This is a genomic window from Mycobacterium sp. pV006 (assembly GCF_041287115.1).
In the GTDB taxonomy this organism is placed as follows: Bacteria; Actinomycetota; Actinomycetes; order Mycobacteriales; family Mycobacteriaceae; genus Mycobacterium.
The window spans coordinates 108,142-223,484 of the sequence record NZ_JBGGKT010000007.1 but is presented as its reverse complement, the minus strand read 5'-3'; the positions used below and the strand labels follow the sequence as shown (position 1 = coordinate 223,484).

84 protein-coding genes and 1 riboswitch (2 of these 85 only partly in view) are annotated in these 115,343 nt (G+C 69.4%); of the genes, 57 read left to right on the top strand and 27 right to left on the bottom strand.

What is annotated here, in order from left to right; genetic code table 11:
* On the top strand, window positions 1–110 hold the final stretch of the coding sequence (locus ACAG25_RS13485; protein WP_370488954.1) for an NUDIX domain-containing protein. The gene continues 355 nt to the left of window position 1, outside the view; the window shows 110 of its 465 coding nt (coding positions 356–465); the start codon falls outside the window, past its left edge; the stop codon is at window positions 108–110.
* 1 nt (window position 111) lies between these two features.
* Here the strand turns inward: ACAG25_RS13485 and ACAG25_RS13480 are convergent, their stop codons facing one another.
* From ACAG25_RS13480 to malQ, 4 genes are all read right to left on the bottom strand, one after another.
* Window positions 112–1,113 (bottom strand): 2Fe-2S iron-sulfur cluster-binding protein, encoded by a 1,002-nt coding sequence (locus ACAG25_RS13480; protein WP_370489010.1) that lies wholly within the window; start codon window positions 1,111–1,113, stop codon window positions 112–114.
* Between the two features lie 62 nt (window positions 1,114–1,175).
* A complete protein-coding gene (locus tag ACAG25_RS13475; RefSeq protein ID WP_370488953.1) occupies window positions 1,176–2,075 on the bottom strand; it encodes a metal-dependent hydrolase in 900 nt (299 codons plus the stop codon).
* A gap of 58 nt (window positions 2,076–2,133) precedes the next feature.
* A complete protein-coding gene (locus ACAG25_RS13470) occupies window positions 2,134–2,598 on the bottom strand; it encodes a hypothetical protein (protein WP_370488952.1) in 465 nt (154 codons plus the stop codon).
* A 125-nt stretch (window positions 2,599–2,723) separates the two neighbouring features.
* Window positions 2,724–4,868 (bottom strand): 4-alpha-glucanotransferase, encoded by a 2,145-nt coding sequence (gene malQ, locus ACAG25_RS13465; RefSeq protein WP_370488951.1) that lies wholly within the window; start codon window positions 4,866–4,868, stop codon window positions 2,724–2,726.
* A gap of 69 nt (window positions 4,869–4,937) precedes the next feature.
* Here malQ and ACAG25_RS13460 point away from each other — a divergent pair, with 69 nt between their 5' ends.
* From ACAG25_RS13460 to ACAG25_RS13430, 7 genes are all read left to right on the top strand, one after another.
* Complete coding sequence (locus ACAG25_RS13460) at window positions 4,938–6,137, top strand: MFS transporter (protein ID WP_370488950.1); 1,200 nt, start codon at window positions 4,938–4,940, stop codon at window positions 6,135–6,137.
* A gap of 90 nt (window positions 6,138–6,227) precedes the next feature.
* On the top strand, window positions 6,228–7,799 hold the full coding sequence (locus ACAG25_RS13455; protein WP_370488949.1) for a carboxylesterase/lipase family protein: 1,572 nt from the start codon (window positions 6,228–6,230) through the stop codon (window positions 7,797–7,799).
* Between the two features lie 11 nt (window positions 7,800–7,810).
* Window positions 7,811–8,716, top strand: a complete 906-nt coding sequence (locus tag ACAG25_RS13450; RefSeq protein ID WP_370488948.1) for a sterol desaturase family protein — start codon at window positions 7,811–7,813, stop codon at window positions 8,714–8,716.
* A 9-nt stretch (window positions 8,717–8,725) separates the two neighbouring features.
* Window positions 8,726–10,129 (top strand): NAD(P)/FAD-dependent oxidoreductase, encoded by a 1,404-nt coding sequence (locus ACAG25_RS13445; RefSeq protein ID WP_370488947.1) that lies wholly within the window; start codon window positions 8,726–8,728, stop codon window positions 10,127–10,129.
* A gap of 155 nt (window positions 10,130–10,284) precedes the next feature.
* Complete coding sequence (locus tag ACAG25_RS13440; protein ID WP_370489009.1) at window positions 10,285–10,956, top strand: hypothetical protein; 672 nt, start codon at window positions 10,285–10,287, stop codon at window positions 10,954–10,956.
* 58 nt (window positions 10,957–11,014) lie between these two features.
* Entirely contained in the window at window positions 11,015–11,179 is a 165-nt protein-coding gene (locus ACAG25_RS13435; RefSeq protein ID WP_370488946.1) for a hypothetical protein, read from the top strand.
* A gap of 2 nt (window positions 11,180–11,181) precedes the next feature.
* Window positions 11,182–12,669, top strand: coding sequence for an FAD-binding protein (locus tag ACAG25_RS13430; RefSeq protein WP_370488945.1), 1,488 nt, complete (start codon window positions 11,182–11,184; stop codon window positions 12,667–12,669).
* On the opposite strand, the gene ACAG25_RS13425 is transcribed toward ACAG25_RS13430, so the two are convergent.
* Both ACAG25_RS13425 and ACAG25_RS13420 read right to left on the bottom strand, forming a co-directional pair.
* The gene (locus ACAG25_RS13425) at window positions 12,666–14,576 is read right to left on the bottom strand and encodes an ABC transporter ATP-binding protein/permease (RefSeq protein WP_370488944.1); all 1,911 of its coding nucleotides are present in this window, start codon (window positions 14,574–14,576) and stop codon (window positions 12,666–12,668) included. The genes ACAG25_RS13430 and ACAG25_RS13425 overlap by 4 nt on opposite strands.
* A gap of 46 nt (window positions 14,577–14,622) precedes the next feature.
* Window positions 14,623–16,527 carry an ABC transporter ATP-binding protein/permease gene (locus ACAG25_RS13420; protein WP_370488943.1) on the bottom strand — a complete coding sequence of 635 codons (1,905 nt, stop codon included), beginning with the start codon at window positions 16,525–16,527 and terminating at the stop codon, window positions 14,623–14,625.
* Between the two features lie 170 nt (window positions 16,528–16,697).
* On the opposite strand from ACAG25_RS13420, the gene secA2 reads away from it, so the two are divergent.
* From secA2 to ACAG25_RS13305, 23 genes are all read left to right on the top strand, one after another.
* Entirely contained in the window at window positions 16,698–19,058 is a 2,361-nt protein-coding gene (gene secA2 / locus ACAG25_RS13415; protein WP_370488942.1) for an accessory Sec system translocase SecA2, read from the top strand.
* Window positions 19,059–19,067: 9 nt separating this feature from the next.
* Window positions 19,068–19,715: a CDP-alcohol phosphatidyltransferase family protein gene (locus ACAG25_RS13410; RefSeq protein WP_370488941.1), complete on the top strand. Its 648-nt coding sequence runs from the start codon at window positions 19,068–19,070 to the stop codon at window positions 19,713–19,715.
* Window positions 19,712–20,605 carry a DUF881 domain-containing protein gene (locus ACAG25_RS13405; protein ID WP_370488940.1) on the top strand — a complete coding sequence of 298 codons (894 nt, stop codon included), beginning with the start codon at window positions 19,712–19,714 and terminating at the stop codon, window positions 20,603–20,605. The genes ACAG25_RS13410 and ACAG25_RS13405 overlap by 4 nt, the downstream gene beginning before the upstream one ends.
* A complete protein-coding gene (locus ACAG25_RS13400) occupies window positions 20,602–20,934 on the top strand; it encodes a small basic family protein (protein WP_370488939.1) in 333 nt (110 codons plus the stop codon). The genes ACAG25_RS13405 and ACAG25_RS13400 overlap by 4 nt, the downstream gene beginning before the upstream one ends.
* Window positions 20,931–21,695: a DUF881 domain-containing protein gene (locus tag ACAG25_RS13395; protein ID WP_370488938.1), complete on the top strand. Its 765-nt coding sequence runs from the start codon at window positions 20,931–20,933 to the stop codon at window positions 21,693–21,695. Before ACAG25_RS13400 ends, ACAG25_RS13395 begins: the two co-directional genes overlap by 4 nt.
* Before the next feature lie 23 nt (window positions 21,696–21,718).
* Window positions 21,719–22,114: a glycine cleavage system protein GcvH gene (gene gcvH / locus ACAG25_RS13390; RefSeq protein ID WP_370488937.1), complete on the top strand. Its 396-nt coding sequence runs from the start codon at window positions 21,719–21,721 to the stop codon at window positions 22,112–22,114.
* 150 nt (window positions 22,115–22,264) lie between these two features.
* On the top strand, window positions 22,265–22,732 hold the full coding sequence (gene garA / locus ACAG25_RS13385) for a glycogen accumulation regulator GarA (RefSeq protein ID WP_370488936.1): 468 nt from the start codon (window positions 22,265–22,267) through the stop codon (window positions 22,730–22,732).
* A 40-nt stretch (window positions 22,733–22,772) separates the two neighbouring features.
* Complete coding sequence (locus tag ACAG25_RS13380) at window positions 22,773–23,519, top strand: MerR family transcriptional regulator (RefSeq protein WP_370488935.1); 747 nt, start codon at window positions 22,773–22,775, stop codon at window positions 23,517–23,519.
* A 94-nt stretch (window positions 23,520–23,613) separates the two neighbouring features.
* Window positions 23,614–24,108 (top strand): bifunctional nuclease family protein, encoded by a 495-nt coding sequence (locus tag ACAG25_RS13375; protein WP_098006125.1) that lies wholly within the window; start codon window positions 23,614–23,616, stop codon window positions 24,106–24,108.
* Window positions 24,109–24,308: 200 nt separating this feature from the next.
* Complete coding sequence (locus ACAG25_RS13370; protein WP_370488934.1) at window positions 24,309–24,932, top strand: MerR family transcriptional regulator; 624 nt, start codon at window positions 24,309–24,311, stop codon at window positions 24,930–24,932.
* A 131-nt stretch (window positions 24,933–25,063) separates the two neighbouring features.
* Window positions 25,064–25,162: riboswitch (glycine riboswitch) on the top strand.
* Window positions 25,163–25,328: 166 nt separating this feature from the next.
* Window positions 25,329–28,181 (top strand): aminomethyl-transferring glycine dehydrogenase, encoded by a 2,853-nt coding sequence (gene gcvP, locus ACAG25_RS13365; RefSeq protein WP_370488933.1) that lies wholly within the window; start codon window positions 25,329–25,331, stop codon window positions 28,179–28,181.
* An 18-nt stretch (window positions 28,182–28,199) separates the two neighbouring features.
* A complete protein-coding gene (locus ACAG25_RS13360; RefSeq protein ID WP_370488932.1) occupies window positions 28,200–28,928 on the top strand; it encodes a thioesterase II family protein in 729 nt (242 codons plus the stop codon).
* A 566-nt stretch (window positions 28,929–29,494) separates the two neighbouring features.
* Window positions 29,495–31,270 carry an AMP-binding protein gene (locus tag ACAG25_RS13355; protein WP_370488931.1) on the top strand — a complete coding sequence of 592 codons (1,776 nt, stop codon included), beginning with the start codon at window positions 29,495–29,497 and terminating at the stop codon, window positions 31,268–31,270.
* The gene (locus ACAG25_RS13350) at window positions 31,267–36,720 is read left to right on the top strand and encodes an acyltransferase domain-containing protein (RefSeq protein ID WP_370488930.1); all 5,454 of its coding nucleotides are present in this window, start codon (window positions 31,267–31,269) and stop codon (window positions 36,718–36,720) included. Before ACAG25_RS13355 ends, ACAG25_RS13350 begins: the two co-directional genes overlap by 4 nt.
* Before the next feature lie 78 nt (window positions 36,721–36,798).
* Window positions 36,799–38,535, top strand: coding sequence for an AMP-binding protein (locus ACAG25_RS13345; RefSeq protein WP_370488929.1), 1,737 nt, complete (start codon window positions 36,799–36,801; stop codon window positions 38,533–38,535).
* On the top strand, window positions 38,536–43,299 hold the full coding sequence (locus ACAG25_RS13340; RefSeq protein ID WP_370488928.1) for an SDR family NAD(P)-dependent oxidoreductase: 4,764 nt from the start codon (window positions 38,536–38,538) through the stop codon (window positions 43,297–43,299).
* Between the two features lie 4 nt (window positions 43,300–43,303).
* A complete protein-coding gene (locus ACAG25_RS13335) occupies window positions 43,304–48,748 on the top strand; it encodes an SDR family NAD(P)-dependent oxidoreductase (protein ID WP_370488927.1) in 5,445 nt (1,814 codons plus the stop codon).
* A complete protein-coding gene (locus ACAG25_RS13330; RefSeq protein ID WP_370488926.1) occupies window positions 48,748–54,132 on the top strand; it encodes a type I polyketide synthase in 5,385 nt (1,794 codons plus the stop codon). The genes ACAG25_RS13335 and ACAG25_RS13330 overlap by 1 nt, the downstream gene beginning before the upstream one ends.
* On the top strand, window positions 54,129–58,535 hold the full coding sequence (locus tag ACAG25_RS13325; protein ID WP_370488925.1) for a type I polyketide synthase: 4,407 nt from the start codon (window positions 54,129–54,131) through the stop codon (window positions 58,533–58,535). Before ACAG25_RS13330 ends, ACAG25_RS13325 begins: the two co-directional genes overlap by 4 nt.
* A 22-nt stretch (window positions 58,536–58,557) precedes the next feature.
* Window positions 58,558–59,571: an ATP-binding cassette domain-containing protein gene (locus ACAG25_RS13320; protein WP_370488924.1), complete on the top strand. Its 1,014-nt coding sequence runs from the start codon at window positions 58,558–58,560 to the stop codon at window positions 59,569–59,571.
* Complete coding sequence (locus ACAG25_RS13315; RefSeq protein WP_370488923.1) at window positions 59,568–60,386, top strand: ABC transporter permease; 819 nt, start codon at window positions 59,568–59,570, stop codon at window positions 60,384–60,386. The genes ACAG25_RS13320 and ACAG25_RS13315 overlap by 4 nt, the downstream gene beginning before the upstream one ends.
* Window positions 60,383–61,270: an ABC transporter permease gene (locus tag ACAG25_RS13310; RefSeq protein WP_370488922.1), complete on the top strand. Its 888-nt coding sequence runs from the start codon at window positions 60,383–60,385 to the stop codon at window positions 61,268–61,270. Before ACAG25_RS13315 ends, ACAG25_RS13310 begins: the two co-directional genes overlap by 4 nt.
* Window positions 61,271–61,322: 52 nt before the next feature.
* A complete protein-coding gene (locus ACAG25_RS13305) occupies window positions 61,323–62,573 on the top strand; it encodes an acyltransferase (protein WP_370488921.1) in 1,251 nt (416 codons plus the stop codon).
* A 6-nt stretch (window positions 62,574–62,579) separates the two neighbouring features.
* Here ACAG25_RS13305 and ACAG25_RS13300 read toward each other — a convergent pair whose 3' ends face one another.
* Complete coding sequence (locus tag ACAG25_RS13300) at window positions 62,580–63,410, bottom strand: class I SAM-dependent methyltransferase (RefSeq protein ID WP_370488920.1); 831 nt, start codon at window positions 63,408–63,410, stop codon at window positions 62,580–62,582.
* An 87-nt stretch (window positions 63,411–63,497) separates the two neighbouring features.
* On the opposite strand from ACAG25_RS13300, the gene ACAG25_RS13295 reads away from it, so the two are divergent.
* The 3 genes from ACAG25_RS13295 to ACAG25_RS13285 are packed head-to-tail and all read left to right on the top strand — an operon-like array spanning window position 63,498 to window position 65,415.
* On the top strand, window positions 63,498–64,184 hold the full coding sequence (locus tag ACAG25_RS13295; protein WP_370488919.1) for a flavodoxin family protein: 687 nt from the start codon (window positions 63,498–63,500) through the stop codon (window positions 64,182–64,184).
* 27 nt (window positions 64,185–64,211) lie between these two features.
* Entirely contained in the window at window positions 64,212–64,715 is a 504-nt protein-coding gene (locus tag ACAG25_RS13290; protein ID WP_370488918.1) for a DUF2505 domain-containing protein, read from the top strand.
* Window positions 64,708–65,415, top strand: a complete 708-nt coding sequence (locus tag ACAG25_RS13285) for a nitroreductase family protein (protein ID WP_370488917.1) — start codon at window positions 64,708–64,710, stop codon at window positions 65,413–65,415. The genes ACAG25_RS13290 and ACAG25_RS13285 overlap by 8 nt, the downstream gene beginning before the upstream one ends.
* A gap of 4 nt (window positions 65,416–65,419) precedes the next feature.
* Here ACAG25_RS13285 and ACAG25_RS13280 read toward each other — a convergent pair whose 3' ends face one another.
* Window positions 65,420–66,094, bottom strand: a complete 675-nt coding sequence (locus tag ACAG25_RS13280) for a cutinase family protein (RefSeq protein ID WP_370488916.1) — start codon at window positions 66,092–66,094, stop codon at window positions 65,420–65,422.
* Window positions 66,095–66,210: 116 nt separating this feature from the next.
* Window positions 66,211–67,566, bottom strand: a complete 1,356-nt coding sequence (locus tag ACAG25_RS13275; RefSeq protein WP_370488915.1) for a PE-PPE domain-containing protein — start codon at window positions 67,564–67,566, stop codon at window positions 66,211–66,213.
* A gap of 262 nt (window positions 67,567–67,828) precedes the next feature.
* Here ACAG25_RS13275 and ACAG25_RS13270 point away from each other — a divergent pair, with 262 nt between their 5' ends.
* The 3 genes from ACAG25_RS13270 to ACAG25_RS13260 all read left to right on the top strand — a co-directional run bounded on the left by ACAG25_RS13270 (window position 67,829) and on the right by ACAG25_RS13260 (window position 71,048).
* Complete coding sequence (locus ACAG25_RS13270) at window positions 67,829–68,701, top strand: phthiotriol/phenolphthiotriol dimycocerosates methyltransferase (protein WP_370488914.1); 873 nt, start codon at window positions 67,829–67,831, stop codon at window positions 68,699–68,701.
* An 85-nt stretch (window positions 68,702–68,786) separates the two neighbouring features.
* A complete protein-coding gene (locus ACAG25_RS13265; protein WP_370488913.1) occupies window positions 68,787–70,154 on the top strand; it encodes a cytochrome P450 in 1,368 nt (455 codons plus the stop codon).
* Window positions 70,155–70,226: 72 nt separating this feature from the next.
* Complete coding sequence (locus ACAG25_RS13260) at window positions 70,227–71,048, top strand: phthiotriol/phenolphthiotriol dimycocerosates methyltransferase (RefSeq protein ID WP_370488912.1); 822 nt, start codon at window positions 70,227–70,229, stop codon at window positions 71,046–71,048.
* Window positions 71,049–71,119: 71 nt separating this feature from the next.
* Here the strand turns inward: ACAG25_RS13260 and ACAG25_RS13255 are convergent, their stop codons facing one another.
* Window positions 71,120–72,424, bottom strand: a complete 1,305-nt coding sequence (locus ACAG25_RS13255; protein ID WP_370488911.1) for a hypothetical protein — start codon at window positions 72,422–72,424, stop codon at window positions 71,120–71,122.
* Window positions 72,425–72,655: 231 nt separating this feature from the next.
* Window positions 72,656–73,807: an LLM class flavin-dependent oxidoreductase gene (locus ACAG25_RS13250; RefSeq protein WP_370488910.1), complete on the bottom strand. Its 1,152-nt coding sequence runs from the start codon at window positions 73,805–73,807 to the stop codon at window positions 72,656–72,658.
* Between the two features lie 23 nt (window positions 73,808–73,830).
* Between ACAG25_RS13250 and ACAG25_RS13245 the strand changes: the two genes are divergently transcribed.
* The 4 genes from ACAG25_RS13245 to ACAG25_RS13230 all read left to right on the top strand — a co-directional run bounded on the left by ACAG25_RS13245 (window position 73,831) and on the right by ACAG25_RS13230 (window position 79,552).
* The gene (locus tag ACAG25_RS13245; protein ID WP_370488909.1) at window positions 73,831–74,622 is read left to right on the top strand and encodes an alpha/beta hydrolase; all 792 of its coding nucleotides are present in this window, start codon (window positions 73,831–73,833) and stop codon (window positions 74,620–74,622) included.
* A 314-nt stretch (window positions 74,623–74,936) separates the two neighbouring features.
* Window positions 74,937–76,616, top strand: a complete 1,680-nt coding sequence (locus tag ACAG25_RS13240; RefSeq protein ID WP_370488908.1) for a hypothetical protein — start codon at window positions 74,937–74,939, stop codon at window positions 76,614–76,616.
* Between the two features lie 68 nt (window positions 76,617–76,684).
* Window positions 76,685–78,169 carry a flavin-containing monooxygenase gene (locus ACAG25_RS13235; protein ID WP_370488907.1) on the top strand — a complete coding sequence of 495 codons (1,485 nt, stop codon included), beginning with the start codon at window positions 76,685–76,687 and terminating at the stop codon, window positions 78,167–78,169.
* A gap of 12 nt (window positions 78,170–78,181) precedes the next feature.
* The gene (locus ACAG25_RS13230) at window positions 78,182–79,552 is read left to right on the top strand and encodes a cytochrome P450 (RefSeq protein ID WP_370488906.1); all 1,371 of its coding nucleotides are present in this window, start codon (window positions 78,182–78,184) and stop codon (window positions 79,550–79,552) included.
* Here ACAG25_RS13230 and ACAG25_RS13225 read toward each other — a convergent pair.
* The 3 genes from ACAG25_RS13225 to ACAG25_RS13215 form a co-directional block, all read right to left on the bottom strand.
* Window positions 79,549–80,382, bottom strand: coding sequence for a class I SAM-dependent methyltransferase (locus ACAG25_RS13225; protein WP_370488905.1), 834 nt, complete (start codon window positions 80,380–80,382; stop codon window positions 79,549–79,551). The two genes, ACAG25_RS13230 and ACAG25_RS13225, sit on opposite strands and share 4 nt — an antisense overlap.
* Window positions 80,383–80,426: 44 nt before the next feature.
* Window positions 80,427–81,647: a PE-PPE domain-containing protein gene (locus ACAG25_RS13220; protein WP_370488904.1), complete on the bottom strand. Its 1,221-nt coding sequence runs from the start codon at window positions 81,645–81,647 to the stop codon at window positions 80,427–80,429.
* A gap of 297 nt (window positions 81,648–81,944) precedes the next feature.
* Window positions 81,945–83,180: a PE-PPE domain-containing protein gene (locus ACAG25_RS13215; protein WP_370488903.1), complete on the bottom strand. Its 1,236-nt coding sequence runs from the start codon at window positions 83,178–83,180 to the stop codon at window positions 81,945–81,947.
* Window positions 83,181–83,954: 774 nt separating this feature from the next.
* Here ACAG25_RS13215 and ACAG25_RS13210 point away from each other — a divergent pair.
* Together ACAG25_RS13210 and ACAG25_RS13205 are read left to right on the top strand one after the other, a co-directional pair.
* Complete coding sequence (locus ACAG25_RS13210; RefSeq protein ID WP_370488902.1) at window positions 83,955–85,439, top strand: flavin-containing monooxygenase; 1,485 nt, start codon at window positions 83,955–83,957, stop codon at window positions 85,437–85,439.
* Window positions 85,440–85,524: 85 nt separating this feature from the next.
* Window positions 85,525–86,880, top strand: a complete 1,356-nt coding sequence (locus tag ACAG25_RS13205; RefSeq protein ID WP_370488901.1) for a cytochrome P450 — start codon at window positions 85,525–85,527, stop codon at window positions 86,878–86,880.
* On the opposite strand, the gene ACAG25_RS13200 is transcribed toward ACAG25_RS13205, so the two are convergent.
* The 6 genes from ACAG25_RS13200 to ACAG25_RS13175 all read right to left on the bottom strand — a co-directional run bounded on the left by ACAG25_RS13200 (window position 86,869) and on the right by ACAG25_RS13175 (window position 95,693).
* The gene (locus tag ACAG25_RS13200) at window positions 86,869–88,080 is read right to left on the bottom strand and encodes an alkane 1-monooxygenase (RefSeq protein ID WP_370488900.1); all 1,212 of its coding nucleotides are present in this window, start codon (window positions 88,078–88,080) and stop codon (window positions 86,869–86,871) included. The two genes, ACAG25_RS13205 and ACAG25_RS13200, sit on opposite strands and share 12 nt — an antisense overlap.
* 160 nt (window positions 88,081–88,240) lie before the next feature.
* A complete protein-coding gene (locus ACAG25_RS13195; RefSeq protein ID WP_370488899.1) occupies window positions 88,241–90,166 on the bottom strand; it encodes a hypothetical protein in 1,926 nt (641 codons plus the stop codon).
* Window positions 90,153–92,348: a malate synthase G gene (locus ACAG25_RS13190; protein WP_370488898.1), complete on the bottom strand. Its 2,196-nt coding sequence runs from the start codon at window positions 92,346–92,348 to the stop codon at window positions 90,153–90,155. The genes ACAG25_RS13195 and ACAG25_RS13190 overlap by 14 nt, the downstream gene beginning before the upstream one ends.
* Before the next feature lie 81 nt (window positions 92,349–92,429).
* Window positions 92,430–93,284, bottom strand: a complete 855-nt coding sequence (locus ACAG25_RS13185) for a 3-methyladenine DNA glycosylase (protein WP_370488897.1) — start codon at window positions 93,282–93,284, stop codon at window positions 92,430–92,432.
* Window positions 93,284–94,345, bottom strand: a complete 1,062-nt coding sequence (locus tag ACAG25_RS13180) for a hemolysin family protein (RefSeq protein WP_370488896.1) — start codon at window positions 94,343–94,345, stop codon at window positions 93,284–93,286. Before ACAG25_RS13180 ends, ACAG25_RS13185 begins: the two co-directional genes overlap by 1 nt.
* The gene (locus ACAG25_RS13175) at window positions 94,338–95,693 is read right to left on the bottom strand and encodes a hemolysin family protein (protein WP_370488895.1); all 1,356 of its coding nucleotides are present in this window, start codon (window positions 95,691–95,693) and stop codon (window positions 94,338–94,340) included. Before ACAG25_RS13175 ends, ACAG25_RS13180 begins: the two co-directional genes overlap by 8 nt.
* Window positions 95,694–96,030: 337 nt before the next feature.
* On the opposite strand from ACAG25_RS13175, the gene ACAG25_RS13170 reads away from it, so the two are divergent.
* The 3 genes from ACAG25_RS13170 to ACAG25_RS13160 are packed head-to-tail and all read left to right on the top strand — an operon-like array spanning window position 96,031 to window position 99,660.
* Entirely contained in the window at window positions 96,031–97,059 is a 1,029-nt protein-coding gene (locus ACAG25_RS13170) for an iron ABC transporter substrate-binding protein (RefSeq protein ID WP_370488894.1), read from the top strand.
* A 2-nt stretch (window positions 97,060–97,061) separates the two neighbouring features.
* On the top strand, window positions 97,062–98,603 hold the full coding sequence (locus tag ACAG25_RS13165) for an ABC transporter permease (RefSeq protein ID WP_370488893.1): 1,542 nt from the start codon (window positions 97,062–97,064) through the stop codon (window positions 98,601–98,603).
* Complete coding sequence (locus ACAG25_RS13160; RefSeq protein ID WP_370489008.1) at window positions 98,599–99,660, top strand: ABC transporter ATP-binding protein; 1,062 nt, start codon at window positions 98,599–98,601, stop codon at window positions 99,658–99,660. Before ACAG25_RS13165 ends, ACAG25_RS13160 begins: the two co-directional genes overlap by 5 nt.
* On the opposite strand, the gene ACAG25_RS13155 is transcribed toward ACAG25_RS13160, so the two are convergent.
* From ACAG25_RS13155 to ACAG25_RS13140, 4 genes are all read right to left on the bottom strand, one after another.
* Complete coding sequence (locus ACAG25_RS13155) at window positions 99,643–101,082, bottom strand: GuaB1 family IMP dehydrogenase-related protein (protein WP_370489007.1); 1,440 nt, start codon at window positions 101,080–101,082, stop codon at window positions 99,643–99,645. The genes ACAG25_RS13160 and ACAG25_RS13155 overlap by 18 nt on opposite strands.
* A gap of 19 nt (window positions 101,083–101,101) precedes the next feature.
* Window positions 101,102–102,562, bottom strand: a complete 1,461-nt coding sequence (gndA, locus tag ACAG25_RS13150) for an NADP-dependent phosphogluconate dehydrogenase (protein WP_370488892.1) — start codon at window positions 102,560–102,562, stop codon at window positions 101,102–101,104.
* Between the two features lie 70 nt (window positions 102,563–102,632).
* Window positions 102,633–103,562: a M56 family metallopeptidase gene (locus ACAG25_RS13145; RefSeq protein WP_370488891.1), complete on the bottom strand. Its 930-nt coding sequence runs from the start codon at window positions 103,560–103,562 to the stop codon at window positions 102,633–102,635.
* A 14-nt stretch (window positions 103,563–103,576) separates the two neighbouring features.
* Window positions 103,577–103,993 (bottom strand): BlaI/MecI/CopY family transcriptional regulator, encoded by a 417-nt coding sequence (locus ACAG25_RS13140; RefSeq protein WP_370488890.1) that lies wholly within the window; start codon window positions 103,991–103,993, stop codon window positions 103,577–103,579.
* A gap of 232 nt (window positions 103,994–104,225) precedes the next feature.
* On the opposite strand from ACAG25_RS13140, the gene ACAG25_RS13135 reads away from it, so the two are divergent.
* The 8 genes from ACAG25_RS13135 to ACAG25_RS13100 all read left to right on the top strand — a co-directional run bounded on the left by ACAG25_RS13135 (window position 104,226) and on the right by ACAG25_RS13100 (window position 109,951).
* Entirely contained in the window at window positions 104,226–104,999 is a 774-nt protein-coding gene (locus tag ACAG25_RS13135; protein WP_370488889.1) for an iron reductase, read from the top strand.
* A 178-nt stretch (window positions 105,000–105,177) separates the two neighbouring features.
* Window positions 105,178–105,582 (top strand): PaaI family thioesterase, encoded by a 405-nt coding sequence (locus ACAG25_RS13130; protein WP_370488888.1) that lies wholly within the window; start codon window positions 105,178–105,180, stop codon window positions 105,580–105,582.
* A 48-nt stretch (window positions 105,583–105,630) separates the two neighbouring features.
* Window positions 105,631–105,933: an urease subunit gamma gene (locus ACAG25_RS13125; protein WP_370488887.1), complete on the top strand. Its 303-nt coding sequence runs from the start codon at window positions 105,631–105,633 to the stop codon at window positions 105,931–105,933.
* A gap of 10 nt (window positions 105,934–105,943) precedes the next feature.
* Window positions 105,944–106,261: an urease subunit beta gene (locus tag ACAG25_RS13120; RefSeq protein ID WP_370488886.1), complete on the top strand. Its 318-nt coding sequence runs from the start codon at window positions 105,944–105,946 to the stop codon at window positions 106,259–106,261.
* Window positions 106,261–107,982 carry an urease subunit alpha gene (locus ACAG25_RS13115; protein WP_370488885.1) on the top strand — a complete coding sequence of 574 codons (1,722 nt, stop codon included), beginning with the start codon at window positions 106,261–106,263 and terminating at the stop codon, window positions 107,980–107,982. Before ACAG25_RS13120 ends, ACAG25_RS13115 begins: the two co-directional genes overlap by 1 nt.
* A complete protein-coding gene (locus tag ACAG25_RS13110) occupies window positions 107,982–108,626 on the top strand; it encodes an urease accessory protein UreF (RefSeq protein WP_370488884.1) in 645 nt (214 codons plus the stop codon). The genes ACAG25_RS13115 and ACAG25_RS13110 overlap by 1 nt, the downstream gene beginning before the upstream one ends.
* Window positions 108,627–108,643: 17 nt before the next feature.
* Window positions 108,644–109,324, top strand: coding sequence for an urease accessory protein UreG (ureG, locus tag ACAG25_RS13105; protein ID WP_370488883.1), 681 nt, complete (start codon window positions 108,644–108,646; stop codon window positions 109,322–109,324).
* Complete coding sequence (locus ACAG25_RS13100) at window positions 109,325–109,951, top strand: urease accessory protein UreD (protein ID WP_370488882.1); 627 nt, start codon at window positions 109,325–109,327, stop codon at window positions 109,949–109,951.
* Between the two features lie 7 nt (window positions 109,952–109,958).
* Here the strand turns inward: ACAG25_RS13100 and ACAG25_RS13095 are convergent, their stop codons facing one another.
* Window positions 109,959–111,332 carry an NAD(P)/FAD-dependent oxidoreductase gene (locus ACAG25_RS13095; protein WP_370488881.1) on the bottom strand — a complete coding sequence of 458 codons (1,374 nt, stop codon included), beginning with the start codon at window positions 111,330–111,332 and terminating at the stop codon, window positions 109,959–109,961.
* Between the two features lie 98 nt (window positions 111,333–111,430).
* Window positions 111,431–112,102, bottom strand: coding sequence for an SDR family oxidoreductase (locus ACAG25_RS13090; protein WP_370488880.1), 672 nt, complete (start codon window positions 112,100–112,102; stop codon window positions 111,431–111,433).
* A 297-nt stretch (window positions 112,103–112,399) separates the two neighbouring features.
* Between ACAG25_RS13090 and ACAG25_RS13085 the strand changes: the two genes are divergently transcribed.
* The 3 genes from ACAG25_RS13085 (at window position 112,400) to ACAG25_RS13075 (ending at window position 114,857) form a co-directional block, all read left to right on the top strand.
* On the top strand, window positions 112,400–113,428 hold the full coding sequence (locus ACAG25_RS13085) for an APA family fibronectin-binding glycoprotein (protein WP_370488879.1): 1,029 nt from the start codon (window positions 112,400–112,402) through the stop codon (window positions 113,426–113,428).
* Window positions 113,429–113,538: 110 nt separating this feature from the next.
* On the top strand, window positions 113,539–113,838 hold the full coding sequence (locus ACAG25_RS13080) for a GlsB/YeaQ/YmgE family stress response membrane protein (RefSeq protein ID WP_370488878.1): 300 nt from the start codon (window positions 113,539–113,541) through the stop codon (window positions 113,836–113,838).
* 20 nt (window positions 113,839–113,858) lie between these two features.
* Window positions 113,859–114,857 (top strand): zinc-binding alcohol dehydrogenase family protein, encoded by a 999-nt coding sequence (locus ACAG25_RS13075; RefSeq protein ID WP_370489006.1) that lies wholly within the window; start codon window positions 113,859–113,861, stop codon window positions 114,855–114,857.
* Window positions 114,858–114,863: 6 nt separating this feature from the next.
* Here ACAG25_RS13075 and ACAG25_RS13070 read toward each other — a convergent pair whose 3' ends face one another.
* Window positions 114,864–115,343 carry the 3' portion of a lysostaphin resistance A-like protein gene (locus tag ACAG25_RS13070; protein WP_370488877.1) on the bottom strand. Its footprint extends 285 nt past the window's final position, so the window shows 480 of its 765 coding nt (coding positions 286–765); its start codon lies off the right edge, out of view; the stop codon is at window positions 114,864–114,866.

The following is a 115,343-nucleotide window of genomic DNA, read 5'->3' as shown; positions in this document are numbered from 1 at the left end:
TCCCGGAGGTCGACCGGGTGGCGTGGTGTGACGTCGAGACCGCGCGGGTGAAGTTGCTCAAAGGGCAGCGCCCGCTGCTGGATCGACTGGAAGCCGCGCTTTCGGACTGACTCAGAGGTCCAGGGTCAGCGTCGACCCGGGTGCCGCACGCGACACACAGGTCAGCATCTGACCGGCGGCCCGCTCGGGGTCCGACAGCAGCGTGTCGCGGTGCTCGACGTCTCCGGCCAGCACCCGGGTGCGACACGTCCCGCAGAAGCCCTGCTGACACGAATACGGTGCTGTGACATCGGATCTGCGCAGCGCCGCCAACAACGTCTCGTCGGCGGCCACGGCGACCGTGCGTCCGGTGGAGGCGACGGTGACGTCGAACGGATGCCCGTCGACGACCGGCGGTGCGGCGAAGCGTTCGAAGTGCAGTTCCACGTCGTCGCGACCGGCCAGCGCGGCGCGCACGGCGGTGAGCATCGGCGCGGGACCGCACGCGTAGACCGCGGTGCCGGCCGGGCAGTCGCCGAGCAGGTCGGCGGCATCCGGCACGCCGTGGTGATCGTCGGTGCGCACCGTGACGGGGTCGCCGAACGCGGTCACCTCGTCGACGAACGGCAGGCTGTCCGCCGAGCGCCCGGTGTAGATCATCGACCAGTCCACCCCACACCGCTGCGCCCAGCCCAGCATGGGCAGGATCGGTGTGATCCCGATGCCACCGGCGATGAACCGCAGCCGCCGGGTCGGCGAACCGAACCCCGGCACCGTCATCGGGAACGCGTTGCGCGGGCCGTGCGACCGGACGACGGCACCGACCGGCAGGTCGTGGACCTCGACCGACCCGCCGCCCCCGGCGGGGATGCGGCGCACCGCGATCCGGTAGGCGCCGGTGTCGTCCGGATCGCCGCACAGCGAGTACTGGCGGATCCGGCCGCTGGGCAGGTGGATGTCCAGATGGGAGCCCGGGAACCACCGCGGCAGCGCGTCGGTGCCCGCCAAGGTCAACTCGACCACGTCCTGGTCGCGGGCCACGACCCGCCGCCGGGTCACGGTCAGATCCAGGACGCCGGGTTGCCCGCCCGGAAGATCGGGCGGCCGCCGCAGCGCCGACGCGGTCGTCAGCATCGTCGACAGCGCGGCACCGGCCACCCGCACCAGGACGCTGCGTGTCCGGCGTTGCTGCTGCGTCACAGATGCGCGGCCCGGGCCGCGGGGGAGGACGCCAGGTAGGCCACCGCCTGGGCCGTCGACCCCAGATCCGCCGGTGAGTAGTCGCGACGGAAGTACGACAGGGTGCTGGTACCGAACAGGTGCCGGTAGTGCGGCAGCAACCCGAGTTTCGAGTCACGCATCCGCATCCGGTTGAACGTCCACCAGTTGGCTTCGACGCTCGGGTCCTTCTTGACTAGGTACCACGTCGCCCGCTGGAAGAACACGAACAACATGGTCGCCGCGACGCTCATGGCCCGGACCCGGCTGAGGTAGCTGTCGTCGAAGTACACCGCGACATCGTGGGCCACGCTGCGGTGTTCCACCTCCTCGCTGCCGTGCCAGCGGAACAGGTCCACCATCGTCGGGTCGGCCCCGTGGTCGTCCCACGCGCAGTTGAGCGCGAAATCGCCCATCACGGCGGTGTAGTGCTCGATGGCCGCGATCAACCACAGCCGCTCCCGCAGGTGGTTCATGCGGCGGCGCGGATCCGCGGTCTTCGGCGGCGACAGCGGTCCGCCGAAGATGTGGTCCACCTGGGCGAGGATCGGCGCCGCGTTGACGCCGTGGGCCTCCATGAAGTCGTGCAGCACCTGCTCGTGCACGTCGGCGTGGGTGGCCTCCTGGCCGATGAAACCGCGGATGTCGTCGGCGAGCTTGGCGTCCGCGACGTGGGGCAACGCCTCGTCGAAGGTGCGCACGAACCAGCGCTCGCCGGCCGGCAGGACGATGTTGAGCATGCTGACCATGTGCGACGCCACAGGGTGGCCGGGGATCCAGTGCAACGGGATCCCGGCGACGTCGAAGTGCACCTGCCGGGCCTGGATCTGCACCGGGCCCGGGTCGATCTCATGGTCAAAACGGCGAGGTCGCAGCATGAGCCGAGTCTACGACGAAACGCCGGTTATGTGGGAACGGCGGTCCCCGATACTTGCGTCAGGGGCGGGGCGAGGTGTTGGCGATGATCGGCGCCACGTTGCCGGCCTGACCGGGCGCGACCGGAGTGCCGGCCCCCGGGGCACCGGGGATCGGGACCATCGGGGTCGGGGTCACCGTGGTGACGCCGTTGGCGCCCACCCGCGGACCGCCGGTGGGACCCATCGCCTTGATCTGGTCGGCGGCGGCCTGGGTGCAGTCCAGCATGAGCTGCATGCGGCCCTTGCCGGTGATCTTCTGCTGGCTGACCAGGCATGCCGACTGCGGCAGCACGCTGCCGGTGGAGCCGCCGAAATAGGCCTTGACGCCCTGGCTCTTCAGGATGGCCAGCGCCCGTCCGTACTGCTCGCCCAGCACGTTGTGCGGATGTGAGTCTGCGGGTTGCGCGAGCGCGCCACCTGCGCCGAGCAGGGCGATGACGCCCGCGGCGACGACTCCGCCGCCGGCCACGACGAGCTTTCTCACGTCAGGTCTCCTCGTTTCGGTGGTGGTGCGGTGCGAAACATATCGCAGCGGTCTCCGATGTGAAACCGCTGCGACCCCGCCCAGCGTTACATGTGCCGGCGCCGACCGCAGGTCGAGCGCGGGGCTCAGTCGTGGGCCGGACGCACCGCCGCGCGCATCGCCTCGCACAACCGCGCGGCACTCTCGTCGACGAAGACGTCTTCGAGCAGAACCTGGCGCCCTTGCGAATCACCCAGCGGGACACGCCAGTTCGGGTATTCGTCGGTGGTGCCGGGCTGGTTCTGGGTGCGCACCTCGCCGACGGCGTCGGCCAGCGACAGCGACAGCAGCCGCGACGGGGTGCGTCCCAGGTAGCGGTGCAGCGCCAGCACGATGTCCTCGACCCCGGCATCGTCGTCGAGCAGGCCGACGCGACGCAGTTCGGCCAGCCACGCGTCCTGCGCGGCACGGTCGTCGGCCAGTTCCTCCTCGGCGGGGCGGGTCAGCAGGCCCAGCCGGTCGCGGAGCCGCACATGCTCCCCGGCCAGGTAACCGGCCGTCGGCGGCAGATCGTGGGTGGTGACCGCCGAGAGGCAGAACTCGCGCCACCGCTCGGCCGGCACCGGCGCACCGTCGCCGTCATGGTCGTTCTCGAACCACAGGATCGACGTACCGAACAGGCCCCGATCACGCAGGTAGTCGCGCACCCAGGGTTCCACCGTGCCGAGGTCCTCGCCAACGACCACGGCACCGGCGCGCTGCGCCTCCAGCGCCACGATGCCGATCATCGCCTCGTGGTCGTAGCGGACGTAGGTGCCGTCGGTCGGGGGCGCCCCCTCGGGGATCCACCACAGCCGGAACAGGCCGAGGATGTGATCGATGCGCACGCCGCCGGCGTGCCGGAGCACGGCGTTGACCAGCGCCCGGAACGGCTCGTAGGCCTGTTCGGCGAGCCGGTCGGGACGCCACGGCGGCTGCGACCAGTCCTGCCCCAGCTGGTTGAACTCGTCGGGCGGCGCACCGGCGGTGACACCGAGCGCAAGCACGTCCTGCAGGGCCCAGGCGTCGGCACCGTTCGGGTCGACCCCGACCGCGAGGTCACCCATGATGCCCAGCCCCATACCCGCCGACACCGCCCGCGTCTGCGCGGCGCTCAGCTGCTCGTCCAGCAGCCACTGCAGCCACCGGTGGAAATCGACCTCGGCGACGTGGGTGGCGGCGAACTCGGCGACCGCCTCCGACCGCGGGTGGCGCAGCTCCTCCGGCCACCGGTGCCAGTCGGCGCCGTAGTGCTCGGCCAGCGCACACCAGGTGGCGAAGTCGTCGAGGCTCTGCCCTTCGCGGGCGCAGTACGCGTCATAGGCGATCTGGCGGCCGGCGGAGAACTCCACGAGATACACCGTTTCCAGCGCAGCGCGTTTGGCCTTCCACGACCGGTCGCGGTCGATCTGCGCCGACCGGTCCGCCCGTGACTGCACGGCCAACCGGGACTTGCGGATCCGTCCCCGGTGCCGCACCTCGGCGTACTCGGGGATGGCCTCCACGCGCAGATAGATCGGGTTGACGAAGCGCCGGGAGGTCGGCAGATACGGCGACGGCTCCATCGGCGCCGTCGGCGCTGCGGCGTGCAGAGGATTGACCAGCACGAAACCCGCGCCGTGCCGGGCCGCCGACCAGACCGCGAGGTCGGTCAGGTCCGTCAGATCGCCGACTCCCCACGAATCGGCCGACCGCACGCTGTAGAGCTGGATGGCCAGCCCCCAGGTGCGGCCGGCGCCCAACCGCGCCGGAACGTCAAGACGGGCGGGTGTCACGATCACCGCCGTCGAGGTCTGGAAGTCACCGACCCGCATGTGCAACCGGTGGTAGCCCGGCGGCAGATCGGCGGGCAGCTCGAAGGACGCTTCGCCGATCAGGCGGCCGTCGAGATCGTAAGGGCCGGAATTGTTTTCGATCTGGCGCAGCCCGTCGCGGGTGGTGCCGTCCTCCAGCACCAGCCACACCGTCACCGGGTCGCCGTGGGTGACATGGACCCAGAACGCGGTGGTGTCGCCGCTGCGCCCGACGACCGAGGGTGGCAGCGAACGTGCCCAGTACGCGCGGTCGTGCGCCGCGAGCGCAGCGACCCGATCGTCCTCGGTCCCGGCCTGCACACCGAGGGCGGCGAGCACCGCCACCAACGTCGACTCGGGCACGGGGACACGCCGCCGGCGCCAGTCCTCGTAGTCGGTGGCGACGCCGTAGCGCCGCGCGAGCTCGGTCAGCGAGGCCGGGCGCCCACCATCAGTCATGGCGCCATCTTGCCCTCTGCGGGCCCGAGGCAAACGTCGGGCGAATGCGCTTCGGTAGGGTCGGATCGCATGGCGCCGCAGCGGCCCGACGCCGCCCGGGCGGGCCACCGGCGTGCGCGGGTGGCCGTGGCCGCGGTGTTCCTGACCAACGGCGCGCTGTATGCCAACCTGCTGCCCCGCTTCCCGGAGATCAAGAGCGAACTCGGCATGTCCAACGCGCTGTTCGGCGCGGGAGTCGGCGCGTTCTCCGCCGGTGCGCTGCTGGCCGGTCTCACCGCCGGCGCGCTGATCCGCCGCTTCGGGTCGGCTCGGGTGGCGCTGGTCACCACCTACCTGCTCGCCGCGTTCCTCGTGGCCGCCGCCGCCGCGCCGACACCGCTGCTGTTCGCGACCGCGATGTTCGTCGCGGGAGCCGGCGACGCGGTCACCGATGTCGCCCAGAACGTCAACGGTTTGCGGCTGCAACGCGAATACGGCCGGTCGATCATCAATTCACTGCACGCGGTGTGGGCGCTGGGCGCCATCATCGGCGGGTTGATGGGTGCCGCGGCCATCGCATCGGGGGTCGACCGCGACCTGCACCTCGGGATCTCCGCGGTCGTCTTCAGCGTCGTCACCACGGTGGCCTACCGACATCTGCTGCGCGGGCCCGACCACGAACAACACCCGTCGCGGCAGAGTCCTCCCGGCGCCGGGGCGGGCCTTTCCGGCTACGCGCTGCTCATGGCGTTCGTGGCCCTCGCGATCGCCGGCGTGACGGTCGAGGATGCCGGAAACACCTGGGCCACCATCTATCTGCGCGACAGCCTGGCCGCCCCGGCGGCACTCGCACCGATGGGTTACGTCGCCCTGGTGACGTTCCTGTTCATCGGCCGGCTGACAGGCGACCGGCTGGTCGACCGGTTCGGGGAACGCACCGTGGCCCGGTGCGGCGGTCTGCTCACCGCGGTGGGCATGGGCTACGCGCTGATGTTCCCCTCGATTCCGGCCACCATCTTCGGCTTCGCAGTCGCCGGTCTGGGGGTGGCCACCGTGGTGCCGGCCGCGATGCGTGCGGCCGACGAACTGCCCGGGCTGCGGCCCGGCACCGGCCTGACCGTGCTGAGCTGGCTGATGCGCGGGGGTCTGCTGGCTGCCCCGTTGGCGGTCGGAGTGATCGCCGACGCGACCAGTCTGCGCGTCGGTCTGCTGACGGTGCCCGTGGCGGGCTTGCTGCTGGTGGTCCTCGGCGGGATGCTCGGGGCGCGGCGACGGGCCGGACCGGCGTGAGCACCCCGTGCGGGTTTCGGTGCGTTCTGCGCCCGGCGGCGTCCCCACTGGTACAGTTGCGTACCAGAGATCGACTTCGAGGAGTTCGGCATGACCGCGGAAGCGTCCACCCGCAGCGGAGCAGCCGCCCGACCGGTCGTCGAGACCGTCTACGGCCCGGTGCGCGGCATCGACGACGGCACCGTCCGGGTGTGGAAGGGCGTGCGCTACGCCGCCCCGCCGGTCGGTGAGCTGCGTTGGCGGCCGCCCCAACCGCCGACGCCGTGGACCGAACCCGCCGACGCCGGCCGGGTCAGCCCGGTGTGCCCGCAGGTGACCGACGCACAGCTGCCGATCGATCTGGGCGCACCGCAGGGCGAGGACTTCCTGACCGTCAACGTCTGGGCTCCCCCCGGCACCACCGCCGGCGACGACAAGCCGGTCCTGGTGTGGGTGCACGGCGGCGCCTACGTGCTGGGCGCGGCCACCCAACCGCTCTACCACGGCCGTCGCCTCGCGGTCGAAGGCGACGTCGTCGTCGTGACCCTCAATTACCGTCTCGGTGCGCTGGGCTTCCTCGAGCTGCCCACCGTCGGCGCCGACCCCGACACGTTCAGCACCAACACCGGGGTGCGCGACGTGATCGCCGCACTGACCTGGGTGCGCGACAACGTCGCCGCCTTCGGCGGAAACCCGAACCAGGTCACGGTGTTCGGCGAGTCCGCCGGCGGGGCGATCGTCACAACCCTGCTGGCCAGCCCCGCGGCGGCCGGGTTGTTCCACGCCGCGATCTCGCAGAGCCCACCGGTCACGTCGTCGTACGACTCCGAGCGTGCCCGCCGGGTCGCCGAGCGTTTCCTCGACGTCGTCGACGTCGGCCCCCGCGACCTCGCGGAGCTGACCCGGATCCCGGTGCAGGCCATCGTCGCGGCGTCCCGCACGGTGTTCGACGAGGTCCCCGCCCGCACCCCCGGCACACTGGCCTTCGCGCCGATCGTCGACGGCGACGTCATCCCCGACTATCCGGTCCGGGTCGCGCAGGCCGGCGGCACCCATCCGGTCCCGCTGATCATCGGTACCAACAAGAACGAGGCCGCGCTGTTCCGGTACATGAAGCAACCCCTGATGCCGATCACACCGGAATCGGTCAAAGCCATGTTCGCCGAGATCGCCGCCGAACAACCCGACCTGCCGCTGCCCAGCGAAGAAGAACTGCGCGGCACCTACCGGGTGCGCGGGAAGGCCGGCGGCATGCGGGTGTCCAGCGACATCGGTTTCCGGATGCCCTCCATCTGGTTCGCCGAGGGGCACCGTGAGGTCGCACCGGTCTACCTCTACCGCTTCGATTTCGCCACACCACTGCTGCGCGCCGTCCGACTGCACGCCGCCCACGCCACCGAGTTGCCCTACGTCTGGGGCAATCTCGTGGCCGGACGCAAGGACCCGACCTTCGCGCTGGGCGGGCTCAAGGCCGGCAAGGAGGTGTCGCGCCGGCTGCGCGCGCGGTGGACGTCCTTCGCCCGCACCGGCGAACCGGTGGGCCTGTCCGGCGAACCGCACTGGGCGCCCTACGACGCCGACCGACGCGCCACCCTGGTGATCGACAAGCAGGATCGCGTCGTCGACGACCTCGACGCTCCCGTGCGCCGCGCCTGGGGCGAGAACATCCTGAGTTTCCGGTAGGGGAGGGCCCGATGGATCTGCTCGAACTGCTTCCTCCGCCGATGCGCGAGCCGGTGCTGTTCGCCATCCCGTTCTTCCTGCTGCTGCTGACCATCGAGTGGGTGGCCGCGCGCAAGCTCGAACACCTCGCCGACGACGACCGGCCCGGCGCGGGCGCCTACATGACCCGCGACGCGTGGACGAGCCTGTCGATGGGCCTGGTGTCCATCGTGACGATGAGTGCGTGGAAGTTCCTGGCGCTGTTGGGTTATGCGGCCATCTATACCTATGTCGCGCCATGGCAGCTGTCGGCGACGCAGTGGTACACGTGGGTGATCGCGCTGGTCGGTGTCGACCTGTTGTTCTACCTCTACCACCGGATGGCCCACCGCGTCCGGGTGGTGTGGGCCACCCACCAGGCCCACCATTCCAGCGAATACTTCAACTTCGCGACCGCGCTGCGCCAGAAGTGGAACAACAGCGGCGAGATACTGATGTGGCTTCCGTTGCCGCTCTTGGGCGTTCCGCCGTGGATGGTGTTCTTCAGCTTCTCGATCAGCCTGATCTACCAGTTCTGGGTGCACACCGAGCACATCGGCAAGCTCTGGCGCCCAATCGAATTCGTCTTCAACACCCCGTCGCACCACCGCGTCCACCACGGGATGGACGCCGAGTACCTCGACAAGAACTACGGCGGCATCCTGATCATCTGGGACCGGTTGTTCGGCACGTTCGCACCGGAGACCTTCCGCCCGCGCTACGGTCTGACCAAGCCGGTCGACACCTACAACATCTGGAAGCTGCAGACCCACGAATGCGCGGCGATCGGACGCGACGTCCGCGCGGCGCGCGGGTTGCGCGATCGTCTGGGCTACATCTTCGGCCCACCCGGGTGGCAGCCGGCGAACAGGCGCGCGACCTCCGCCGCGACGCCGTAGTCTCCCCGTGTGCAGACGGTTTTCGACGCGCCGGTCGACCAGTTTCTGATCGACCGCGCACTGGCCGGAACCGCGTTCGGCTCGGTGTGGCTGGACACGATCGCCCGGCCCGAATTCGCGCCACCGGCGGCGCCTTTGACCTGCGACCTGCTGGTGATCGGTGGTGGCTACACGGGTCTGTGGAGCGCGCTGCATGCCGCCCGACGCGATCCGGACCGCCGGATCGTGTTGATCGACGCCGACCGCATCGGCTGGGCGGCCTCCGGACGCAACGGCGGTTTCGTCGAAGCCAGCCTCACCCACGGCCACGACAACGGGAAAGCGCGGTGGCCCAGCGAGATCGACACACTCGAGGCGTTCGGCTCGGAGAACCTCGACGCAATGGAGGCCGAGCTGGCGGGCCTCGACGTCGAGTGGGAGCGCACCGGCATGCTGACGGTGGCCACCGAACCTCACCAGGTGCCGTGGCTGGCCGAGGCCGCCGACGACGGCCAGGGGCGGCTGCTGGATCTGCGTGAGGTGCGTGCGCAGGTGCATTCACCGACCTATCTGGCCGGCCTCTACGCCCCGGATTCGTGCGCGCTGGTGCAGCCGGCCAAGCTCGCCGTCGCACTTGCCCGCGAATGCACCGAGGCCGGTGTCGAGATCTTCGAGCACACCACGGCGCGCCGGATCGTCTCCGGTGGCGCCGCACTGCGGGTGCCCACCGACGGCCCGGTGCTGACCTGCCGGCAGATCATCCTGGCCACCAACGCTTTTCCGAGCCTGCTGCGCCGCAACCGGCTGTACACCGTGCCGGTCTACGACTATGTCCTGGCCACCGAACCGCTCACCGAGGCCCAGCTCGACCGGATCGGCTGGCGGGACCGCCCGGGCATCGGCGACGCGGCCAACCAGTTCCACTACTACCGACTGACAGCCGACAACCGCATCGTCTGGGGCGGCTACGACGCGGTCTACCACTTCGGTCGCCGCGTCGATGCCGCCCACGAGGACCGCCGCCAGACCTATGAGCGGCTGGCCGCCCACTTCTTCGTCACCTTCCCCCAACTCGGCGACGTCCGGTTCAGCCACCGGTGGGCCGGCGCGATCGACACCAACACCCGTTTCTGCGCGCACTGGGGCCTCGCGCGCGACGGCCGGGTGGCCTACGTCAACGGGTTCACCGGACTCGGGGTGGGCGCCTCGCGGTTCGCCGCCGACGTGTGCCTAGACCTGCTCGACGGCGCCGACACGCCCCGCACCCGGCTGGAGATGGTCCGTCGCAAACCCGTGCCGTTCCCGCCGGAACCACTGGCCACCGCCGGTATCCAGGCCACCCGCTGGTCGTTGGACCGCGCCGACCACAACGCAGGGCGACGAAACCTGCTGCTGCGCACCCTCGACGCGGCGGGTCTGGGCTTCGACTCTTAGCGCGCCGCGCCGACACGCCGACGGTGTAACGCATCGTTATCCGACCGCGATGACCCAGTTACGCCGAGCGCAGCACGGGTATCCGCGATACCACGCCAAGCGGTGCGGCGAGGACCTCATCACCGGAGAGCGGAGGCGCTGTGGTTGTTCGATGGCTGCGGGCACTGTTGATCGCACTGACCCCGGTGGTCGCGCTGCTCTCACCGGTCGCTCCGGCCCACGCGCAGCCCGGTGCGGTCGTCCATCCCGGCATGGAGATCCACCAGGACGCGGTGCTGTGCACCCTCGGCTGGGTGGACCCCCAGACCCGCATGGCCTACACCGCCGGCCACTGCCGCGCCTCGGGCACCGTGACCGACAAGCAGGGCACCGTGATCGGGACGCAGGGCGTCTACCGCGACAACACCCCCAACGGCATGACCGTCGACACCAACCACCAGATCACCGACTGGGAAGTCATCCACCTGACCCCCGAGGTCGTCGTCAACAACGTGCTGCCCGGCGGCAAGGTTCTGGTCACCGACGCCTCCGTGCTTCCGGTCAAGGGCATGCCGGTCTGCCACTTCGGGGTGGTGACCGGGGAGAGCTGCGGCACCATCGAAGCCGTCAACAACGGCTGGTTCACCATGGCCAACGGCGTCGTGAGCCGCAAAGGCGACTCAGGCGGACCGGTCTACACCCCGACCCCGGACGGGCGCACCGTGCTGATCGGCATCTTCAACAGCACGTGGGGCACCTTCCCGGCCGCGGTGACCTGGCAGGTCGCCAGCCAGCAGGCCCAGCAGGACACCGTGCTGGCCGCGTCGGCCACCGTCCCGGCCGCCTGACCCGCCCAACTAGAACACGTTCTAGCCAGCGCGCACCCCTGGCGATATCCTCGACGGGATGTCAGACCAGACACCTGTCCAGGTTGCGTGGGTGACGCGCGAATCCCACGCCACGCTCACGGCGCTGCCGGGCGCCAAGCCGCGGATGCCCGGGCCCCAGGCTGCACCTCAGGTGTCACCGATCGGCGCGTTCTTCGACCATGTGAAGCAGGAGCAGAAGTGAGCATGAGAAACGTTCCCGACACCGTCTCCGTCGGCACGGTCGGCCAATGGTCCGACGAGGCCGACGTGGTGGTCCTCGGGTTCGGCATCGCGGGCGGATGCGCCGCGGTCAGCGCGGCCGCCGCCGGGGCGAAGGTGCTGGTACTCGAGAAGGCCGCCGCCGCAGGCGGCACGACGTCGATGGCCGGCGGGCATTTCTACCTCGGTGGCGGCACAGCCGTGCAGAAGGCCACCGGGCACGACGACTCCGCCGAGGAAATGTACAAGTACCTGGTCACCCAGGCCCGCGACCCCGAACACGACAAGATCCGCGCCTACTGCGAGGGCAGCGTCGAGCACTTCGACTGGCTGGAGGGTCTGGGCTTCGAGTTCGAGCGCACCTACTACCCGGGCAAGGTCGTCGTCCCACCCGGCACCGAGGGACTGTCCTACACCGGCAACGAGAAGGTGTGGCCGTTCTGCGACCAGGCCCGGCCGGCGCCGCGCGGACACTCGGTGCCCGTGCCCGGCGAACTCGGCGGCGCCGCCATGGTGATCGACCTGCTGCTCAAGCGGGCCGACGAACTCGGGGTGCAGATCCGCTATGAGACGGGCGCCACCGCACTGGTGGTCGACGACTCGGGCGCGGTGACCGGCGTGGCCTGGAAGCACTTCGGCGAGACCGGTCACGTCAAAGCCGGCGCGGTCGTCATCGCCGCGGGCGGTTTCGCGATGAACGACGAGATGGTCAACGAATACACCCCCGCGCTCGGGCAGCAGCGCAAAACCAAACACCACGGCACCGTCGCGCCCTACATCCTGGGCAACCCGAACGACGACGGACTGGGCATCAAGCTCGGCGTCTCGGCCGGCGGCGTCGCCCTGCACATGGATCAGCAGTTCATCACCGCCGCCGCGTATCCGCCCGAGATCCTGCTCACCGGCGTCATCGTCAACGCCGACGGGCAGCGCTTCGTCGCCGAGGACTCCTACCACTCACGCACTTCGGCGTTCGTGCTCGAACAACCCGAGCAGATCGCCTACCTGATCGTCGACGAGGCGCACATGCAGATGCCGGAGATGCCGCTGATCAAATTCATCGACGGGTGGGAGACCGTCGCGGAGATGGAGTCCGCGCTCGGCATCCCCGCCGGCAACCTCGCCGCCACGCTGGAGCGCTACAACGCCAACGCCGCCGCCGGCGTCGACCCGGACTTCCACAAACAGCCGGAATACCTTGCGCCACAGGACAACGGGCCGTGGGCGGCGTTCGACCTGTCGCTGGGCCGCGCGATGTACTCGGGGTTCACCATGGGCGGGCTGAAGGTGTCGGTCGACGGCGAGGTGCTCCGCGAGGACGGATCGGTGATCGCGGGCCTCTACGCCGCGGGCGCCTGCGCGTCCAACATCGCCCAGGACGGCATGGGCTACGCCAGCGGCACCCAACTCGGGGAAGGATCGTTCTTCGGCCGCAGGGCGGGAACGCACGCAGCGCGGCGGGCGCGCGGCTAACGCGCCCCCGCCGTCGCGGCCAGTTCCCAACTGCCGTCGCCGGTCAGCTTCAGCTCGCGGGTGTGATGCTGCTCGACTGTGCTGCGGTGGCTGACGCTGACCAGGATGGTGTCGGGTAGCTCCGTACGCACCAACCGGTACAGCGTCAGCTCCAGGCCCTCGTCCAGCGCGGAGGTCGACTCGTCGAGGAACACCGCCCGGGGTTTGGTCAGCAGGACGCGTGCGAACGCGATGCGCTGCTGTTCACCCGGCGAGAGCACCTTGGCCCAGTCCTTCTCCTCGTCGAGCCGGTCGGCCAGATGCGGCAGCGCCACCTTGTTCAACACGTCGCGCAGCACGCGGTCGTCCAGGTCGCCCGAATGTTGGGGATAGGACACCACCGTGCGCAGGTCGCCCAGCGGCACGTACGGCAGCTGGGACAGAAACATCGTCGCGTTGTCCTCGCCCGGCGTGCGGACGGTGCCCGAGGCGTACGGCCACAACTGGCCGAGGCTGCGCAGCAGCGTCGTCTTGCCGCTGCCCGACGGGCCGGTGACCATCAGCGCCTCACCCGGCTCGAGCGTCAGGTCCAGCGGACGCACCAGTTGGCGGCCGTCGGGGGTACGGACCTCGACGTCGTCGAGTTCGACCCGCCCGCCGCGGGAGTCCTCGGCCGCCAGCGTCGGCAACGCGCGGCCCTCCTCGTTGGCGATCACCAGACCGTGGAGTCGGATGATCGCGGCCCGGTAGCCGGCGAAGTTGTCGTAGGCGTTCCGGAAGAACGACAGCCCGGTCAGGATCTCGCGGAACGCGCTGGCGGTCTGCGACAGCTGACCGAGGGTGATCTCGCCGTTGTAGAAGCGGGAGAACTGCACCAGATAGGGGATGAGTTCCTGGGCCTGGGTGATCGACAGGTTCCACCCGAGGAAGCCCGCCATCCGGTTGACGTACCGCTTGTAGTTCTCGACGATCGGGCCGAACCGGCGCCGCAACCCGGTGCGTTCGGCGATCTCACCGCGGTAGAACGCCACCGCCTCCGACGCATCGCGCAGTCGCACCAGCGCATAGCGGAAGACCGCGTTGAACTTCTCGTTGTTGAACGACAACGTGATGATCGGCCGGCCGATCCAGAACGCGATCACGGTCGCGAACAGGATGTAGACGATGCCGATCCAGAACATCGCCTTGGGCAACACGACCCCGACGAACGGCAGCGTCAGCGGCCCCGACAGGTTCCACAGGATCGTGGTGAACGAGATCATCGCCGCGATCGAGGACACGGCACCGAACACCAGCGTCGACCCGGAGGTGTTGTTCGGGGTGTTGGGCAGGGGCCCGACGCCGGCGGTGAAGATGTCGATGTCGGTCTGGATGCGCTGGTCCGGGTTGTCGATGGTGTCGTCGATGAACCGGGATCGGTAGTAGGCCTTCCCGTCGAGCCAGTCGCCGGTGAGTTGGTCGGTCAGCCAGGTCCGCCACCGCAGCATGAAGCGTTGCGTGACGAGCAGATCGATCATGATCGAGGCGACGTTGATCACGGCCAGCACCGCGAAAACGGCCATGGACAACCAGAACCCGTCCCGGCCCGAGGCGCGCACCGCGTCGTCGCCGGCGCCGACCCCGGAGGCGATGACCTGGAAACTGGTCATCATGTCGTTGCCCTGGAAACTGAACAGCACCGACAGGCGCACGCTCAAGATCACCAGCAGCAGGATCCCGGCCAGCCACAGCCAGACGATGACACTGTCGGCCCCGGTGAAGTAGCCGCGGGTGACCCGCCAGAACTGCTTGCCCCACACCGTGAACCGCACGATCAGCACCAGCACGACCATCGTGGCGACCGCGGCGTAGGCCCAGCCCTGGGCGATCCACCACAGCGAAGTCCACAGCTCGCTGCCCCAATCCAACGTCGGGGTGAACGTTTCCATGCGGTGCAAAGTACCGCGAGCTCAGCGTGTCAGCGTGACCAAGGCGCTATCCCGACGGCGCGAGTCGCTCCAACCGCCACGCCCCGTCTCCGACGAGCGCCAGACGACTGCTGTGGAACGGGTGAACGCTGCTGCGATGGCTGACGCTGACCAGCACCGCGTCGGGTAGCTCCGACCGCAACAATTGGTAGAGCATCAGCTCCAGGCCCTCGTCGAGCGCGGAGGTGGACTCGTCGAGGAACACCGCCGCGGGCCGGGACAGCAGGATGCGGGCGAATGCGATCCGCTGCTGTTCGCCGACCGAGAGCGCGTTGGCCCAGTCCTTGTCCTCGTTGAGCCGGATCACCAGGTGCGGCAGCGCGACATCCACCAGGGCCTGCTGAATGTCCTTGTCGTCCAAGGTTCCCGGCTGCTGCGGGTAGGTCACCGCGGTGCGCAGGTCACCGGCGGGCAGGTAGGGCAGTTGCGGGACGAACATCACGTCGTCGCGGCCCCGCGGCAGCCGGACCCGGCCCGTCGCGAACGGCCACAGCCCGGCGATGCTCTGCAGCAGCACCGACTTGCCGATGCCGGACTCCCCGGTGATCACCAGGGCCTCACCGGGGGCCACCGTGAGGTCCAGGTCGTGCAGCAGCGGGGTGCCGTCGGGGCGGCGCACCATGACCGCGGTGACCTCGAGCGCGCCGTCGTCGGACGGTTCGACGCGCACGCTGCCGAAATCGGCGGCGCGGTCGTTCTGTTCGGTCAGCCCGTCGAGACGGATGATGGCCGCCCGGTAGCTGGCGAACTGGTCGTAGGCGTTGCGGAAGAACGACAGGGACTCGTGGATGGCGGCGAACGCGTTCGACGACTGCCACACGTCGCCGAACGTGAGCCGCTGGGCGAACAGCGCCTGCGCCTGCACCAGCCACGGCAGCGGATTGATGGCCTGGCTCATCGACACGTTCCACCCGAAGAACAGCATCATCCGGTTCAACCAGTGCCGGTAGTTCGTCATGACCTCGTCGAGGCGGCCGCGCAGCAGCGACCGCTCGGCGGGCTCCCCGCGGTACAGACCGATCGCCGCGCCGGCCTCACGCACCCGGACCAGCCCGTAGCGGAACGCGGCGTTGCGCCGCTCGTTGAGATAACTCAGCCGGATCAGGGGACGCCCGATCGCGAACGCCACCACCGTGGCGATGAGCACGTAGACCAGCACCACCCAGAACAACGCATGCGGGACGGTGATGCCCCCGAGGGTCAGCGGTTCGGACAGCCGCCACAGGATCGGACCGAACGCCAGCACCGACAGCACCGCTTGCACCGCACCGAACAGCAGGGTGTCGCTCGAGTTGTAGATCGGATTGTTCGGGACGCCGCCCACGCCGGTGGTGAAGATGTCGACGTCCTGCTGGATGCGCTGGTCGGGATTGTCGATCGGACGGCCGGCGAACTGGGCGCGGAAGTACGCCTGGTCGCCCAGCCAACCGTCGATCATGCGGTGGCTCAACCAGATTCGCCATCGCATGACAAACCGCTGGGTCAGGTACAGGTCGGCGAGCAGGCGCACCAGGAAGCAGCCGGCCAGGACGCCGAACACCAGCATGGTCGCCCAGAAACCGGCGATCCCACTGGCCCGCCCGTCGTCGCCGGAAGCGCTGGAGAACGCCACCTGCAACGACGTAAACAGGTCGTTGACGTAGTAGGTCAGCAGCACGTTGATACGCACCGACACGATCACCGACAGCAGCAGCAGCCCCAGCATCAGCCACACGATCAGGCTGCGCCGCCCGGTGAAGTAGCCGCCCGACACGCGCCAGAACTGGCGTCCCCATTCGGTGAACCGGCCGATCAGCGCCAGCACCACCAGCACGCACACCGCGGCTTGACCCCACGTCGTGGCCACCCACACAGCGGAGGCGAACACCTCGCGGCCCCAGTCGAGGGAGGGCTGGAACGTCTGGGTGTCCACGCGTGTGCGACCTCCCCCGTCATCGCGAACCAGCCTGCGGCGAAGCTACCGCAGCGACGGGCCTGAGGTGGGACGTCCCGGGCGCGTCAGCGGAAAGTCGTGTGCAGCACCGACACCCTGCGGGCTCACGTCGCCCGCCGCACGGGGACGGGGCCGCGTACCGTATTCGTGTGGCACGCACCTCCTCGAAGACGTCCAAGAAGACTCCCAAGACCGGACGTTCGACCAACTCGTTCTGGAAGCTGCTCGGCGCCCGGGTCGACAAGGATCAGGCCCGCTCGATGGAGCTGGTGCGCCGGTCGGCCGAGTTCGACGCCAAGGCCGCCGACCTCGACGACGAGCAGCTGGCCAAAGCCGCGTCGCTGTTGAACCTGACCAACCTGGCCGACGCCGCCGACATCCCGCAGTTCCTCGCGATCGCGCGCGAGGCCTCCGAACGAGCGACCGGCCTGCGACCGTTCGACGTACAGCTGCTCGGTGCGCTGCGGATGCTCGCCGGCGACGTCGTCGAGATGGCCACCGGCGAGGGCAAGACCCTCTCGGGTGCGATCGCCGCCGCCGGCTATGCGCTGGCCGGCCGCAGCGTCCACCTCATCACGATCAACGACTACCTGGCCCGCCGCGACGCCGAGTGGGTCGGCCCGCTCATCGAGGCGATGGGCCTGACCGTCGGCTGGATCACCGCCGATTCGACCGCCGAACAGCGGCGCGCGGCCTATCAGTGCGACGTCACCTACGCCTCGGTCAACGAGATCGGCTTCGACGTGCTGCGCGACCAGCTGGTCATCGACGTCGAGGACCTGGTGTCGCCGAATCCCGACGTCGCGCTGATCGATGAGGCCGACTCGGTGCTGGTCGACGAAGCCCTGGTTCCGCTGGTGCTGGCCGGCACCAGCCACCGCGAGACGCCGCGGGTGGAGATCATCCGCATGGTCGGGGAACTGATCGAGGGCAGGGACTTCGCCTCCGACGAAGAGGGTCGCAACGTCCACCTCACCGAGGCCGGCGCGCAGAAGGTCGAGGCCAAACTCGGCATCGACCTGTACTCCGAAGAGCACGTCTCCACCACGCTGACCGAGATCAACGTGGCCCTGCACGCCCACGTGCTGTTGCAGCGCGACGTGCACTACATCGTCCGCGACAACGCGGTGCAGCTGATCAACGCCTCCCGCGGCCGGATCGCCACCCTGCAGCGCTGGCCCGACGGTCTGCAGGCCGCCGTCGAGGCCAAGGAGGGCATCGAGACCACCGAGACCGGCGAGGTCCTCGACACCATCACCGTGCAGGCGCTGATCAACCGGTACCCGACCGTGTGCGGCATGACCGGCACCGCGCTGGCCGCCGGCGAACAGCTGCGCCAGTTCTACAAACTGGGGGTCTCGCCGATCCCGCCGAACAAGCCGAACATCCGCGAGGACGAAGCCGACCGCGTCTACGTCACCTCCGCCGCGCGCAACGATGCGGTCATCGAACACATCAAGGAGGTGCACGAGACCGGACAGCCGGTGCTCGTCGGCACCCGCGACGTCGCCGAATCCGAGGATCTGCACCGCCGGCTGGTCAAGGCCGGGGTGCCGGCGGTGGTGCTCAACGCGAAGAACGACGCCGAGGAGGCCGCGGTGATCGCCGAGGCCGGCAAGTTCGGCGCCGTCACGGTGTCCACCCAGATGGCCGGGCGCGGTACCGACATCCGTCTCGGCGGCTCCGACGCCGACGAGGACGACGCCGCCAAGCAGCGGGTCGCCGAGCTCGGCGGTCTGCACGTCATCGGCACCGGGCGCCACCACACCGAGCGGCTCGACGACCAGCTCCGCGGCCGCGCCGGCCGCCAGGGCGACCCGGGGTCGTCGGTGTTCTTCTCCAGCTGGGAGGACGACGTCGTCGTCGCCCACCTCGAATCCAACAAACTGCTGCTCGACTGCGACGACACCGGCCGCGTCACCAGCCCGAAAGCCGCCGGCCTGCTCGAACACGCCCAGCGCATCGCCGAGGGACGGCTGCTCGACGTGCATGCCAACACCTGGCGCTACAACCAGTTGATCGCCCAGCAGCGGGCGATCCTCGTCGAGCGGCGCAACACCCTGCTGCGCACCACCACCGCCCGCGACGAACTCGCCCAGCTCTCACCGGACCGGTACGCCGAACTGCTGGAGCAGCTGGCGCCCGACGGCGAGGAGAAGCTGGAGCGGATCTGCCGGCTGATCATGCTGTACCACCTGGACCGCGGGTGGGCCGACCATCTGGCGTTCCTGTCCGACATCCGGGAGAGCATCCACCTGCGGGCGCTGGGCCGGCAGAACCCGCTCGACGAGTTCCACCGGATGGGTGTCGACGCGTTCGCGTCCCTGGCCGCCGACGCGATCGAGGCCGCCCAACAGACCTTCGAGACCGCGCCGTCGATCGAAGACGAACTGGGTGTGGACCTTTCGAAGCTGGCACGGCCCACCTCGACGTGGACGTACATGGTGCACGACAACCCGTTGAACGACGACACGATCTCGGCACTGAGTCTTCCGGGCGTGTTCCGCTAGGTTCATCGCATGGCCGAGACATCGGCGCCCCGAGAACCCGTGCCCGGCGACCGGGTGCTGACGGTGCCCAACGTGCTGTCGGCGATCCGGCTGCTGCTGGTTCCGGCGTTCCTCTACCTGCTGCTGCTCGGCGACGACGTGCCGGGCGCCCACGCGTGGGCGGTCGCGATCCTGATGTTCAGCGGTGTCTCCGACTGGGCCGACGGCAAGATCGCCCGGCTGTTCGACAACCAGTCCTCCCGGCTGGGGGAGCTGCTCGACCCGCTCGTCGACCGCATCTACATGATCACGGTCCCGGTCGCGCTCGCGCTGGCCGGTGTGGTGCCGTGGTGGCTGGTCGTAGTGCTGCTGGGCCGGGACCTGGTGCTCGCGGCGACGCTGCCGCTGCTGCGCCGGCGCGGGCTGACCGCGCTGCCGGTCACCTACATCGGCAAAGCCGCGACGTTCGCGTTGATGTCCGGCCTGCCGCTGGTCCTGCTGGGGCAGTACGACGCGCTGTGGAGCCGCGTCGTGCTGGCGTGGGGATGGGGCTTCGTCCTGTGGGGTGCGGCGATGTACCTGTGGTCGGGCGCGCTGTACCTGATCCAGGTCCGGATGGTCGTGCGCACGATGCCGCCGCACGCCCCGCCGCGACCCGCGGAGCGCACCCGGAGATGAGCATGCTGGGGGGTTACGACACCGAGTCGGGCAGCGAGGCGCACCGGCCCGACGCACCGACGCGCATCCCGGTGCCGTCCCTGCTGCGGTCCCTGCTCTCCGAACACCTCGACCCCGGTTACGCGGCCGCCGCGCAGAACCCGAGGCCAGCCGGCCGCCTCGCCCGGTGGTCCTGGCAGCTGATCGGGGTCGTGGTCGTCGCCGCGGTGTTCGCCGTGGCATGGTCGCAGGCCCAGGCCACCGCGCCGGGGATGCGGGAGTCCCAGCGCGTGCTGCTGGGCAGCGTCCGCGCGGCCGAGCAGCAGACCGCCGCGGTCGCGCAGCGCCGCGACGAACTCGCCGCCGGGGTCGACGCCGAGCAGCGCGGGCGCCTCGAAGGCGACACCGTCGGCCGGGCGCTGCTCGCCGAACTGGACGAGGCGAACTTCGCGGCCGCGGCGACCCCGGTGATCGGTCCCGGCCTGACCATCACGGTCACCGACCCGGGCATGACCCCGGACCTGACCGACGTCGCCACCCAGCGCATCCAGGGCAGCCGGCAGGTCATCCTCGACCGCGACCTGCAGCTCGTCGTGAACTCGCTGTGGGTCAGCGGCGCCGAGGCGGTCTCGGTCGGCGGTGTGCGCGTCGGCCCGAACGTGACCATCCGGCAGGCCGGCGGCGGCATCCTGGTGGACAACCAGCCGGTGTCCAGTCCTTACGAGGTGCTCGCCGTCGGACCGCCGCGCACATTGCAGGACAACTTCAACCGCAGCAGCGGGTTGCAACGCCTGCGCCTGCTGGAGACCTCGTACGGTGTCGGAGTACAGGTCTCGGCCGGTGACGGTCTGACGCTGCCGGCCGGATCCGTACGTGAGGTCGACTTCGCCACAGAAACGAGGCCCAGGTGATCGGGATCGTCGCGCTCGTCGTCGGGATCGTCATCGGTGTGATCTTCCGTCCCGACGTACCCGAGGTGGTCCAGCCCTACCTGCCGATCGCGGTCGTCGCGGCGCTGGATGCGGTGTTCGGCGGCCTGCGCGCCTACCTCGAGCACATCTTCGACTCGAAGGTGTTCGTCATCTCCTTCGTGTTCAACGTCCTGGTGGCCGCGCTGATCGTCTACCTCGGCGACCAGCTCGGTGTCGGCACCCAGCTCACGACGGCGATCATCGTCGTGCTGGGCATCCGTATCTTCGGCAACGCCGCGGCGCTGCGGCGACGATTGTTCGGCGCATGAACAAAGCCGCCCACGGCCGCCACGAACTGCCACCCGCACAGGACCGCCCCGCCCGGAGCAGGTCGCAGATCGTGTTCGGGGTGCTGGGCGTGCTGCTGTGCCTGTTGCTCGGCGTGGCGATCGTCACCCAGGTGCGCGCCACCGATTCCGGCGACTCGCTGGAGACCGCACGCCCGGCCGACCTGCTGATCCTGCTCGACTCGCTGCAGCAGCGCGAAGCGGCGCTGAGCACCGAGGTCGCCCAGCTGCAGCAGACGTTGACCGAGCTGCAGGAGTCGGGCAGCAGCGACGAAGCCGCGATCGAGAACGCGCGCGCCCGACTGGCCGCCCTGTCGATCCTGATCGGCACCGTGCCGGCCACCGGGCCAGGGGTGACCTTGGCCATCACCGATCCCGCGCAGGGCGTGGCGGCCGAGACCATGCTCGACGTGATCAACGAACTGCGCGCCGCCGGCGCGGAGGCGATGCAGATCGGCGGACTGCGCAACGGCGAGCAGGTCGACATCCGCATCGGGGTCGACACCTGGGTGGTCGGGGTGCCGGGCGCGCTGATCGTGGACACCACCACCATCGGCGCGCCGTATTCGATTCTGGCCGTGGGGGATCCGCCGACACTGGCGGCGGCGATGAACATCCCCGGCGGCGCGGTCGACAGCGTCGAGCGCGTCGGCGGCACCGTGACGGTGCAACAATCCGAACGGGTCGACGTCACCGCCTTGCGGCAACCGAAACCTCGCCAATACGCTCAGCCGGTCAGATGACCGAACACAGTTCAAGGAGTGCCGTGACCGAGATCCCCGCCGACCTGTCCTACACCACCGAACACGAGTGGGTTCAGCGGGTCGGCGACGACAGGGTGCGCGTGGGTATCACCGACTACGCGCAGGCCGCCCTCGGTGACGTGGTCTTCGTCCAGCTGCCCGATGTCGACGCCGAGATCACCGCGGGGGAGTCCTTCGGCGAGGTCGAGTCCACCAAGTCGGTGTCGGACCTCTACGCCCCCGTCAGCGCGAAAGTCGTTGCCGTCAACGGTGATCTGGAGACGAATCCGGAACTGGTCAACTCCGATCCCTACGGCGACGGTTGGCTCGTCGAACTGCAGGTCGGCGGCGGTACGCTGGATGACAGCCTCGCCGATCTGCTCGACGCGGACGGCTACCGCTCCCACGTCACCGACTGAGATGTTGTTAGGGTCGAGCAGACCGGAGGCAACGAGCGGATCCGGCCGTGGTGGATACAACGCAGTCCACTGCGCGGTACGGTCGACACAGCGGGAAACGGCTGGAGGTTCCGACCGGATACCGCCACAGCAGCCAGTGAGGAGCAGCGGGTGACGGAAAAAGACTTCAATTCGGGGGCGGACTCTGACGAAGTCACCGTGGAAACGACATCGGTCTTTCGTGCCGACTTCCTCAACGAGCTCGATGCCCCGGCAACACCCAGCGGCGAGAGCGCCGTGTCCGGCGTGGAGGGGCTGCCGGCCGGGTCGGCCCTGCTGGTCGTCAAGCGCGGACCCAACGCCGGTTCGCGGTTCCTGCTCGACCAGCCGACCACGTCGGCAGGGCGGCACCCCGACAGCGACATCTTCCTCGACGACGTCACCGTCAGCCGTCGGCACGCGGAGTTCCGCCTGGAGTCCAACGAGTTCCAGGTCGTCGACGTCGGCAGCCTCAACGGCACCTACGTCAACCGTGAACCCGTGGACTCCGCGGTGCTGGCCAACGGCGACGAAGTCCAGATCGGCAAGTTCCGGCTGGTTTTCCTCACCGGGCCCAAGGGCGACGACGCGGGCAACTGATCACCGGAATCACTGACCGCCCAGCGACCGCCACGATCCGATGACCCAGCCCGAGACCTCGTCGCTGACCGGGATGTCGATCGGGGTCGTCCTCGACCTGCTGCGCAGCGAGTTCCCCGACGTCACGCACTCCAAGATCAGGTTCCTCGAAGCCGAGGGACTGGTGACCCCGGAGCGCACCCCGTCGGGGTACCGCCGGTTCACGGCCTATGACTGCGCCCGCCTGCGCTTCATCCTGACCGCCCAGCGCGACCACTATCTGCCGCTGAAGGTGATCAAGGCCCAACTCGACGCACAACCCGACGGGCAGCTACCGGAAACCGGATCTCCGTATCCGGCACCGCGTCTGGTGCCCGTCGACGGCGGCGGCGACCCGTCGGCCGCTGCGGCGCCGGTGGTGACGCAGGTCCGGCTCAGCCGCGAGGACGTCCTGCAACGGTCGGGCGTCGACGACGAACTGCTGTCGGCTCTGGTCAAGGCGGGCGTGATCACCCCGTCGTTCAAGGGCGCCGGCGCGGTGTTCTTCGACGAGCACGCGGTGGTCATCGCCCAATGTGCCCGCGCGCTGGCCGATTACGGTGTCGAGCCGCGGCATCTGCGCGCTTTCCGCTCGGCCGCCGACCGGCAGTCCGACCTGATCGCCCAGATCGCCGGTCCCGTGGTCAAGGCCGGCAAGGCCGGAGCCCGTGACCGCGCCGACGACCTGGCACGCGAGGTCGCCGCGCTGGCGATCACGTTGCACACGTCGTTGATCAAGTCCGCGGTCCGCGACGTTCTGGACCGCTGAGGACTAGACTTCGGCGGTGACGGGTCAACCGTCAGATCCGGGCCGGCGACGGCCCGGATGACCGGCGCAAACCATTGCGGAGGGGCAGGCACACATGGGTGAGGTTCGTGTGATCGGCATTCGAGTTGAGCAGCCGCAGAACCAGCCCGTCCTGTTGCTGCGCGAGTCCAACGGCGACCGCTATCTCCCGATCTGGATCGGCCAGTCCGAGGCCGCCGCGATCGCGCTGGAGCAGCAGGGCGTCGAGCCGGCCCGGCCACTCACCCACGACCTGATCCGCGATGTGATTGCCGCGCTTGGGCATTCGCTCAAAGAGGTCCGCATCGTCGACCTGCAGGAAGGCACCTTCTACGCCGACCTGATCTTCGACCGCGACATCAAGGTCTCGGCCCGTCCGTCGGACTCGGTGGCCATCGCGTTGCGCGTCGGCGTCCCGATCTACGTCGAGGAAGCGGTGCTGGCCGAAGCCGGCCTGATGATCCCCGACGAGAGCGACGACGAGCCCAGCGGCGCGGTGCGCGAGGACGAGGTGGAGAAGTTCAAGGAATTCCTCGACAGCGTCTCACCCGACGACTTCAAGGCCACCTGAGGTCCTTGGTCACGGATGCGTCTCGCGCGCTCGACACGCGGGGCGAGTTTCCTCCCAGCCCGATTTCGAGCGCCATACTTAGCGCCGACGGGCAGTCACGACCGGCCCGCAAGCGTATGCTCGGACGGGAGTTCGGGCTCGGGTGACGTGCGCCCACGCAGGTCAGAGGACGCGGTTCGATCGGCGAGAGGATTCGACAAGTGGGAGACACGCCACGCCAGGAGCAACTGGACCTGACCACCGGCTCCCCGCAGGCGGATTCACTTCCCAGCGCTGCAGCGCAGCCGGTCCAGGCCGGGCTGTTCCCGGACGACTCGGTGCCCGACGAGCTGGTCGGCTACCGCGGTCCCAGTGCCTGCCAGATCGCCGGCATCACCTACCGCCAGCTGGACTACTGGGCGCGCACCTCGCTGGTGGTGCCGTCGATCCGCGGCGCCGCCGGCTCGGGCAGCCAACGCCTCTACTCGTTCAAGGACATCCTGGTCCTCAAGATCGTCAAGCGCCTGCTCGACACCGGCATCTCGCTGCACAACATCCGCGTGGCCGTCGATCATCTGCGCCAGCGCGGCGTGCAGGACCTGGCCAACATCACGCTGTTCTCCGACGGCACCACCGTCTACGAGTGCACCTCGGCCGAAGAGGTGGTCGACCTGCTCCAGGGCGGGCAGGGCGTGTTCGGCATCGCGGTGTCGGGCGCCATGCGTGAACTGACCGGCGCGATCGCCGACTTCCCGGGCGAGCGTGCCGACGGTGGCGAGTCGATCGCGGCGCCCGAGGACGAGTTGGCGTCGCGGCGCAAGCACCGCGACCGCAAGATCGGCTGAGCCGATCAGTCAAGCCGGAGTCGGTTAGTTTTCTTCTTCCGCGAGCAGTCCGCCAAAGCCCCCTGATCGACGCGATCGAGGGGGCTTACGCGTCTGCTCGCGGAGAGAGGCGACTAGACTGGCCCGCGCATCGCCCTTGCGCGGGAGAGTTCCGTGGCCGCCAGCCACGGGCGCCGAAGGAGCAATACCTCTCCGTCAACCTCTCAGGCACCCAGGACCGCGCAAAGCCCCGATGCCTCTGGAAAGCGGTCTGCCTCCCTGACCCGGAGCGGACCCGCCCATGGGGAAAGGCTTCGGCTTCGCGGTCGCCGCCGAATCTCTCAGGCAGCCCGGACGGGCGGACGACAGAGGGGGAGGACCCCCAAGAACGTCCGCGTCCCCGGGAGAAGCCCACTCGTGTCTGACCAGTCCCGCACCTACTCGTTCGTCGACCGGCACATCGGGCCCGACCCCGACGCCGTCGCGACGCTGCTGAAGACCATAGGCGTCGAAACGCTGGACGAGCTGGCCGCCAAGGCGCTGCCCACCGGCATCATCGACCAGCTGTCCGCCGACGGCGTCGCACCCGGACTGGACGGACTGCCCCCGGCGGCCACCGAGGCCGAGGCACTCACCGAACTGCGCGCGCTGGCCGACTCCAACACCGTCGCGGTGTCGATGATCGGACAGGGGTACTACGACACCCTCACGCCGCCGGTGCTGCTGCGCAACATCATGGAGAACCCCGCCTGGTACACCGCCTACACCCCGTACCAGCCGGAGATCAGCCAGGGCCGGCTCGAAGCGCTGCTGAACTTCCAGACCATGGTGACCGACCTGACCGGCCTGGAGGTCGCCAACGCCTCGATGCTCGACGAAGGCACCGCCGCCGCCGAGGCGATGACGCTCATGCAACGCGCGGTGCGCGGGAAGGCCACCCGGCTCGCCGTGGACGTCGACGTCTTCCCGCAGACCGCCGCGGTGCTGGCGACGCGCGCCGAACCGCTCGGCATCGAGATCGTCACCGCCGATCTGCGCGACGGACTGCCCGCCGGCGACTTCTTCGGCGTCGTCGTGCAGGTGCCCGGCGCCAGCGGACGCGTCGAGGACTGGAGCGCGCTGATCGCCGAGGCCCACGAGCGTGGCGCCTTGGTGGCCGTGGGCGCGGACCTGCTCGCGATGACGCTGATCACCCCGCCGGGGGACCTCGGGGCCGACGTGGCGTTCGGCACCACGCAGCGCTTCGGCGTCCCGATGGGCTTCGGCGGGCCGCACGCGGGCTATCTGGCCGTGCAGGCCAAGCATGCGCGCCAGCTGCCGGGCCGCCTGGTCGGTGTCTCGGTCGACGCGGACGGCGCCCCGGCCTACCGCCTGGCGTTGCAGACCCGCGAACAGCACATCCGCCGCGACAAGGCCACCAGCAACATCTGCACCGCGCAGGTGCTGCTGGCCGTCATGGCGGCGATGTATGCCAGCTACCACGGCGCGGAGGGCCTGACCGGCATCGCGCAGCGGGTGCACCGGCACGCCCGCACGGTGGCGGCCGGTCTGGCCGCCGGCGGTGTCGAGGTCGTGCACGACGCGTTCTTCGACACGGTGCTCGCGCGCGTGCCCGGCGGCGCCGGCGCTGTCCGCGACGCCGCCAAGGATCGCGGGATCAACGTCTGGCTGGTCGACGACGACCACGTGTCGGTGGCCTGCGACGAGTCGACCACCGACGCACACGTGGCCGCGGTGCTGGAGGCCTTCGGCGCGGCGCCCGCCTCACCGGAGGCCGCCTCGCCGTTGGCGGGCGTGGCGCGCACCTCGGAGTTCCTGACCCATCCCGCCTTCACCCGCTACCGCACCGAAACCGAGATGATGCGCTACCTGCGGTCGCTGGCCGACAAGGACATCGCGCTGGACCGGAGCATGATCCCGCTGGGCTCGTGCACGATGAAGCTCAACGCCGCGGCCGAGATGGAAGCCATCACCTGGCCGGAGTTCGGGCGTCAGCACCCGTTCGCACCCGCGTCGGACACCCCCGGCCTGCGCCGGCTGATCGCCGAACTGGAGACGTGGCTGAGCGGCATCACCGGCTACGACAGCGTCTCGCTGCAGCCCAACGCCGGCTCTCAGGGCGAGTACGCCGGTCTGCTCGCGATCCAGGCCTACCACGCCGCACGCGGCGAGTCGGAGCGCGACGTGTGCCTGATCCCGTCGAGCGCGCACGGCACCAACGCCGCGTCGGCGGCGCTGGCCGGGATGAAGGTCGTCGTCGTCGGCTGCAGGCCCAACGGCGACGTCGACCTCGACGATCTGCGCGCCAAGGTGGCCACGCACGCCGACCGTCTGTCGGCGCTGATGATCACCTACCCGTCCACCCACGGCGTCTACGAACACGACGTCGCCGAGATCTGCGCAGCGGTCCACGACGCCGGCGGTCAGGTCTATGTCGACGGCGCGAACCTCAACGCGCTGGTCGGGCTGGCCCGGCCGGGACGGTTCGGCGGCGACGTGAGCCACCTGAACCTGCACAAGACGTTCTGCATCCCGCACGGCGGCGGCGGCCCGGGCGTCGGGCCGGTGGCGGTCCGGTCCCACCTGGCGCCGTACCTGCCGGGGCACCCGCTGGCCGCGGAACTCGGCGACGCCCTGACGGTCTCGGCCGCACCGTACGGTTCGGCCTCGATCCTGCCGATCACCTGGGCCTACATCCGGATGATGGGAGCGACCGGGCTGCGCCGCGCCACGCTGGTGGCCATCGCGTCGGCCAACTACATCGCCCGCCGCCTCGACGAGTACTACCCGGTGCTCTACACCGGGGAGAACGGCATGGTCGCCCACGAATGCATCCTCGATCTGCGCGAGATCACCAAGGCCACCGGCGTCACGGTCGACGACGTCGCCAAGCGCCTGGCCGACTACGGGTTCCACGCCCCGACCATGAGCTTCCCGGTGGCCGGAACGTTGATGGTGGAACCGACCGAGAGCGAGTCGCTGACCGAGGTCGACGCGTTCTGTGACGCGATGATCGCGATCCGCGCCGAGATCGACCAGGTCGGTTCGGGGAATTGGCCGGTGGACGACAACCCGCTGCGCAACGCGCCACACACCGCGGAGTGCCTGCTGGTCGATCAGTGGACCCATCCGTACACCCGCGAACAGGCCGCCTACCCGCTGGGTAAGGCGTTCCGGCCCAAGGTGTGGCCGCCGGTGCGCCGCATCGACGGCGCGTACGGAGACCGCAACCTGGTGTGCTCCTGCCCGCCGGTGGAGGCCTTCGCCTGAGGGATTAGGGTTCTCCCCATGACAGAGGACGCTGCGGGCATCACCCCGAAGTTGTTCATCTTTCCGCACGCCGGCGGATCGCCGCAGTACTACGTACCTTTCGCGAAGGCGTTCGCCACCGACATCAAGCGCACCGCGGTGCAGTACCCGGGTCAGCGGGGCAGGCAGGACTTCGCGTCGTTCAAGGACCTGCCGGCCCTGGCCGACGAGATCGTGAAGATGGTGTCGCCCGATGCCGACCACGGCGGGCCGATCAGCTTCTTCGGCCACAGCATGGGCGGACTGCTGGCGTTCGAGGTCGCGCGCCGGTTCGAGGCGGCCGGACGGCCGATCAGCGCGCTGTTCGTCTCGGCGGTCGCCGCTCCCGGGCGGGTCGGCTTCGAGGACGTCCCGGACACCGACGAGGGTCTGCTGGCGGCGGTCAGCACGATGACCGGGGCCAGCCCGGAGTTCGTGCAGAACTCCGAGTTCGCCGCCGTGATCCTGCCGACGCTCAAAGGACTGAAGGCGATCGCCGACTACGACTGCCCGCCCGAGGTGAAGCTGTCGTCGCCGATCCACGCGTTCTACGGCGACGACGACGAGATCGCCACGGCGGACAAAGTGCATCCGTGGGCGGACCGGACCACCGCCGAGTTCAGTGCCCGCGCGTTCCCCGGTCACCACTTCTATCTCCTCGAGCACCTGGGGGAGTTGGTGCCCGATCTCGAGGAGAAAATCTGGGCGGCGGTGCGCAGAACCACGTAGGAGTCGGTGTGGTATTCGCCACACTTGCCGAGTCGTTCCGACTGTGCTCACATCCGCGTCGAGCACACTTTCCGTGCACCCACCAGCACCGCCCCAGCGGACCTGGCCGTGACCCCCGGCGCACCTTGTTACCGGTGGGTCACAAGCATTTTTTTCCTCGCCGTGCGATTTCCGCAAATCGCTTACGCCTGCGTCAAGACGATACGAGCACCAGGTTCGACCCCTGCGTGCCCTAATCCGCGTACCGAACGAGCGCACCTTCGAGCAACCAAAAAGCGCCTTATGTAGTGGGTGTTTCCCTCACTGGCAAAACCGGGTAGCCAACCTGGGCAAGCAAAAATGCGACCGGTTTCGTTAGCTACCGGCGAAAACAGGGGTGGAGCGCCAGTTTTCCTCTGGCAAGCAAGTCGTGGTGTAATCCTTCGTCGGATTTATACGACACAAAAGGCAGGTCGGTGTTAGCCTTCGGGCGAGCGGGGGCTGAGCGGCTAGAGCTGTGAACCGAATTTGCCAACCACGGCAATGGGGCCGAGGCGCACTGATGATTTGGATGAAAGGACGTCGCCATGCCGTTGCTTGAGTCGACCATTCCTGGCGTTCTGGCCGATCGTGCCCGCCTTCAGCCCGACGAGGTTGCCTACACCTTCATCGACTACGACGTCGATCCGAACGGCTACGCGGAGTCACTGACCTGGTCGCAGCTGTTCCACCGCGTCCAGGTGGTCGCCGAGGAACTGCTCCGGCACGGCGCCAAGGGTGACCGCGCGGCCATCCTGGCCCCGCAGGGCCTCGAGTACATCATCGCGTTCTACGGAGCCATGCAGGCCGGCTTCATCGCGGTCCCGCTGCCCGTCCCCGCCTTCGGGTCGCTGGACGAGCGGGTCTCCGGCGCGCTGCACGACGCGCAGCCGGTCGCGGTGCTGACCACCTCCACCGTGGTCGACGAGATCATGAACTACGTCAGCGGCCAGAGTGGCGCGACGCCGGCGGTCATCGAGGTCGACGCCCTGGACTTCGATTCGCCGCGTGAGGTCGAGGTCAACGTCGGCACGCTGCCCAAGACCGCCTACCTGCAGTACACCTCCGGGTCGACCCGGGCTCCGGCCGGCGTGATCGTCACCCACAAGAACGTGATCGCCAACCTCGAACAGATCTTCACCGACTACATGTCGCACCGCGGCGGCGTCCCGCCGCAGGACACCACGATGGTGTCGTGGCTGCCCTTCTACCACGACATGGGTCTCATCCAGGGTGTCTTCGCGACGCTGCTGTGCCCGCCGGACGGCCCGGACGGCTCATGGGGCCGGCCCGCCGTGCTGATGAGCCCGGTGGCGTTCCTGCAGAAGCCGGCCCGCTGGATCCAGCACCTGGCCACCAACACGCACTCCTGGTCGGCCGCGCCGAACTTCGCGTTCGAACTCGCGGTGCGTCGCACCTCCGACGCCGACCTCGAGGGCATGGACCTCGGCGGCGTGCTGGGGATCATCAGCGGTAGCGAGCGGATCCACTCCGCGACCATCCGTCGCTTCAACGAGCGGTTCGCCAAGTTCAACCTGCCCGACACCACCGTGCGCCCGTCGTACGGTCTGGCCGAGGCGACGCTGTACGTGATCTCGGCACCCACCGGCCATACCCCGGCCACCGTGCGCTTCGACTACGAGAAGCTGTCGGCCGGCCACGCCGAGCGGTGCGGCAGCGAGGGCGGCTCCGAGCTCGTCAGCTACGGCGCGCCCCGTTCCTCGACGCTGCGCATCGTCGATCCCGAAAGCCGCACCGAGAACCCCGACGGCAAGATCGGTGAGATCTGGGTGCACGGCGACCAGGTGTGCTCGGGTTATTGGCGTAACCCCCAGCAGACCGAGCGCACGTTCGGCGGCGAGATGGTCGACCCCACCCCGGGCACCCCGACGGGTCCGTGGCTGCGCACCGGCGACCTGGGCGTGATGAGCGAAGGCGAGATGTTCATCATCGGCCGGATCAAGGATCTGTTGATCGTCGACGGTCGCAACCATTACCCCGACGACATCGAGGCCACCATCCAGGAGATCACCGGGGGCCGTGTCGCCGCGATCTCCGTGCTCGACGACACCAGCGAGCAGCTCGTCGCCATCGCCGAGCTCAAGAAGCGCGGCGACTCGGAGTCCGAGGCGCTCGACAAGCTGCGGGCCGTCAAACGTGAGGTCGCCTCGGCGATCAAGAAATCCCACAGTGTCCGGGTTGCCGACCTGGTCCTGGTGGCACCCGGATCCATCCCGATCACGACCAGCGGCAAGATCCGTCGCTCGGCCTGTGTGGACCGGTATCGCCAGGACGAGTTCAGCCGTCTGGACGTCACCACATGACGGCAGAATTCGATGAAGCCGCGATCCGGCACTGGCTGGTCGACTACCTCGTAACCAACATCGGGTGTAGCCCCGACGAGATCGACCCCGACGCTCCACTCAACGACCTCGCCGTGGGTTCCAGCGACGCGGTCGTGCTGACCGGTGAGCTGTCGGAACTGCTGGGCCGCACGATCTCGCCCGTCGAGTTCTGGCAGTACCCCACCATCAACGCGCTGGCGAAGTTCCTCACCGGCGGCGAGGTCGAGCCGGTCGCCGATGCCGCGGCGCCGGTCGCCTCGGCCGACGACCCGATCGCGGTGATCGGGCTGGGTTGCCGGTTGCCGGGCGACGTGCACGGCCCGGACGACTACTGGCAGTTCCTGATGGACGGTGGCTCCGGGGTTCGGCAGGTCCCACCCGAACGGTGGAAGATCTTCGAGAACGGCTCACCTGAAGACGCCGCAGCCCTGGCGGGTACCACCCGCTGGGGCTCGTTTCTGAATGACGTCGACGCGTTCGACGCCGAGTACTTCGAGATCTCGCCCAGCGAGGCCGACAAGATGGATCCGCAGCAGCGGCTGCTGCTCGAGGTCACCCACGAAGCGCTCGAGCACGCCGGTATCCCGCCGGAGACGTTGCGGCACTCCCAGACCGGGGTGTTTGCCGGGGCCTGCGTCAGCGAATACGGATTCCTGTCCACCGCGCGGCTCGGTCAGGTCGACTCGTGGTCGGGCACCGGCGGTGCGTTGAGCATCATCGCCAATCGGGTGTCGTATTTCTTCGATCTGCGGGGTCCGTCGGTGACGGTGGACACCGCGTGTTCGTCGTCGTTGGTGGCGATTCATCTGGCGTGTCAGAGTCTGCGGTCGGGGGATTCGAACCTGGCGCTGGCCGGTGGGGTGAACCTGGTACTGGCGCCGGCGGTGACCCGCAGCTTCGACCAGCTCGAAGCCATGTCCAAGTCGGGTCGGTGTCATGCCTTCGATGCTCGTGCTGATGGGTTCGTCCGCGGTGAGGGTGCCGGGGTCGCGGTGCTCAAACGACTCTCCGATGCCGTGCGTGACGGCGACCGGGTACTGGCGGTCATCCGCGGCTCGGCGGTCAACCAGGACGGCCGCTCCAACGGCCTGATGGCCCCCAACCCGGCCGCCCAGATGGCCGTGCTGCGCGCGGCCTACACCGCCGCCGGTGTCGAACCCCGCGAGGTCGACTACGTCGAGGCCCACGGCACCGGCACCCTGCTCGGCGACCCGATCGAGGCCCGCGCACTGGGCACCGTGCTCGGCCGCGGCCGCAGCGCCGACGCCCCGCTGCTGATCGGCTCGGTCAAATCCAACCTCGGCCACCTCGAAGCCGCCGCCGGCATCGCCGGGTTCGCCAAAGCCGTACTGGCCCTGCACCACCAACAGATCCCGGCCAACCTGGGCTATGAGACACCCAACCCGCACATCCCGTTCGACAAACTGCGACTCAAAGTCGTCGCCGAACACCAGGACTGGGCCCCCCAGGGCCGCCCCCGCCGCGCCGGGGTGTCCTCCTTCGGGTTCGGCGGCACCAACGCCCACATCGTGGTCGAACAAGCCCCCGCGATGGTCCCGGCCACCGACACCCCGGACACCCCGGCAGTCCACACCCTGATCATCTCGGGCAAGAGCCCGGCCCGCATCGCAGCCACCGCCGCCATGCTCGCCGACTGGATGACCGGACCCGGCAGCCAAACCGCCCTCGAAGAGGTCGCCCACACCCTCAACCACCACCGCGCCCACCACAACAAATTCGCCACCGTGGCCGCCCGCGACCGCGACCAGGCCATCACCGGCCTACGCGCCCTGGCCGACGGCCACACCGCCCCCGGCGTGGTCCCCGCCCACCACGGCGCCTGCCGCCGCGGCACCGTGTTCGTGTACTCCGGCCAAGGCTCCCAATGGGCCGGCATGGCCCGCCAACTCCTCACCGACGAACCCCACTTCGCCCAAGCCATCGACCGCATCGAACCCGTCTTCACCGAACACGTCGGCTTCTCCCTCCGCGACATCATCACCAACGGCGAGACGGTGGTGGGTATCGAGCGCATCCAGCCGGTGCTGGTCGGCATCCAGCTCGCCCTGACCGACCTGTGGCGCGCGCACGGCGTCGAACCCGACGCGGTCATCGGCCACTCCATGGGCGAGGTCACCGCCGCCGTCGTCAGCGGCGCCCTCAGCCTCGCCGACGGCCTCAAAGTCATCGCCACCCGCTCCACACTCATGTCCCGCCTCGCCGGCCAAGGCGCGATGGCGTTGATCGAACTCGACGCCGACGCCACCGCCGAGCTGCTGGCCGACTATCCGGACGTGACGCTGGCGGTGTACGCCTCACCGCGTCAGACCGTCATCGCGGGGCCGCCCGACCAGGTCGACGCCGTGATCGCCACGGTCTCGGCGCGCGATCTGCTGGCGCGCCGCGTCGAGGTCGACGTGGCCTCCCACCACCCGACGATCGACCCGATCCTGCCGGACCTGCGCGAGGCACTCGCGGGTCTGACGCCGAGCACGCCGTCGATCCCGTTGATCACCACCACCGTCGAGGGCGCGGAACCGACGTTCGACGCCGACCACTGGGTGGCCAACCTTCGCAACCCGGTGCGCTTCACCCAGGCCGTCAGTGCCGCGGGGGCCGAGCTCGGCACCTTCATCGAGATCAGCCCGCACCCGCTGCTGACCTACGCGATCGCCGACACGCTCAGCGGTACGCACCACCACACGATCTCGACCCTGACCCGGGGCGAGGACGACACGTGGACGTTCCACACCAACCTCAACGCCACCCACACCAGCCGCCCGCCGCAGAGTCCGCACGGACCCGAGCCGCACGTGCCGCTGCCCACCACACCGTGGCACCACAGCCGCCACTGGATCGATACCGAGGGCTGGGTGGGGTCCGGCAGCGGCGCGGGTGCCGCGCGCCCCGGCACCCTGCTGGGGGAGCGCACGACGGTCGCCACGACACCGCCGACACATCTGTGGCAGGCCACGGTGGTGCCGGACGCCAAGCCCTACCCCGGCTTCCACCGGATCCAGGGCGTCGAGGTGGTGCCGATGGCCGTGCTGTTGCACACGCTGTCGGCCGCCGCCGCCGAGATCGGCGCGACCGATGTCGTCGATCTGCGCTTCTTCGCGCCGATCGTGCTGAGCGCGCCGTTGGTGATCCAGGTCGTGGCCGAGGACGACACCCTGACGGTGTCGTCGGCGCCGACCGCCGACACCCCGGCTCATCGATGGGTCAGACACGTCAGTGCCCGCGCGACGGGGGCGGTGTCGAACACCGCGGTGGTGGTCGACGGCGATCTGAGCCCACTGGACGCCGACGCGATCACCGAGTTGCAGACGGCGTGGGGTGTGGAGGGCAACCCGTTCCGCTGGGAGATCACCGGCTGCCGGGCCGGCGCCGAAGCGCTGCAGGCCGAGGTCTCGCTGACCGACCAGTTCGCGGCAGCGCTGCTCGATGCGGCGGTCAGCGCCGCGCGGTTGGTCGACACCTCCGATGACCGGTTGCTGGTGCCGTCGGACGTGGAGCGGATCTCGCCGACCGACAGCGCTGTCGGCGCGAGTGGCTCGGTGCAGGTGCGACGCCGCGCCGACGCCGGCGACGAGCTGGTGGTCGACGTGACCGCGGTCGGCGCCGACGGGTCCGTGTGCGCCGACATCCGCGGGCTGCGGTTCGCCGACGTGGAGTCGGCCGGACCGAACACTGCGGCCCCGGCCGACCCGCGCCACGTGGCGCACGCCATCGCCTGGCAACCGTGGCAGTCCGAGAGCGCCGACGCCGCGTCCCGCACGCTCGGGGTCGCGGTCATCGGTGACGGCGCCACCGCCCGCGCGGTGCAGGACGCGGTCGCTGCGTCCGGGCATCGAGCGGCCGACGTCGCCGACGCCGACTGCGTGGTCTACGTCGCCGATCACGACACCACCGACCCCGATCTCGACGTCGCGGTGCGACAGTCCGCCGAGGTCGCCGCGCTGGTGGGTCGCCTCGTCGACCAGGGCGGCGCGCATCCCGCGACGCTGTGGCTGGTGACCCGCGGGGTCCTCGAAGCGCAGACCGACGCCGCGTTGCGGCAGAGTCCGCTGTGGGGTCTGGCCGGGGTGATCGGCGCCGAGCAACCCGACGTCTGGGGTGGTCTGCTGGACCTGCCGGCAACCGGGGAGCTCACCGAGTCCACGGCCGCGCTGGCGGGGCTGCTGGCGTCGCCGGCCGGGACCACGCTGGTCTGGCGGGACGGCGAGCTACGGGCCCGCGAGTTGGTGGCGCTGGATCCCGAACCGGTCCGCGAACCGCTGCGGTGCCGCCCGGACGGCACTTACCTGATCACCGGCGGAATGGGCGCGCTGGGTCTGCTGATTGCCGACTGGCTCGCCGACCGCGGCGCCCGCCGCGTGCTGCTGGCCGGGCGCACCCCGCTGCCGCCGCGCCGCGACTGGGACAGCGGCGATCTCGACGCCGGGTTGCGCGACAAGATCGCCGCGATCCGGGCGTTGGAACTGCGCGGCGTGACCGTCGAAGCCGTCAGCCTCGACATCGGGTCGGCGCAGGCCGTGCGCGATCTGATCGCCAGACGCGACGCCGACGGCGCACCGCCGATCCGCGGCGTCGTCCACGCCGCGGGCATCAGCGACAGCCAGTTGCTCACCGACGTCGACGAGAGCCGTCTGCAGGCCACGATGTGGCCGAAGATCGCCGGGGCGACCGCGCTGCACGAGTCGTTCGCGGCCGGTGACCTCGACTTCTTCTACCTCACCGGTACCGCCGGCACGGCGTTCGGCATCCCCGGGCAGGGCGCCTACGCCGCGGCCAACGCCTACCTCGATGCCCTGGCCCGGGCCCGGCATGCGCAGGGTGGACACACCGTCAGCTTGGCGTTCGTCGCCTGGCAGGGACTGGGCTTCGGCGCGGAGGCCGAGATCGTGGTCGCCGAACTGGCACGGCTGGGTTCGCGACCCATCACCCCGGCCGAGGCGTTCGCCGCATGGGAGCACGCCCACCGCCACCCGTTGGCGCAGGCCGTCCTGGTGCCGATGGAGTCCGACGAGGACGGCGGAGCCGACGCCGGCGCCGTGGACACCCCGACGCGGGACTGGTCGTCGATGTCGCCGGACGAGGTGCGCGCCGAACTGCAGCAGGGGTTGCGCACCATCCTGGCCTCGGAACTGCGCATCGCCGAGACCGAGGTCGAGGTGGACCTGCCGTTCGCCGAACTGGGGTTGAACTCGGTGATGGCCATGTCGATCCGGCAGAAGGCCGAGCAACTGGTCGGGCTGCAGTTGTCGGCGACCATGCTGTGGAACCACCCCACGATCGGCTCGCTGGCGGAGTTCCTGGCCGAGAAGCTGCTGCCCGCGGACAGCGATGACACCGAGTTCGCTGACGACTCGTCGGACAGTGTGCTGGACTCGCTGTTCGACAGTGTGGAGTCGGAGAGCAGACTTTGATTCCGACGGAGTCCTCACGGGCTCCTGAGGTGATCGGTCGGCACCGATGTGCCGAGTCGAATGGGAAGGATGTTACGAATGGCGACTGTTGAGTATTCGATTCCGGCGCTGATCGACCAGCGCCGGACCGAGACGCCCGACGGGGTCGCCTACACCTACGTCGACTACGACGTCGACCCCGCCGGTGTTGCCGAGAGCATCACCTGGGAGGAGCTCTACGAGCGGGTCCACGCCGTGGCCGAGAAGCTGGCCCAGTGCGGCGAGCCGGGCGACCGCGCGGTGATCCTCGCGCCGCAGAACCTCGACTACGTCGTGGCGTTCCTCGGCGCGATCCAGGCCGGGTTCATCGCGGTGCCGTTGTCGGCGCCGCTGTTCGGTCAGCACGACGAACGCATCGTCGGGGCGCTGGCCGACTCGACTCCGGTGGCGATCCTGACCACCTCCCAGATCGTCGGCGACATCCGGCACTACGCGCAGGACCAGCCGAACCAGCGGGCGCCGAAGGTGATCGAGGTCGATCTGCTCGATCCGTTCTTCGGGGACCCGGTCGAGGTGTCGTCGCGTCCGATCACCGCGTACCTGCAGTACACGTCGGGCTCGACGCGCGCTCCGGCGGGTGTGGAGGTGACCCACAAGAACGTCATCCGCAACATCGCGCAGCTGCACCCGGACTACTTCGCCGGATGGCCGGAGGGCGAGTACCCGCCGGGACTGCGGTCGGTGTCGTGGCTGCCGCTCTACCACGACATGGGTCTGGTGATCGGGATCTTCCTGGGCATCGTCAGCGGCTGCCCGACGACGCTGCTGAGCCCGATCTCGTTCATGCTCAAGCCCGCTCGTTGGATGCAGCAGCTCGCCGACTCCGAGGGTTGGGTGGTCACCGCGGCCCCGAACTTCGCCTACGAGCTCGCCGCGCGCCGCACGACCGACGAGGACATGGCCGGACGGCACCTGCGCAACGTGCAGGTGATGATCAACGGCGCCGAGCGGGTCCACGGCGCCACCCTGCGTCGATTCAACGAGCGCTTCGGCAAGCTCGGCCTGCCGCCGACTGCGGTTCGCCCGTCCTACGGTCTGGCCGAGGCCACGATCTATGTGTCGTCCACGCTGGCCGATCGGCCGGCCGAGTCGGTGCACTTCGACCTCGAGAAGCTCTCGGCGGGGCACGCGGAGCGCTGCGCCGACGGCGGTTCCGAACAGGTCAGCTGCGGTCCGCCGCGGTCGACGACGGTGCGCATCGTCGACCCGGAGACGTTCGTCGAGAAGCCGGCCGGTCAGGTCGGGGAGGTGTGGCTGCACGGTGATCACGTCACCGCCGGCTACTGGCGCAATCCCGAACAGACCGCGCGGGTGTTCCGCGGCAAGATCGTCGACCCGAGCGCCGGCACCCCGACCGAGCCGTGGCTGCGCACCGGCGACCTGGGCATGATCTTCGAGGACGAGCTCTACATCGTGGGCCGGATCAAGGATCTGTTGATCGTCGACGGTCGCAACCATTACCCCGACGACATCGAGGCGACCGTCCGGGAGGTGACCGGTGGCCGCGTCGCGGCGATCTCGGTCACCGACGATGCCACCGAACGACTGGTGGTCGTCGCCGAGATCAAGAAGCTCGAGGAGAAGGACGCGGACTCGCTCGAGGCGCTGCAGCAGGAGGTGACCGCCGCCGTGTCGAAGAGTCACAGTGTCCGGGTGTCCGACCTGGTCCTGGTGGGACCCGGCTCGCTGCCGTTGACGACCAGCGGAAAGGTGCGACGCGCGGCGTGCGCCGAGCGGTACCGACAGGGGGAGTACAGCGGGGCCGGGTGCCGCTAGATGTCTTCACCTCTCGATGAGGGTGCTGTCCGGCAATGGTTGGTCGACTACCTGGTCACCAACATGGGCTGCAACCCCGATCAGATCGAGGCCGGCGCGTCCATGCACGACCTCGGGGTGGGCTCCCGTGACGCGGTCGTCCTGACCGGTGAGCTCTCCGAGCTGGTCGGCACCACCGTCTCGCCGGTCGACTTCTGGCAGTTCCCGACGGTCGACGCGCTGGCCAAGTATCTCAGCGGCGGCGACGTGGAGCCGGTCGACGTCGCGGCGCCGCTGCGCGATCCTCAGGGGTTCAACGAGCCGATCGCGGTGATCGGGCTGGGTTGCCGTTTCCCGGGTGGCATCCACGGCCCGGACGACTACTGGCAGTTCCTGCTCGACGGCCGGTCCTCGGTCCGGGAGGTCCCCGAGCAACGTTGGGCGGCATTCGACGACGGCTCCGCCGAGACCGGTTCGGTGCTGGGTGATGTGACGCGGTGGGGTTCCTACCTCGACGACATCGACGCGTTCGACGCCGAGTTCTTCGAGATCATCCCGCGCGAGGCCGCCCGGATGGATCCGCAGCAGCGGTTGCTGCTCGAGGTGGTGCAGGAGGCGCTCGAGCACGCCGGTATTCCGGCCGATGGGCTGTCGGAGTCCCCGACCGGCGTGTTCGCCGGTGCGTCGGTCACCGACTACGGCTGCATGGGCGCCCTGGATCTGCCGGGTGTCGACGCGTGGTACGGCACCGGGAGCGCGTTGAGCATCATCGCCAATCGGGTGTCGTATTTCTTCGATCTGCGGGGTCCGTCGGTCGCGGTGGATACCGCGTGTTCGTCGTCGTTGGTGGCGATTCATCTGGCGTGTCAGAGTCTGCGGTCGGGGGATTCGAACCTGGCGCTGGCCGGTGGGGTGAACCTGGTGTTGGCCCCCGCGGTGACCCGCAGCCTGGACCGGGCCCAGGCGCTGTCGCCGACCGGTCGGTGTCATGCCTTCGATGCTCGTGCTGATGGGTTCGTCCGCGGTGAGGGCGCCGGGGTCGCGGTGCTCAAACGACTCTCCGACGCGGTGCGTGACGGCGACCGGGTGCTGGCGGTCATCCGCGGCTCGGCGGTCAACCAGGACGGCCGCTCCAACGGCCTGATGGCCCCCAACCCGGCCGCCCAGATGGCCGTGCTGCGCGCGGCCTACACCGCCGCCGGTGTCGAACCCCGCGAGGTCGACTACGTCGAGGCCCACGGCACCGGCACCCTGCTCGGCGACCCGATCGAGGCCCGCGCACTGGGCACCGTGCTCGGCCGCGGCCGCAGCGCCGACGCCCCGCTGCTGATCGGCTCGGTCAAATCCAACCTCGGCCACCTCGAAGCCGCCGCCGGCATCGCCGGGTTCGCCAAAGCCGTACTGGCCCTGCACCACCAGCAGATCCCGGCCAACCTGGGCTATGAGACACCCAACCCGCACATCCCGTTCGACAAACTGCGACTCAAAGTCGTCGCCGAACACCAGGACTGGGCCCCCCAGGGCCGCCCCCGCCGCGCCGGGGTGTCCTCCTTCGGGTTCGGCGGCACCAACGCCCACATCGTGGTCGAACAAGCCCCCGCGATGATCCCGGCCACCGACACCCCGGACACCCCGGCGGTCCACACCCTGATCGTCTCGGGCAAGACCCCGGCCCGCATCGCAGCCACCGCCGCCATGCTCGCCGACTGGATGACCGGACCCGGCAGCCAAACCGCGCTGGAAGAGGTCGCCCACACCCTCAACCACCACCGCGCCCACCACAACAAATTCGCCACCGTGGCCGCCCGCGACCGCGACCAGGCCATCACCGGCCTACGCGCCCTGGCCGACGGCCACACCGCCCCCGGCGTGGTCCCCGCCCACCACGGCGCCTGCCGCCGCGGCACCGTGTTCGTCTACTCCGGCCAAGGCTCCCAATGGGCCGGCATGGCCCGCCAACTCCTCACCGACGAACCCCACTTCGCCCAAGCCATCGACCGCATCGAACCCGTCTTCACCGAACACGTCGGCTTCTCCCTACGCGACATCATCACCAACGGCGACACCGTGCGCGGCGATGACCAGGTGCAGCCGGTGATCATGGGTCTGCAGTTGGCGCTGACGGACCTGTGGCGCGCCTACGGCGTACATCCCGACGCGGTCATCGGCCACTCCATGGGCGAGGTCACCGCCGCCGTCGTCAGCGGCGCCCTCAGCCTCGCCGACGGCCTCAAAGTCATCGCCACCCGCTCCACACTCATGTCCCGCCTCGCCGGCCAGGGCGCCGTCGCGTTGCTCGACGTGGACGCGCAGACCTGTGCGGCGTTGATCGCCGACTATCCCAGCGTCGAGGAGGCCGGCTACGTGTCGCCGCGCCAGACGGTGGTGGCCGGTCTGCCCGACGAGGTCGAGGCGCTGATCGCGGCGGTGACGGCGCAGAACCGGTTCGCGCGCAAGGTGAACATGGAGGTGGCCTCGCACACCGCGCTGATGGATCCGGTCCTCGAGGAGCTGCGGACCGCGCTGGCCGGACTCGATGCGCGGGTGCCGACCATCCCGTTCCTGTCCACGGTGACCGGCCCGGAGTCGACGCCGACACTGGACGCCGACTACTGGGTCGCCAATGTGCGCCGCCCGGTGCGGTTCAGCGACGCGGTCGTCGCCGCGGCCGCCGACCACGGCATGTTCATCGAGATCAGCCCGCACCCGACGATGGGTCAGCCGATCCGCGACACCCTCAGCGACGTGCACCACCACAGCATCGGGACGCTGGCCAGGGACAGCGACGACACGGTCACGTTCCACACCAACCTCAACGCCACCCACACCACGCGTCCGCCGCACACCGAGCACCGCCCGGAACCGCATGTGCCGCTGCCCACCACACCGTGGCACCACGGCCGCCACTGGATCGAGGTGGCGCGCCCGCTGCGCACCGGGGTGCGTCGCACCCACGCCGCGGCGCCCGGCGACAGTGCCCTGCCGGCGGAGTGGTTCTGCGAGCTGACCTGGACGGCCCAGCCGCTGACCACGGAGCCGGAGACCGCCGACGGCTCGTGGCTCGTCGTCGGTGATGCCGGACTCGGCGCGGAGTTCGCCCGTCTTCTCGGTGACGCGGCGACGGTGCTGCCCGACGGCGCCGACGACGACGCGCTGCGCGCTGCGCTGGGCGCGGCGACACACGTGCTCTACGCGCCGGCGCCGACGGCACCGGACGATCTCGGCTACGAGGTGTTCGCACGGGCCCGCGCGCTCGTCACGGCCGCCGCGGGATGCGACACCGTCCCGACGGTGTACTTCCTGACCCGCAACGCCCAGCCCGTCGAGGCCGGCGACCGGGCCAACCCCGCCCACGCCGTGCTGTGGGGGCTGGGCCGCACGCTGGCCCTGGAACACCCCGAGCTGTGGGGCGGTGTCGTCGACCTCGACGAGGCGGTGCCCGCCGAGCTGGCGGTCCGGTGGATGCTCGCCGAGGCGGCCGCCGACGGAGACGAGGACCAGGTCGTCTACCGTGCCGGGATCCGTCACGTCGCGCGTCTGCTGCCCGGCGTCCCGTTGCGCACCGACGGCACGCTGGACCCCGACGGCGCCCACCTGGTGGTCGGGGCGACCGGCAAGATCGGGCCGGCGCTGATCGAGCAGCTGGCCGCGATGGGCGCACGCACCGTCGTCGCGGTGTCCCGCAACCCCGGGACGCGGCTCGACGCGCTGGCCGAGCGCCTGGCCGAGAGCGGCACCACCTTGGTGACCGTCGCCGCCGACGCCTCCGACGAAGGGTCGCTGCGCGCGGTGTTCGACCGTTTCGGCGCGGACCTGCCGGCGCTGCACGGCATCTGGGTCGCCGCGTTCGGCGGTGGCCCGGTGACGCTGGCGGACATGACCGACGACGACGTCGCGGCGATGTTCCGGCCGAAGATCGACGCGGTGACCGTGCTGCACCGGTTGTCGATCCGCCAGCCGGTGCGCCAGTTCGTGCTGTTCACCTCGATTTCCGGGGTGCTGGGATCGCGCTGGCTGGCCCATTACGCCGCCACCACGACCTACCTGGACACGTTCGCGTACCTGCGTCGCGCCGCCGGTCTGCCCGCGACCGCGGTGAACTGGGGGCTCTGGAAGTCGCTGGCCGACGTGCAGACCGGGATCGAGGCGCAGACCACCGTCGAGTCGGGCCTGGAACCCATGCCCGACGACATCGCCATCCAGGCACTGGCGGCGCTGACCGGGCCGGACGCACCGGTGCGCACGACGATCGTCGCCGCGGACTGGCCCCGCCTGGCCACCGCGTACCGCACCCGCACCGCGCTGCACATCCTCGACGACCTGCTGCCGACAGTCGGCGACGGGGACACCGAGCTGTCGGCCGACACCGAGTTCCGCCGGGAGTTGCGCGCCGCGGACCCGCAGGACCGTCGCGAGCTGCTCACCGCACACGTCACCGCACAGGTGGCCGCCGCGATGGGGTTGGCCTCGCCGCAGCTACTGGACACCACGGTCGGTTTCTTCCAGTTCGGCATGGACTCGTTGATGAGCGTCACTTTGCAGCGTTCGCTCAGCGAAAGCCTTGGTCAGACGCTTCCGGCGTCGGTGGTGTTCGATTATCCGACCGTCGACGAGCTCGCGGATTACTTGGCCGGCGTGATTCCTGAGATAATCGAGGCTTCTGATCCTGCGGGCGGGGGTCCCGGCGACGAGGCCGGGGACAGTGTCGAGGGGGTCACGGGGGACACCTACGACGATCTGGCCGAGGACGAGTTGTTGCGAAGACTTTCGGAAAGATTGAGTTGAGACGATGACAGCTGCATCGCCGGATCGCCGGGCGATCATCACTGAGGCACTGCGCAAGATCGACGACCTCTCGGCACGGCTGGAGACCGCCGAGAAGGTGGAGACCGAACCCATCGCCGTGGTGGGCATCGGTTGCCGGTTGCCCGGTGGTGTCGACAACGCCGACGAGTTCTGGACGTTGCTGACCGAGGGGGGCAACGGCGTCGTCCGGGTCCCGGAGGACCGCTGGGACGCCGACGAGTACTACTCGCCGGACCACAGCGTCCCGGGCACCATCTGTAACCGTGAGGGCGGGTTCCTGACCTCGTGGAAGCCCGACGAGTTCGACGCCGAGTTCTTCGCGATCAGCCACCGCGAGGCCGCCGGGATGGACCCGCAGCAGCGGTTGCTGCTCGAGGTGGCGTGGGAGGCCCTCGAGCACGCCGGGATCAACGCGCGCAGCCTGCGGGGCACCTCGACCGGCGTCTTCGTCGGTCTGACCACGAGCGACTACTACGCCTCGTTCATCGGCAAGCTGCGGCCCGAGGAGATCGACCCCTACATCCCGTTCGGCAGTGCGCCGAACTTCGCGGCCGGCCGGCTGTCGTACTTCCTGGGTGTCCGCGGACCCGCGGTGGTCAGCGATACCGCGTGCTCGTCGTCGCTGGTGTCGATCCATCTGGCGTGTCAGAGCCTGCGCCGCGGCGAGAGCGACTACGCGCTGGCCGCCGGGGTGAACCTGATCCTGACCCCGCAGAACAACATCGCGTGCTCGCGGTGGGGGATGCTGGCACCGGACGGCACCTGCAAGACGTTCGACGCCGACGCCAACGGCTACGTGCGCAGCGAGGGTTGCGGCGTGGTGGTCCTCAAGCGCCTGTCCGATGCGCAGCGCGACGGGGACCGCGTGCTGGCGGTCGTCCGCGGGTCGGCGGTCAACCAGGACGGCGCGAGCAGCGGCCAGACCGTCCCGAACGGTCCCGCGCAGCAGGCGCTGATGCGCCGCGCGCTGGAGTCGTCGCGGCTCTCGCCCGCCGACATCGACTACATCGAGGCACACGGCACGGGCACCGCGCTGGGCGACCCGATCGAGCTCGACGCGCTCAACGAGGTCTACGGCGACCGCGACGGCGCCGCCCCGCTGGTGCTGGGGTCGGTCAAGACCAACCTCGGCCATCTCGAGTCCGCGGCCGGCGTCACCGGCTTCATCAAGACCGTGCTCAGTGTGGCTCACGGCCACATCCCCAAGCAGCTGCACTTCAAGAAGCTCACCCCGCAGGCCTGCGAGGGCGCCAAGCGGTTCAAGATCGCCGCCGAGCCGATGGACTGGCCGGCCGTCGACCGCCCGCGTCGCGCGGCGGTGTCGTCGTTCGGTGTCAGCGGCACCAATGCCCACGTCGTCGTCGAGCAGGCGCCGGAGCCGGCGCCGGCGGCCACCCCCGCGGCCCCGGAACCGGCGGTCACGACGCTGGTGGTGACCGGCAAGACGCCCGCACGGATCGCCTCGACGGCGGCGCAGCTGGCCGACTGGCTCGAGGGTCCCGGTGCCGCCCACCCGCTGTCGGGGGTCGCGCACACGCTCAATCACCACCGGGCCCAGCACGCCAAGTTCGCCACGGTGGCCGCGACGGACACCGCGCAGGCGGTCGCCGGGCTGCGCGCGCTGGCCGGCGGTTACCCGGCGCCCGGCGTCGTGGCCGCCCACGACGGTGTCTGCGGCACCGGCACCGTGTTCCTGTACTCGGGTCAGGGCTCGCAGTGGGCCGGGATGGGCCGGCGGCTGTTGACCGACGAGCCGGCGTTCGCCGACGCGGTCGCCGCACTGGACCCGGTGTTCACCGCGCAGGTCGGCTTCTCGTTGCAGGAGGTGCTGCGCTCAGGGGAGACGGTCGTCGGGATCGACCGGATCCAGCCGGTGCTGGTCGGTGTCCAGTTGGCGCTGACCGAGCTGTGGCGGTCCTACGGGGTGACCCCGGACGCGGTGATCGGGCATTCGATGGGTGAGGTGACCGCCGCGGTGGTCGCCGGTGCGCTCAGCCCGGCCGACGGTCTGAAGGTCATCGCCACCCGTTCGCGGTTGATGAAGCGGCTGTCCGGGCAGGGCGCGATGGCGCTGCTGGAACTCGACGCCGCCGCCGCCGAGGAACTGATCGCCGGATATCCGGGCCTGACGGTGGCGGTGTACGCCTCGCCCCGCCAGACGGTGATCGCCGGCCCGCCGGAGCAGGTGGACGCGGTGATCGCGGTGGTCGACGCGCAGGACAAGCTGGCCCGCCGGGTCGACGTCGACGTCGCGTCACACCACCCGATCATCGACCCGATCCTCGACGACCTGCGCGCCGAGCTGGCCGGCCTGGCACCCAAGACGCCCAGCATCCCGCTGATCGTGACGACCGACGGCCGGCCGACCGACGGCAGCAACGTCTTCGACGCCGACCACTGGGTGGCCAACCTGCGCAACCCGGTGCGGTTCGGCCGGGCCGTGGCCGCCGCGGGCGAGCAGCACGCGATCTTCGTCGAGGTCAGCCCGCACCCGCTGCTGTCGCATGCGATCAAGGAGACGTTGGCTGAGCAGCATCACCACTGCCTGGGCACGCTGACCCGCGACGCCAACGACTCGTTGACGTTCCACACCAATCTCAATGCCACCCATACGGTCCGGCCGCCGAAGGTGCCGCATCCGCCGCACGCGTGGGTGCCGATCCCCACCACGCCGTGGCATCACACCCGGCACTGGATCACACCGATGGCCGACACCGACCCGGCCTCGGCCGCCCCGCACACCGGCGCCCGCAACGGCGCCGACCTCGCGCAGGCAGCAGGATCGCCTGCGGCGCAACAACACCCGTGGTTCCACAAGCTGGCCTGGCCGGCCAAGGAGCTCCCGGTGCCGGCCGGGCCGGACGGCTCCTGGCTGGTGATCGCCGATGACGGTGGTGACCTCGCCGACGTCCTCGGCGGAACTGCGCAGGACTCCTCGGTGCTCTCCGACGGCGCCGAGGAGTCGGCGCTGCGGGCAGCGCTGACCGCCGCGGACCGGGTGGTGTTCGCCCCGCCGGTGCGCTCGGCACGACTGGATGTCGCCGACGGTTACGCGGTGTTCACATCCGTTCGCGCGCTGGCCCGTTCGCTGGCATCGCTCGGCGCCGACGCGCCCCGGTTGTACGTGGTGACCCGCAACGCCCAACCGCTGCGCGAGGGCGACCGGGCCAACCCGGTGCACGCGGTGCTGTGGGGTCAGGTCCGCACCCTGGCTGTGGAGAACCCCGAGTTCTGGGGCGCGATCATCGACGTCGACGAGTCTGCTCCGGCCGAGTTGGTCGCGCGGTATCTGCGCACCGAGGCCGCCGCCGGTGAGGGGCTTGCCGACCGGGACGACCAGGCCGTCTACTCCGGCGGTGTCCGGCACGTGCCGCGTCTGCGTCGCGCGCCGCTGCCGCCGACGACACTGTCGCGCCTCGAGCCCAACACCAGCCATCTGGTGATCGGGGCGACCGGCAACGTCGGGCCGTACCTGATCCGTCAGCTCGCCGAGATGGGCGCGGCCACCGTTGTCGCGGTGTCGCGGCGTGGGTCCGCGTTGACCGACCTGGCCGCCGAGGTGGCCGCGCACGGCAGCACGCTGGTCGAGGTGGCCGCCGACGCGGCCGACGAGGCCGCGATGACCGCGTTGTTCGCGCGGTTCGGCGCGGATCTGCCGCCGCTGGACGGCGTCTACCTGGCCGCCCTGTCCGGCGGCGAGGCACTGCTGACCGAGATGTCCGACGACGACCTGGCCACGATGTTCCGCGCCAAGCTCGACGTCACCGCGCTGCTGCACAAGTTGACGCTGACCACGCCCGTGCGGCGGTTCGTGCTGTTCTCGTCGATCACCGGCGTCCTCGGGTCCCGCGCGGTGTCGCACTACACCGCCGGCAACACGTTCATGGACGCGGTGGGCTATGCCCGCCGATCGCTGGGGCTGGCAGCCACCGTCGTGGACTGGGGTCTGTGGAAGACGTGGGCGGACATCCACCCGGCGCTGGCCGCCGCGGGCCTGGAGCCGATGCCCAACGACGTGGCGATCAAGATGCTGCCGACGGTGCTCAGCCCGGACGCCGGGCTGCACAGCGCGGTGGTGGGCGCCGACTGGGGCCGCCTGGCCGACGCCTACCGGATGCGCGCCCCGGTGCGCGCCCTCGACGACATGATCGCCGAACCCGGTTCGGAGACCGGCGATCTCGGTGACGTGGCCGATCCCGTGTACGGCACGCTGCTCGGTGACCAGCTCGCCGGGGCCGCGCAGGGGCAGGTCTGGCGTTCCCGGCTGCTGCCGGAAGCCCAGCCCTATCCACACGGGCACCGCGTGCGCGGTGTCGACGTGGTGCCGGTGTCGGTGCTGCTGCAGACGATGTCGTCGGCGGCCGCGCAGCTCGGCGCCGCGGCGGTCACCGACGTGCGGTTCGAGTACCCGATCCTGGCCGGCCAGCGCCGCGTGGTGCACGTGGTGCGCGACGGTGACGAGCTGATCGTGTCGACCAGCGCCGCTGCCGACACTCCCGCCGAGCGGTGGACGCGGCACGCCAGTGCCCGTCTGGTCGAGGAGGCGCCGGCGCCGGCCGGGGTCTCGGTCGGCGAACTGCACGGCGAGGGTTACAACGCGGGCATCATCTCCGAACTCCAGCACAGCTGGGGGATCGAGGGGCAGCCGTTCGACTGGACGGTCGGCGACAGCGCCGCCGAAGGTGACGCGCTGCGCGCCCGGGTGACCCTGCCGCAGGCCGACGCCACCGCCTTGTCGGCGGCGCTGGTCGACGTCGCGGTGCATGTCGCCCGCCTGGCCGACAAGGACAATCCGCACCTGCTGCTGCCCGCGGGGGTGGAGACGCTGTGGTCGGATGCGCAAACTGTCGGTACCGAGGTCGTGGTCGAAGCGGTGCGCCGCGCCGGCTCCGGCGGCGACGGCGCCTCGGACAACCTGGTCGTCGACGTCACGATCAGGACCTCCGACGGCACACCGTGTCTCGACGTTCGCGGTCTGACCTACGCCGCGGTCGAGTCCACGCCGGTGCCGACGATGGACGACACCGCCACCGCGGCAGCCGAATTCGTCGACTGGTCGGCGATGTCGGCCGCCGAGCGGCTCGAGCAGCTGCGGACCCGGCTGCGGGCGATCCTGGCCCGCGAGCTCGGGATGCCCGACACCGCCGTCGACTTCGACATGCCGTTCCCGGACCTGGGACTGGACTCGATGATGGCGATGAACCTGCTTCGCGATGCCAAACAGCTGGTGCGCGTTGATCTTTCGGCAACGATGCTGTGGGACAACCCGACCATCGGCTCGTTCGCCGCCCACATCGCGGAGCTGATCACCCCGGACGACGAGCCGGAAGAGGAGCCCGAGGACATCGTCGACGACTCGTTCAGCGTGTTGGACTCGCTGTTCGAGAGTGTCGAATCAGCCTCGAGCGGTAGCGAAAGCAGTATTTGATGAAGACGATTTTCGACCGTATCTCCGGCATGAACGCCGACCAGCGTGGCGCGCTGTCGGAGCAGTTCGAGAAGGCCTCGCGCATCGCGGGCGCCGAGCCGGTCGCGGTGATCGGGATCGGTTGCCGGTTCCCCGGTGGTGTCGGCGGACCCGAGGACTACTGGAACATGTTGGCCGCGGGCACCGATGCGGTCATCGAGGTACCGAAGGACCGCTGGGACGCCGAGGCGTTCTACGACCCGGATCCGCTGGCGCCGGGCCGGATGCCCACCAAGTGGGGCGCGTACCTGTCCGACATCGACGGCTTCGACGCCGACTTCTTCGGCATCACCCCGCGCGAAGCGCTGGCGATGGACCCGCAGCAGCGCCTGAGCCTCGAAGTCGCCTGGGAGGCACTCGAGAACGCCGGGCTGGCCCCGGACCAGCTGGGGGAGAGCCGCACCGCGGTGATGCTGGGCGTGTACTACAACGAGTATCAGAACGCCTCCGGCGGCAATCCGGACACCATCGACCCGTACTCGGCCACCGGCAACGCGCACAGCGTGACTGTCGGCCGGATCGCCTACCTGCTGGGGCTGCGCGGCCCGGCGGTGGCGGTGGACACGGCGTGCTCGTCGTCGCTGGTGTCGATCCACCTGGCCTGCCAGAGCCTGCGGATGCGCGAGAGCGACCTGGCGCTGGCCGGCGGGGTCAACCTGAACCTGCGCCCGGAAACCCAACTGGCCCTTGCCAAGTGGGGAATGATGTCGCCGAAGGGACGCTGCCACGCGTTCGACTCACGCGCCGACGGGTTCGTCCGCGGTGAAGGTGCGGGCATCGTGGTGCTCAAGCGGCTCACCGACGCCGTCCGCGACGGCGACCGTGTGCTCGCGGTGGTGCGCGGCTCGGCGGTCAACCAGGACGGCCGCTCCAACGGGCTGACCGCCCCCAACGCGCCGTCCCAGCGCGACGTCATCACCCGCGCGCTGCGTTCGGCCGACGTCACGCCCGGCTCGGTCAACCTCGTCGAAACCCACGGCACCGGAACAGCTCTCGGCGACCCGATCGAGTTCGACGCGCTGGCCGCGGTCTACGGCAAAGGTGAGACGCCCTGCGCGCTGGGCGCGGTGAAGACCAACATGGGTCACCTCGAGGCCGCCGCCGGCGTGGCCGGCTTCATCAAGACCGTCCTGGCGCTGCGCCAAGGCGCGATCCCGCCGAACCTGCACTTCACCCAGTGGAACCCGTCGATCGACCCGGCCAAGACACGGTTGTTCGTCCCCACCGACACCACGCCGTGGCCCGCCGAGAACGGGCCGCGCCGGGCCGGGGTGAGCTCGTTCGGCATGGGCGGCACCAACGCCCACATCGTGCTCGAACAAGGTCCGGAGACCACGCCCGCCGCTCCGACCGACGCGCCGTCGGTGACCACGCTGGTGGTGTCGGGCAAGAATCCGCAGCGCGTGGCCACCACCGCGGGCACGCTGGCCGACTGGTTGGAGCGCCACGACGGGGCCGTCGGGCTGCCCGAGGTGGCCCGCACCCTCGACCGGCGCAGCCGCGGCGCCACCGTCGCCACCGTCTCGGCCCGCGACCACGCCGGCGCCGTGGCGGGACTGCGCGCCCTGGCCGCAGGTCAGCCCGCCACCGGTGTGGTCGCCGCGCACACCCCGTCGCCCGGAACGGGCACGGTCTTCCTGTACTCGGGCCAGGGGTCCCAGTGGGCGGGCATGGGCCGGCGGCTGCTCGCCGAGGAGCCCGCGTTCGCGGCCGCCGTCGACGAACTGGAGCCGATCTTCGCCGACAAGGCCGGGTTCTCGCTGCGCCAGACGCTCGAGGCGGGGGAGCCGGTGGTCGGTATCGACCGCATCCAGCCCGTCATCGTCGGCATGCAGTTGGCGTTGACGGCGCTGTGGCGTGCCCACGGCGTCGAGCCCGACGCCGTCATCGGGCACTCGATGGGTGAGGTGTCGGCGGCCGTGGTCGCCGGCGCCCTGACCCCCGCCGAGGGGCTCGACGTGATCTCCACCCGGTCGCGGCTGATGAAGCGGCTGTCCGGGCAGGGTGCGATGGCCGTCCTGGAGCTCGACGCCACCGCGACCGAACGCCTGATCGCCGACCGGCCCGAGGTCACGGTGGCCGTGTACGCATCGCCGAAGCAGTCGGTGATCGCCGGCCCGCCCGAGGCCGTCGACGAGCTGATCGCGATCGTCGACGCGAAGGGTCTGCTGGCCCGTCGCGTCGAGGTGGACGTGGCCTCCCACCACCCCACGATCGACCCGATCCTGCCGGAGCTGGGCACCGCGCTGGCCTACCTGTCGCCGGCCACCCCGAAGATCCCGCTGCTGAGCACCGTCGGGTACACCGGTACGGCGCCGCTGTTCGGTGCGGAGTACTGGCAGGCCAACCTGCGCAACCCGGTCCGGTTCAACCACGCCGTCACCGAGGCCGCCGCCGAGCACGCCAACTTCGTCGAAGTCAGCCCGCACCCGCTGCTCACCCACGCGATCACCGAGTCGCTGGCCGCGCTGACGCCGGCCAAGAACTTCAAGGCGATGGGCACCGTGACCCGCGACTCCGACGAGACGCTGGCATTCCACGCGCAGCTGGCGTCGCTGCGGCCCCCCACGACCGCCCCCGACGGTCCGGCGGCCGACGTCATCGACCTGCCGCCGACACCGTGGCTGCACCACAAGTTCTGGATCGCCAACACCGCCGCCGGGCTGGAGTTCAGCGGCTCGCATCCGCTGCTGGGCATGCATGTGGAGCTGCCCACCGGCGGTGCGCACGTGTGGCAGTCCGACGTGGGCACCGACCTGCATCCCTGGTTGGTCGACCACAAGGTGCACGGCCAGCCCGTCATGCCGGGTGCCGGGTTCGCCGAGATCGCGCTGGCCGCGGGTTGTGAGGCCCTCGGGGTCGCGGCGCCCGCCCTGGCGGTCAAGCGCCTCGAGGTCGAGCAGATGCTGCCGCTGGACGCGCGCACGCGGCTGACCACGCAGCTGTTCGACGACAGCGACGGTCTGCGGGTGGAGATCCACTCCCGGTCCGAGGACGGCAACTGGATGCGCCACGCCGTGGCGCGCGTCGAGAAGGCCGCACCCGCCGATGCGCCGACCTTGGCCACCGGTGGCTCCGGGGCCGCCTCGGTGTCGCCGGCCGACTTCTACACCGCGCTGCGCCGCACCGGAGCGCATCACGGTCAGGCGTTCGCGGCGCTGACCCGCATCTCGCGGTCCTCCGACGGTTGGGCCGACACCGAGATCGCGCTGCCCGAAGAGGCCACGCCGCACCGCGGCATCCAGCTGCATCCGGTGATGCTCGACGCCGCCCTGCAGGGTCTGGCCGCCGCGATCGGCGCCGAGTCGCTGTCGGAGGCCGCGGAGGTGACGTACCTGCCGGTGGCGATGGAGTCGATCCGCGTCTACGGCGACGTGGGCCGGCGCGCCCGATGCCGCGCCGAGTTGGTCGAGATGGTCGCCGAGGGCGGCGACGCCATCGGCCGTGTCACGCTGGCCGACCCGGCCGGAAAGGTCACCGCCGAGGTGACCGGGGTGTACCTGCGCCGGGTGCAGCGCCGCACCGTGCCGTTGCCGTTGTCGCAGAAGGTTTTCGACACCACCTGGCAGGAAGCGCCCGCCGGGGCGGGCGACCTCGCGCCCGGCAGCTGGCTGGTGCTGACCGACGGTGACGACCAGAGCCGGGGCCGGGAGTTCGCCGAACGGTTCGGCGCCGACACCCGCCGGGTGATCACCGCACCGCTGGGCGACGAGTCCGCGGTCGGTGAGGCGTTCGCCACCGTGTGCGACGACCCGGCACTCCCGCCGACCGGGGTGGTGGTCCTGCTCGACACCGGGGAGTTCGGCGACGACGACGCCGCGGCGCTGACGCGGGCCCGGGACGCCGTGTGGTCGGTGTCGGCCGCGGTGCGCGCGATCAGCACCGGCTGGCACGGCAAACCGCCCCGGCTGTGGCTGCTCAGCCGCAACGGCCTGATCGTCGGGGACGGCGAAGCCGGTGACCCCGCGGTGGGTGCGCTGCGCGGCCTGGTGCGGGTGCTGGCCTACGAGAGCCCCGATCTGCGGGCCACGCTCGTCGACCTCGATGCCGACGCCGACGCGGCGGCGGTGCTGGTCGAGGAGTTCGACGCCGAGGGCGGCGACGACATCGTGGCGCGCCGCGGCGGGCGACGCCACGTCGAGCGGTTGTCGCGGGCGACGGTACCGCCGCGGCGCAACGACGTGGTGGTGCGCTCCGACGGCGCCTACATCGTCACCGGCGGTCTGGGCGGCATCGGTTTGACGGTCGCGCAGTGGCTCGTCGACAACGGTGCGGGCCGGGTCGTGCTCAACGGCCGCAGCGCGCCGTCCGACGAGGTGGCGGCCACTCTGGAGGGGTGGCGGCAGCGCAGCGAGATCGTCGTGGAACTCGGCGACATCGCCGCGGCGGGCACGGCCGAACGTCTGGTCGGCGTGGCCGAGGCGGGCGGACGGTCGCTGCGCGGGGTGATCCACTCCGCCGCGGTACTCGACGACGAGCTGGTCTCGGCGATGTCCAAGGACAGCCTGGACCGGATCTGGGCGCCGAAGGCCACCGGCGCGCTGCGGCTGCACCAGGCCACCGACGGTCGTGACCTCGACTGGTGGGTCGGGTTCTCGTCGGTCGCCTCGCTGCTCGGTTCCCCGGGGCAGGCGTCCTACGCCTGCGCCAACGCGTGGCTGGACGCCTTCGTCGCGTGGCGCAGCGCCACCGGGCGGCCTGCCACCACGATCAACTGGGGCCAGTGGGCCGACGTCGGTCTGGCCAAGACGCTGACCTTCAGCGTGCTGGACCCGATGTCGACCGACGAGGGGCTCGAGGCGTTGCAGAGTGTGATCGCCGGGGCGCCCACCCGCATCGGGGTGGCCCGGCTGCGTCTCGACCGGGCGGCCGCGGCGTTCCCCGAGATCGCCAAGATCGGCTTCTTCGCCAACCTGGTCGCCGAACTGGGCGCACTCGACGAGGACGACGACTGGGCGGGCACAGACGCACTGCGCGACATGACCGGCGCCGAAGCCCACCGCGTCGTGGTGGCGCGGCTGCGGCGACGGATCTCGGCGATCATGGGCTTCGCCGACGAGAGCGCCATCGGGGTCGACCAGCCGCTCACCCAGCTCGGGTTGGACTCCCTGATGGCGGTGCGCATGCGTAACACCGTGCGCAGCGATTTCGGGGTCGAGCCGCCGGTCGCGCTGCTGCTGCAGGGCGCTACGCTTGCTGACCTTGCGGTGGACCTGATCCGCCAGCTCGGTCTGGCCGAGGACGACTCGGCCGACCGGCCCAACACTGTGCGTGACCGCGTGGCACAACGAGCGGCGGCACGTCAACGCGCGGCAGCGCGGCGAAAGGTAGGACAACGCACGTGACCAGCAGTAACCCGCTGCCGGACAACGCCATCGCCGTCGTCGGCATTGCAGGTCGATTCCCCGGCGCCGAGTCCGTCTCGGCGTTCTGGCGCAACCTGCGTCAGGGGGTGGAGTCGATCGTCGACCTCTCCGAGGACGAGTTGCTCGACAGCGGTGTCACCGAGCAGACACTGGCCCACCGGTCCTATGTGCGGCGGGCCGCGTTGATGACCGGGATCGACGAATTCGACGCCGACTTCTTCGGGTTCACCCCGTCGACCGCGCGCACCCTGGATCCGCAGCACCGGCTGTTCCTGCAGTCGGCCTGGCACGCACTCGAGGACGCCGGGCTCGACCCCGGGGAGATCGAGCAGACCGTCGGGGTGTTCGGGACCAGCTCGACCAGTGGCTATCTGCTGCACAACCTGATGTCGCAGTACGACCCGATGATGGTGATCGGGCAGGGCGCCAGCTTCGACATGGTCAACCTGTCGCTGCAGAACGACAAGGACCACCTGGCCACCCGCGTCGCCCATCAGCTCAACCTGCGCGGTCCCGCCATCTCCGTGGCCACGGCGTGCTCGTCGTCGCTGGTGGCGGTGCACCTGGCCTGCCAGAGCCTCCTCAACGGCGAGTGCGACATCGCGCTGGCCGGTGGTTCGTCGATCCGCATCCCGCACCGGGTCGGGTACTGGTACGAGCCGGGCACGATGGTGACCCCGACCGGGCACTGCCGTCCGTTCGACGTCCGCAGCGACGGCACGGTCTTCGGCAGCGGTGTCGGAATCGTGGTGCTCAAGCCGCTGATCGACGCCGTCGACGACGGTGACCGCATCCACGCGGTGATCCGCGGGTCGGCGCTGAACAACGACGGCGCGACGAAGATGACCTACGCCGCTCCCACCGCGATCGGCCAGGCCGAGGTGATCGCCGAGGCGCACGCCGTCGCCGGCGTCGACGCCTCGACCATCGGGTACGTCGAAACCCACGGCACCGGCACCCCGCTCGGCGACCCGATCGAGATCGAGGGGCTGCGGCAGGCGTTCGACCTGGCCGAGCAGAAACGTTCCGGCCCGTGCTACATCGGCTCGGTCAAGTCCAACATCGGACATCTGGAGACCGCCGCGGGTATCGCCGGTCTGATCAAGGCCATCCTGTGCCTGAAGCACCGCGCGATCCCGCCGACGCTGCACTACACCAGCCCGAACCCCGAACTGCACCTGGACCGCAGTCCTTTCCTGGTGCGCTCCGAGGACGGGACGTGGGACTGGGACGGCACCCGCCGTGCCGGGGTGAGCTCGTTCGGGGTGGGCGGCACCAACGCCCACGTCGTGCTGGAGGAGGCGCCGGCGTCCGCTCCGGCGCCGACCCCGGCTCCGGACGGGCCCCAGGTGCTGCTGCTGTCGGCGCGCACCGCCGAGGCGCTGTCGCAGGCGCGCGCCGCGCTGGCCGACGAATTGTCCTCCGGTGACGTCGATCTGGCCGACGCCGCGTACACGCTGGAACGGCGACGGAAGGAGCCGCACCGTCTTGCCGCGGTGGTCGGCGACGCCGAGGACGCCGTCGCGGTGCTCGGCAACGCCGAACACGACAACGTGTTCGGCGGACCGGGCCCCGACGCTGCGGCCGAGGCCGCCGAGGACCGCGTGGTCTTCCTGTTCCCGGGGCAGGGTGCGCAGCACATCGGGATGGCACGCGGCCTCTACGACACCGAGCCGGTGTTCGCCGAGCACTTCGACGCGTGCGCCACCGCGTTCGGTCAGGAGTTGGGCTACGACCTGCGGGCGGAGGTGTTCGACGGCGCCGGTCGCGACCTGGAGCGCACCGACCGCGCCCAGCCGGCACTGTTCACCGTGGAGTACGCGCTGGCCAAGCTGATCGAGTCCTACGGGGTGCGCCCGTCGGCACTGGCCGGGCACAGCATCGGCGAGTACGCCGCGGCGACGTTCGCCGGGGTGTTCGACCTGCCGACCGCCGTCAAGGCGGTCTCGATGCGGGCCCGGCTGATGCACGCGTCGGCGCGCGGTGTGATGGTCGCGGTCGCGTTGAGCCCCGAAGCGGTGGCCGAATACCTGTCCGACGACGTCGACGTGGCCACCATCAACGATCCCGGCAACTGTGTGGTGGCCGGCTCCGAGGAAGCCATCCGCGCGTTCCAGGCGCGGCTGGCCGAGAAGGGCATCGTGGCCCGCCGGGTGCGGACCGCGCACGCGTTCCACTCCCGCCTGATGGATCCGGTGATCCCGGAGTTCTCGGCGTTCATGTCCCGTCTGCCCATGAATCCGCCGCGAATCACGTTGCTGTCCAACGTCACCGGCGCACCGATGTCCGCCTCGGAGGCGACCGACCCGAACACCTGGGCCCGTCAGATCCGGGCGACGGTGCGCTTCGCCGACGAACTGGACCTGCTGCTCTCCGACCCGCACCGCGTGGTCGTCGAGGTCGGCCCCGGTGGGGCGCTGACCTCGTCCGCGGTGCGGCACCCGAAGTGGTCGGCCGATCACCGCGCGGTGCGGCTGATGCGGCACCAGGCGCAGAACCGCAGCGACCGCGACACGTTCCTGCTGGCGCTGGGCCAGTTGTGGGCGGCCGGTGTGGACGTCGACTGGACGCCGCTGACGGGCACGTCCCGGCAGCTGATCTCGCTGCCCGGTTACCCGTTCGAGCGGCAACGTCATTGGATCGAGCACAACGCCGGCGCGGCGTGGCTGACCGGTCGCACCGCCGGCAGCGTCGACGGGAACGGTGCCGGCGGCACCGTCGCGGCGGCCACCAGCAGCAAGTCGCAGATGGAGGCGGCGCTGCAGGGAATCTGGTCGCAGTGCCTCGGGTTGCCCTCGATCGATCCCACCGCGAACTTCTTCGAGATCGGCGGTGACTCCCTGATCGCGATCAGCGTGGCGATGACCGCGTCCAAGCAGGGCCTGGATCTGACCCCGCAGGACATCTACGAGAACCAGACCGTCGCAGCGCTGGCCCGCACCCTGGTCGCCCGCTACGCCGAGGGCGGTCTGGCCCGCCACGCGCTGACCGAAGACGCCCACCCGCCGGTGCCGCCGAACGTCGCGCACTTCCTCGAACACGGGCTGCGCGACGCCGGCCGGTGGCGCATGCCGGTGGTGCTGGCGCTGCGGTCCGACGTCACCGTGGACACGGTGCGCACCGTGCTCGGTGCCGTGGCCGATCATCACGACGTGCTGCGCACCCACATCGTCGAACACGCCGGCAGCTGGGAGCAGCGCATCGCCGAGCCCGGCGAGTTCACCGAGCTGGCAACGCGTTCGCTGCCCGACGGTGTGGCCGCGGGCAGCCCGCAGGAACGCGAGGCGGTGCTGGCGATCCTGGCCGAGCAGCAGGCCGAGCATCAGCTGCTCACCGCACCGTTGACGGCGACCTACGTGCACGGCGTCCCGGGCGGATCGAACTACCTGACGATCAGCGTGCACGGCGTCGCCGGCGACGAGACCTCGCGCGACATCCTGGTCACCGACATCTTCACCGCGATCCACCAAGTGCTCGAGGGTGCCGAGATCTCGCTGACCCCGGTGCACACGTCGTGGCGCGAATGGTCGCAGCGGTGCGCCACCTTGGCCACCCACCCCGCGGTGCTGGAGAGCCGCGACCACTGGGTGCAGGTCGCCACCGGCGCGACGGTGAGCCTGGTGGGTGCCGCCGCGTCGGAGCCACCGCGTTCGGAGGACATGGTCCGCCTGTCGGCCGGGCTGACCGTCGCCGAGACCGGGGAGGTCGACGACGCCCGTCGTCGCCTGCGCCTGCCGGTGGAGGAGATGCTGCTGGGGGCGTTGAGCCGCGCCGCGGCCGCCTCCGTCGGCGAGGGCTCGGTGGCCGTCGACCTCGGGGGGCGGGGCCGCCTGGTCCTCAAACCCGACGTCGACCTGCAGCGCACCGTCGGGTGGTTCACCACCGTGCATCCGGTGCTGCTGCGCAGCGCCTCCGAAGAGTCCGTCAGCGCCCTCGGGCTACTCGACGACATCCGGGAGACCCTGAAGGCGGTGCCGCACTACGGCATCGGCTACGGGCTGCTGCGGTACAACTACGCGCCGACCGCCCGGGTGCTGGGCAGCACGCGTCCGGCCGACATCCTGCTGTCGCACATGGGCACCATCCCCGACGTGCCAGGCGAACAACCCGACGATGCGCCGGTGCGTTTCGACTCCGACACCGCGATGCCGGTGCGGGATTCGGTGTCCGGTCTGGGGCATCCGATCGAGCTGCGGGTCTATCGCTCGGGCGGCGTCCTGCATCTGGACTGGTGGTACGACAGCCGCCGGTTGGGTCCCACCGATGTCGAGTCGCTGGCCCGCCGCTTCTCCGCGGCGCTGCTGGATCTGACCCGGGAAGCGTTGGCCGAGAACGAGATCGATTCCCAGGGCGACGGGCTCGCCCTGGTGGACCTGTCGTGATTCCGGCCCGGAAGGAGCTGCCGTGACCGGCATGGAGAAGGCCGTCGTCGTCGAGGACCTCAAGAAGTCGTTCGGGACGGTGCACGCGCTGCGCGACGTCACCTTCGAGGTCGGCAAAGGGGAGGTGCTGGGGCTGCTCGGCCCCAACGGCGCAGGAAAGACCACCACGGTCAGCATCCTGTCCACGCTGACCAAACCCACCGCCGGGCGCGCCGTCGTGGCCGGCCACGACGTGCAGAAAAATCCCGCGGGGGTGCGGGAATCGATCATGCTGACCGGTCAGCACGTGGCGCTCGACGACCTGTTGACCGCGCGCGAGAACCTGGTGATGTTCGGCCGGCTGCGAGGGTTGAAGAAAAGCGATGCGCGCACCCGCGCGACGGAACTCCTCGAACACTTCGACCTGGTCGAGGCGGGGGACCGGTCGGTCAGCACGTTCTCCGGCGGTATGCGCCGACGGATCGACATCGCGTGCGGTCTGGTCGTGCGCCCGGAGGTGGTGTTCCTCGACGAGCCGACCACCGGCCTGGATCCGCGGAGCCGGCAGAGCATCTGGGAGTTGGTCAACGACTTCAAGGAAGCGGGCATCGCGACCCTGTTGACCACCCAGTACCTCGAAGAGGCCGACACGCTCAGCGACCGGATCATCGTGATCGACCACGGCACGATCATCGCCGAGGGCACGGCCGACGAACTGAAGGAACGCACCGGCGGGACGTTCTGTGAGATCGTGCCGCGGCGGCTGTCCGACACCGCCGCGATGGCCGAGGCGCTCGGCCCGCTGCTGCCGAAGCAGAACCGCGCCGCGATCGCCGACGGCGCCGACCGCATCTCGATCCCGGCGCCCGACGGGCCGAACACACTGATGCAGGCCCTGCATCTGCTCGACGAGGCGAACATCGAGCTTCTCGACATCGCGCTGCGGCGCCCGTCGCTCGACGAGGTGTTCCTGGCGCTGACCGGGCAGAAGAATTCGTCGGAGAACTCCGATGCCGACGACGCGTCGGAACCTGCTGTCGCCGAGGCGGTGCCGTGACGTCCAACGCGATAGCAGATCTCGGCGAGCGGCCACCGACGTCGGTCCTGCAGCAGTGGTGGGTGCTCACCGTCCGGATGATCACCCCCACGCTGCGCAACGGTGAGGTCGCGACGCTGGTCGCGGGATCGATCATGTTCACCGTCGGCTTCTACATCCCGCTCAAGGAGATGACCGGCGCGGCCACCGGCATGAGCAGCTACGCGCAGTTCCTCACGCCGATGGTGGTCATCGTGGCGATCACCTTCGCCGCGGTGTCGGCGGCGTTCCGCTCGGCCAGCGACGCGGGCCTGGGCATCAACCGCCGGTTCAAGGCGATGCCGATCCCGTCGCTGACCCCGCTCGCGTCGCGGATGTCGGCGAGCCTGTACCGCTGCACGGTGGCGATGGTGGTCTCCCTGGCCTGCGGTCACGTCATCGGTTTCCGCTTCCACAACGGCATCGCCTACATCGTCGCGTTCTGCGCGCTGTCACTGCTGGTCGGGTTCGCGCTGTCGATCCTCGGCGACTTCATCGGCACGGCCACCGAGAACCCCGAGGCGACCACCCACCTGATCCTGCTGCCGCAGTTGATCTTCGGGTTCCTGTCGGTGGGCGTACAGCCCATCGAGCGGTTCCCCGAGTGGATCCAGCCGTTCGTCCGCAATCAGCCGGTGTCGCAGTTCGTCTATGCGCTGCGCGCGCTGGCCGGTGACACCACGCCGACAGCGCCGCAGGTGACGTGGTCGGTGATCGGCCCGGCGCTGATCTGGGCGGTGGGCATCGTCGTGGCGCTCATCCCGCTGCACGCTCTCGTGGCTGCGAGGCGCCAATGACCTCGCTGGCTTCCGACGACACGCAACCGGCCGGTGAGCTGTGGCCGGCCTCGCCTTCACGCTCCGTGCGCGGCGACGGCTCGGGCCGCCACCGCCTCCCGCCGGCCTGGGAGAACTCGCCCCGGCGTCTGGCCCTGCACACCGGCGTGTTGACCGCCCGCATCCTGCGCCGCTGGAGCCGGGACATCTCGACGATGTCGCAGTCGCTGGCGATGCCCGTGGTGCTGCTGATCACCATCAACATCGTGTTCGAAGACGGCGTCTCCGCGGTCACCGGGCAGAGCGCGCTGTACGGCAGCGTGCCGCTGATCGCGATGATCGGCGCGATGACCGGCGCCATCATCGGCGCCATCGGGGTGATGCGCGAACGCGCCGACGGTCTGTTGTCGCGGCTGTGGGTGATGCCCGTGCACCGCGCGGCCGGACTGTTGTCGCGCCTGGTGGCCGACGCGATCCGCATCTTCGTGACCACGCTGGTGATCATGGTCGCCGGCATGGTGATGGGGTTCCGGTTCGAACAGGGACTGCTCAGCGCCGTCGCGTGGGTGTTCATCCCGGTGATCTTCGGGATGGCGTTCTCGGTCGTGGTGTTCACCCTGGCGCTGTACTCGGCCAACACCATCGCGGTCGAGGCCACCGACCTGCTGGCCGCCACGACGCTGTTCTTCTGCACCGGCCTGGTGCCGCTGAGCCAGTACCCGGACTGGATCCAGCCGGTCGTGGAACACCAACCCGTCAGCTACGTGGTCGAGACGATGCGGGGGCTGTCGATCGGCGGACCGGTCCTGCAGCCGTTGCTGGGCACGATCGCCTGGTCGGTGGGGATCATCGTGGCCTGCACGGTACCGTTGGCCCTCGGATATCGCCGGGCCAGCATGCGGTAGCCGGCAAGCTCCGGTATCCGACCGTGCCCGATCTGTCGTGGGGAGTCGTCAAGTGTTTCCGTCATCGGTGATCCGCAAGCTGGCGCGCAGCGAGGAGATGTACGCCGAGTCCCAGAACTTCATCGGGCTGGGTGCCACGGTGCGCGGGCCCGTGGACGTCGACGCGATGTCGACGGCGTTCGACGCGATGCTGCAGGCCCATCCCGCACTGGGTGGGCACCTGGAGAAGGACGCCGACGGCCGCTTCGCGCTGGTGGTCGACGACCTGCTGCATCCGGGCATCGAGGTGATCGAGCTCGACGACCCCGCCGCCGAGGCTCCGCCGATCTTCTTCGACCAGACCCAGGGTCTGGTCGCCTGCCGGGTGATCCGGCGCGGCGAGGAAACCCAGATCATCCTCTACATCCACCACAGCCTCGCCGACGGGCAGCACCAGTTCAGCCTGATCGAGAAGATGCTGTCGAACTACACCGACCTGGTGACCACCGGTTCGATGCGTCCGGTCACGGTGGCGCCGGCCCCGGATTCGCTCGAGACGATCCTGGCCGACCGAGGGGTGGAGAAGAAGGGCCGGTCCGGTCTGGAGCGGTTGATGGCGGCGATGTTCACCTACGACCTGCCGCCGTCGCGCCGCGCCGCGTCGTCGGAGACGCCGCCGTTCCCGATGCTGGTGCCGATGGTGTACTGCAAGCTCTCCGTCCAGGAGACCGAGAACCTGATCGCGTTCAGCCGCTCACAGAAGCTCGGCGTCAACGGTCTGCTGTCGGCGGCGATCCTGATGGCCGAGTGGCAGCTGCGCAACACCCCGAAGATCCCCGTCCCGTATGTGTATCCCGTCGATCTGCGCTACGTGCTGTCCCCGCCGGTCTCGGCGACCGCCTGCACCAACCCGGTAGGAGTGGCCACCTACCTGGCGGAGATCTCCGAGAGCACCGATCCGGTCGAACTGGCCCGCGACATCGTCGACACCTTCCGGAAAGACCTGAGCGAGGGCGTCATCCAACAGTCCATGCTGCACTTCTCGCCGCAGTACGTGGGCAATCCGCCCGGTATGCCCGACGTCGTGATGTTCACCGACAACGGGGTGATCCCGCCGATGCGCACCCCGCCGGACGTCGAGTTGACCGCCAGCCACGGCGAACTCTACTTCCAGGTCAACGCGGGCATCGAGATCTACACCAGCAAGATCTTTAATGGGCAGTTGATGGTCGAGTACCACTCACACGGCCCCGAACCGGAGCGTTCGATCGCGGCGATCGAGGCGTTGTTGAAGCGTTTCGCCTCGATGCACTCACCGGCCTGACCCGTGTCAGCCGGGCGTGCCGAACGCGAAGCGGTGGTACTGCAACGACTTGCGCAGCGCGGGCACGGCACGCACCAACCGCTTGGCCACCCGGAAGGCACCGGAGACCCGCGCGAAGGTGGCGGCGTCGAAGAACGTGGTGGCCGCGAGCAACCGCAGCTCTGGCACCTGGTCGAGGATGTCGTCGGGCCGGTTCACCGCCCAGTGCAGGGTCGAGTTCGAGTTGCGCACCAGCGTCTGCGTCTTCTGCGACTTGATGGCCAGCCAGTTGAAGAAGTCGATCTGCACCTCACCGGACGGGAAGCGCTCGACCACGCGCCGCAGCAGCGCGATGCCCTCCTCCTCGGTGAGGTACATGCTGATGCCCTCGGCCAGGAACAGCACCGGCGCGTCGGCCGGGATCTGTTCCAGCCACGACGGATCGGTCGCCGAGCTGGCGATCAGCTGGTACCCGGGACGGGCGGGATAGACCTTCGCGCGCAGCTCGATCACACCGGGGAAGTCGACGTCGTACCACGCGATCTCGGGTCCGGGGTCCAGCCGGAACACCCGGGTGTCCATGCCGCATCCGAGGTGGATGACGGTCGCGCGGGGATTGGCCGCCAGGAACTGGCGAGCCCAGATGTCGTACTGGGCGGTGCGCACGGTCAGCAGCGGGGCCCAGCTACCGCTGATACCGAGTTCGTCCCAGTCGTAGTCGATCCGGGCGATGGCCTCTTTGGCGAACTGGTCGCCCAGGACCGGCTCATCGAAATCAGCGTCCAGTGCCTTCATGTAGAGGGTGGATAGCATGGTCTTCGCGGGGCCGGTCAGGTCGACGGAAACTTTGTTCGTCACATGTGTGAGGCTATTCGCCGGACCCCGCGTGTTGCACGTCGGGGCGGCGATCGACGCCCGGTCCCGGGCAAGAGGGGAGAAGCGGTGATGACCGACGCTGTCGGCGACATTGGCGACGACCGCAAACCGCGGGTCCTGTTGCTGTACTACAGCTACACCGGACAGACCACCAAGGTCCTCGACGCCGCCGAGGAGGTGTTCCGCAAGCGTGGCTACCTCGTCGACCGTGCCCCCATCGAGTTCACCGATCCGAAGTACTCGGAGAAGTTCCGCCGCTTCCCGATGCGTAACGTGTGGCCGGACTTCTTCAGTGTGCTTCCGGCCCAGACCCGCGGGGTCACCGGGGACATCCGCACCCCGGACGAGGTGCGCACCGGTGACTACGACCTGATCTGCATCGGTTCGCCGACGTGGTGGGACACCGTGTCGATGCCGCTGCGCAGTTTCCTGAAGTCGCACGAGGCCCGCAATCTGCTGGACGGCAAGCCTTTCGCGGTGTTCGTGGTGTGCCGGCGCAAGTGGCGGAAGAACCTGGCCGGGGTGCGCAAGCTCGCCGAGAAGAAGGGCGGGCGTTTCGTCGACAGCATCCACTTCACCTACCCGGGAGGCGAACTGTCCTCGATGCTCTCGCTGACCAGTTATCTGGGGTCGGGGGAGTACAAGGACCGCTATCTCGGGGTCAAGCTGCCACCGACCAACATCAACGACGAACAGGTCGAGGAGGCACGGCGCTTCGCTGCCCGACTGGCCGACAAGGTGTTCGGCAGGAAATGACCCACCCTCGCGCAGGAAGGACCAGCGGTGCCGCGGCCCTTTGACGTCACGACCGACTCGACGGCCGGCGTCGACGCCATCCATGCCGCTTTCGGCAACGAGACCTATTGGCGGGCACGCCTGTTCGAGTTCGGCAAGGACTCGATCCACCTGGACGAGCTGACGGTGGGGCAGGACGGCTCCATCACGGTGGCGACGACGCAGGACATGGGCCGCGACATGTTGCCCGGCATCATGGCCAAGGCGATCCCGGGTGGGCTCCGGGTGATCCGGAACGAGCAATGGCGCCGCACCGGGGACTCGCTGCACTGCGACGCCGTGGTCACCGCGACCGGAGCGCCCCTGCATGCCACCGGCACTGCGGCGATCACCCCGCAGTCGACAGGTTCCCGGTTGCGCTTCACCGGCACCCTCGCGGTGAAGCTGCCGCTCGTCGGCGGCGCCATCGAACGGTTCATCATCTCCCAACTCGGGCAGGAGATTCCCGCGGCGCAGCGCTTCACCACGGATTGGATCGCCGCGCATGGCTGAGATCCCCGGTACCGAGGAGGCGCTGGCGGCGCTGAACATGCCGCTGGTGGACGCGATGATGACCCAGCGCGCGATCCGGCGGGTTCGTCCCGATCCGGTCGACGACGCCATCGTGCTCAAGTGCATCGAACTCGCGTTGCGGGCGCCCAACGGATCCAACGGGCAGAACTGGGAATTCGTCGTCGTCAAGGATCCGCGCATCAAGGCGAAGCTGGCGCGGCGCTATCGCGTGGCGTGGTGGGCCTTCTACCACAGCAAGATTCGCGACGTCGCGAGCTACGACCGGGAGATGGCCAAGACGGTCAAGGCCATCGAGTGGCAACTCGACCACTTCACCGAGATCCCGGTGCTCGTGGTGGCGTGCCTGAAGCTCACCGCGCGCGAGGGCAGGATCCCGTTCACGCCGAAGCCGGCGGCCGCCGAGTCCGGGTTCTACGGGTCCATCTACCCGAGTGTGCAGAATCTGCTGCTGGCCGCGCGGGCCATGGGCCTGGGCGCTTCCCTGATCACGCTGCCGCTGTGGAACCTGACCTCGGCCCGACGCGTCCTGAAGCTGCCGCTGTCGGTCACACCGTGCTGCGTCATCCCGCTGGGCTGGCCGAAGGGCCGTTACGGACCGACCACCCGGCGACCGGTGGACGAGGTGGTGCACCTCGACACGTACGGCAACCGGGCGTGGTTCGGTCCGGCCGACCTCTAGGAACTCACCTGACCCGGGCGGCCACGAAGTCGGCTGCGTGGTCGGTCATCCCGTTGCGCGGGTAGGCTCCGTGGGCCAGGAAGTCGAGCCCCCGCGAGCAGAACGGGTCCCCGTCGGCGCATAGGTCGAGGGTCTTCGCGCCGAAGCGTGGGCTGATCACGTCCAGTGGGCCGCCGCCGGTCATCTTGCGCACCGGGTTGCCGAAGACCACCACCGCGGCCACCCGGTCGACGACGGCGTCCGGCAGTGGCGCGGGGGTGAATCCGCGCACCGGTGCGTCGACCGCGGTGACCAGGGCGACCACCCCGGCTCCCTGCGACGTGCCGCCGAGCACGATCTGCGTGTCGGGGCAGGCGGCGGCGATCGACTCGATCTGCGCCCGCGCGTCGGCCGCGCCCGCCGACGCCGACGGTTTGAAGTCCCAGGCGGCCGGATAGTTCACCGGCCGGACGTCGATCGACTTGTCCGCCAGGCGAGTACGCAGTTTCTCGATGAAGTTGGCTCCGACGGCGCCGGGGCCCGCGGGACCGCCGGTGCCGCGGGCGAACACCACCGTCACGTCGGAGCAGGGCTGCGCCGCGGCGGGGGCCGCCGTGACCGTCATGGCCCCGAGCGACGCACCTGCGACGACCGCAGCGACCGCAGCTCTGATGACGGGCCGCACAACTGACGACAACATGGTGTGACCATCCCTAACCGGCGAGAACCTATCGACGGCGGGCCCTGCGCTCGGCGCTACAGGCGCGACATCTCCCTAGTGGTATCGAGGATACGCAAGGAAATGTTGCAGACGGCTCACGCAGCCGCGCCGCCGGCGCTGCCGCGGCGCTCGGAACCACCGGTGGAACCGCTGTTGTCGGAACCGGAGGACTCACCGGCACCCGCGGCCTCGGTGGCCGTGTTCCCGGTGTCGTCGTTGGCCGCCTCGTCTGCGGCCTCCTTCTCGGCTTCCTTGGCCTCGGCCTTGGCCTCGTCGGCGAGCCGGCTCTTGATCGCGGCCACGCTGTTGCTCTCGCTGCCGCGCTTGGCGCGGTGCGAACCCGTCGACGTGGCGGCCGTCTCGTCATCGGCCTCGAGGTCTGCTGCTGGATCGGTGGAGTCGTTCTCGTCGGCCTCGTCGGTGGGCTCGGCACCGGCCTTCGACTGCTCGTCGACGACCGGGGTCGTCGGCTCCTCCGAACCGTCGGACGAGGGCTGGACGTCGGTGCCGTCCTCGGCGCCGGCGGTCTGCTCGGGCGCCTCGTCGGCGGGGGTGCCCGATTCGAGCTGACGGCTCGCCGAGCGCAGCGACTGGGTCTCCTCGTCGTCCTTGGCGTCGTTGCGGCTGTAGCCGGCGTCGACGATGCGCTTCAGCGTCTCCTCGTAGGGCTTGAGCCACGGCATGAACCTGACCAGGGGCAGGGTCTCGGTCGGGACCAGGTACTTGGTGATCACGCCGCCCTTGGCGTTGGGCTCGTAGACGGTGATGTTCTCTTCGGGGACGTCGTCGAGATTGACCTCGGTGGTCGAGACGTGCAGGTACAGCGCGCCCAGCGAGGCGTTCCAGTTGGCCAGGACGTTCCACCAGCGATCCGGCACGTCGGCGATGCCGTCGTACTCGCGTGCGACGAGGATGATGTCGTACTTGGTGGCGGGCGCCAGCCAGTTGGTGACACCGGTGTTCGGCCCGCGATACGGGTCGGAGACCAGCACGAACCGCACCTGGTCCTTGTCGGGGGCGTTGGCGCCCATCAACTCGAGCCGGTAGAGCAGCTGGCTGGCCACCGCCGCGCCCTGCGAGAAGCCGCCGATGACGATCTGTGCGTCGGGGTCCTCGACCAGCACCCTGTTGAGCTCGCCGGCGAGCAGGATCGAGCCGATGCCGATCGACGGCAGGAAGTCGAAGGTGCCGGGGTAGCGGACGTTCTTCAGGGTGAAGCGGTCGTCGTCGTCGAAGTAGCCGTCGAGCGCATTGCGCATCTGCTCCTCGGTCAGCCGCCCGCTGCCGGTACCGCCGAGAAGCAGTGCGGTGCACTTCGCGTCGGCGGTGCACGCCGGCACGGGTGCGGGCGCCACGGCCGCGGTGACCGGCGTCGCCGTCCCCAGGGCGATCGCAGCAGCTGCGAGAGGGGACACGATGCCGGCTACAGCCGACCGACGACCGACGCGCATGAAAGTTCCTCCAGAAGATGTGACGGGCCGACACTGAATGTAGGTTGCTGAACAAAATCTAGCAACCATTTCGTGATGTTTGCTGATCAGCCTGGACCAGATCGACGCCCAGACATGGCAAACTTGGCGGCGAGCACTGCGTGCCGGGCTCCCTTGACCGGCGGTCAGCGCTGATTCCTCTGCATAGTAAAGCAATCGGCCACCCCTGGGCGCCGCCACCGCAGATTGCCGATGTCTCGAGCGTGCTGGCATACTCCGTGCCATGGCCGACCAGAACTCGAACCTCGTCGACGCTGCTCGCGACGCCCTCAGACACAACCCGGTCGGTCAACGCCTCGTCGGCGCCCGCGGACTCAACGTCCCGTTCGTCCGCAAACTCAGCAGGAAATTCTTCTATCCGTTCATCAGCCGTCGCCTCGAGGCCGACGACGTCACGTTCCTGAACTGGGGATACGAAGAGGATCCGCCGGTCAATCTGCCGCTGGCGAAGGAAGACGAACCCAACCGGTACCACATCAACCTCTACCACCGCACGGCCACGCAGGCCGACACCAGCATCGCCGACAAGGACGTCCTGGAGATCAGCTGCGGCCACGGCGGCGGCGCGTCCTACCTGACCCGCACCTTCAAGCCGGCCTCCTACACCGGCCTCGACTTCAACCCTGACGGGATCGCGTACTGCAAGAAGCGACATGTGTTGCCAGGGCTCGAGTTCGTGCACGGGGACGCCGAGAATCTGCCGTTTGCTGACGAGTCGTTCGACGCGGTGGTCAACGTCGAGGCCTCCCACGTCTACCTCGATTTCGGGCGTTTCATGGACGAGGTCTACCGCGTCCTGCGGCCGGGCGGACGCATGCTCTACACGGACATGCGCAGCAGCGAGCAGATGGCCGACTGGGAGAAGGGGATCGCCGAGGCCAAGTTGCGCGTCATCGACCAGCGGGTCATCGACGCCGAGGTGCTGCGCGGCCTGGACCTGACCGCGGATGCGAACCTGCAGACGGTGACCAACGCCCTGCCCGCACCGCTGCGGCCGATCGGCCGTCAGATCGTGGTGTCGCCCGGGTCGCGTCTCTACCGGCAACTGGCCTCCGGCGACATCTCGTACCGTTTGTACTGCTTCAGCAAGGACTGAGCCGCAACCCGGTCGGCACGCGGACCACAGGCGCGGACTCGGGGACCCGCGCTCCCGCCACCCGGGAGCGCGTAGGAGGGTGAAGATGGCCAAGGCAACAACCGATCCCGTCAAGCTGCCGCCGGGGCCGCGGCTGCCGAAAGTGCTTCAGGGTGCGGCGTTTCTGACAGCGCCCTACACCTTGCCGGCGATGTTGGCGCGGCGCTACGGCGGCGCGGTCAGCATGCGGATGCCGGTGTTCGGCCAGACCGTCGTCGTCACCGATTCCGCTCTGGTCAAGGATCTGTTCAGCACCGGCAACGACCTGATCGAGCGGCCGACGAATCTGGGCCGCGTGGTGGGCCCCGGTTCGATGTGGAGCCTCAACGGCAAGGCGCTGGTCGAACGCCGCAAACTGCTGGTGCCGCCGTTCCACGGCAAGCGGGTCGGGGGCTATGAGCGCATCGTCGAAGAAGAGGTGATGCGCGAGATCGCGACCTGGCCGCAGGGCCAGGAGTTCGAGACGCTGAACTCGATGATGCGCATCACGCTCAACGTCATCCTGCGCACCGTGTTCGGGGCGCAGGGACCTGAGCTCGACGAGCTGCGCGAAGTGATGCCGGCGTCGGTCGAACTCGGTTCCCGGCTGGCGATGCTGCCCGATGTGGTGCTCAAGGATCTCGGCGCCTGGAGTCCGGGTGGACGGATCAAGCGCTATCGCCAACGCATCGACGCGGTCACCGAGAAGTTGATGGCCGACGCCCGCTCCGACCCGGACTTCGACGGGCGCTCCGACATCCTCACTTTGCTGCTGGCGGCGCGATACGAGGATGGACAACCGATCTCCGACAGCCACATCACCGACGAACTGGTCACGCTCATGGCCGCCGGTCACGAGACGACCTCGTTGTCACTGGCCTGGGGAGTGGAGCGGTTGCGCCGCCATCCCGAGCTGCTGTCGCGGTTGGTCGCCGAGGTCGACGCGGGCGGTTCGGAGTTGCGGCAGGCCACGATCTGGGAGATCCAGCGCACCCGCCCGGTCGTGAACGCGACGATGCGACGCACGCTGCAGCGCATCCGCCTCGGCGACTGGGTGATCCCCGAGGACAGCACCTTGCTGATCAGCATCGAACTGGCCCAGCAGTCCGCGGAGCACTTCCCCGACCCCGAGGCGTTCAACCCGGACCGCTACCTGGTCAACGGCAAGACACCGCCGGCCTGGGTGGCGTTCGGCGGCGGGATCTACCGGTGTATCGGTGCCGCGTTCGCCAACATGGAGATGGACGTCGCACTGCGCACCATGCTCCGCGAACTGCGGTTCGAGACCACCACGGCGCCGGCGGAACGCCGGCACAGCCGCGGGACGAACATGGCTCCGGAGAAGGGCGGCCGGGCCGTGGTGTACCGCCGTCCCGGCGGTGCTCTCGGAGATTCGGAGAGCCTGAGCGTGTCGTCGGGCAGCGACGCCCGCTAGCCCGTCGGGCGACTCATAAAAAGTTTGCCCCAGTGTCGCATCGGGCTGGTGTGCCTGGCATACTCCCCGGACATGGCCACAAGTCAAAGAGACCGAATCGACCGCCTCGGTAGCACCACGCTCTTCAAGAAGATTGTGGCGAAATACTGGTATCCGATGTGGACGCGGCGGCTCCACGCCGACGACGACGTACAGTTCCTGAACTGGGGATTCGAAGAGGATCCGCCGATGGGACTGCAGTTGGACGAAGCCGACGAACGCAACCGGTACTACATCCAGCTCTACCACAGCACCGTGACGCAGGCGGGCACCGACCTCGCGGGCAAGGACGTCCTGGAGTGCAGCAGCGGCCACGGCGGCGGCGCCTCCTACATCACGCGCTACCTGAAGCCGGCCAGCTACACGGGCCTGGACTTCAACCCCGACGCCGTCAAGTTCTGCTCCAAGCGTCACCAGCTGCCGAACCTGAAGTTCGTGCACGGGAACGCCGAAGACCTGCCCTTCCCGGACAACTCGTTCGACGCGGTGGTCAACATCGAGGCCTCTCACGCCTATCCGTCGCTCGAGACGTTCCTCTCCGAGGTCCGCCGGGTGCTGCGTCCCGGCGGCCGTTTCCTGCAGTCCGACGTCTACGGCCGCCAGGAGTTCGCGCACTGGGAAGGCGCGCTGAAGAACTCCGGCATGAAGATGATCAACGAGCGCGTCATCAACGACGAGGTGTTACGCGGCCTGGACCTCACCGCGCATCTGTCCGACGAGCTGATCAAGCGTTACCTGCCCGGATTCCTCCACGGCTTCGGACGCAACTTCACCGGCGTCCCGGGCTCCCGCCTCTACCGCGATGCGCAGAGCCACGCGGTCGAGTACCGGTCGTACTGCCTCGAGAAGGTGTAGCGACACAGCAGCCAACCGAAAAGGGGGCCATGCGGACGAATCCGCATGGCCCCCTTTCTTTCTCGGTTCTGCTAGGCAGCCGCCTCGGAACTCGACCGTGCGGAGCCCGACGACGAGCTGTCACCGGTGTCGCTCGACCCGGTGGAACGCGTGAACGCGTCGGCCACCTTCGACAGGCCCGACTCGACCCGCTCGACGGTACGACCCCAGCGCCGCTCGCTGTCGTCGACGCGGCGGTGTTTACCGCCGCTCTGCTGCTTCGGCGTGGATTCCTTGGCCTCTTCGACCGGTTCCGGGATCTCGACCGTGAGTTCCTCCTCGGCGGCTTCCTCGGTGGTCTCCTCGGTCGTGTCCTCGGTGACCGCCGGGGCCGGCGCCGGCGGTGTCTCGGGCGCAGCGGCCTCGTCGGACGCGGTCGCGTCGGCTGGCACGCCGGTGTCGACGGTCAGCGTGAACGTGCGGGTCTCGGCGACCTCGACCTGGCCCTCGGGCTGGCCTGCCACCCGGGCGGCCGCGGCCTCGTCCGGCTCTCCTTCGGGTTCCTCGGCCTCGGGGGCGGGGTTGTACGCCGGATCGTCAGGGTTGACCGGCGGGATCTCGGCGACTTCCTTGGGCTTGCGCACGAACAACTTGAAGAACGTCTCGATCTCGTCGACCGCGAAGAACTTCGGCAGGTGACCGGTGATCTGCAGGGCCCGCGCGAGGTTCGCGAACGCCGTGATCATCTCGTAGATGCTCGGGATGTGGATCTTCTCCGGCTTGGACACCAGGTAGTTCCAGACCGACTTGACCGGCTCGAGCGGATCGAGCTTGACGGTCTTCTTCGACCAGTCCGTCTCCCAGCCACCGACGGGGTTGATGACCTCCGGGAAGGTGTAGCCCTCCTCGCTGTAGAACCTCGACATCGGCACCTTGAACATCTTGCCGAGCATGCCGCGCAGGTCAGGACAGGTGAAGTCGCAGCCCTCGTGCATCGGCAGGTTCGCCGTCATCCACCAGTTCAGGTGTTTGCCCAACGGCCGCGACAACGCCGGGAACGGCACCGCCATGTTCATCAGGCTCCACGCGTGCGCCGGGTTGGCGTCGTCCCAGCCCCACACGTTCATCGGGTGCGAGTCGTTCCAGCTTCCGCTGGCCGCCATCGCCGCGGCGAACTGCTCGACACCGAAGATGAAGTTGCCCGGCGCGTTGATCACCGCGTGGATCAGGTTGATGGGTACATAGGCCAGCGAAGTGGTGGCGGTCAGCTCCACGGCGCTCTCGACCGAGCGCACCTCGGGTTGCGCGGGCGGCACGATGACCGGTGAGACAGCCATGACGCCGGCCCCCACCAGCGCCACGCCTGCGGTGGCATACGGGCGAATCGATGCGCGCATCGACGGCCCCCCTTTCGATTTTCTTCACGATGGCTGTGTGGCCGACGGCCACACCGACCAGCCCTGTTGGAGCTCGGTCAGCAAACTTACCTTACGCACAGCCGCGAACATAGTCTGCAGATTCACGCGAATCGTCCGTGCGCGCGCTTCGCCAGCGAACAGCGCCGGGCCGGACCTGGGAACCCGCTGCGGGATGACGGAACTCTTACGCCCGCGCACAGTCGGCAGGGTTCAGAACTTCTTCAACCCACGCAGCACGCGGGTGAACGGCAGGCTCGCCGACGCCGCCTTGGTCAACCTGGGGTTCAGCTGGCTTCCGTTGATCACCACCAGGTAGCGCAGTCCGGCGTCGCGCCACTCGGCAACCTGCTCGAGCACCTCGTCGGCGGTGCCGTGGAAGCACAGTTCGCGCATCAGCGAGGCGGGCACCTTACGGATGTGGGACATCGCCGTGTCGTAGTCCATCGTCTGCGGCACCAGGTCCTGCACGCCGGCGAAGTCCGCGCCGAGGGGATGCTCCACGCCGTGGCGGGCCCAGGCATGCGCAGGCGCTGCCAACGCCATCGTCTTGAACAGCACTCCGTCGAGTGCCTCGTCGACGTCGTCGCGGGTGCGGCCGCACACGACCGCGCGGTTGAGCGCGGGAACGATCGCCGCCGGGTCCCGCCCGGCGTCCGAGGCGGCCACCCGGACCGCGTCCAGCGACTCGGCGTAATCGGCCGGACGCGAGATCGTGAACGGCACCCAGGCGTCGCCGTAGCGGCCGGTCAGGCGCAACATGCGCGGGCCCTGGGCCGCCACCCAGATCTCGGGCCATTTCCCCTTGTACGGCGGGAGGTCGAAAAGCGCGTTGCGCAGTGGGAAATACGGGGAATCGCGGGTGACGAGTTCGCCATTGCTGTCCCACAGCGCGCGGATGGTGGCCAGCGCTTCCTCGAAGCGGGCCACCGGTTTGGTCCACTCGACGCCGTAGGGCTCGTTGCCTTCGCGTTCGCCGACCCCGATACCCAGCATGGCGCGACCGCGGGACAGCAGGTGCAGCGTGGCGGCGGCCTGGGCGGTCACGGCGGGGTGGCGGCGGCTGGCGTCGGTGACGCACACGCCCAGCCGCAGCCGGCGGAACCGGTTGCGGGCGGCGAGATGGCCCAGCATGGTCCACGGCTCCAGGACCGCATCCACCTTCGGGATCAGCCGGGTGCCGATACCCAGGTGTTCGGGGGTGGCCAACGAGCGGGGGACCAGCGAGTTCAGGTGGTCGCCGACCCACACGGAGTCCGCTCCGGTCGCCGATGCCGTCACCGCCGCAGCCGTCGCGGGCAGGCTCGCCGAGAACCGCGTGTTGACAATGCCGTCGAGCAGACCGAACCGGAAACCACGCGTCACCCGACCGACCGTACTATCGGGTCGTGCGCGAAGCACTCGAGGTCATCGACAGGGGCTCCGCGACCGACTCCCATCCCGCCCCACTGCTGTTCGTCCACGGCGCCTGGCAGGCCGCTTGGTGCTGGGACGACCACTTCCTGGACTTCTTCGCCGAGCGGGGCTACCGCGCCGTCGCGCTGAGCCTGCGCGGGCACGGGACCAGCACCACGTCGAAGCCGTTGCGGCGCTGCTCCTTCGCCGACTACCTCGACGACATCGCCTCGGTGGCCGCCACCCTGCCGACCGAACCGGTCCTGATCGGTCACTCGATGGGCGGCTACCTGGTGCAGAAGCACCTGCAGACGGCCACGGCGCCGGCCGCGGTGCTGATGGCGTCCATGCCGCCGTCGGGCTACTTCGCCTCCGGTGTGCGCTGGCTGCGCCGCCACCCCTGGCACTTCGCGCGGATCGCGGTGACCGGCCGTTCCCTGCCGGCGGTCGGCACGCTCGAACTCGCGCGGGAACGCTTCTTCTCGCCGAAGACCCCCGACTCGGTGGTCGCGGCGTGTGTCCGCCGGCTCCAGGAGGAGAGCGCACGATCGGGTCTCGACGGCCTCTACGACCGGCCGAAACCGGAGCGCATCGACACCCCGATCCTGGTGCTGGGCGCCCACGACGACGGCGCCGTCACCCGGGCCGAAGTGCACGCGACGGCCCGCGCGTACGGGACGACCGCGGAGTTGTTCCCCGATATGGGGCACAATATGATGCTGGAGCCCGGCTGGAGATCTGTCGGCAACCGCATCGACGAATGGTTGATCACCCGAGGGCTGTAACGTCCCGCCGTCCACAGGCGATAGAGCGGGCGAATTCAAAGAAGAAGCCGGACCACGACCCCCAGATTTGCGCGCAGACCAGTGTTGACTGGTGCAACGCGGCGCTCGACTTTGCCTCCAGTTGGCGGACGGGTTAACTGACGCGAACGTCAGCAAATGAGATTTCCGTGAGGAATCCGCTTTCTTTGCTAGACACAAGGTCTCTTTTTGGATACGGTTCAGCCTGTCCTAACATCGCTCAGCAATCGAAATCACTTGAAAGGGGCGTCATGCCTGCTGCCGTACGTTCGTATGTCACGGCTGGCGTTGCGCTGGTGGGGGCCAGTGTCATCTCCGTTACTCCCGTCACTCCTAGCATCGCGCAGGCTCAGGCGCAGCTGGCCGAGGCACGCAGCGTCACCGCGGACGTGAACCTGACCGCCCGCTCGGCGGCCAACATCATGCCGAACCTGATCAACGCGGTGCTCAATGCTCCGCAGGCTCACGTCGACGCCGTGAACTTCTGGGCCGAGGCCTGGGCCCAGAGCGGTAACTGGTGGGTGTACTCACCGGTCAACGTCCTGGGCTGGGATCCGCCGAACCCCGCCATGGCCTATGCCACCGTTGCGCTGATGACGCCGTTCAAGCCGCTGTGGCAACCGTACGGCGAGGCAGCCGAATCGTGGATGGCCGCGAACCTGCCGATGCACAACGGATGCTCGGGCCTGCCGCCGTGCCCTGAGGGCGACAAGATGCTCAACAGCATGTTTCGCGTGAACCCGCTGGCCTTCTATCTGGGCGACGGGTTCACCTACGGCGCACCCGGTGGTCCCGAGGGCACGCCGCAGTGGAACCCGGTCAGCGCCACCGAGGCCTACTTCGGTTACGAGATCGGCGAGGACGCCTCGATCGACTTCAGGCTCAGAGACGAGAACGGGGAGCTGGTCAGAGACGAGGAGGGGAACCTGGTCTGGGACCCGACCCTCTTCGACGTGGCGACCGGTAAGCCGACCGCGCTGGGTAAGGAGAAGTACCCGAACGCGTTCATCGAGTGGCACGGCGAAACCCGCAAGCTCGACCCGAACGCCGGCACCAAGGCGCTGTGGGACTACCTGCTCGAGGATCCGGAGCCGGTGAAGTTCCCGTCCTTCGACGAGCAGATGACCGCGTACCGCAAGTTCGCCGAGACGCTGGCGATCATGTGGAACCCGTTCGTGCCGTCGAGCTACATCTGGAACCCGCGCTACTCGACGGCGGCATACTTCGTCCGTCCGTTCGCGAAGATCCTGTGCCCGCAGTGCAACCCGTACGACCCGTTCATGCCGGTCGGGTGGAAGCCCTCCGACGGTTTCCCGGAGCCGAAGAACGACGGCTGGCAGCCGCTGTTCCCGTGGCAGGCCAAGACCCCGACGGGTCTGCCGTTGCCGACCGAGGACTACCTCGAACCGGATTACGTGCCGCCGAGCGAGCGCGGCTCGCAGGACGACACCGCCGTGCTGGCGGCCGGCGAGGACGCGGAGACGGCCGAGGACGGCATCGCCGACAGCGATCTCAATCAGACGCTGCGGGCCATCCAGGCCAAGGTGACCGACGTTGTGACCCCGGAGGGTACGACCACCGACGAGGCGGCCACGCCGGCCGCCGGCGAGGAAGTCACCCCGCCGGCCGACGAAGAAGTCACCACCCCGCCTGCGGAGGAGACCCCGGTCGAGACCCCCAAGGAGGTCGAGACGCCCAAGGAGGTCGAGACCCCCAAGGACGTCGAGATCCCCGAGGACGCTGACGCCGACGAGGCCGAGGAGCCCAAGGCCGATCCGGTGGCCGACGCGGTCAAGTCGCTGCGCGACAAGTTCAAGAGCAGCGACGACGCCAAGGACACCAAGGAGTCCGACGCCAAGGACACCACCTCGGAGTCCAACGGATCCGCCTCGTCGTCCTCGTCGTCCTCATCGAGCAATGGCTCGAGCAAGGGCAGCGACAGCTCGAGCTCGAAGCGCAAGGGCTCCGACAGTTAGCTAGTGGCCGGCCGAAGCTCGTCTGCGGCCGGTGGGATTCACCCCCACCGAGCCCGTAGTATCGCCGAGTGACCACCTCGCAGTTCGACGCCGTCATCATCGGCGCAGGGTTCGGCGGCATGGGCGCGGCGATCGCGCTCAACGAGCTCGGCTACCACAACCTCGCGATCCTCGATCGCGAGGACGACCTCGGTGGGACGTGGCACGTCAACCGTTATCCCGGCCTGACAGTTGACGTCCCGTCCACCACCTATTCGTACTGGTTCGAACCGAACCCGTACTGGTCGAAGCTCTACGCGCCGGGCGAGGAACTGAAGCGCTACGCCGAACACGTCGCCGACAAGTACCAGCTGCGCCGCTACATGCGCTTCAACACCGTCGTCGACGGTGCACGCTGGGATGACGAGGCCCAGCGGTGGGTGGTCTCATTGGCCGACGGGCAGTCGTTGCAGGCCCAGTTCCTGGTGCTCGCGACGGGGTATCTGTGCCAGCCGAAGAAGCCGGACATCCCGGGGATCGAGACGTTCGCCGGCAAGGTGCTGCACGCTCAGGAATGGGACCACGACTATTCGCTGAGCGGCAAGCGTGCGGCGATCATCGGCACGGGGTCGACGGGCGTGCAGCTCATCCCGAAGCTTGCCGAGAATGCCGCGGAGCTGACCGTCTACCAGCGCACGCCGATCTGGGTGATGCCCAAGCTGGACCTGTCGTTCGGTCCGCGGACGCAGCGGCTGTTTGCGAAAATCCCTGCGACACAACGCTTCGTACGCCTGTCCAGCGACATGTTCATGGATCTGATGACCACGCTGGCGATGTGGAAGTTCCGGCAGCTGCGACCGATCAACACCATCGCCGCCAAGATCGGTGCTCTGCACCGGTTCCTGGCGATCCGCGACAAGGAGTTGCGCCGCAAGCTCACACCGGATTACGACTTCGGTTGCAAGCGGCCCACCCTGTCCAACGTGTACTACCGGACCTTCACCAAACCCCACGTGCACCTGGAGACCGAGGGCATCGAGCGGATCGAGCCCGACGGCATCGTCGGCAGGGACGGCACCAAACGCGTCATCGACACGCTGGTGCTGGCCACCGGATTCGACGTCTGGGAGTCGAACCTGCCCGCCGTCGAGGTGATCGGCCGGGAAGGCCGCGACCTCGGGAAGTGGTGGCGGGAGAACCGCTTCCAGGCCTACGAGGGCATGACGGTGCCGCTGTTCCCGAACATGCTCACCCAGGCCAGCCCGTACGCCTGGGTCGGCATGAGTTGGTTCGACACGGTCGAGACCCAGATGCGGCACATGCGCCGGCTGTTCGGCGAGCTGCAGCGCCGCGGCGCGACCACCTTCGAGGTCACCGAGGAGGCCAACGCCCGGTTCCTGGAGGAGATGCTGACCCTGCTCGACGACTCCGTGTTCCGATTGGGCAACTGCGCGACGTCGCGGTCATACTGGTTCAACGGCAGGGGCGAATCCCCGCTGTTCCGGCCGACGTCGGTGCGCAGTGCAGTCAAGGCACAGGAGCGGTTCCCGCTCACCGACTACACGATGGCCTAGAGGGGTGACGACATGACAACGGCGACAACCGATCCGGTGCGCCTGCCGCCCGGCCCGAGCGCGCCGAAGTTGCTGCAGGGCCTCGGCATGGTGGCAATCCAGAGCAGGATGCTGACCGCGCTGTCGAAGAAGTACGGCAGCGCCTTCACACTGAACGTGCCGCTGTTCGGCCGGATGGTCATCCTCAGCTCACCCGGTGACATCAAGGAGCTGTTCAGCTCCAGCCGCGACCTCATCGGCCGGCCCACCAAGAACCTCAGCGCCGTCCTCGGTGAGGGTTCGGTGTTCGCCCTGGAGGGCGACGAGCTGCTGGCCCGACGCCGGTTGCTGCTGCCGCCGTTCAACGGCAAGAGCATGCGCTCCTACGAAACCATCACCGAAGCCGAGGTGCTCGCCGAGATCTCCACCTGGCCCGAGGGGGTGGAGTTCGAGACGCTCGACCCGATGATGCGCATCTCGTTGAACACGATCCTGCGCGCCGTGTTCGGCGCCGCCGGTGACGAGCTCGAGGAGATGCGCACCCTGATGCCGGCGGCCGTGGAGTTCGGGTCCCGCATCGCGTTGCTGCCCGAGGTGATCCGGCGCGACTACGGCCGCTACAGCCCCGGTGGACATTTCGCCCAGTATCGCCGGCGGATGGACGATCTGATCGCCAAGCTGATCTCCGACGCGCGGGCCGATCCGGATTTCGACGAGCGGCAGGACGTGCTGACGCTGCTGTTGCGCACGCGTTATGACGACGGCACCCCGATGTCGGACAAGCACATCGCCGACGAGTTGCTGACACTGCTGGTCGCAGGGCACGAGACGACGTCGTCGCAGCTGGCCTGGGTGCTCGAGCGCATCCGACGCCACCCGGAGCTGCTGGCCCGACTCACCGAAGAGGTCGACGCCGGCGGCTCGGAGCTGCTGCGGGCGACCATCCAAGAAGTGCAGCGCACGCGACCGGTGCTGACGGCGTCTCTGCGTCGGACCAAGACGCGAGTTCAGCTGGGGGAGTGGGTCATTCCCGAGAACACGACGCTGATGGGGGCGCTGCACCTGGCGATGATGTCGCCTGACAGCTTCCCCGAACCGGAGCGGTTCAACCCGGACCGCTTCCTGGGCGTGAACCCCAACCCATTCGCCTATGTGCCGTTCGGGGGCGGCATGAACCGCTGCATCGGGGCCTCCTTCGCCTCGATGGAGATGGAGATCGCGATACGGGCCATCCTGCGCGAGTTCCGCATCGAACCCACCGACGCACCCGACGAGCGCCCGTTCAACCGCGGGGTGTCGATCGTGCCGAACAAGGGCGGCCGGGTGGTGTTGCGCCGGCGCAACGCCGCTGCGCGGCGCGCGCAGTCGCCGTCAACCGAGTCGGCGCAGCAGCCCAGCAGCTAGCGACGCGGGAACTCGTACCGCAGGATCCGCGCCTTGCGCGCGATCCCGGGGAAGCGCCGCGCCAGGCGCGCACCCAGGCGCAGCCCGCGCGGGAACAGCGCCGCCTCGGGTTCGAACATCGCACTGGCCTCTTCGACCAGGCGCAGGTCGGGGTTCCACCCCTCCGGATGCCGCGGATCGGAGAACCCGGTGAAATCCCATTGTCGGTGCGGCGAATTGGAGCCGCGCATCGCGAGTTGTCCGGTGATCCGGTTGAGCCGGCTGACCTTCCCGTAGTCGTTGAAGGCCACCGTGCCGGAGTCGAAGTGGCTGGTGACCCTTCGCAGCAGCGCCACGATGACCGGTTCGGTCAGGAACGCGAACAGGCCGTCGGCGACGACGATGGTCGGCCGGTCGGCCGGAATCCCGTCACACCAGCCCGGTTCGGCGACGGAGGCGGCGACGTGATGCGCGTTGGGGCGTGCCGGCAGCACCGCGTCGCGGAGACCGATCACGCCCGGAAGGTCGACGCTGTGCCAGTCCACCGTCGGTGGCGGATCCACGCGGTGGACCATGCTGTTGAGCCCGGCGCCCAGATCGACGACGACCGCGTGGGGGTGTTCGGCGATGTGGGCGCGCACCCGGTCGTCGAGCATCCTGGCGCGTAGCGCCACCAGGCAGCGCACGCTGGGGGTCACGCCCAACGAGCTGAAGTCGTAGTCGATCTGCCGGACGGTCTGGTCTGCGGTGTGGTCGGCGAGAATCGGCTGCGGCGATCGCGCGTCCACCGCACGGGCGTACTCGGTCAGCAGGGTGGTGCGTTCCACGGGCGACAGGTGACCGACATCCATGCGGTCAGCCAAGCACACTGCGGACCGGGAACGCACACCCGCGTTCAGTCGTCGCCGGTCGCGTCGCGTTGGTCGCGGTTCAGTTGCCGGGACTCCGCCTTCGCCGAATCCCGCTCGGCGATGTCGGCTCTGCGCGCGGCCGCGGTGCTGGTGCCGGTGTCGGTGTCGGCCTTCTCGTCGGCAGCCTGCGCCTCGATCTCGACGTCGGCCTCGAGGTCGGTGAGGTCCAACTCCTCCTGCTCTTCGGCGGCACGGGAGCGGGCCTGCCGTGTGACGGACCGATCGGAGTCCTGCGCCTGCTGGTCGTCGGTCTCAGCCACCGCAGACGTGGTGTCCGGTGCGGTGTCGGCGGGAGCCTTGGCGGCCGCGCCCGGGGCCTCAGCCGGCGGCGCGGGCAGCGACGGAGCGCGCTTCTGCACGCTCGGTTGCTGCCGCGCCTCGGGGGCTGGCGGGGGCGGGGGTTCCTTCTCCCAGGGCCGGTCGTAGGCGCGTTCGATGATCTCCTTCAGGGAATCGTTCAGCCGGTCGGCGAGTGCGGTGAGGCCGAGGGCCCGCAGCGGCGCCAGCAAGGGCAGCTTCTCGGTGGGCACCAGGATGTAGGTGGTGTTGCCCTCGACCCATCGGTAGTTGGCGGGGTCGTTGATGTCGACCGCCGAATAGTCGTAGTGCAACGGGGCCAGGAACCCCAGAGTCGAATTCAGCTGGGCGAGGAAACTGAACCGGTCAGGGGTGTCGGCGAACGGGTCGTACTGTTGAGCGATGTCGAGGACCTTGTACTGGGTCTCGGGCATCTTGGTCAGACGGTGATTGGCGCCGCCGTACTTGCGGGTCGGGTTCCCGATCAGTACGAACGAAAGCACCTCGGCCGATGGCGCGTCGGCTTCGTCGGCGTACTGGGCCAGCCACTTGACCGAACCGATGGCACCACCGCTGAGCGCGAAGACCGTCACGGTCTCGCTGTCCGCCGGATCCGGGCTGGAGCCGTCAGGGGCAGGCACGGCGGCTGTGGCCGCTCTGATCGCCTCGGCCAGGTTCGCGATCGAGACGTTCATCGCGAACGAGTACTTGACCTTGTTGCAGACGTTCGGGCTGGCACACATCGATCCCTGCAGCGCAGGGCCCATGCGGTGCGGCAACGGGCTCAATGTCAGGACATTGGCCGCCTCCGCGGTCGGTGTCGCCACCACCACCGACAAGGCCGTGGCGGCCGCTGTCAGCGTCATCGCGAGTGCACCGCCGACGGTGCGCCCAGATCGTGTTCCCATGTTCTTCCCCCACCGATAGGTAGCAAACCCCCCGTTTGCTGAGTCCATGCTACGCGCCTTTTCGCCGGGCGGGATCGGCTTTTTGCGCCCGCGCCGCCCGGGGCGTCCCCGCTCTTTCCGGGGCGCGCCCGGAACGCTCAGCTGATCGAGCCGAATGATCTTGTCCTGCATGCTCTTACTCCTAGTGCAGCAACGTGATCCATCCCGACGCCGGAACGAGAGACGAAGAACGCACCGCAGGCCCGTCGATGCTGATCGCAGGGCCGCACGGTGCGTCCTTTCGGCTTTGCGGACCGACTAGTCGTCGGATCCCGTACGCGCCGAGGCCCGGGCCTTGTCCGCCCCCCGCGCTGCACTGCGCTCCGCACGGGACTGCTTGCCCGACGCCTCGGCTCCGTCGTCGTCGCCGCGGACGCGGTTCGTCGCCTTGGCTGCGAGGGCCTCGGACGCATCGGTGTCGGCCTCGGCGGCGATCTCGTCCTTGATCACGTCCTTGACCTCGGCCTCGACATCAGCCTCGACTTCGACCTCGGACTTGGCCTCGACATCGGCCTCGGTCACGTCCTCAGCTACGTCCCGGCCCTGCGGCTCGGCGTCGGACACCGCGGCTGCCGGCGCTTCGGTTGCCTTCTCCGCCGGCGCGTCGGCGAGGTCGGCGACCACCGCGCTGCGCCCGGCCGTCTGACGGCTGGCGGCCGCAGAGCTCTTGTCGTCGTTGCGGATGTAGGCCTTCTCGATCCTGGCCCGCAGCGAGTCCTCCCGCGACTTCAGGAACGGCAGCAGCTTCACGATGGGCAGCGTCTTGGCCGGCACGAGGTAATGCGTTGTCTTCCCGCCCAATTCGTTCACATCGACGGTGATGTTCTCATCGGGGACCGCATCCAGGTCGGCGAACGCCGACGGCATGTGCTCGGTGATCATGCCGGCGTAGGCGTTGATCAGGGCGAGCAGGTTCCACGGACGATCGGGAAAGTCGGCGAAACCGTCGTACTCGCCGGTGACGACGATGACGTCGTACTGGGTGACCGGAGCGGGCTGGTAGGTGTAGTCGAACCGGGAGTTGTACTTGACCTGGTTGATGAACCTCTGGCGGCTCGAGTCGGCGACGATCACGAAGGTCAGATCCTGCTTCGACGGCGCGAAGTCCGGGTTGTCCAGGAGCATCCGCATCACCTCGTCGACGACGAGGGAACCGGCCGACAGACCCACCACCGTCACGGGAGTCTCGGAGTCGAGGATCTTCTGGTAGAGCGTCATCTGACCCTCGGCGATCGACTGCCCGAGCGTCTTGTGGTTGCGGCCGGTGAACGGCGCCGCCTGCGCCGGCCACTCGATGTCCTCGCGGATGTCGTTGGCGAACCGCTTGTTGAGCAGATTGCTCATGATCAGGTCAGAGACCCGAGGATTGGCGATACCGCCGACGACCAACGCGGTGCCCGCCCCGGCCGGCCCGAGGGCGGAGGTGAAACCCAGAAGGAGCACGGCGAACAGCGATACCAATGCGGCCGCCGCCGCCCGGAATGGTGAGCGCATGGGGACCTCCAGGTCACTCAGTAATCAAATTGTGGTCGCCTCGCGACCGCGCGGCTATATAACTATGAGCCACGATTACCGGCGGCGTCAGCAAATCTCCGAGATTGTCTCAGTTGTGCGGTACTGGCAAACTCGACGTCGACGCCGCACAGGGCACCTGAGCTGTGAATCCACAGCGGCGCGCTTACGCAGGCGAATAATATTCGCTCGGCCGGATGGTTGCGTTCGAACATTGTCTCAGCAGGTAGAGCGCTTTTTCGGCGGCTCCGTCCCGCCGCTAAGGGCTCATCACCGTGTCACCTTATGACTTGTGTCACATCATGTCGCGCCCGCCCAGCTCACCTCGCCGGTGCCACGATAGATGACAACCTGTTAACTCGTTGGACCGGTTTTCCGACTCCTCCACAGACGCCTCCGTTAATTTCACTTTGTGACAAATCCAGTTAGCAACTGCGCGTAATCCGGATGGTTCGACGCCGGTTTCCCGCCCGAACAGCAAAACAATCGCCATTGCCGGAGTAGTTCAGGTGTTTGAGCAGGTCCGTCGAACTGCACACCGAGTACAGCTATTTGCTGAAACCGTCGGCCGGTGTCGTCGGCAAGTGTTGCCCTTCCCGAAACCGCGCACCCTGTGACCAGACTGGCAACGACGGCGGCCCCGCGGACCGGACGGATCGGCGACCGTGGGTGACCTGCGATCGAGCCCGCTCGCCCGGTGAATCGCAGCTCAGGATCGAGGTGAAGCATGGGGGTCGGTCAGCTACGGTGAACAGCATGAGTGGCCAGCATCCCCTCGATGTCGTGATCGTGGGCGGCGGATTCGCAGGCATCGGTTCGGCGATCCAGTTCAAGCAACTGGGTTATGACCGCATCGCGATCCTCGAGCGGGAAAGCGACCTCGGCGGCGTCTGGCACGTCAACCGTTACCCGGGGCTGGCGGTCGATCTCCCCTCCCCGACGTATTCGTTCGATTTCGAACCCAATCCCTACTGGTCACGGCTCTATGCACCGGGCGCGGAGATCAAGCAGTACGCCGCACACGTCGCCGACAAGTACGGCGTGCGCCAGTACATGCGGTTCAACACCAAGGTCGACAACGCCCGCTGGGACGACGAACAGAAGGTCTGGAACGTCACGGTCTCGGGCGGTGAGACCATCACCGCCCGCTTCCTGATCGCGGCCACCGGCTTCATGTCCCAGGCCTGCTACCCCGACATCCCCGGCGTCACCGAGTTCGCCGGCAAGATCATCCACACCACCGCCTGGGACGATGCCTATCCGCTGGAGGGGCGCCGCGTCGCGATCATCGGCACCGGCGCAACCGCCGTGCAGCTGATCCCCGAGGTGGCCAGGAAGGCCGCGGAACTCTCGGTCTACCAGCGCACCCCGATCCACGTGGTGCCGAAGCAGGACTTCGCGATCCCGCGTGCCGTGCAGAACCTCTTCGCACGAGTTCCGTTGACCCAGCGCATCTTCCGCTGGATGACCGACATCCAGGCCTCGGTGGTCTTCCTGCCCGCCATCAAGTTCCGCCAACTGCGGCTGCTGGTCAGCCTCACTGCGGTACTGGCCGGCATCCAGCGCTTCGCGGCCATCCGCGACAAGAAACTCCGCGAGGATCTGACGCCGCGCTACGACTTCGGATGCAAGCGTCCGACCTATTCCAACGAGTACTACAAGACCCTCACCCAGCCGCACGTCCATCTGCGCACCGCGGGGATCGAGCGGATCGAGGCCGACGCGATCGTCACCGTCGACGGGGTCCGCACCGAGATCGACACGCTGATCCTGGCGACCGGTTTCGACATGTGGGAGTCGAACTTCCCCGCGATCGAGATCATCGGCCGTGAGGGTCGCAACCTCGGAAAGTGGTGGCGCACAAACGGTTTCCAGGCCTACCAGGGGATGGCCGTACCGTACTTCCCGAATTATCTCGGCGTGGCCGCGGGTCCGTACGCCAACAGCGGGTTGTCGTTCTTCAACATGGTCAAGTACCAGAGCAGGCACATCGAGCGACTGTTCGGTGAAGTGCGCCGGCGCAACGCCACGACCTTCGAGGTGACCGAAGAGGCCAACACCGCGTTCCGGGAACGCATGGAGCGTCTGCAGGAGGGCACCCTGCTGCATCTGGGCGACTGCGCCAACTCACGGTCCTACTATTTCGGCCCCAACGGCGAGACCGTGTTGCGTCCGACGACGCCGCGCACCGCGCTGCGCGAGCAGGAGACCTACCCGCTGACCGACTACGCGTTCGCCTGACCTGGCCGTCGGTCGGCGTTGGTAGCATTCGGTTTTCTGCACCGCGCCACGAACGGATTCCGGGCGCCGCAACGGAGGGAGACACGTGGCAGAGGCAACGGCTGACCCTGTGCGGCTTCCACCGGGCCCGCGGATCCCGAAGTTGGTTCAGGGTCTGATGATGCTGACCGTCCGTCCGCGGGCGGTCGCAGCGGCCTATCGGCGCTACGGCGGAGAATTCACCGCCAACGTCCCGGTCCTCGGGCGCACGGTGGTGATCAGCGATCCCGGCTTGATCAGGGAGATCTTCTCGGCCGACCGGGACCTGATCCTGCGCCCGGGACACAACCTGGGTGCCACGATCGGCCCCGGTTCGACCTTCAGCCTCGAGGGAGAGGAGCACCTGCGCAGGCACAAGCTGCTGGTGCCGCCGTTCCACGGCCGGCGGGTGCGCGGGTATGAGCCGATCATCGAGGAAGAAGTCCTCCGCGAGATCGCCACCTGGCCACAGGGCCAGGAGTTCGAGACGCTCGAGCCGATGATGCGCATCACGCTCAACGCGATCCTGCGAACGGTGTTCGGCGCCGAGGGCGCCGCCCTGGACGAACTGCGCGAACTGATCCCGAAGGCCGTCGAGATGGGATCGCGTTTCGTGCTGCTGCCGGCCGCGGCGCGCCGGGACCTGGGCGCCTGGAGCCCCGGCGGGCGCTTCAAGCGCCTGCGCGACCGCATCAACGCGGTGATCGGCGAGCTCATCGACGCCGCCCGGTCGGACCCGCACTCCGAAGACCGCGCCGACGTGCTGTCACTGCTCGTCCACGCACGCTATGACGACGGCCAGCCGATCGCCGACGACCACATCGCCGACGAACTGCTCACGATGATGGTCGCGGGCCACGAGACCACCGCCACACAGCTGGCGTGGACGATCGAGCGACTGCGCCGCCACCCCGACCTGCTGACCAGGCTCACCGAGGAGGTCGACGCCGGCGGATCCGAGCTGCGTCAGGCCGTCATCTGGGAGTCCCAGCGCACCCGCCCGGTGATCGACAACATCCCACGCCAGACCAGGCAGCGGGTGCGACTGGGCCAGTGGGTGCTGCCGGAGAACACCAACATCTTCATCAGCATCCAGCTGGCGCATTTCGACCCCGCCAACTATCCGGATCCCGAGGCGTTCGACCCGGACCGTTACGCCCAGGGCGCTCCGAAACCACCGACCTGGATCCCGTTCGGCGGCGGGATCAACCGGTGCATCGGCGCCAACTTCTCGAACATGGAGATGGACATCACCCTGCGGACGCTGTTCCGCGAGCTGCGTTTCGGTCCGACGTCCGAGCCTGATGAACCCTTGTGGGACAGGGGAGTTGCGCTCGCGCCCAAACGGGGCGGTCGCGCTGTGGTGTACCGGCGGGTCCCCGCCGCGACGTCGTCTCCTCAGCGCGCGCCGTCAGCGAGCTGACACCGTGCGCGGCCGGTGACGCGCCACCAAACGCTCCGCCTTGCGCGGGCTCAGCGCCGCGCGGCTGACGTCGCCGCCGTAGTGTGCGACCACGCGGCGGTCCATCACCTTGCGCCACAGCGGTGGGAACGCGGCCAGCACCACCATCGCGGCGTAACCGGCCGGGAGCTGGGGCGCGTCGTCGGCATGGCACAGCGCCTGATACCGGCGATGCGGATTCGCATGGTGGTCGGAGTGGCGCTGCAGATGGAACAGGAACACATTCGAGATCACCGAGTTGCTGTTCCAGCTGTGCGCCGGGGCCACCTTCTCGTAGGTCCCGTTCGGTCGCCGGCCACGGCGCAGACCGTAGTGCTCCAGGTAGTTGATCGTCTCCAGCAGGAAGACGCCCACCAGCGCCTGCCCGATCAGCCACGGCAGCACCTCGACACCGAACGCGGCCACCAGCCCGGCGAACAGTGCGACCGTCAGCAACCCCGCGTTGAGGACGTCGTTGTGCACGCTCCACACGGACTTGCCATGGACGCGCAGGCGGCGGCGTTCGATGTTCCAGGCCGAGCGCAGACTGCCCGGGATGGACCGGGCGAAGAACTGGTAGAGATTCTCGCCGAGCCGGGCGCTGGCCGGATCCTCCGGGGTGGCCACGCGGGCGTGGTGGCCCCGGTTGTGCTCGACGTAGAAGTGCCCGTAGCCGCTCTGGGCGAGCGCGACCTTGCTCAGCCAGCGTTCCGAGCGGGCGCGTTGGTGGCCCAGCTCGTGGGCGGTGTTGATGGCCACCCCGGCGATACCGCCGACGGTCAGCATCAACCCCACCTTGTCGGCGACGTTGAGCGTGACCCCGCCACCTCCGCTCCAGAGCCAGCACGCCAGCACCAACGACAGGTACTGCGCGGGCAGGTACGAGAACAGCGCCCATCGGTAGAAGCGGTCCTGCTCGAGGTAGCGCAGCGCGCTGTCGGGGGGATTCTCGGAGTCGCTGCCCACCAGGTAGTCCAACAGTGGGATCACGGCGACCGTCATGATCGGTCCGGACCACCAGAACAATCCGCACCCGGTGAGCAGCACGCCCAGCCAGGACACCGGTACCAGCACCGGGATGACGATGCCGAGCAACCAGACGTAGCGTTTTCGGTCCCGCCAACGACGAGCGAACGCCGATTGCTGACCGGCGTTCGCCTGCTGTGGATGCTGAGCTGGCATCGTGACCTCTGAAACCCCCTCCGAACCGTACTCATGATCAATCGTTGCAGGTTAATGCGACAGTTCGATAACGCCGTCATACCATTGCGGCGCGCTGCGGAGCAATCTCCTCAGCGAACCACGTGCGGTAACCGACGTTGCTCGCCGATTGGGGACCAGCCTATCCGAGAAGCTCGGCGATCGTGGCGGTCAACTCGGGGGTGTCCGACGTCGAAAGGTTGCGGTACTGGCCTCCGGTGATCTGCGCGACCGACTCCCACGTCGCCCGGTCGGCGTCCTCGCCGAAGTCGATGACGTTGACCGCCACCGGCCGTTCGGGGTCGAACGCACCACGGATGTAGTCCTGCAGCCCCTCGCTGCCGAGGGTCCGGTCGGTGTGCGGTCCGGCGGTGATCACCAGGACGGAGTTCTGCTGTCCGTCGCGATACTTCGCCGACGCGTCGGTGTAGACCAATCGCAGCGTGGTGAAGGACACGGCGCCGCCGCCCGAGGGACTCTGGGCATCCAGGGCCGCCGTCACGGCCTCGGCGCGGGGGCGACCGTCGACCGGCTCGTCGAGCGCGCCGGCACCGACCACGGACCGACCCGCCACCCCGTCGAAGGTCCACAGTCCGACACCCGCGTCGGGCGGTAGGACCGACAACCGTCCCTTGAGCGCGGCCACGACGTTGGACAGCCGGGACCGTCCGCCCTCGTCGGTCGGCATCGACTGGTCGAGCATGATCGTCACGGTGGAACTCTGCGCAGGGGCCGCCAGGGTGTCGGCGATGGTGGCCCGGGTGGCCGCGTCACCGACCTCGACCGGCGCGTCCACCGCGGCGAAGTCGACGACGTCGCTGGCCGGCGGATCCTGGCCCTCCACACGGAAGCCCGCCTGGCTGAACTCGCCGAGTTGCTCGGGTTTGCGCAGGAACCGCGCGAACTCGCTGGCCGCGGTGAGCTGTTCCTGGCTCAGCCAGTCACCGGAGAGCAACACGGTGGGGAAGTCGGCCACCGGCGTCGGACCTTCGGGTCGCCAGGAGCGCACCTTCGACGCGGCGTCGGCCGTCGAGGCGGTGCGCTGGTAGAGCTGCTGCTCGGTGGTCGCGACCGCGTGCACCGGTGCGGTGCGCGGGTCGTCGGCGTCGATCAGCGCGTTGAGCGCGGTGCCGGCGGTGGCGTCGGCCAACTCCGGGGCCCCCGACATCAGCGCGTTGACCGCCCCCAGGCCGGCTGTGGCGGGAGCGCCCTGCGGCGCGGACGCCGCGGCCACGGCTTCGGCGAGCAGGGCGGTGGCGTCGGCATCGGCTTCCTGCGGCAGCGCCAGGCGCAGCCCGCCCCAGCCGGCCAGCCCCAGGCCGTCCAGTGCCGCCGGGTCGTTCTGCAGGCGGGGCAGTGCCGCCCAGGTTTGGCCGGCGAGCGCCTCCTCGAGCTCGGGGGCGACCGCGAGGACCACGGGGGAGCTGACCAACGGGCGGCTGTCGCTGATCGTCGCGGCGCCCACCGCGGCTTCCAGCCGCGCGTCGGAGGCGCTGCTGGCCGGGATCCACAGCGCCGGGCGCGCACCGAGGTCGTCCGGCCACTGTTCGCTCAGACCGTTCACGACGGCAGAGGAATCCGACTCGGCCACACCGACTTTCACGCACCGGTCACCGACGGGTGCGGCACTGTCGTTGTATCGCTGCGCCAGGTTGCGCACCGGCTCGCCGATCGCGGGATCGACCACCACGGCGATGTCGATCTCCCCTTCGACGCAGCGTGCGGCCGCCACGTCGGACCGATTGGACAACACGTCACCGAAGAAGCGCCACAGGATCACCACACCGACGACCACGACGACGGTGACCAGCGCCACGATCACGCCCACGCTGACGCCGCGGCGGCCGGGGGTGACGGCACGGTGGCTGCCGGTCCATTCGCCGGAATCCCAGTCCCGGCTGCGCGGCGCGGGCGCGTCGTCGGACGCCGCGGTGTGCCGGCCGCCGCCGTCGGCACCATCGTCGGCGCCGTCGCGCGCACCGGGTTCGGACGCACCGAACGCGAACCGTTCGGTCCGGGCGTCCTCGGCGCCGGTCTCGTCGGGGTCGGGAAGACTATGCCGTCCCATGCCTGCCTGCTTTGTACTCCCGGCGGCGTCGGTGCAGGATCGGCTCGGTGTAGCCGTTGGGCTGCGCACCGCCGGCCAGGATCAGTTCCTGAGCCGCCTGGAACGCCACGCTGCCGTCGAAATCCTTTGACATCGGCCGGAAATCGGGGTCGGCCGCGTTCTGTTCGTCCACCACCTCGGCCATCCGGCGCAGGCTGGACTTCACGTCTTCCTCGGTGATCACACCGTGGCGCAGCCAGTTCGCCAGCAGTTGGCTGGAGATGCGCAGCGTCGCGCGGTCCTCCATCAGGGCGACGTCGTGGATGTCGGGCACCTTCGAGCAGCCGACGCCGGCGTCGATCCAGCGCACCACGTAGCCCAGGATCGACTGGCAGTTGTTGTCGACCTCCTCGCGGATCTCCTCGGGAGCCCAGGCCAGTTCCTTGGCCAGCGGGATGGTCAGCAGTTGCTCCAGCGAGGCGCGGCGTGTGCCGCCCAGCTCCTTGTGCACCGCGAACACGTCGACCTCGTGATAGTGCATGGCGTGCAGGGTCGCCGCGGTCGGCGACGGCACCCACGCGGTGGTCGCGCCCGCCTTCGGCTGGCCGATCTTCTGTTCGACCATGTCGGCCATCAGATCGGTCATCGCCCACATGCCCTTGCCGATCTGCGCCCTGCCGGAGAATCCGGTCTCCAGGCCGATGTCGACGTTCTGATCCTCGTAGGCCTTGATCCAGTCGGTGGACTTCATCGCGCCCTTGCGGATCATCGGGCCGGCTTCCATCGAGGTGTGGATCTCGTCACCGGTGCGGTCGAGGAAGCCGGTGTTGATGAACACCACCCGGTCGGCGGCGGCCTTGATGCAGGCCTTGAGGTTGACCGTGGTCCGGCGTTCCTCGTCCATGATGCCGACCTTGAGGGTGTTCTGCGGCAGGCCGAGGACGTCCTCGACGCGGCTGAACAACTCGCAGGTGAACGCGACCTCGTCGGGGCCGTGCATCTTGGGTTTGACGATGTAGATCGACCCGGTGCGGCTGTTGCGGTAGGGCCCGTTCTGCTCGCCCTCCTTGAGGCCGTGCGTCGCGATCAGCGACGTGAACAGGGCGTCCTGGATGCCTTCGTAGACCTCGTTCCCCTCGGAATCGACGATGGCGTCGTTCGTCATCAGGTGGCCGACGTTGCGCACGAACAGCAGGCTGCGTCCGGGCAGCGTGACCTCTTTCTCCCCGTGGGCGGCGGTGTAGGTGCGGTCGGCGTTGAGGACGCGGGTGAACGTCTTGCCGCCCTTGCTGACCTCCTCGGACAGGTCGCCGCGGTTCAGACCCAGCCAGTTGCGGTAGCCCAGCACCTTGTCGGGGGCGTCGACGGCGGCCACGGAGTCCTCGAAGTCCATGATCGTGGTCACCGCGGACTCCAGCACCACGTCCTTGATGCCGGCCTTGTCGGTCTTTCCGATCGGGGAGTCGGCGTCGATCAGGATCTCGACGTGCAGGCCGTTGTTGACCAGCAGGACCGCGCTCGGGGCGGCCGGCTCGCCGAGGTAACCGACGAACTGCTCCGGCGCCGCCAACCCGACCGAGCCGCCGTCGTCGAGGGTGGCCGTGACGCGGCCGTCGGCCACCGCCAGCCCGGTGATGTCCGCCCAGGAGCCGGACTCCAGTGGCGTTGCACCGTCGAGGAAGCGGCGCGCGTAGGCGATGACCCGGTCCCCGCGCACCGGGTTGTAGGAGCTACCGGGTTCGGCCCCACCGTCGGTGGATATGACGTCGGTGCCGTACAGCGCGTCGTAGAGCGAGCCCCAACGGGCGTTGGCGGCGTTGAGCGCGAACCGCGCATTGAGGATCGGCACCACCAGCTGCGGACCGGCGGTGGTGGTGATCTCGTCGTCCACCCCGGCGGTGGTGATGGTGAAGTCGTCCGGCTCGGGCTGCAGGTAGCCGATGTCGGTGAGGAACTGCTGGTACTCGTCGGCATCGAACCCGCCGATCACCCGCGCCCGGTGCCATTTGTCGATCTGGGCCTGCAGCTCGTCGCGCCGCGCGAGGAGGTCCTGGTTCTTCGGGGTCAGGTCGGCCACGACCTTGTCGACGCCGGACCAGAAGGTGTCGGGGTCGATGTCGGTGCCGGGCAGCGCCTCGTTGTTGACGAAGTCGTACAACTCGGAGGCGACGCGCAGGTTGCCCACCGTCACGCGTTCGGACATGGTTCCTCCCTCGTCTGCAGCCGCGCAGCGCCTGCAAGATCTGCGGTGTCGTCGATCCAGCTTACCCAGCGGTAACACGCGCTACGTCCGGGCCGCAGCCTCCCGCAACGCTGTGCAGGAGCCCAGCAGCCGGGCCCGCAGTGGCGCCGCCCGCTCGCTGAGGGCCTGCTGCTGCGCGGCATATTCGCGCCGGCCGGCCGGGGTCTCGACGCGGATCGCGTCGAATCCGTACGCGGTCAGGTCGTACGGGCTGGCCCGCATGTCCAGGACACGAGCCTCGAGGGCGAGTTCGAAACAGTCCAGCACCAGGTGGCTGTCGATCAGCGGCCCCAGCTTGTAGGACCACTTGTAGAGGTCCATCCCGGCATGGACGCAACCCGGTTGCTCGAGCTCGATCTGCGTGCGGCGACTCGGCTTGTGCTGATTGCGGCGGGCGGCCGGTTCGGTGAAGAAGCGGTACGCGTCGAAGTGGCTGCAGCGCAGCGGCATCGAGTCGACCACCGCGTCGGTGTCGGCGGCCGGCAGCCGCATCGGCACGCCGCCGTGCCGCACCTGCGGCGCGCGGTAGACCATGGCCCACTCGTGGAGTCCGAAACAGTTGAACCGCGCGGGGCGCGCCGCCGTGGCCGCGAGCAGCTCGGTGATGAACGCCACGGTGTCGGCGCGGGCCTGCAGGTAGTCCCGGCTGACGGTGACGCCGTCGGGGGTCTCCGTGTAGCCGGCGCGCGGCAGGTAGCGGCGGGCCTCGTCGCCGTCGAGGACGGTGCCGTAGCCGGGATGCCACCAGCGCAGCTGCCGTGGCCGCAGGCTGTAGTAGGTGAACAGGAAGTCGTAGACCGGATGGGCCCGTCCGGCGCGCCGCTGCGCCAGCAGCGGTTCCAACACGGCGTCGGCGCGCTGTCGGTATGCGGCGGCGCGGGCCGGCCAGTCGGACATCACACCCGGTGGGTGCCGTCGCGAACCGTGCCGACGAGGTCCTCGACGAGGTCTTCCAGGGCCACCATGGCGCTGACGGTACCGTCGGCGCCGGTCACCAGCGCCAGGTGACTGTTGGTCCGCCGCAACCGCGATAGCGCGTCGGGCAGGGGCAGCGACGCCGGTACCCGCGGCAGCGGACGGACCAGGGAGAGGTCGACCACCGCCGAACCGTCGGCGGTGCTGTTGACCAGCGGCAACACGTCTTTGATGTGGACGTACCCCAGGTAGGCGCCGCCGTCGTCGGCGACGGGGAAGCGCGAGTAGCCGGTTTCCCGCAGCGCTTCTTCGAGCGCCCCGACGGTGGGTCCGCGGCCCGGCGCGGCGGCCGGGACCGCGCGGATGCGATGCAGCGGCAACGCGACGTCGTTGACGTTGCGGTTGCGGATCTGCAGCGCCCTGGTCAGGCGGCTGTGTTCCTCGGGGTCCAGCAGACCCTCCGAGAGGGATTCGGCGATCATCTCCGACAGCTCGACGGTCGACACCGTCACGTCGAGTTCGTCCTTGGGTTGGACACCGAACGTGCGCAGGGTGATGTTGGCGCACCAGTTGTAGAACGCGATGAACGGTCGGGCCGCGCGCATGTAGACGAGGTAGACCGGGATCAGCAGCATCGCGGTGGACTCCGGCCCGGCGATCGCGATGTTCTTCGGCACCATCTCGCCGAGCAGCACGTGCAGGGTGACCACGATGGACAGCGCCACCAGGAACGACACGGTGTGCAGCAGCGCGTCGGGGATGCCGAGCAGGTCGAAGGGTTTCTCGAGCAGGTGGGCGACCGCGGGTTCGGCCACCCGGCCCAGCAGGATCGAGCACACGGTGATGCCCAGCTGTGCCCCGGCGAGCATCAACGACAGGTGCTCACCGGCCCGGATCACCGTGACGGCGCTGCGTTTGCCCTGCTCAGCCAGGGCCTCCAGGCGGTCACGGCGCGCCGAGATCAGCGCGAACTCCGAGGCCACGAAGAAGGCGTTGGCCGCCAGCAGCACGAAGGTCAGCAGCACGCCGAACAGGTCACCCACGGCGTTCTCCGGTGCGTCCGAGTTCGGTCAGGCGCAGCTGGTCGATGCGCCGGCCGTCCATCTTGACCACGGTCGCGCGCCACCGCACGGGGTCCTCGACCGGGCCGTCGGGGTCGAAGGCCGTCAGCTCCACCGATTCGCCCTCCTCGGGGATGTGGCCGAGGGTCTCCAGCACCAGTCCGCCGATCGTCTCGTAGTCCCCTTCGGGGGCACGGAACTCGGTGTTCTCGGCGACCTCGTCGATGCGCAGCAGGCCCGACACCTGCCAGCCGCGGCCCGCCTGCACCACGTCGGGGGGCTCGTCGTCGTGCTCGTCGCGTACGTCGCCGACGATCTCCTCGATGAGGTCCTCGACGGTGACCATGCCGGCGGTACCGCCGTACTCGTCGACCACCAGCGCGGTCTGCAGCCCGTTGGCGCGTACCTCCGACATGACGGCGTCCCCGTCCAGCGTGGACGGCACCTTGTTGACCGGTTGGGCCAGGTCGGCCAACCGCGTGGAGGCGCGTTTGTCGTGCGGGACGGCGAAGACCTGCTTGACGTGGACGACGCCGATGGTCTCGTCGAGGTCGCCGCGGATGACGGGGAAGCGGGAGTGCCCGGTGCGCACCGCGGCCTCGCTGAGGTCGAGGACGGTGTCGCCGGCTTCCAGGGTGTCGATCTTGGAGCGCGGGGTCATGAGCTCCTCCGCGGTGCGGTCACCGAACTGCAGCGACCGGTCCACCAGCACCGCGGTCACCGGGTCCAGCGAGCCGCTCTGCGCCGAGGACCGCACCAGCGACACCAACTCCTGGGGGGAACGCGCCGACCGCAGTTCCTCGGCGGGTTCGATCCCCATGCGGCGCAGGATCCAGTTGGCCGTGCCGTTGGTCAGTCTGATCAGTGGGGTGAACAGGAAGGAGAACATCAGCTGCGGTCCCGCCGACCACCGCGCGGTCGGGACGGGCCGCGCCACGGCGAGGTTCTTGGGCACCAGTTCGCCGAAGACCATCGAGATCGACGTCGCGATCAGGATGGCCAGGATAAAAGCCAGTCCGCTGGTGAGGTTCTCGGGCACCCGCAACGCGGTCAGGCCGGGGGCGATCAGCCGGGCCACGACGGGCTCGGCCAGGAATCCGGTGGCCAGCGTGGTGATCGAGATTCCGACCTGGGCGCCGGACAACTGGGTCGACAGGGTGCGGTGGGCGCGCTGCACGAGTTGGTCGCGTCGGTGACCGCTGCGGGCGTTCGCGTCGACGGTGCTGCGCTCCAGCGCCGTCAGCGAGAACTCGGCGGCGACGAACACCGCGGTCCCGGCGGTCAGCAGGCCGAAGGCCAACAGCGACAGGAGCGACATCGCGACGTTCATCGCGGTGCTCCCGAGAAGGTGGCGAGATGGTCGGGAGAGCCGGGCCGGATGCCCGGCCGCCTAGAGGAAGGCTCAGCTTCACATGGCTCGTGACCGGGCCGTTCGGCGGAAACCCCCGGTTCGGCCGAACTCGCGTCCAGTGCCTGCGGCACCTGGTCCCTTTCGTCGTGGCGCGGACTGATCCCCACATGTTAACGGAACCGCCGTGCGCCCCTGCGCGAGATTCTGCTTCGGTGAGGCTGGCCTCACCCGGTGGTAGGTTGCGGAGAAGTTCCACCCGTGTGCGTGTACGGCGCGGCTGTCACGGACAGCGCCCTGCGGAAAGGCGGCGACGCAGATGACGAGATCGATCTCCCGGTGGGCGGGTGCGGTCGGCATGACCGTCGCCATGCTGGCGTTCACCGCGTGCGGATCCCAGTCCGAGGAACAGGACGGGGACAAGATCGTCGTGTACTCGGGCCGCAGCGAGGCGCTGGTCGCGCCGCTGCTCGAGCAGTTCACCACCGACACCGGCATCGAGGTCGAGGCCCGCTACGCGGGGTCGGGTGAGATGGCCGCGCAGCTGCTCACCGAAGGCGACAGGTCGCCGGCCGACGTGTTCCTGTCCCAGGACGCCGGTGCGTTGGGCGCGGTGTCGAAGGCGGGCCTGCTGGCTCCGCTGGACCCGCAGACCGTGTCGGCGGTGCCGCCGCAGTACGCCGCACGCGACGGATCGTGGGTCGGCGTCTCCGGTCGCGCCCGCGTGATCGTCTACAACCCGACCCTGGTGCCCGATCCGCCCGACACCATCGACGCCCTGCTGGCACCGGAGTGGAAGGGCAAGATCGGGTTCGCTCCCAGCAATGCGTCCTGGCAGGCGTTCGTCACCGGTCTGCGGGTGCTGCGCGGCGACGACGGCGCCGAGCAGTGGCTGCGTGCCTTCAAGGCGCAGGAGCCGGTGTCGTTCGAGAACAACGTCGCTGTCCGCGACGCCGTCGACGCCGGTCAGGTGCCGCTCGGGCTGGTCAACCACTACTACCTCTACGAGCTCATCCACGCCAAGGGCGCCGACGCCGTCACCGCGCGTAACCAGTTCATGGCGCCGGGCGACCCGGGTGGCCTGGTCAACGTCGCCGGGGTGGGCGTGCTGAAGGCAGCGCCCAATCCCGAAGGCGCGCAACGCTTCGCGGCGTACCTGGTGGAGGAGTCGGCGCAGAAGTACTTCGCCGAGGAGACCTCGGAGTATCCGCTGGCCGCCGGCGTCGCTCCGGCGGCGGACATGCCGCCGCTGGAGTCGTTGCAGCCGCCTGCGGTGGACCTGTCCGATCTCGACGACATCGAGGCCACCCAGGAACTGCTGGTCGAGACCGGCCTGCTGACCAACTGACCGTGACCGTCGTCGCGGGCCGTCGTCCGCCCGCGCTGCTGGTGCTCGCCGCCGCAGCGGTGGCTGCCGCCACGCTGGTGCCGCTGGTCTATCTCGTCGAGCGGGCCGCGCAGCGTGGGTGGAGTTTCGTGTTCGACGAGCTGTTCCAGCAGCGCACCGCGGCGTTGGTGGGGCGGTCGCTGCTGCTGGTGGCGGTGGTGACGGCGGCGTGCGTGGTGCTCGGGGTGGCGCTGGCGGTGCTGGTGACACGCACCGACCTCCGGGCACGACGCCTCTGGGCAGTGGCGCTGACGTTGCCGTTGGCGATGCCGAGCTATCTGCTGGCCTACCTGTGGGTGTCGGCGTTTCCGACGGTGGCCGGTTTCTGGGGATCGGCGCTGGTCCTCACGCTGGTCAGCTACCCGCTGGTGCTGCTGACCACGATGGCCGCGCTGGCGCGCGTCGACCCCGCGCAGGAGGAGGTCGCCCGGTCGCTCGGGCTGGGCGGTTGGGCGGTGCTGTTCCGGGTGACGTTGCGGCAGTCCCGTGCGGCGATCGCGGCCGGCGCGCTGCTGGTCGCGCTCTACGTTCTCAGCGACTTCGGCGCGGTCGCGGCGATGCGCTTCGAGGCGTTCACCTGGGTGATCTACGGGGCGTACCGGTCGGGTTTCAACCCGTCGCGCGCGGCGGTGCTGTCACTGGTGCTGTTGGTGTTCGCGCTGGCGCTGGTGGCGGCCGAGCACCGGGTGCGCGGACATGCGTCGGCGTCGCGGGTGGGCAGCGGGGCACCGCGGCCCGCGCCAGTGAACCGGTTGGGCGCCTGGGGTCCGGCCGCGGTCGCGGTCCCGGTGGCCGTGCTGGTCGCGGCGATCGTCGTTCCCCTTGTGGCCCTGGCTGATTGGTTGGCGACCGCTGGTCCGCGCTGGGACAGCGCGCAGTGGCTGGATGCGCTGGGCTCCACCGTCTGGCTGTCGGCGGCGGCGGCCCTGGCCTCCACCGCGGCGGCGTTGCCGCTGGGGGTGCTCGCCGCGCGGCACCGCGACCGCACGACCCGCGCGCTGGAGGGGGTGAGCTACATCGCCCACGGCTTGCCGGCGATCGTCATCGCGATCTCGATGGTCTCGCTCGGGGTGGTGCTGTTGCGGCCGCTCTACCAACGGGAGCCGCTGTTGATCCTGGCCTACACCGTGCTGTTCGTCCCGCTCGCGATCGGCTCGGTGCGCACCGCTGTCGAGGCCGCGCCGATCCGGCTGGAGGAGGTGGCCCGCGCACTCGGGCGGCCGCCGCTGCGGGCGTTCGGCACCGTGACCGCGCGGGTGGCCGCGCCCGGCATCGCCGCCGGAGCGGCGATGGTTCTGTTGACCTGCATGAAGGAACTGCCGGTGACGTTGTTGCTGCACCCGACCGGAACCGACACCCTGGCCACCCGGTTGTGGGGGTACAGCTCGGTCAGCGACTACGCGGCGGCGGCCCCGTACGCTGTGGCGCTGCTGGTGTTCGCCGCGATCCCGACGGCGGTGCTGGGGTTCTGGAGCACGAGTGTCGGTGGGGTGCGCAGTGATTGAGGCGGCGGCAGCGGTGCAGGCGGCAGGTCTGCGCAAGACGTTCGGCGAGCGCGTGGTGCTCGACGGCGTGGACCTCGAGGTGCCCGCGGGCACCATCACCGCGGTCCTCGGCCCGTCGGGCTGCGGCAAGACGACGCTGCTGCGCATCCTCGCCGGCTTCGAGGAGCCCGACGCGGGGCGGGTGCAGATCGCCGATCGGGTGGTGGCCGGGAACGGGGTCACCGTGCCGGTGCACCGTCGTCGGGTCGGCCTGATGCCGCAGGAGGGAGCGCTGTTCCCGCACCTGAGCGTGGGGGAGAACATCGCGTTCGGCATGTCCGGCCGGGGCCGTGACGAGGTGCGGACCAGGGTCGGGCACTGGCTCGACGTGGTCGGTCTGCAGGGGCGGGCCGATGCGCGCCCCCATCAGCTCTCCGGCGGTCAGCAGCAGCGCGTCGCGTTGGCGCGGGCGCTGGCTGCCGAGCCGCGGGTGCTGTTGCTCGACGAGCCGTTCGCGGCCCTGGACGCGGGGCTGCGCGTGCGGGTGCGCGAGGACATCGCGGCGATCCTGCGCGACACCGGGACGACGGCACTGCTGGTCACCCACGACCAGGCCGAAGCGTTGTCGCTGGCCGACTCGATGGCATTGCTCATCGACGGGGCGGTGGCCCAGCACGGCCCGCCGACCGAGTTGTACGACCGGCCGGCCACGCTGACCAACGCCCGCTTCATCGGGGGGACCATCGAGATCTCGGGGACGGTCGCCGGACCGGTCGTGCACACGGCCCTCGGTGCGCTGCGGACGCGGCTGCCGGTTGCCGACGGTGCTGCGGTGGTGGTGTTGCGCCCCGAGCAGCTGCAGGTCAGCGACGATCCGTCGGCCGCGCCTGCCACCGTGACGGCGCTGCGGTTCTACGGCGCCGAGACCGTGGTCGCGGCCCGGCTCTCCGACGGTGCGGTCGTCTCGCTGCGCCGCCCGGGACGACCCGACCTGCAGCCGGGAGACCCGATCCACGTGACGGTGGCCGACGCCGACGGATGCGGCGTGCTGGCCTATCCGTCACCAGCCGGTCGGTAGGGGGTGGCCCTCGGCGAAGCCGGCCGCCGACTGCACCCCGAGCACGACCTTCTCGTGCAGTTCGGGCAGGGTGGCCGCACCGACGTAGGTGCAGGTGCTGCGCACGCCCGAGGTGATGTGGTCGATCAGGTCCTCGACCCCGCCGCGCACCGGGTCCAGGCCCATGCGCGATGTCGAGATGCCTTCCTCGAACAGCGCTTTGCGGGCCCGGTCGAACGCGCTGTCGCCGGAGGTGCGGGCGGCCACCGCTCGTTTGGAGGCCATCCCGTAGCTCTCCTTGTAGGGCTGGCCGTCGCGGTCGTGCATCAGGTCGCCGGGGGACTCGTAGGTGCCGGCGAACCACGAACCGATCATCACGTTCGACGCACCCGCGGCCAGCGCCAGCGCTACGTCACGCGGATGGCGCACCCCGCCGTCGGCCCAGACGTGTCCACCGAGTTCGGATGCCGCTGCGGCACATTCGACGATGGCGGAGAACTGGGGGCGCCCCACCCCGGTCATCATCCGGGTGGTGCACATCGCACCGGGACCGACGCCGACCTTGACGATCGAGGCGCCCGCGTTGATCAGGTCCTGCGCACCCTGACCGGAGACCACGTTGCCGGCGGCCAGCGGCAGACCGAGGTCCAGTGAACGCACCGCCTCGATCGCGTCGAGCATCTTGCGCTGATGACCGTGAGCGGTGTCGATGACCAGGAGATCCACGCCGACCTCGGCCAGTTCGCGGGCCTTGGCGGCGACGTCGCCGTTGATGCCCACCGCGGCGGCGATCCGCAGCCGGCCTTCGCCGTCGACCGCCGGGGAGTAGATGCCGGCCCGGATCGCGCCGGTGCGCGTCAGCACTCCTGCCAGGGTGCCGTCGGCCTCGGTGAGCACGGCGATGTCGATGGGCGCGTGCTCGAGCAGGTCGAAGATCTTGCGTGGGTCGGTGCCGACCGGCGCGGTGACCAGGTCGGAGATCGCCACGTCGCGCACCCGGGTGAACCGGTCGACGCCACGGCAGGCGGCTTCGGTGATCAGCCCGATCGGGCGGTCCTCGAAGAGCACCACCGCGGCACCGTGGGCCCGCTTGTGGATCAGGGCGGTCGCGTCGGACACCGAGTCGTCGGGGGAGAGCGTCACCGGGGTGTCGACGACGGTGTCGCGGCTCTTGACGAAGTCGACGGTGTGCTTGACCGCGGCGACGGGCAGGTCCTGAGGCAGCACCACCAGGCCGCCGCGACGGGCGACCGTCTCGGCCATCCGCCGCCCCGCCACCGCGGTCATGTTGGCCACCACCACCGGGATGGTGGTGCCCGAGCCGTCCACGGTGGACAGGTCGACGTCGAAGCGCGACGTCACCTCCGACGGTCCGGGCATGACGAACACGTCGTCGTAGGTCAGGTCATACGGCGGGCGGTGGCCCTCCAGAAAGCGCATGATTCCAGCCTAGTGGCGCGCGTCAGGCCTCCACCTCGCTGCGGTCACCGCTCCACAGGATGTGGAAGCGCTTGTCGCGGTCGGCGTCGATGCGCCCGTAGGTGTGGGCGCCGAAGTAGTCGCGCAGGCCCTGGGTCAGTGCCGCGGGCAGACGTTCTGTGCGCAGCGCGTCGTAGTAGGACAGCGCCGAGGCGAAGCCGGGGATCGGGATACCCAGTTGCGTGGCGGTCACCACCACGCGCCGCCAGCTGTCGATCGCGGCCTCGATCGCGTCGCGGAAGTACGGGTCGACGATCAGCGTGGGCAGGTCGGGATTGTTGTCGAAGGCGTCTTTGATGCGGTTGAGGAACTTGGCGCGGATGATGCAGCCGCCCCGCCAGATGGTGGCCATGTCGCCGGGGGTGATGTCCCAGTCGTATTCGGCCGATCCGGCCTGGATCTGGTTGAAGCCCTGCGCATAGGCGATGATCTTCGACGCGTACAGCGCTTGGCGGATGTCCTCGACGAATTGTGCAGCGTCGGAAGGCTTCTCACCGAGGGCCCCGGAGGCCAGCCCGGTGGTGGCCTGACGCTGGGCCACCGACCCCGACAGCGCGCGGGCGAAGACGGCCTCGGCGATGCCGGTCACCGGCACACCCAGGTCGAGCGCGGACTTGACCGTCCAGCGGCCGGTGCCCTTCTGTTCGGCCTCGTCGAGGATCAGGTCGACCAGCGGCTTGCCGGTCTTGGCGTCGTTCTGGCGCAACACCTTTGCGGTGATCTCGACCAGGAAGCTGTCCAGGTCCCCGGCGTTCCACTCGTCGAAGACGTCGGCGATCTCGCCGGCGCTCTTGCCCAGCGCGTCGCGCAGCAGTTGGTAGGCCTCGCCGATGAGCTGCATGTCGGAGTACTCGATGCCGTTGTGCACCATCTTGACGAAGTGCCCGGCGCCGTCGGGGCCGACGTGGGTGCAGCACGGCACTCCGTCGACGTGGGCGGAGATCTCCTCGAGCAGCGGTCCCAGCGACGCGTAGGACTCCGCGGGCCCACCCGGCATGATCGACGGCCCGAGCAGGGCGCCCTCCTCGCCGCCGGAGATGCCGGCGCCGACGAAGTGCAGACCGCGCTCACGAATCGCCTTCTCGCGGCGGATCGTGTCGGTGTAGAGCGCGTTGCCGCCGTCGATGATGATGTCGCCGGGTTCCATCGCGTCGGCGAGCTCGTTGATCACCGCATCGGTCGCGTCACCGGCCTTGACCATGATCAGGACCCGGCGGGGCTTCTCGAGGGCGTCGAGGAACTCGCGGATGGTCTCGGTGCGCACGAAGTCGCCCTCGTCGCCGTGCTCGGCGAGCAACGCGTCGGTCTTGGCCACCGACCGGTTGTGCAGCGCGACGGTGTAGCCGTGCCGGGCGAAGTTGCGGGCGATGTTGGAGCCCATCACGGCCAGACCGGTCACCCCGATCTGCGCGGTGCCGGTTGCGGCCTGCGACGACGACGTCATAGAGGAGAAACCTTTCGAGTCCGGTTACAGCACACCTTCGGACGTCCTGTGACGTCCCGGGAAGCTTCGGTCACGCGAGGAACAGCCGGTGCAGCTCGGTCAGCCACGGCACCGCGAGCGCGACGGTGGGGACGACGAGCACGGCGGCGGCGGTCACGTACGCTGCGCCGGCGTGCAACCGGCTGTTGGGGGCACCGCCGAGCCGCCGCACGCGCACCAGCGTCGACGGACCGCCGGCGGCCAGCGCCCCCCGCGGGGTGTGGCCCGAGGCGCAGGCGACCAGCGCGCGGGCCAGCGGGCGCGGGCCGGTGGTACGGACCGCGGCGTCGTCGGCGAGCAGTTCGATGAGCAGCCGCACCGCGGTCAGCGCGTTGCCGCTGCGCACCCAGCGGGGGAACGCGGCGCGCACCGCGGTGAACATCTCCAGGACGAGGTCGTGCCGAGCGCGCAGGTGGGCGTGCTCGTGGGTCAGGATCGCGGTCATCTCGCGGTCCGACAGCGTCTTCACGGCACCCTTGCTGACCACGACGCGGCTGCGCACCCCCGGCAGGCAGTAGGCCAACGGCTGCTCGACGTCGAGGATGCGCAGGTCCGCGTCGGCCTGCGGGTGGGACGCGCCGACGAGGTCGACGACCATCCGGTGGTGTGCGCGCCGGCGACGGGTGGCGATCGCGACCCGCAGGATCGAGACGATCAGCCGCGCCCCGATCACCAGTGTGAGGGCGAAGACGGTGACGTAGACGGTCCACAACGGCCAGCCGAGCGTCGCGATCGAGCTGGTCACCGTCGCGGTGGGCCGACCGTCGGCATCGGGTTGCAGCAGCCGCAGGGCGATCGCGAGACCGGCCGAGAAGGCCGAGAGCACCGCGGCCAGGGCGATCGACTGCCAGAGCACGATGGCGGCCCTGGGCGCACGCAGCGGCCAGGAGGCTCGCGCCAGCAACGCGGGCACCGGACCTGACAACAGCAGGGCGATGATCGTGAAGGCCAGCGCGGACACGCCGATAGTGTCCCTCAGCCGGTGCCGGATTCGCCAGCGGGTCCCGCGTCGCGGTGCTTGCCCTCCAGATCGGTGAGCGCGCGCCGCAGCGCCGCGGCTTCGTCGGCTCCGACGCGTTCGACGAAGTGCACCAGAGCGGCTTCGCGGCTACCGGAGTCGGAGGCCTGGTCCAGCGCGTCGACCATCAGGCCCGCGACCAGTTCGTCGCGGCCGTGGGTCGGGGCGTAGCGGTGGGCACGGTCATCACGGTGCTGGACCACGAGGTTCTTCTTCGCGAGGCGCTGCAGCACGGTCATCACGGTGGTGTAGGCGAGATCGCGACGAGCCGACAAGGCTTCGTGGACCTGACGGACCGTCTGCGGTTCGCCGGTGGACCACAGGTGGTCCATCACGGAGCGTTCGAGCTCCCCGAGGCGAGTCAGCTTGGCCATCTTCCGTTCTTCTCCTACAGGCGGTAGGGCAAAGCGTACTACGGACGTACTACCGCGTGTCGTACCGACCGCTCGAGCTGGACCCGCGACCTCCTCCGACGCCGCCGGTAGCAACCTGCCGGGCCGGTGAGGGGCCGTTTCGGATGGGCTTGTGAGTCCAGTCACAGGGGGTAGCTCCTTTGAGGTGCATGACTATAGTAAGCCTAACCTAACTGACTGAGAGGGAGGTGTCATGACGGTCGTCGTCGACGATCCGCTCATCGCGAGCATGGCCATCACCAGGCCGCTGCCACTGCACGAATCCAGCCGACGGTTGCGGGAGCTCTACGCCGCCTGCCCTCGGGTGTACGGCGTGGCCGTGATGGGAGATCTGTCGCGCCGGCGCTGGTGGCCGCTGACCGAACTGGTGACCACCGACCGTCTGACCCGGATGTTCGACGCCGGCCTGGCCGAGACCGACAGCGCGTCTGCGGTGACCCAGCAGCTGGCGGCCACGTTCGCCCATGTCGTGGTGGGCCGGGTGATCCCGCTGCTGGTGCTGGAGGGCCGTGCCTGGGACACCGGGCTCGAGAATCTGTGGGCGCATGTCGACTCCGAGGGTGCCATCGACTGGGTGGGCGTGAAGGACCCGACCGTGCGGGTGCTGCCCGACGACCCCTGCTTCTCGGGGCGGAAGGATTCCTGCCGGTTGATCGACGACGGCATCGTGGCGCTGCCGAGCGAGGCGGCCCTGACGACGTGGGTGGCCCATCGCAGCCACCGGGCACTGACCCCGCTGTTCCGTCGCCTGGCCGAGATCAGCGACCACGCCATGCCGATCTCGGCCATGTGGCACGTGGTGGGCGGCACCGTCGTGGGCGCCGCCACCCAGATCCCGCTGCTGGCCGGGTCCAGTGAGGCGGTGAGCATGCGGCGCGGGCAGGCCGTGCTCGACGCACTCGTCGGGTTCGGCGTCCCCGTGCGCGGCACCTCGCGGACCAATCCGACGAAAGTATTGCTTAATTAGGCAAGCCTTGCCTATTCTCAAGGAGACGTACCACCGGACCGTGCCGGAGTCCTGAGGGCTGCAGGACCCCCGGTCCACACCAAGGACGGGCCCCACGCCGAAAGGTGTGGGGCCCGTCTGCATGTGGCGACACCACCCCCGCGGACCCCGACACCGGCGCCGCGTGTAGACACGAGCCGTGAACACCCAACGCCCCGAAGGTCTCGGCGACGGTTTCGACACCGAACTCGGACTGAGGTATCTGGACGTCACGCCCGACGGTGGTCGCGCCGAGCTGACCATCCACGACAAGCTGTTGCAGCCCTGGGGCATCGTGCACGGCGGCGTCTACTGCGCGATCGTGGAGAGCCTGGCCAGTGTCTCGGGCCATGTCTGGTTGAGCGAGAACGGCGGCGGCACCGTGGTCGGGGTCAACAACAACACCGACTTCCTGCGTGCGATCTCGGGCGGCACGGTCACGGCGACCTCGACGCCGATCCACCGGGGGCGTCGCCAGCAGCTGTGGCAGATCGTCATCACCGACGAGAGCGACCGCACCGTCGCGCGCGGACAGGTGCGGCTGCAGAACATCACCGAGGGCTAGACACACGAGCGCTGCCGCGCAGCCGTTCTCGTGGCAGGATCGCCCACTATGCGTCTGACCCCGCATGAACAGGAACGGCTGTTGATCTCGTATGCGGCCGAGCTCGCGCGGCGCCGGCAGGCCCGCGGCCTGAAGCTCAACCACCCGGAAGCCGTCGCGGTGATCACCGACCACATCCTCGAAGGTGCCCGCGACGGGCGGTCGGTGGGCGATCTGATGGTCAGCGGTCGCGAGGTGCTGCGCCGCGACGACGTGATGGACGGCATCCCGGAGATGTTGGACGACGTCCAGGTGGAGGCCACCTTTCCCGACGGCACCAAGCTGGTGACCGTCCACCATCCGATCTCGTGAGGACGCCCCGGTGATACCAGGAGAGATCGTCTTCGGCGAGGGCGACATCGAGATCAACGCCGGTGCCGACCGCCTCGAACTCGAGGTCGTCAACACCGGCGACCGGCCGGTGCAGGTGGGCAGCCACGTCCATGTGCCGCAGTCCAACGCCGCGCTGAGCTTCGACCGGGCCGCCGCCCACGGCCACCGGTTCGACGTCCCGGCCGGCACGGCGATCCGGTTCGAGCCCGGGGTCGCCCAACGCGTGCGCCTGATTCCGCTGGCCGGTACCCGCGAGGTGCACGGCCTGAGCCTCGACCCGCCGGGTCGCCTCGACGAGAGGTCGTGATGACTGGTCTGTCCCGCGCGCGGTACGCCGCGCTGTACGGTCCCACCGCCGGCGACCGGATCCGGCTGGCCGACACCGACCTGTTCATCGAGATCACCGAGGACCGCAGCGGGGGACCGGGACTGGCCGGGGACGAGGCGGTCTTCGGCGGCGGCAAGGTGCTGCGCGAATCGATGGGACAGTCGCGCGCCACCCGCGCGGACGGCGCCCCCGACACCGTCATCACCGGTGCGGTGATCCTGGACTACTGGGGGATCATCAAGGCCGACATCGGGATTCGTGACGGGCGCATCGCCGCGATCGGCAAGGCCGGCAACCCCGACATCATGTCCGGGGTCCATCCCGACCTGGTCGTGGGACCGTCGACCGAGGTGATCGCCGGCAACGGCCGCATCGTCACCGCCGGCGCGATCGACTGCCACGTCCATCTGATCTGCCCGCAGATCCTCGAGGAGGCGCTCGGCAGCGGCATCACCACGATCGTCGCCGGCGGCACCGGCCCCGCCGAAGGCAGCAAGGCCACCACGGTCACCCCGGGCGCCTGGCACCTGGCCCGCATGCTCGAGGCGCTGGACGGCTGGCCGGTCAACGTCGCATTGCTCGGGAAGGGCAACACGGTCTCGGCCGAGGCGATGTGGGAGCAGTTGCGCGGCGGCGCAGCCGGTTTCAAGCTGCACGAGGACTGGGGGACCACCCCGGCAGCCATCGACGCGTGCCTGACGGTGTGCGAGCAGGCCGGGGTGCAGGTCAACATCCACACCGACACCCTCAACGAGACCGGGTTCGTCGAGAACACACTGGCCGCGATCAAGGGCCGCTCGATCCACGCCTACCACACCGAAGGCGCCGGTGGCGGCCACGCGCCGGACATCATCACCGTCGCCGGCGTGCCCAACGTGCTGCCCAGCTCCACCAACCCGACGCGTCCGCACACCGTCAACACCCTCGACGAGCACCTCGACATGTTGATGGTGTGCCACCACCTGAACCCGAGCGTGCCCGAGGATCTCGCGTTCGCCGAGAGCAGGATTCGCCCCTCGACCATCGCCGCCGAGGACCTGCTGCACGACATCGGGGCGATCTCGATGATCGGCAGCGACGCCCAGGCGATGGGCCGCGTCGGCGAGGTGGTGTTGCGCACCTGGCAGACCGCACACGTGATGAAGCGCCGCCGCGGGTTCGCGCCGGGCGACACCCGGGCCGACAACGCCCGCGCGCAGCGCTACGTCGCCAAGTACACGATCTGCCCGGCCGTCGCGCACGGTATGGCCTCCGAGATCGGCTCCGTCGAGGTCGGCAAGCTCGCCGACCTGGTGCTGTGGGAGCCGGCGTTCTTCGGGGTGCGACCGCACGCGGTGGTCAAGGGCGGGATGATCGCCTGGGCCGCGATGGGGGACGCGAACGCCTCGATCCCGACGCCGCAACCTGTGCTGCCGCGACCGATGTTCGGTGCGGCACCCGCAGCGGCGGCGGCCACGTCGGTGCATTTCGTGGCACCGCAGGCGATCGAGGACGGACTGGCCGAGCGGATCGCGGTGCACCGCAGGCTCGTCGCGGTCGACAACGTGCGCGGCGTCGGCAAAGCGCAGATGCCGCGAAACGACGCACTCCCGGACATCCAGGTCGATCCGGACACCTTCACCGTGCGCATCGACGGCGAGGTCTGGCAGGAGCAGCCCGCCACCGAACTGCCGATGGCGCAGCGATACTTCCTGTTCTGATGTCCAACCTCACCACGCTGCTGGCCCTGTCGGACTCGCGTCTGCCCACCGGCGGGCACGTGCACTCCGGCGGGGTCGAAGAGGCCGTGACCAGCGGGCTGGTCGCCGACCTGTGCACCCTCGAAGCGTTCCTGCGGCGCCGCATCGTGACCACCGGACTGGTCACCGCCTCACTGGCCGCGGCGGTGGCCGACGGCACCCTGTCCGCGGAGTCCGGCACCGGTGGCGATGCCGAAACCGACGCGCGCACACCGTCTCCGGCCGCCCGGCAGGCCTCCCGCGCCCAGGGCAGGGGGTTGCTGCGGTTGGCCCGTCGCGTGTGGCCGGGCCACCGATGGGACATCCTCGGTGCGACACCACACCTCTCGGTGGCCGCCGGGCTGGTCGGCTCCGTCAGCGGTCTGAGCCCACAGCACACAGCGCTCTCGATCGTCTACACCACCATGACCAACTCCGCCACCGCCGCGCAGCGTCTCCTCGCGCTGGACCCCGGTGACGTTGCGGCCCTGACCTTCACGCTGGCGCCGGTGTGCGAGCAGACGGCCGCCGAAGCCGCCTGCGGCCTCGCCGATCTGTCCGACCCGCTGCTCGACGTGCTGGCCCAGCGGCACGTCGAGCGTGACCGACCCCTGTTCGCCTCCTGACCGAAAGCACGGTGCCGATGCCTCCCCACTTCCTGGACGGCCAGCCCCACGGCCACACCGACCGTCCGCGCCGCCTGCGTCACGCGGGGGAGCCGCTGCGTATCGGCGTGGGCGGCCCGGTCGGCTCCGGCAAGACCGCCCTGGTCGCCGCGCTGTGCCGCCAACTGCGTGACGAGCTGTCGCTGGCCGTGCTGACCAACGACATCTACACCACCGAGGACGCCGACTTCCTGCGTCGGCACGCCGTTCTGCCGGACGACCGCATCGCCGCGGTGCAGACCGGCGGCTGCCCGCACACCGCGATCCGTGACGACATCACCGCCAACCTCGACGCGATCGACGACCTGATCGCCGCGCACGACGATCTCGATCTCATCCTGGTCGAGTCCGGCGGCGACAACCTGACCGCGACGTTCTCCTCCGGTCTGGTCGACGTCCAGATCTTCGTCGTCGACGTCGCCGGCGGGGACAAGGTGCCGCGCAAGGGCGGACCGGGGGTGACGTTCTCGGATCTGTTGGTGGTCAACAAGACCGACCTCGCGCCGCTGGTGGGTGCCGATCTCGAGGTGATGCGCCGCGATGCGGCCGCGGTGCGCGACGGCCGGCCCACCGCGTTACTCTCGTTGACCGTCGACCCGGCGGCGACACCCGTGCTGGAGTGGGTCCGCGAGCAGCTGCGGGTGGCGCAGGCGGTGTGAATGCGCTCTGAGGTGCTGATCGCGGTCGGGCCGGATCGCACACCCCGTGTCGAAGGTCGGGGCGCGATCGCGGTGCGCCACACCGGGATCGACACCGTACACCTGGTGTCGGCGGCTGCCACCCCGCTCGGCGGCGACGTGATCCGCGTCCGCGTGGTCGTCGAACCTGGTGCACGACTGAACATTCGCAGCGTCGCCGCCGCGGTGGCGCTGCCCGGCGGAGCCACGGTCGAGTCACACGCGGACTGGGAGATCGAGGTCGCCGGCGCCCTGCACCTCGATCCGGAGCCGACGATCGTGGCGGCCGCGGCGCGTCACATCACCTCGACCCGACTGTCCCTGACCGCGGGCGCGTCGGTCCACCTGCGGGAGCGCGTGCAGATCGGCAGAACCGCTGAGCGCGAAGGGTTTTGGAGCGGGTCCCTGCACGCCGACGCCGATGGTCGACCGCTGCTACGCCACCGGGTCGAGTTGGGTCGGGGATCGTTGGCCGACGACGCGATCGCCGCGCCACTGGCCTGCGTGAGCGAACTGCACTACCCGCGCACCGATGTCACCACCGCCGGGGTGGCGCTGGAGCTGGCCGGCGGTGGTTGCCTGGCCACCTGGCAGGGGCAGCGACTCTAGCCGCCGGTCAGCTCGCTGCCCGCTCGGTAGTCTGCACCGAGGCGGCGATCTCCTGCAGCTCCTCGAGACGCGTTCGCGCGTATGCCTGCTGCTCGGTGATGGTGAGCTGGCCGCGTTTGGTGGACAGGAAGGTCACCGTCCACGACAGCAGGGTGACCAGCTTGGTCTTGAAGCCCACCAGGTACACCAGGTGCAGGATCAGCCACGCCAACCACGCGATGAAGCCACCGAATTCCAGCGGGCCGATCTTGGCGACCGCGCTGAACCGCGACACCGTGGCCATCGAACCCTTGTCGAAGTAGTTGAAGGGTTCACGGTCGGCGGGATCGGCACCCTGAAGCCCGGCGGCGATCGCCTTCGCGGCGTACTTGCCGCCCTGGATCGCACCCTGGGCCATCCCGGGTACACCCTCGACGGCGGCCATGTCGCCGACGACGAACACGTTGGGGTGACCGGGGATCGAGAGGTCGGGCAGCACCTTGACCCGGCCGGCCCGGTCGAGTTCGACACCGGACTGTTCGGCGAGGTCGCGCCCCAGGGGGCTGGCCGAGACACCGGCCGACCACACCTTGCAGGCCGCCTCGATGCGCCGCAGCTTGCCGTCGGGATCCTTGACGGTGATGCCGTTGCGATCGACGTCGGTGACCATCGCGTTGAGCTGGATCTCGACACCCATCTTCTCCAGCCGGGCCTGGGCCTGCTTACCCAGCTTCTCACCCATGGGCGGCAGCACCGCGGGTGCGGCGTCGAGCAGGATGACGCGCGCTTTCGTCGAATCGATGTGCCGGAACGCGCCTTTGAGCGTATGGTCGGCCAATTCGGCGATCTGGCCGGCCATTTCGACGCCGGTGGGTCCGGCGCCGACGACGACGAACGTGAGCAGCTTCTCTCGGCGCAGGGGATCGCTGGAGCGCTCGGCCTGTTCGAAGGCGCCGAGAATGCGGCCGCGCAACTCGAGCGCGTCGTCGATGGACTTCATGCCGGGCGCCCACTCGGCGAAATGGTCGTTGCCGAAGTAGGACTGGCCCGCTCCGGCCGCGACGATCAGGCTGTCGAACGGGGTGACGTAGGTGTGTCCCAGCAGTTCCGACCGGACGGTCTTGGCCGCGAGGTCGATGCGGGTGACGTCACCGAGCAGCACCTGCGCGTTCTTCTGGTTGCGCAGGATCACCCGGGTGGCCGGCGCGATCTCGCCTTCCGAGATGATCCCGGTGGCCACCTGGTAGAGCAGGGGCTGGAACAGGTGGTGGGTGGTCCGCGCGATCAGCTTGATGTCGACGTCGGCCCTCTTGAGCGCCTTGGCCGCGTTCAGACCACCGAATCCCGATCCGATGATGACCACTTTGTGCCGATCGGATGCGGGGGCTCCGGCATGGCTCATTGGTAACTCCTCAGCGGATGGTGGTGGCGGTTTCGTGTCTCGTACCCATTCACCGCAACGAGAACCTTAGTCCCGCTTGTTCCGCCATGCGGGCCTGGTCAGCCGAAGTTCACCAGCGCGCCGTGGGTCACGTGCAGGGTCTGACCGGTGATGTGCCGGGCGGCCGGGGTGCTCAGGAACAACGCCAGGCGGGCGATCTCCGCGCTGACCGACGGAGGGGTGCTGCTCAGCCCGTCGTAGCCGGGCTCCACGCCACGTCCGGCCGCCACCGCGTTGATCGTGATGCCGCGGACACCGAAGTGGTCGGCCTGCCCGGCGGTCCACTCGGCGATCGCGGCCTTGACCGCCGCGGCGGCGCTGCCCGGGGCAGGCGGTTCGGGGATCACGGTGACGATCGAGCCGCCCGAGCGGAGCTGGTCACCGACCAGGTGGGTGGTCAGCACGGCCCCGACCAGGCCGGCGTCGAACAATCCCCGCCACTCGGCCGCATGGTCGGCCAGCGCGTAGACCCGCGCATCGCCGGGCGTCCACACCGGGCTGGGGACGTTGACCACGATGTCGAGGTGGGAGGGCAGTTCCGATACCGCCGCGGCCAGCGAGGCCGGATCGGCCGGGTCGACGACCACACCGTCGACGTCGAGCTCCTTGGCCGCGACCTCGAGTTCGTCGGCGCGACGGCCGGCGAGCACCAGGTGGTGGCCGGCCTCGGCGAAGCTCTGGGCGATGGTCCGACCGAGGTCGGTGTCACTTCCGGTGATCAACACGTCCATCGTCGACCCCTCTCCGTTGTTCGGCGCTGAACCAGCGAGATGGGCACGATGTTACTGGACGGTAGCTAGCCCGTGTGACCGACGCGCCGTGAGCGGTAACACATCCCCGGGCGCCGACGATCACCCCAGAGAAGAACACGCCGCCACCCCCGGGTCACGCTCGGGGGTACTGTTGCTGCAGCTAATACTGAATAGAAGCTTGACCAGCAATACTCTTTAGTTCAGCAAAGTAACGATTTAGCACACAGATAGCACTTCGCACTTGCGTCACGGCTGTAACACGGTAGTTTCTTCACCATGGATCAGGTGGACCCTCGCCGTAGCAGCCTGTCGAAGTCGCTGGCCTTCGCGGCCTTGACCGGTGCAACCGTTGCCGCGCTGTCATTGCCCGCCGTGGCGCACGCTCAACCGGCGCCTCCGCCGGCACCCCCGCCGGCTCCCGCGCCCGTCGACCCTGCGCCCCCCGCCGCGCCCGCCCCGGCGGACCCGAACGCCCCGGCACCTGCACCGGCACCGGCACCTGCACCGGCCGACCCCAACGCACCGGCACCCGCACCCGCACCTGTGCCGCCGGCGGACCCGAACGCACCCGTGCCGCCCGCGGAACAGCCGGCCGAGCCTGCACCGGAACCGGGCCGTGTCGACAACGCCGCCGGCGGGTTCAGTTACGTGGTCCCGGCCGGCTGGAAGGTCGCCGACGCGACGCAGCTGTCCTACGGCCAGGCGCTGCTGACGAAACTGCCGCCGGAGGGCTCGCCGCCGGACGCGCAACCCCCCAACGACACCAGCGTGCTGCTGGGCCGGCTCGATCTGAAGCTGTTCGCCGGCGCCGAAACCGACAACACAAAGGCCGCTCAGCGCCTCGCGTCGGACATGGGCGAGTTCTTCATGCCGTTCCCGGGCACTCGCGTGAACCAGCAGACCGTCCCGCTCGAGGCGGGTGGCCTCGACGGCGTGGCGTCCTACTACGAGGTGAAGTTCACCGACACGAACAAGCCGAACGGCCAGATCTGGGCCGGTGTGGTCGGCGAACCGACCGCCCCGGGCACACCGCGCGGTCAGCGCGCACCCGAACGTTGGTTCGTCGTGTGGCTGGGTACCGCCCAGAACCCGGTCCCGCAGCAGGAGGCGGTGACCCTGGCCAATTCGATCCGGCCCTGGAGCCCGCCGCCGGCCGCGCCGGCTCCGGACCCGAACGCGCCGGTCCCACCGGCCGACCCGAATGCGCCCCCGCCGGACCCCAACGCCCCGGCGCCGCGGCCCGCAGTCGGTCAGCCGGTGCCCGTCGACCCGAACACGGCCCCCGGGATGCTGCCGCCGGCCTGACGGTCTGATCGTTTCCGTACGCATAGCCGCACCGTTACCCGCAGTCGGTATATCTGGGGGTGCGGTCCGGCGGCGTCCGTCCGGGCCCGGTCGGCACCAAGGAGGTCCTGATGGAATTGCTCGCTACCGAAATCCTGGCCCGTTCGACGACCCTGACCAGCGTGGGCTGGATCGGCTACATCATCATCGGCGCGATTGCCGGCTGGATCGCCGGCAAGATCGTCAAGGGCTCGGGCTCGGGCATCCTGATGAACATCGTCATCGGCATCGTGGGTGCGCTGATCGGTGGATTCCTGCTCAGCTTCTTCCTCGACACCGCCGGCGGCGGATGGTGGTTCACGCTGTTCACCGCCATTCTCGGGTCGGTGCTGCTGCTGTGGCTGCTCGGTAAGGTCCAACGGAAAGCCTGATCACCCGCGTGAGTTCGGCCATGCGGGCCTGGCAGGTGGCCCGGCCCGGCCCGATCTCCGGCGGTCCGCTGCGCGCCACCACCGTGCCGGTCCCGGTTCCCGGCGACGACGAGCTGCTGGTCGCGGTACGCGCCTGCGGGGTGTGCCGCACCGACCTGCACGTCGCCGAAGGTGACCTCGCGGTACACCGGCCGGACGTCATACCCGGTCACGAAGTGGTCGGCGAGGTCGTCGCGGCCGGAGCAGGTGCGAGCGGCTTCGCTGTCGGTGACCGCGTCGGCATCGCGTGGCTGCGCCACACCTGCGGGGAGTGCCGGTACTGCGTGCGGGGCGCAGAGAACCTGTGTCCCGGTTCCCGGTACACGGGCTGGGACGCCGACGGCGGCTACGCCGAATATGCGACCGTGCCTGCGGCGTTCGCCCTGCCGTTGCCGGCGGGGTACGCCGATGTCGAACTGGCCCCACTGCTGTGTGCCGGAATCATCGGCTACCGAGCACTGCTGCGGGCCGACCTGCCGCCGGGCGGGCGCCTGGGGATCTACGGTTTCGGTGGCAGCGCGCACCTGACCGCGCAGGTGGCGCTCGCGCAGGGCACCGAGGTGCACGTGATGACCCGAGGGGAACGCGCGCGGGAGCTGGCACTGGAGCTGGGGGCGGCGTCGGCGCAGGGCGCCGGCGATCCGCCGCCGGTGCCGTTGGACGCGGCGATCTTGTTCGCACCCGTCGGGGACCTGGTGCTGCCCGCGCTCGAGGCCCTGGACCGCGGCGGCACGCTGGCCGTCGCCGGGATCCATCTGACCGACATCCCGGCGCTGAACTACCAGCGTCACCTGTTCCAGGAGCGTCAGGTCCGCTCGGTCACCTCGAACACCCGCGCCGACGCGCACGCGTTCCTGGAGTTCGCCGGACAGCACCGGCTCGAGGTCAGCGGCCCGACGTATCCGCTCGACCATGCCGACCGGGCGCTGGCCGATCTCGCCGCGGGACGGGTGGCCGGAGCCGCGGTCCTGATCCCGTGACCGGGCTCAACCCAGGTGCCACACCATCGCCGCGGCCAGCGCGCCCATCCCGTTGAGCGACCAGTGCAGCGCGATCGGCGCGATCAGGCTGCCGCTGCGCCGGCGCAGCCAGGTGAAGACGAATCCCGCTGCCGCGGTGGCCAACACGGCGCCGACCACGCCGACGACCACCCCGAAGACGCCGCCACCCAGGATCTTGGTGAAACCCACGTTGCTGGCGGTCAGTCCCAGTGAGGTGGCGATGTGCCACAGGCCGAACAGCAGCGACCCGGCTGCGGCGACCCCGCGCCAGCCCCAGGCGCGGTCCATCGCGCCGTGCAGCACACCCCGGAACGCGAGTTCCTCGGGGATCACGGTCTGCAGCGGAATGATGATCATCGACGCGATCAGCGCACCCGAGAGCGTCGCGTAGTTGTTGTTGAGGAACATCGGTCGGGTCCACGGCAACAGCACCCCGACCGCGATGACGCCGCCCACCAGGATCAC

What these genes read in the sequence shown, in the direction of transcription:
- ACAG25_RS13480 (WP_370489010.1), bottom strand. Translation starts at nt 1,113, where the DNA reads ATGCTGACGACCGCGTCGGCGCTGCGGCGGCCGCCCGATCTTCCGGGC.
- ACAG25_RS13475 (WP_370488953.1), bottom strand. Translation starts at nt 2,075, where the DNA reads ATGCTGCGACCTCGCCGTTTTGACCATGAGATCGACCCGGGCCCGGTG.
- malQ (WP_370488951.1), bottom strand. Translation starts at nt 4,868, where the DNA reads ATGACTGATGGTGGGCGCCCGGCCTCGCTGACCGAGCTCGCGCGGCGC.
- ACAG25_RS13460 (WP_370488950.1), top strand. Translation starts at nt 4,938, where the DNA reads ATGGCGCCGCAGCGGCCCGACGCCGCCCGGGCGGGCCACCGGCGTGCG.
- ACAG25_RS13455 (WP_370488949.1), top strand. Translation starts at nt 6,228, where the DNA reads ATGACCGCGGAAGCGTCCACCCGCAGCGGAGCAGCCGCCCGACCGGTC.
- ACAG25_RS13450 (WP_370488948.1), top strand. Translation starts at nt 7,811, where the DNA reads ATGGATCTGCTCGAACTGCTTCCTCCGCCGATGCGCGAGCCGGTGCTG.
- ACAG25_RS13435 (WP_370488946.1), top strand. Translation starts at nt 11,015, where the DNA reads ATGTCAGACCAGACACCTGTCCAGGTTGCGTGGGTGACGCGCGAATCC.
- ACAG25_RS13430 (WP_370488945.1), top strand. Translation starts at nt 11,182, where the DNA reads ATGAGAAACGTTCCCGACACCGTCTCCGTCGGCACGGTCGGCCAATGG.
- ACAG25_RS13425 (WP_370488944.1), bottom strand. Translation starts at nt 14,576, where the DNA reads ATGGAAACGTTCACCCCGACGTTGGATTGGGGCAGCGAGCTGTGGACT.
- ACAG25_RS13410 (WP_370488941.1), top strand. Translation starts at nt 19,068, where the DNA reads ATGGCCGAGACATCGGCGCCCCGAGAACCCGTGCCCGGCGACCGGGTG.
- ACAG25_RS13405 (WP_370488940.1), top strand. Translation starts at nt 19,712, where the DNA reads ATGAGCATGCTGGGGGGTTACGACACCGAGTCGGGCAGCGAGGCGCAC.
- ACAG25_RS13395 (WP_370488938.1), top strand. Translation starts at nt 20,931, where the DNA reads ATGAACAAAGCCGCCCACGGCCGCCACGAACTGCCACCCGCACAGGAC.
- ACAG25_RS13380 (WP_370488935.1), top strand. Translation starts at nt 22,773, where the DNA reads ATGACCCAGCCCGAGACCTCGTCGCTGACCGGGATGTCGATCGGGGTC.
- ACAG25_RS13375 (WP_098006125.1), top strand. Translation starts at nt 23,614, where the DNA reads ATGGGTGAGGTTCGTGTGATCGGCATTCGAGTTGAGCAGCCGCAGAAC.
- ACAG25_RS13360 (WP_370488932.1), top strand. Translation starts at nt 28,200, where the DNA reads ATGACAGAGGACGCTGCGGGCATCACCCCGAAGTTGTTCATCTTTCCG.
- ACAG25_RS13355 (WP_370488931.1), top strand. Translation starts at nt 29,495, where the DNA reads ATGCCGTTGCTTGAGTCGACCATTCCTGGCGTTCTGGCCGATCGTGCC.
- ACAG25_RS13350 (WP_370488930.1), top strand. Translation starts at nt 31,267, where the DNA reads ATGACGGCAGAATTCGATGAAGCCGCGATCCGGCACTGGCTGGTCGAC.
- ACAG25_RS13345 (WP_370488929.1), top strand. Translation starts at nt 36,799, where the DNA reads ATGGCGACTGTTGAGTATTCGATTCCGGCGCTGATCGACCAGCGCCGG.
- ACAG25_RS13340 (WP_370488928.1), top strand. Translation starts at nt 38,536, where the DNA reads ATGTCTTCACCTCTCGATGAGGGTGCTGTCCGGCAATGGTTGGTCGAC.
- ACAG25_RS13335 (WP_370488927.1), top strand. Translation starts at nt 43,304, where the DNA reads ATGACAGCTGCATCGCCGGATCGCCGGGCGATCATCACTGAGGCACTG.
- ACAG25_RS13330 (WP_370488926.1), top strand. Translation starts at nt 48,748, where the DNA reads ATGAAGACGATTTTCGACCGTATCTCCGGCATGAACGCCGACCAGCGT.
- ACAG25_RS13310 (WP_370488922.1), top strand. Translation starts at nt 60,383, where the DNA reads ATGACCTCGCTGGCTTCCGACGACACGCAACCGGCCGGTGAGCTGTGG.
- ACAG25_RS13295 (WP_370488919.1), top strand. Translation starts at nt 63,498, where the DNA reads ATGACCGACGCTGTCGGCGACATTGGCGACGACCGCAAACCGCGGGTC.
- ACAG25_RS13285 (WP_370488917.1), top strand. Translation starts at nt 64,708, where the DNA reads ATGGCTGAGATCCCCGGTACCGAGGAGGCGCTGGCGGCGCTGAACATG.
- ACAG25_RS13280 (WP_370488916.1), bottom strand. Translation starts at nt 66,094, where the DNA reads ATGTTGTCGTCAGTTGTGCGGCCCGTCATCAGAGCTGCGGTCGCTGCG.
- ACAG25_RS13275 (WP_370488915.1), bottom strand. Translation starts at nt 67,566, where the DNA reads ATGCGCGTCGGTCGTCGGTCGGCTGTAGCCGGCATCGTGTCCCCTCTC.
- ACAG25_RS13270 (WP_370488914.1), top strand. Translation starts at nt 67,829, where the DNA reads ATGGCCGACCAGAACTCGAACCTCGTCGACGCTGCTCGCGACGCCCTC.
- ACAG25_RS13265 (WP_370488913.1), top strand. Translation starts at nt 68,787, where the DNA reads ATGGCCAAGGCAACAACCGATCCCGTCAAGCTGCCGCCGGGGCCGCGG.
- ACAG25_RS13260 (WP_370488912.1), top strand. Translation starts at nt 70,227, where the DNA reads ATGGCCACAAGTCAAAGAGACCGAATCGACCGCCTCGGTAGCACCACG.
- ACAG25_RS13255 (WP_370488911.1), bottom strand. Translation starts at nt 72,424, where the DNA reads ATGCGCGCATCGATTCGCCCGTATGCCACCGCAGGCGTGGCGCTGGTG.
- ACAG25_RS13230 (WP_370488906.1), top strand. Translation starts at nt 78,182, where the DNA reads ATGACAACGGCGACAACCGATCCGGTGCGCCTGCCGCCCGGCCCGAGC.
- ACAG25_RS13225 (WP_370488905.1), bottom strand. Translation starts at nt 80,382, where the DNA reads ATGGATGTCGGTCACCTGTCGCCCGTGGAACGCACCACCCTGCTGACC.
- ACAG25_RS13220 (WP_370488904.1), bottom strand. Translation starts at nt 81,647, where the DNA reads ATGGGAACACGATCTGGGCGCACCGTCGGCGGTGCACTCGCGATGACG.
- ACAG25_RS13215 (WP_370488903.1), bottom strand. Translation starts at nt 83,180, where the DNA reads ATGCGCTCACCATTCCGGGCGGCGGCGGCCGCATTGGTATCGCTGTTC.
- ACAG25_RS13210 (WP_370488902.1), top strand. Translation starts at nt 83,955, where the DNA reads ATGAGTGGCCAGCATCCCCTCGATGTCGTGATCGTGGGCGGCGGATTC.
- ACAG25_RS13200 (WP_370488900.1), bottom strand. Translation starts at nt 88,080, where the DNA reads ATGCCAGCTCAGCATCCACAGCAGGCGAACGCCGGTCAGCAATCGGCG.
- ACAG25_RS13195 (WP_370488899.1), bottom strand. Translation starts at nt 90,166, where the DNA reads ATGGGACGGCATAGTCTTCCCGACCCCGACGAGACCGGCGCCGAGGAC.
- ACAG25_RS13190 (WP_370488898.1), bottom strand. Translation starts at nt 92,348, where the DNA reads ATGTCCGAACGCGTGACGGTGGGCAACCTGCGCGTCGCCTCCGAGTTG.
- ACAG25_RS13185 (WP_370488897.1), bottom strand. Translation starts at nt 93,284, where the DNA reads ATGTCCGACTGGCCGGCCCGCGCCGCCGCATACCGACAGCGCGCCGAC.
- ACAG25_RS13175 (WP_370488895.1), bottom strand. Translation starts at nt 95,693, where the DNA reads ATGAACGTCGCGATGTCGCTCCTGTCGCTGTTGGCCTTCGGCCTGCTG.
- ACAG25_RS13170 (WP_370488894.1), top strand. Translation starts at nt 96,031, where the DNA reads ATGACGAGATCGATCTCCCGGTGGGCGGGTGCGGTCGGCATGACCGTC.
- gndA (WP_370488892.1), bottom strand. Translation starts at nt 102,562, where the DNA reads ATGACGTCGTCGTCGCAGGCCGCAACCGGCACCGCGCAGATCGGGGTG.
- ACAG25_RS13140 (WP_370488890.1), bottom strand. Translation starts at nt 103,993, where the DNA reads ATGGCCAAGCTGACTCGCCTCGGGGAGCTCGAACGCTCCGTGATGGAC.
- ACAG25_RS13135 (WP_370488889.1), top strand. Translation starts at nt 104,226, where the DNA reads ATGACGGTCGTCGTCGACGATCCGCTCATCGCGAGCATGGCCATCACC.
- ACAG25_RS13125 (WP_370488887.1), top strand. Translation starts at nt 105,631, where the DNA reads ATGCGTCTGACCCCGCATGAACAGGAACGGCTGTTGATCTCGTATGCG.
- ACAG25_RS13115 (WP_370488885.1), top strand. Translation starts at nt 106,261, where the DNA reads ATGACTGGTCTGTCCCGCGCGCGGTACGCCGCGCTGTACGGTCCCACC.
- ACAG25_RS13110 (WP_370488884.1), top strand. Translation starts at nt 107,982, where the DNA reads ATGTCCAACCTCACCACGCTGCTGGCCCTGTCGGACTCGCGTCTGCCC.
- ureG (WP_370488883.1), top strand. Translation starts at nt 108,644, where the DNA reads ATGCCTCCCCACTTCCTGGACGGCCAGCCCCACGGCCACACCGACCGT.
- ACAG25_RS13100 (WP_370488882.1), top strand. Translation starts at nt 109,325, where the DNA reads ATGCGCTCTGAGGTGCTGATCGCGGTCGGGCCGGATCGCACACCCCGT.
- ACAG25_RS13095 (WP_370488881.1), bottom strand. Translation starts at nt 111,332, where the DNA reads ATGAGCCATGCCGGAGCCCCCGCATCCGATCGGCACAAAGTGGTCATC.
- ACAG25_RS13090 (WP_370488880.1), bottom strand. Translation starts at nt 112,102, where the DNA reads ATGGACGTGTTGATCACCGGAAGTGACACCGACCTCGGTCGGACCATC.
- ACAG25_RS13085 (WP_370488879.1), top strand. Translation starts at nt 112,400, where the DNA reads ATGGATCAGGTGGACCCTCGCCGTAGCAGCCTGTCGAAGTCGCTGGCC.
- ACAG25_RS13080 (WP_370488878.1), top strand. Translation starts at nt 113,539, where the DNA reads ATGGAATTGCTCGCTACCGAAATCCTGGCCCGTTCGACGACCCTGACC.
- ACAG25_RS13075 (WP_370489006.1), top strand. Translation starts at nt 113,859, where the DNA reads ATGCGGGCCTGGCAGGTGGCCCGGCCCGGCCCGATCTCCGGCGGTCCG.